Genomic DNA, 110,887 nt, shown 5'->3' on the forward strand with positions numbered 1-110,887 from the left:
AGGGAACGGGCCTGGAGGAGGTCTGGGCCGAGATCGTCGGGCATCAGGACCGGCTGCGCGCGTCCGGTGAGCTGGAGACCCGGCGCCGCCGCCAGCAGGTCGGCTGGACGTGGGCGATGGTGCGCGACCGGCTGCTCACCGAACTGCGCGAGCACCCCGGCGTCCGGAGGCTGGCGCCGCGGCTGGAGCAGGAGGTCGCCGACGGGACGCTCACCCCGGCGCTCGCCGCCGATCGCATCCTGGCGGCGTTCCGGGGGGACGGCTGACCCCGGTTCGCGGCACGGGTTTGCCCGGGGCCCCGGTCGCGGCGGGCCGGGATCCGGTACAAAAGGCGGATGGACGTCATCGCGCTCGATTCTCCGACGGACGCGCAGATCCGCGAGTGGCACGACGTGCTCGCGGCCGTCCACGCCGCCGATCCGGCCGCGCACCCCTTGCCCGGCCCGGACCGGACCGCGCGGCTGCTCGGTGCCGGATCCGGCACGCGGCAGCGGCTGTGGGCCGTGCCGGACGGCGGCCGGTTCGCCGCGGTGGCCGCGCTCCGGCTCCCCGGCGAACCCGGCACGGACCGTCCCGGTGAGATCGACGTCCAGGTCCGCCCGTCGCACCGGCGGCGCGGGCTGGGCCGCCGGCTGCTCACCGCGGCCGCCGAGGGGCTGCGCGCAGACGGGCGCCCCAGCGTGATCGCGCAGGTCCTCGCCGGAACCCCGGCCGTGCCGTTCCTGGAGTCGCAGGGCTTCGAGTGCGTGCTGACCCTGCGCGGCATGCTGCTGCGGCTGGACGACGTCCCGCCGGAGCGCATCTCCCGGCTGCTGGCCGAGGGGCCCGCCGGCTACCGCCTCGTCCGCTGGGAGGGCACGGTGCCGGACGAGCACGCGGCCGCGCTGGCCCGCGCCAAGCACGCCATGGTCGACTTCGCCGAGTACGACGGGGCGTCCTGGGACGCCCGGCGGGTCAGGGAGATGGCCGCGACCGTCGCCGGGCGCGGCGATGACCTCTACACCGTCGCCGCGCTGCACGGCGACGTCATCGCGGGGTTCACCGAGATCGTCGTCCCGCACGGCTGCGCCGGCCGGGCCGCGCAGTACGACACGGCGGTCGTCCCGGAGCACCGCGGCAGGCGGCTCGGCATCTGGGTGAAGGCCGCGATGCTCGCGTGGCTGGCCGGGGAACGCCCCGGCGTCCGCGAGATAGAAACGGACAACTCCGGCGATAACCCCCACATGATCGCCGTCAACGAGGAGCTGGGCTTCCGCCTCGAACGCGAATCCCTGGAATACCAGGCACCCACCCCCGCCCTCCCCTGACCCGCGCGGGGGAGCGGACGGGAAAATGCGTTGCCGCCGCCACCCGCGCATAGGCACTCTTATGGAGGCTCTTCCGGGAAATACCCGGAGGCCGGATAATTGCCGAAGTATTTCCCCTGAGTTCAACGGGAGAACGCCGCGTCGAAACATTCTTCGGCCGGGATGGCGCACAGGGGCCCGCCCGGTGCGGGTTCCGGAGGATGCCGGAGGACGAACGTCTCGATGCGGGCGTCCGGGTTCGAACCCCGGCGGGGAGCGGCACACGGGCAAGGAGGTGACCCGGTGAACGTGCTCGTCCTGAACGCGTCGTACGAGCCCTTACAAAAGGTGGACCTGCGGCACGCCATCCGCATGCTGGTGCGCGAGGTGGCGGTCGTCGAGGAGGCGGAGGAGGGCCGGACCTTCGGCCGCTTCCCCGTGCCGCGGGTCCTGCGGCTCGTCCGGTACGTCGCGATGCGCTGGCGGCACGGCAGGCGCCCGCCGTGGAGCAAGCGCGGCGTGTACCTGCGCGACCGCGGTCGCTGCTGCTACTGCGGGAAGCGCGGGAACACGATCGACCACGTCCACCCGCAGTCGCGCGGCGGTGGGAACACCTGGGAGAACACCGTCCTGGCGTGCGGGAGGTGCAACAACCGCAAGGGGGACCGGACGGTCTCCGAGGCCGGGCTGCGGCTGCTGTGGGAGCCGCGCGTCCCGCGCTGGGAGGAACTCGTGAGCCCGTGACGGGGCGCCACGGGGGGGGGGGGCGGATCGCCGTACGGCGACCCGCCCCCTGAGCCGTATGTGGCGCACCGCCCTTGGTAGCCTGGGAGTGACTCTATGTGTTCCCCTAAGCGTCTGAGGTGAAATGGGCGATTGTGGTAGCGTGCCGCCAATCTTGAGCTTTGTTATCTAGGAGAAATCTGTGGCGGCCCTCGATCCCAACGGCAGGACGTCCCGTACGTCACGCGGGCGCACCGCGGCGAGACGCCTCACCGCGCTCATCCTCGCGGTGGGCGTGTCGGCGGCGCTGCCCCCGGTGTCGGGGAGCGCCGCCGGTCTCCCGCAGGAGCCGAAGGATCTCAAGAAGGAGTACGCCAAGCTGAAGGCGCGCTCGGAGAAGCTGTCCAAGGAGTACCGGGGCGAGCTGGTCTCCCTCGAAGAGGCGAAGAAGGCCGCCGAACGCGCGGGCGCGGACGCCGCGAAGGCCGACCGCGAGTACGACGCCGCCCGCATCGGTGTCGCCCGGATGGCGTCCACGACCTACATGACCGGCCGGCTCGACATGGTCCCGATCATCTCCTCGGCCGAGCCCGGCGCCGCCGTCCGCGACGCCGCCGTCATCGAGCACCTCAGCCAGAACAACGGCCGCCGCATCAAGAACCTCCGGGTTCTCACCGACCGGGCGGCGCGATCGCACGAGACGGCGAACAAGAAGCTGGCCGAGGTCAAGAAGGAGATCGAGGACCTGGAGGGCCAGCGCGCCCGCGTCAAGAAGCTGCTCGCCAAGTACAAGCCCGAGGTGACCAAGGCGCCCGCGCCCGCGGGCGGGGGCCGGCCCGACGGCGCCACCGGCGCCAAGTCCCCGATCGTGGGCAACTCGATGACCGCCCGGATGCGCACGGTCCTGCTGGAGGTCGACGGCAAGTTCGGCCCGTTCCCGACCATCGGCTGCGCCCGGCCCGGTGACCCGCAGGACCACGGCTCCGGCCGCGCCTGCGACTTCATGGAGAGCACCGGCGGCCGGATGCCGAGCGCCTCGGCCCAGGCGCACGGCGACCGCGTCGCCCAGTACGTGATCGACAACGCGTCCCGGCTCGGCATCAAGTACGTCATCTGGAAGCAGCGCATCTACGACATGCGCGGCAGCGGCGGCTGGCGCCAGATGGAGGACCGCGGCAGCGTCACCCAGAACCACTTCGACCACGTCCACGTGTCCGTGCTCTGACCGGCTCTGACCGGTGGCCCGCCTCACCCGTCGCCGAGTTCCACCACGGTGCGTTCGCGGGCGGAGCGGGCGGCGGCCTCGATGACCTCCAGGCCGGTGATCGCCTCGGCGAGGGTCGTGGGCGGCGGTGCGCCGTCGCGGAGGGTGCGGACGACGCCCGCGTAGAAGTCCTGGTAGGCGCCCGGGGCGGTCGGTTCGGGCGCCGTGCCGCCCGGGGTGCCGAGGACGCCGTGGGACTCCGGCGGGGCGATGCCGTAGCCGGGGTCCTTCGGGGTGAGGCCCGCGCGCAGCTGCTCCTCCTGCGGGTCCATGCCGGAGACCGTGTAGGACGCGCGGCTGCCGAGGATCCGCAGGCGCGGGCCGAGGTGGGCGGCGGTCGCGCTCATCCACAGGTGCGAGCGGGTGCCGCCGGGGTGGGTGAGGGCCACGAACACGTCATCGGGGGAGGCGGCGCCCCGCCGGCGGGTGTCGACCTCGGCGTAGACGCGGGCGGGACGGCCGAACAGGGCGACCGCCTGGTCGATGAGGTGGGTGCCGAGGTCGAACAGGATGCCGCCCGCGTCGCGGGGATCGGTGCTCTCCTTCCAGCCGTTCTCGACGGCGGGCCGCCAGCGTTCGAAGCGGGACTCGAAGCGCTGGACGTCGCCCAGCGCGCCGGAGGCGACCAGGCGCGACGCCGTCCGGTAGTCGCCGTCCCAGCGGCGGTTGTGGTACGGGAACACCGGCAGCCCGCGGACGGCGCTCAGCGCGGCCAGCGAGCGGGCGTCCGCCACGGAGGCCGCGACCGGTTTGTCCACGACGACGGGGACGCCCGCGGTCAGCGCCGTCCGGGCCAGCGGGACGTGCTGCCGGTTGGGCGCGGCGACGACGACGAGGTCGAAGCCGCCCGGCGCCCCCCACAGCCGGTCCGCGCCGTCCACGACCTCCACGTCCGGGTACCGCTCCCGGACCGCCCGCCGCCGCTGCGGGGTGCGGGTGACGACCGCGGCCAGCCGCAGCCCCGGAACGGACGTGATCAGCGGGGCGTGGAACACCGAGCCGCCGGTGCCGTATCCGATCAGCGCAACACGCAGGTCCATCCCCCGATCATGACCGATGGCGGGGTCCCGGCCGGGACGCGGGGTGCCGGATGAGCCGCCCGGCGGGGCCCTACTCGAACAGGTCGGGCTGCTCCCGGGTGATCTGGTCGTAGAGGGGCTGGTAGTTGATCCAGCCGACCAGGTCGTTGCCGATCTGCTCGTGCGTCAGGACGGCGTTGTCATGCTCGATCGGCACGACCTGCCCGGCGGCCTGGGCGAGAAGCTGCACCTGGCACGACCGCTCCATCGTGATGAACCACCAGGCGGCGGCGTCCACGGTGTCGCCGACGGTGAGCAGCCCGTGGTTGCGCAGGATGACGGCCTTGTGGCCGCCGAGGGCGGCGGCGATGCGCTTGCCCTCCTCCAGGTCGGTGACGACGCCGGTGTAGTCGTCGAACAGGCCGTGGTCCTGGTAGAACGCGCACACGTCCTGCGTGATCGGCTCCAGCCGCCGGCCGAGCGCGGAGAGCGCCCGCCCATAGGTCGAGTGGCTGTGCGCGGCGGCGACCACGTCCGGGCGCGCCTGGTGCACCTGGGAGTGGATCGCGAACGCCGCCTCGTTGACCGGGTACCGGCCCTCCACGACCTTGCCCTCGTGGTTCACCAGGATCAGGTCGCTGACCCTGATGTGCTTGAACGACAGGCCGAACGGGTTCACCCAGAAGTGGTCCGTGCGCTCGGGGTCGCGGGCGGTGATGTGACCCGCCACGCCCTCCTCGAAACCGAACTTGCCGAAGATGCGCAGCGCGGCGGCCAGGCGCTCCTTGCGGTGCCGGCGCTCGTCCGCCACGTCGTCGAAGGAGGGGGGCAGCCGGAAGATCAGGTCGGTCGGCAGCTTCTCCAGGAACTCGTCCTCGTCGGACATCGGCGCACTCCTCGGCTCGGCTGCCCCCACCGAACACCATCGCCGAGAGAGCCGGCTAGACCGGGACCGCCCAACCGTTCCGCACCCGGTTGTCCGGACGGGACAACGAGACGCCAGAATGCCGGGATGGAGATCGGTACGGGCGACCGGTTCCTGCGGCTGCTGATCGAGTACGGCCGCGACCCGGCGCTGCTGGAGGCGACCGTCCGCGCCGCGCGGGGAAGGTCGGAGCTGGTGGCGGCGCTGCCCGAGGAGGAGACCCGCCGGCACGTCCGGGCCCTCGTGGACGGGGTGCTCGCCGCGCTGGAGGACGGCGAGCCCGGCGAGGAGGCCCTCGCGGCGGCGGAACGGCTCGGCTCGGACCGGGCGCGGCAGGGCGTCCCGGTCGCGGCGTTCCTGGACGGCTTCCAGGCGGGCCGCACCCATCTGGTCCGGACGCTCGTCGCCGCCGGCCGCCGGCTGGGCGTCCCGGACGCCGCGCTGCTGGACGGCGTGACCCGCATCGACGAGATCACCGCCGCGCTCGTCCACCGGATGGTGCACGCGCACCGGGTCACCGAACTGGAGATGGCGCGCACCGCGCGGGAGGCCCGCGTCCAGATGCTCCGGCGGCTGCTGCACGGCGAGCCCGTCCCGGTGCTCGCGCCGCTCGACCCGGCGGGCGCCTACCACTGCGTGGTGTCCGACGTCAGCGACCCGGAGGCGGCGGCGCGGCTGGAGACCGGGCTGACCGCCGCCGGGCCGGGCCTGTGCGGGCTGGTGGACGGCCGGTTCACCGCGCTCGTCGCCCGGCTGCCCGACCCGGCGCCGCCCGGCCCGCTGCTGGTGGCCGCGCCGCCCGCCCGTCCCGCCGAGGTCGCGCCGATGTACCGGCTCGGGCGCCGGGCGCTGCTGGCCGGCGCCGGTGCCGGGCTCACCGGGATGCGGGAACTGGCCGACCTGGCGCTGCTCACCGTCACCGCGGCCGAGCCGGAGCTGGGCGGTCTCCTCGCCGCCGCGCTGCTGCCCGGGCTCGACCCGGACGAGCCGTTCCACGTCGAGCTGGCGGAGACCGCGCTGGCCTACCTCGACCACGGCGGCCGGATCGAGCCGGCCGCCGCCGCGCTCCACGTCCACGGCAACACCGTCAAGTACCGGATCAGGCGGCTGCGGGAGCTGACCGGACGCCCGCTGCCCGATCCGGCGGCCGGCGCGGCGGTGTCCAGGACCGCGAACTGGTGGTGGGCCCTGCACCACTGGCTCGCGCGGACCACGTCATGATGGGGTGATGAGAACGGAGAAGCGGGAGACGGCACCGAGGATCGGCACCGTGCTGTGGCCCATGCGGTCATGGCCGGAGGCGGGGGAACTGTGGCGGCGCGCCGAGGAACTGGGGTTCCGGCACGCCTGGGTCTACGACCACATCGCCTGGCGGGGCACGACCCCCTGGTACGACGCGTACACGACCCTGGCCGCGGCCGCCGCGGTCACCTCCCGCGTCCGCATCGGCACGCTGGTGACCTCGCCGAACTTCCGCCATCCCGTCCCCACCGCGCACGCGATCAAGACGATCGACCATGTGAGCGGCGGGCGCCTGTCGGTCGGCATCGGGTCGGGCGGCACCCGCCGCGCCTCCGACGCCGGCGTCCTCGGCGGGCCGGAGTGGACGCCGGACGAGCGCGCCGCCCGCTTCGCCGAATGGGCGGAACTGCTCGACCGCCTGCTGACCGGGCCCGAGACGTCCTTCGAGGGGACCTACTACAGCGCGCGGGAGGTCGTCGGGGAGCCCGGCTGCGTCCAGCGTCCCCGCGTGCCGTTCGTCATCGCGGGGAACGGGCCGCGCGGCATGCGGGTCGCCGCCCGGCACGGCACCGGATGGGTGACCACCGGCCATGCCGAGGGCCGCGGGCCGCACGATGTCGTGCGGTCCCGGCTCGCCGCCCTCAGGGCCGCGTGCGAGGCGGAGGGCCGCGACCTCGACGACCTCGTCCTGCTGACGGGGTTCACCGGGGAGCCGTGGCTGGAGTCGCCCGGCGCGTTCGCCGACCTCGCCGGGCGCTACGCCGAGCTGGGCATCACCGAGATCGTGCTGCACTGGCCGCGTCCCGGCTCGCCGTTCGACGCCGACATGAAGGTCTTCGAGGCGATCGCCGCCGAGTACGGCGAGGTCCGCTGATGCCGTTCGTGCTGCTCGGGCTCGCGATCGCCTTCGAGGTGACGGCGACGCTGGCGATGCGCGCCTCCGACGGGTTCACCCGGCTGTGGCCGTCCCTGATCGTGGTGGCCGGGTACCTGATCTCGTTCGGGTTCATGGCGCGGGCGCTGACGTCGCTGAACGTGGGCCCGGTCTATGCGATCTGGTCGGCGCTCGGGACGGTCGGCGCGTTCGCCGGCGGCGTCCTGCTGTTCGACGAGCCGGTCAAGCCGATCACGATCGCCGGTGCGATGATCATCGTGATCGGGGTGATCGTGATGAACCTCGGCGGCGGTGTGCACCAGGGCTGACCCCGCGCGGTCGCCGGTCAGCGGGGTTCGGCGAGGGTCGTGGTGCGCTGCTGCTCCAGCTGCCCGCCGATCAGCTCGGTCGGCGTGCAGCCGGAGAGCGCCCGGAACTCGCGGTTGAGGTGGGCCTGGTCGTAGTAGCCGCAGGCGAGCGCGGCCTCGGTGAACCCGGTGCCGCCGGACAGCAGCTCGACGGCCCGCTGGAAGCGCAGCACCCGCGCCATGACCTTGGGCGGCAGGCCCGCCTGCTCGCGGAACCGGTTCGTCAGATGCTTGCGGCTCCAGCCGACGTCGGCGGCGAGGCCGGCGACCGTGACGGCGGGGTCGCCGTTCAGCAGCCGCCACGCCCGCGCGACCTCCCGGTCGGGGACGGGACCCGCGTCGAGGCGGCGCAGCAGGAAGCCGTCCAGGAGGTCGAACCGCGCGCCCCAGGACGGGGCGTCGGCGAGCCGCTCGACCAGCGTGCGCGCCTCCCGGCCGAGCAGGTCGGGCAGGTCGGCGGCGGCGTTGGTGAGCCGGGCCATCGGGACGCCGAGCAGCGTGTAGGCGCCGAGGGGGGTCACATCGAGCTGGATGCCGCGCTGCCCGCCGGGGCTGAGGTACATGCCGTGGCCGTCGTGCATCCCGGCCACGAACGACCCGTACTCGCGGTCGCGGACGCCGGGGTCGGGGACCTCCAGGTACAGCGGTGGCCCCAGATTGATGATCATGACCGTGGTGCGGGTGGGCAGCGTCCGCATCCGGGCCGGGAGGGCGGCCGTCTCCCAGTAGCCGTCGTAGGAGCGCAGGAACGGGCGCAGCGCGGGATGCGGGCGCCCTCGCGCCAGCCACCAGCCGCCTCGGTCGGTGATCGCGACCGGCCTTTCGCTCATGCCCCGGTCCTACCACGCGGCACCGACGGAACCGGATTATTCGTATACCTGGCCGCACACCGCGATGCGGGCCAGATCGCCCCAGGTCATCGTGGTGATCGTGCGGACGTAGGAGCGGGCCGGCGGCTCCCCGGGCGGGGCCGGCAGCGGCACGCGGGCGCCGTCGGCGGCGTCCCAGCCGCCGAGGCTGCCGGCGACCGCGCACTCCAGGTACGTCGCCGGGTCGAAGTTGTACCAGCGGGCGGGGGTGGCGCGGGCGCCCGAGCCGGGCGGGCGGGGCGCGTCCGCGCCGAACCGCGCCTGCGGGCCCGGGGGATGGACGAGGAAGTCCTCCAGGTCGGCGATCTGGGAGAGCAGGACCCGCTCCCAGTCGGCGTACCCGCCGGGCTCGTCGCCCGGCAGGGACAGGTCCTTGGTGCTCCACGCCGGGTCGAAACCGGCGGGCGGGACGGCGGAGGCCGCCGTGAACATCGCGGCCACGTCGTCCGGTTCCAGCCGCGTCTGGTCACTCAGCGGAGCGCTCACCTTCCACAGGGCCCGCAGGAACGCCGACAGCGACCAGGATGCCGCGCGGGCCTGCTGACCGAGGTGCAGGAACACCAGATACAGGTCGCGGTTGGTGCGGACGGCCGGGCCGGGCGGCCCCTCCACCCAGTACGTCTGCTTGTGCGGGACGCCGCTTTCCAGCACCATGACCTGTGCCGACGCGGAGATGCGCGAGTCATGGGCGGCCACATGGAAGGTGTTGCCGAGATCGTCCCGGCGCATGACGTCCCAGGTGTGCATGCGGCACCTCCACAGGTCGCGGCCCGGCCTTCACGGCCCCGCTCGGAAAGTGTCCCACCCCCGTGACCGGCCACCAGTAGTGGTCATGTCACTTTCCGGACTCGAAGTCGTGACTTTCCGCTCATCCGGGACGGAGCGGAGCCGGCACGGGCCCGGCGGCGACCGCCGGGCCCTGCGCGGGGGAGCGCTCAGTGCTTCGAGCGGTGGATCACCTGGAGTTCGGTGAACCCGTACAGGCCCCACGGCCCGTTCTCGACGCCCACGCCGCTCCACTTGAACCCGCCGAACGGCTGGTTCGGCGCGAGCGCCAGGTGCGTGTTGACCCAGGCGGTGCCGCACTCCAGCCGGCCGGCGACCTCGGCGGCCCGGTCGGCGTCGGTCCCCCACACCGAGCCGGACAGCCCGAAGTGGGTGCCGTTGGCGCGGGCGAGCGCGTCCTCGACGTCGGTGTACTTCACGATCGGCAGCGCGGGGCCGAACTGCTCCTCGTCCACGATCCGGGCGCCGTCGGCGACATCGGCGAGGATCGTGGGCTCGAAGAAGTAGCCGGGCCCCTCGATCGCCCTGCCGCCCGCCGCCGCGCGGGCACCGCCCGCGATCGCGTCGGCGACCAGTTCCGACACCCGCTCGTACTGCGGCCTGTTGTTGATCGGCCCGTACTGGACGCCCTCGTCCATGCCGTTGCCGACCTTGGCGGCCTTCGCCCGCTCGGCGAGGGCGTCCACGACGTCGTCGTAGAGCGCCTCCGGCACGTACACCCGCTTGATCGCCGAGCAGACCTGGCCGTTGTTCTGGAACGCGGCGCCGAACAGCTTGCCCGCGACCGCGGCCGGGTCGGCGTCGTCCAGCAGGATCGCCGGGTCGTTGCCGCCCAGTTCCAGCGTGACGCGCTTGAGGTCGGGCGCCGCCGCCGCGGCGACCCGCTTGCCGGTCGCGACGCTGCCGGTAAAGCTGATCTTGCGCGGGACGCCGTGCGCGGTCATCCAGGCGCCGAGCTCGTCGCCGCCGGTCACCACGTTGAGCACGCCGGGCGGCAGGACGTCCCGCAGCACCTCGCCGAGCTTCAGGCTGGACAGCGGGGTGTACGGGGACGGCTTGAGCACGACCGTGTTGCCCGCGAGCAGTGCCGGGGCGATCTTCCAGACGCCGAGCAGCAGCGGGTAGTTCCACGGGGTGATCGCGGCGACGACGCCCATCGGGCGGCGGACGACCTCGACCAGCGCGTTGGCGTCGTCCTGGATGACCTCGCGGGGCAGCTCCAGCTCGGCGAAGTACTTCAGCCAGACGCCGGCGCCGACGACCTCCATGGTCGCGTCGGCCAGCGGCTTGCCCTGCTCCAGCGTCAGGATGCGGCCGATCTCCTCCGCCCGGGCGAACATGATCTCGGCCGCCGCCAGCAGCGCTTTGCGGCGCACGGACTCCTCGTCCCGCCACCGCGGGTAGGCGGCCTGCGCCGCCGCCATCGCCGCGTCGAGCTGCTCCCGCGAGGCGTCGGGCGCCTGCTCGGCCACCTCACCGGTCGCCGGATCGATCACGCCGAAGGTGCCGGGCGCGTCCACGGCCGCACCGCCGATGGTCATGGAGAAGTTCTCGGACACCGTTGATCCTCCGCTCAGGGGGTTACCGAACGAGATTCAGTATTCCCGCTGCGTGCCCTCCTGGCGAGAGCCTGCCGGCCCCGCCCGGACGGACCGAAGGGCGCCTCCGCGGTTCGCGGGGGCGCCCAGTAGGCGGGGATGCGGTCCTCTCAGGAGGCGAAGACGCGGTCCAGGAGGTCGCGGTAACCGCGCAGCGCCTGGCGGAGCCGCTCGGTGTCGCCGTGCCCGCCGTCCTGCAGTTCCTCCGACAGGGTCCGCCGCCGCGCGGTGATCGCGCGCCCGAGGGACTCGACGGCGTCGGAGGCGAGTTCGTCCGCGCGGCGCACCGAGTCGCCCGGGTCGTCGACGAACGCGGACTGCACCTCGCGCCAGCGTTCCCGGAACCGCTCGGCCTCGGCCGGGTCGAACAGCGTGTCCGGGGTGGCGGGGGACGTGCGGGACGGGAAGCCGGCGCCGGTCGCGTCCCGCCCCTCGTCCGCCGCCGGCATCGGGTTCGCGGTCGGCATCGGGTCGGGGGCCGTGTCGGGGACGGGGTCCGGCGCGTCCGCCGCGGGGGATCCGGGCGCGGGTCCGGCGACGTACGTGTCACCGGGGACACCCGCCCCGGCGGGCCGGGCCCGCTCGTCGGTGACCGGCCCGGCGGCCGCGCCCGGCGGCCGGTCGTCGAGTCTCCTGTGTTCCATGGGGGTCAGCTCCTCGGGGTGTGGTCGTCGCGGCGTCCCGCCGTCGCCGCGGGGGCCTCGCCGGCGCGGGGCGCGGCGGCGGGCTCGCCGGCGTGCCGGCCGGTCCGCTCCGTGCCGGGCGCGCTCAGCAGTTCCTCGAACAGGGCGCGATAGTGCACCATGGCCTGCCGCAGGTCCTCGGTGGACGCCTGCTTCGACGCGGCCTTGCCGCTGATCGCGTGGGCGCGCCGGTAGTGGTCCATCGTGCGGCCGTGCTCCACCGACAGGTGGGCGACCTTGTCCTCGAACCCGTGCGTCGGGTAGCCGCGCTCGCCCATCACCACCGTGACGAGGCCGTCGGCCTGCTCGACCGCCGCCTCCGGGGCGTCGACGAAACGCTCCTGGACGCGGACCCACTGCTCGTGGTACTGCTCGCGCCGCCGCGGGTCGAGGTCCCGCAGCTTCAGCTCCTCGTGGCGCTCCTCGCGGGAGCGCAGCTCCCGTTCAGCGGCCGCGCGTCCGCCCTCCTGTTGCACGGCCCGGTCGTACTCGGGGCCGAACCGCCGCCTGAGCCGCTGCGTCCGGGCCCTGGACCGGGCCAGGAACACGGCCGCGACGATGACGGCGATGACGATGACGGCGATGACGACCCATATCGCGGTCGACATGGTTTCCTCCAACGTGCGTCGGATCGGTGAGACGGCGATGCCCGGTCAAAAGCGTTCAAAACGAACCACCATGAAACGGGCACCCGTCGATCCGGCGCCGGTGCGGAGGTCAGCCGCTCGGAGGGACGAGGCAAAGCAGCCGCCCGACCCGGCGGTCACCGCCGTATCCGGCGCCTTTGAGCAGGACCACCCCGTGCCTGTCGCGGCGCCACGCGCACGCCACGTCCACCCCGGTGCGCTGCAGGGCGGCCTTCACCGCGCCCGCGTCCGGCTTCTCGCCGTGGGGCGTGCGGACGGCCTCGGAGAGCACCTGCCGGTCGCGGATCATCTGGGCCGGGAGGGGCAGCAACTTCAGGTAGTGGCCGTTGGGGTTCACCGCCTGCGTCCGCGTGGTCAGCAGCGGCACGGCCCGCATGTAGCCGGTCGGCATCAGCACCAACGAGCCCGGGCCGGCGAGGTCCAGCACGTCCCGGCTCGTCCCGACGGCCACCGCCGACACCTTCCACGACGGACGGGAGGCGACGGTCGACCCGGCCGCTTTCGACCACACCGGGACCCCGCCCGCCACGAACGCCGTGACCAGGGCCGCGGCCGGGACGGCGGCCAGGGCGGCGGGCACCGGACCGCGCCGTGCCCCCAGCGGAATCCGGATCGCCGCCGCCAGCCCGATCAGGGCCGGCGCCGGAACCAGCCACATCGTCCGCCAGAGCACCTGGCCCGCGCCCGACGCGTGCGCGGCCGCCGTCAGCACGCCGGGCAGGATCAGCAGGGTCAGGGTCGCCGCGACGCCGGTGACGATCAGCGCGGGGACGCCCCGGCGGGCCGTCCAGGGCGCGAGCCACAGCGCGCATCCGGCGATCACGCCGAGCGTCGCCTGGAGCAGCACCCACCGCCAGCTTCCAGGCGCGTCGTGGACCGTCCCGACCACGCTCGTGTCCTCGTGGAGCAGCATGACCACGAGACCGGACGCGATCGGGTAGGCCATCGCCGCGCACGTCCCGGCAGCGGCCCGGACACGCCCGGCGGCGGCCAGCGCGACGGCCGCCGCGCCGGCCACCAGCGGCACCACGAACGCGGCGGACGAGGTGAGCCCGGCCGCGGCCACCCCGGCGGCGGCGAGCAGCGCGAGGTCCGCGCGGGTCCGCCGCTCGGCCCACCGGGTCAGGTAGACGAACAGCAGCGGCACCAGCACCGATGCCAGCACGGCCTTGCCCTGCCACATGCGCAGCAGATGGAAGGACCCGAGCGACGCCGCGCTCGCCCCCGTCCACAGCAGGTAGGCGGCCCCGACGGCGAAGCAGAGGGCGGCGCGGCGCGGTGCCCACGCCCGGACCAGCCGCCACAGCGCCCAGATCGCCAGGAAGGTGACCAGCGGCAGCAGCAGGTACCACACGAAGGACGCCGCGGGGATTCCGAGTACCCGGGCGACGGCCCCGGCGAGGACCTCGATGGAGGACACCGGCGGCTCACCCGCGATCGGGCCGGACGTCCCCGGGGTGAAGATGACGTCCTTCAACGGGATCTCGCCGGTCGCCGCGGTGGCCACCGAGCGCGACACGAAGTAGGCGTCGTCCCCGTCGGGGTTCACGATGAACAGCGAGGCGACGGCGAATCCCGCGCCGGTCAGCAGCGCCAGCGGCGTTCCCCAGCGCGTCTCGTCCCGGCCGGCGGCGGGCGCGGGGGCGCCGGGGCCGCCGTCCGGGGTCCCGGCGTGCGCCTCCGGCCGGCGGAGGAGCCAGGCGGCGGACGCGGCGATGCTCACGAGCCCCGGCGCCCACGCGCACCACCACGGGACGCCGGATTCGTGCAGGCCCGCGCACGTCCCGGCCGCGACGCCCGCCACCACCGCCACCACCGCCAGGGTGCGCGGGGGAGCCTTCGCCGCCGATCGCGGGCGGTCCGGGCGTAGCGGGCGGGCCCACCACCCGCGCCGGAACGCATACAGTGCGCCGAGCGCGCAGCCGCAGAGCAGCCACAGCACCAGCAGGGACCATGTGGGCGGATGGACGAGCAATCCGAGGTGATAGAGCAGGGTCCAGGCCGCGAACCCCAGCACGGCGCCGTCGGTGACGCCGTCCACCAGCCGTGTCGCCCGGGTCCCGCCCGCCTGCCCGGAGCCGCCCGCGACGGTGCCGCGGTTCAGCAGCTGAACCATCCGATCCCCTTTTGCGCATGCGCGTGCCCAAGGCCGATACGCCTGCCGGCGGGGGGACCGGGAGCGGCCGGGCACGAAGTCCCTTAACGATCTTGTGTAAGTGCGACGCCGCGCCCCTCTCCGAGGTTCACATACCATCGCCCCCGGACGCGGCCCGATGCGCCGAAGACGGTCATTGGTGCGGAATCACTGCGATGCAGCCGGTTCGCGTGCTGTCATTGGGGCGCCACCGGAATCGGCCACCGGAATCATGCGCGCCCGGTGGCGGCGCGTTCGAATGGATGTGGTGCGCGGTGCGTCATGCGTTCGGCTTCGTTCTCGGCGTCCTGCTGACGCCCGCGCTGGTCTACGGTTCCGCCTGGGGATACGTCCAGGCCGGCCAGTCCTTCGACGGCACCGGGCAGGCGATCACCGACCGCACCCGCATCTACGGCGCGTTCGCGCTGCTCGCCGCCGTCGGCCTGGTGATGGGCGTGATCATCGTCGCGCGGTGGGCCTCGCCGCTGGTCTCGCTCGTGCCCGCGTTCGCGCTGCTCGGCCTGTCCGCCTGGTTCCTGGCCGATCCCGGCCGCGCCCTCGACCTGCCCGGCCAGGTGCCGCCGGCCGGTGACCTGGACTCCGGGCTGCGGATGCTGCTCGGCTCCGGGGTGTACGCGATGATGGGGTTCGCGCTGCTGATGCCGGCGTGGGCGCCGCGCCGCTGGGGCTCCGGCCGCGACGAGGACGCCGCCGGCTTCGACTTCTAGCCCGCGATGGACCGCCCGTAGTCCACGATGGACCGCCCGCGCCAGGGGTTCCCCCGGAAACGCTGACGGGCCGGGCCCCCGCGCAAGGCCCGGCCCGCGTCTCAGCGGGGTTCGCTCAGGACTGCTTCGCCTTCACCGCGAACTCGGTCGTGTAGGTCTTCGACAGGTCGATCTCGTCCTTCTTCTCACCGACCTCCGGCGAGAACTGCGCCAGCACCTTCAGCACGTTCTCCGCCCCCTCCTGCTTCATGGCGCCGTCGCTGTTGAACATGCTGATCGAGTCGCCGATCGCCTTCTCGTACAGCTTGGGGTCGCCGCCCGCGTAGTCCGCCGGCATCTTCGCGGCGATCTCGGCGGGCTTGTGCTGCTTGATCCAGCCGAGCGTCTTCACGAACGCGTTGGCGAGCTTCTGGACGGTCTCGCCGTGCGACTTCACGTAGGCGCAGTCCATGTAGAGGGACGTGGACGGGTACAGCCCGCCGAGCGCCTTCCGGGTGCCCTCCTCGGTGCGCATCTCGACCAGGACCTTGGCCTTGTTGGTGCTGATCAGCTTGGCGATGGTCGGGTCGGTCGTCATGCCCGCGTCGATGCCGCCGTTGTCCATCGTGGAGATGAACGTCTGGCCGGCGCCCGCCTTGACCGTCGTGTACTCGGAGGTCTTGACCCCGTTCCGCACGGCGAGCGCGCGGGTGAGGAAGTCGGTGGAAGAGCCCGGGCTGGTGACGCCGAGCTTCTTGCCCTTGAAGTTGGCCGGGGACGTCAGCGTGGCCGCCTTCGAGGCGGAGACCATCTCGGCCTCGCCGGGGACGTCGGCCATCTGCACGACGCTCTCCACGCACTTGCCCTTGGTCTGCAGGTGGATGGCGTGGTCGTAGAAGCCGATGACGCCCTGCACGTCCCCGGCGATCAGCACGTTCTCGGCCTGCGCGCCGGCGGGCTCGGTGAGCAGCTGGACGTCCAGGCCCTGCTCCTTGAAGTAGCCGAGCTGCTCGGTCAGCTTGGCCGGCAGGTAGATGACCTTGTCGATTCCGCCCACCATGATCTTGACGGTGCCGCCGGACTTCTCCTCCCCGCCGGAGTCGCTGCCGCCGCCGCGGCAGGCCGACAGGGAGGACAGGGCGGTGAGGGCGGCGAGCGCGGCGGCGCTCACCCGGATGGGGGTCGTACGCATGAGAGTTCTCCTGGTCGGGGGGTGGGGGTGGTGCGGGGTCGGGTCGAGCGGGGCGGGGCCGAGCGGGGGGGTGAAGTCAAGCGATGGAGCGGGGTCAGATCTGGATATCGGTGCCGGCGACGGACGGGCGCCAGCGCAGCAGCCGGCCCTCCAGCAGCGTGAGCAGCCACTCGGCGAGCAGGGCCAGCACGGTGATGATGATCATCCCGGCGTAGATCCCGGCCGCGTCGAAGACGCCCTGAGAGTGGTTGATGAGCAGGCCGAGGCCCTTGTCGGCACCGGTGTACTCGCCGACGATCGCGCCGATGATAGCGAAACCGAATGCCGAGTGCAGGGAGGCGAGGATCCAGGACGTGGCGCTCGGCACCACGATCGTCCACAGCACCTGCATCCGGCCGGCGCCGAGGATCCGCGCGTTGTTCACCAGGTTCCGGTCGACCTCGCGGGCGCCCTGGAAGGCGTTGAAGAACACCGCGAAGAACACCAGCACGAAGGCCGTTGCGATCTTGGACTGCATGCCCAGGCCGAACCAGATGATGAACAGCGAGGCGAGGATGATGCGCGGGATCGCGTTGACGGCCTTGATGAACGGCGCGCACACGTCCGACAGGAACCGGCTGCGGCCGAGCACGATGCCGAGGACCACGCCGCCGGCGGCGCCGAGCGCGAAGCCCGCCACGGCCTCCTGCAGCGTGACGGAGATCTGCTCCCAGATCGAGCCCTGCGAGGTGCCGTCGGTGAACCAGCCGACGAGCCGTTCCCAGATCTTGGACGGCATCGAGTAGTAGAACGGGTCGATCCAGTGCCGGGCGGCCAGTTCCCATGAGCCGAGCCACACCGCGATGAGCACGATCCGGACGGCGTTGATGCCGAGGGCGCGGCGCAGCCCGGCGGTGCGCGCCCGCGCGATGGCCGCCGCCTCACCGTGGTCGCCGGACGCCTGCGGTGATGCCACGGCGTCCGCCGTCCGCTCGATGGTCGCGGCGCTCTTGGCCGTCTTCGCGTTACGCGGCATTTCCAGTCCCCCTTTCCCGGGTGATCTGAACCTCTTCGCGCAGCGAGTCCCACACCTCGCGGTAGATGTCGAGGAACTCGGGGGTGAGCCGGACCTCCTCGGCGTTTCGCGGCCGGTCGAGCGGCACCGTGAACGTGCTCTTGATGGTGGCGGGGCCCGCGGTCATCACGACGACCCGGTCGGCCAGGACGAGCGCCTCCTCCAGGTCGTGGGTGACGAACACGACGGCGGCCCCCGATCCCGACCACAGCCGCAGCAGCTCGTCCTGCATGAGGCCGCGGGTCTGGACGTCCAGCGCGGAGAACGGCTCGTCCATGAGCAGCACGGACGGCTCGTTCACGAGCGTCTGCGCGAGCGCGACGCGCTTGCGCATGCCGCCGGACAGCTGGTGCGGGTAGTAGCCCTCGAAGCCCGCGAGGCCGACGCGCGTGATCCAGTCGCGGGCGCGGTCGCGTGCCTCGCGCTTGGACGTGCCGCGGTAGCGGGGGCCGGCCGCGACGTTGTCCAGGACGGACCGCCACGGCAGGACGGCGTCGTTCTGGAACATGTAGCCGACGCCGTCCGGGATGCCCTCCACGGGCCGGCCGTGGACGAGGACGCGGCCATCGGACGCCGGCTCAAGGCCGGAGATCAGGGACAGGGTGGTCGACTTGCCACAGCCGGTGGGGCCGACGACGGCGACGAACTCGCCGGAGCCCACGCTCAGATGGACGTCCCGGATGGCCGTGTGTACGCCGCCCGAAGACCGGAAGCGCTTGGTGGCAGCGTAAAGCTCGATCACGGGTGAGCCGGGTGGCCGCTCAGTGCTCTGTTTCTTCGGCAATTCTCGATGAGACACGGCGGAACCGTACGGATGTGGCCTGCATCACCGGAACCCTTGCCCGCGATGTGCTCGCAAGCTGCAAAACCCCACGTTGAGCACGTTATTCAGGCTTTTGCTCGTTCTGCTCACCGGCGGCTGGGCGACCGGGGCCGGCATCGATTACCGTGACACATCATGGCAGTCCGCTCCCGCATCTCCTTCGCCCGGCAGGTCCTGATCCTGCAGGTCGGCGTGGTCGTCGTGGTGGCCTGCCTCGGATACGGGCTGATCGCCTGGATGCTCGACGGCCATCTGCGCGACCAGTACGGCCAGCGGGCGCTCGCGGTGGCCCGCGCCGTCGCCCTCAACCCGAAGATCGCCGACGCGGTCGCGGCCGGAGATCCCAAGCACATCGTCCAGGACCAGGCCGAGCAGGCCCGGGTCCGCACCGGGGCGCTGTTCGTCGTGGTGACCGACAACCGCGGCATCCGCCTCTCCCACCCCAACCCGAGCCGGCTGGGCGAGCACGTGAGCACCGACCCGTCCGACGCCCTGGCCGGCCGCGAGGTCGTCCGGGTCGAGCGCGGCACGCTCGGGCTGTCCGCGCGCGGCAAGGTCCCGCTGTACGGGCGGGACGGCGGGATACTGGGCGAGGTCAGCGTCGGCTTCGACGCCCGCGCGATCGACGGGGAAGTCCGCCGCGTCCTGCGCGAGATGTCGCTGTTCGTCGCCGGTTCGGTCCTGCTCGGCGTGGTCGCCTCCGCCGCGATCGGCCGCCGGCTGAAACGGCAGACGCTCGGCCTCGAACCGTACGAGCTGGTCGAGCTGGTCCACGAGCGGGAGGCGGTGCTGCACGGCGTCGGCGAGGGCGTCGTGGCCGTCGACCCCGCCGGGCGGATCGCGCTCTGCAACGACGAGGCGGCCCGGTTGCTCGGCGTCACGCCCGAGCGCGGCGTGCCCGCCGGCGACCTCGTCGCCGAGGGGGCGCTGCGGGAGGTCCTCACCGGGGAACGCGAGGCCGCGAACCTGTTCGTCACGGCCGGGGAGCGGGTCCTCGTCGTCAACCGGCGGGAGGTCCGCCGGCACCGCCACGACCTCGGCGCCGTCATCACGCTGCGCGACCGCACCGACCTGGAGACCCTCGCCCGCGAGCTGGACTCGGTCAGCACCCTCTTCGACGCGCTGCGTGCGCAGCGGCACGAGTACGCCAACCGGCTGCACACCCTGGCCGGGCTGCTCCAGCTCGGGCACAGCGAGGAGGCCGCCGACTACATCGGGACGCTGATGGAGGACGCCGCCCGGCGCGCCCCGGCGCCCGACACCCTGCCCGATCCGCTGTCGGACCCCTACCTGCGGGCGTTCCTGACGGCGAAGATCGCCGTCGCCGCGGAGAAGGGCGTCCGGCTCGACATCGGCACCGGCAGCTACGTGGCCGGCCGGGTCACCGACCCCATCGACGTGACGACCGTCGTCGGCAACCTCGTCGACAACGCCGTCGAGGCCGCCCGGCTCGGCCACCGGCGGCCCGCCCGTGTCGAGATCGAGCTGCTCGGCGACGGGAGCGACCTGCACGTCACCGTCACCGACTCCGGTGACGGCCTGCCGGAGGGGTTCCGCGACGCCGTGTTCGACGACGGCGTCTCCACCCGCGACACCGCGGCCGGCCGGTCGCGCGGGCTCGGCCTCGGGCTGGCCCGCCGCACGGCCCGCGCCCGCGGCGGCGATGTGACGTTCGTGGACGCCGGGTCGGGAGGACCCGGCGGGAGCGGGGCCGTGGCGGTCGCCCGGCTCACCGGCGTGCTCGGTGCGGAGGCGGTGCGATGATCGGCGTTCTCGTGGTGGACGACGACTTCCGGGTGGCGCAGGTCCACGCGAAATTCGTGGCGGCACTGCGCGGATTCACCGTCAGCGGGCTCGCGCACACCGCCGCGCAGGCACGGTCGATGGCGGCCGAGCTGTCGCCCACCCTCGTCCTGCTGGACGTCTACCTGCCGGACGGCTCGGGTCTCGCCCTGCTGCCCGACCTGGACGCGGACGTCATCATGGCGACGGCGGCGGCCGACCCCGGCGTCGTCCGGGAGGCGCTGCGGCACGGCGCCCTGCACTACCTGATCAAGCCGTTCACCGCCGCCGCGCTGAACGCGCGGCTCACCGCCTACGCCCGGTACCGGGAGGCGCTGGCCGGAGAGAACGACGTGTCGCAGGCCGCGCTCGACAACGCGCTCCGGGCCCTGTACGCGCCGCTGCACAGCCAGGCGCCCCCGCTCAAGGGACAGTCACCGGTGACGACGCGGCTGATCAGCGATGCGCTGCGGCGGGCGGACGGGCCCCGCTCGGCCGCCGAGATCGCCGACCAGATCGGCGTCTCCCGCGCCACCGCGCAGCGCTACCTGGCCGCCCTCGCCGAGGCCGGGCGGGTCGTGGTGACGCTGCGCTACGGCGCCACCGGGCGTCCCGAGCACCAGTACGCGTGGTCGCCCCGGTAGAGCCCGGCCAGCACCTCCTCGATGCCCATCTCCCGCAGCGCGATGTCGCGCACCTCGTGGACGCGGGTCAGCTCGGCGACCACCGCCGCGGCGTTCGCCGAGCGCGGCAGCCGCAGCCACTGCCGCGGCCCCTCCACCCGCTCGGCCTCGATCCCGTCCAGCGCGATCGGCGGGCCCGGCCGGGCCAGCTCGACGACCAGCAGCCGGTCGGCGTCCACGGTGCGGCGCAGCTCGTCCAGCCCGCCGTCGTAGGCCAGCCGCCCATGGTCGATGATCATGACGCGGCGGCAGAGCCGCTCGATGTCGCCGAGGTCGTGCGTGGTCAGCAGGATCGTGGTGCCGCGCTCGGCGTTGACACGCGCCAGGAAGTCGCGGACGGTCGCCTTGCTCACCACGTCCAGGCCGATCGTCGGCTCGTCCAGGACGAGCAGTTCGGGGTCGTGCAGGAGCGCGGCGGCGAGGTCGCCGCGCATCCGCTGCCCGAGGCTGAGCTGCCGGACCGGCGTGTCGAGGAACGGGTCCAGCTCCAGCAGCGCGGTCAGCTCGGCGAGCCGGGCCCGGTGCGCCGCCGCCTCGACCCGGTACAGCCGCCGGACGAGGGCGAGGCTGTCGCGCAGCGGCAGATCCCACCACAGCGTCGTCCGCTGGCCGAACACCACGCCGAGGCGGCGCGCGAGCGTGGTGCGCCGCCGCGACGGGTCCAGCCCGCAGACCCGCAGCGTGCCGGACGACGCGGTGAGGATGCCGGTCAGCATCTTGATCGTGGTGGACTTCCCGGCCCCGTTCGGGCCGAGATACCCGACGAACTCACCGGGCGCCACGGTGAACGACACCCCGTCCACCGCGTGCACGGGCGTGCGCGCCCGGCGCAGCATGCCCGAGCGCGCCCGCACGGTGAACGTCTTGACGACGTCCTCGGCCTCGATCACCGGCACCGGCATCAGCTCCCTGTCGATCGGTAGTGCCGCAGTCCCGCCCGCCACGCGACCGCACCCAGCGCGCACACCAGCACGGCGACCGCCGGGGAGGCGAACCGCGCCGCCGCCGGCAGCCCGAGCGGGTCGGGACGGTCCAGGACGTACAGCGCGGGCTGCCAGTTGACGAACGCCAGCGGGACGGCGAACGTCACCCCCCGCACGAAGTCGCGGGCGAACATGGTCATCGGGTACTGGGTGAGGAACGCGCCGCCGTAGGTGACCGACTTGCTCGCCCCGTGGCTGTCGATCAGCACGAACTGCATCGCGCCGGTCAGCACCCACAGCCCGCCGAAGATCGCCGTCCCGGACAGCACCATGACGGGGACCATCGCGACCCGGCCCGGCGTCCACGGCACGTCCGCGTTCGCCAGCGCGTACGCCAGCACGAGGACCGCCGGGACGAGCTTGCCGAACCGGCGCGGCGAGAACTCCTCCGTCGCGATCTGGACGAGCGGGCTCACCGGCCGCACCAGCATCGCGTCCAGCGTCCCCTGCCGCACGTGGTACCCGAGCCGCTCGGTGGTGCCGAGCAGGATGTCGGAGACGCCGAACGCCAGCGCGGACGTCCCGTACAGGAACAGGACCTCCGGTGCCGCGAATCCGGCGATGCGCGGAGCCTGCGAGAACAGCAGCACGATCGCGGCCACGTCCAGCCCGGTGACGACCGCCGTGGCGAGCGCCAGCAGCACCATCGACACCGGGTACTGCGCCGCCGCGCGGATCCACGCCCAGACGAGCAGGCCGTACATGCGCACCGTGTCAGCCACCGTGCACCACCAGCTTCCGCCGCGCCGCCCGTGTCACCAGTGCGCCGGCCGCGAGCAGGACCGCGGCCCATGCCGCCTGGAAGGCGAGCGCGCCGAGCAGCCCCGCCCCGGTGTAGCGGCCGAGGAACACGTCCGCGGGCACCTGGATCTGCGCGGCCCACGGCAGCGCGTGCGCGACGGTGCCGAGCCGTCCGGGGAAGACGACCAGCGGCAGGATCATCCCGGAGAAGAACAGCGACATCACGAGCGTGACGGCCTGCAGGCCGCGGTCGTCGTGCAGCCAGAACATCCCCAGCGCCACCAGGTACCGCAGCCCGAAGCTCACCGTCACCGCGAGGACCGTCGCCACCGTGAACGCGGCGAGGTTCTCCGGCGCGGGCGGGCGGAACGGGAACACCAGCGCGCCCGCCAGCAGCGGCGGGCCGGCGCGCAGCACCAGGGACCCGGCCGCGCGGCCGAGGTCGTCGGCCAGCCACCAGCCCTGCAGCCCGACCGGCCGGTACAGGTCGATCGCCACGTCGCCGTTGCGGATGCGCTCGGTGAGGTCCATCCCACCGAAGATCTGCACTGGCCCGATCAGCGCCTGGGTGATGAAGCAGAACGTGACGGCGTCGACCGCCTCGTACCCGCCGAGGGACGGCCGGACGTCCCACAGGGCCAGCAGCACATAGGCGCGCATGAAACCGAACATCGTGTTGGTCAGCGACTCGGTCAGGGAACCGAGCGGATACGCGGTGTGACGCCGGAAGCCGTACCACCACACCCACGGAAGAACCCCCACTTGCCGGGACCCTAGACGGGCGGAAAGGATCTCACCACGTATTCCGACACAGAACCGGGCTCCGGCGGATCACGCCGGAGCCCGGTTCTCCTGGCGCGGGGTTACGGAAGCGGGGGCTTGATGGGGGAGTAGAGCCAGTCCTTGAAGAACCCGCTCAGGTCCTGGCCGGAGATCTGCTGCGCCAGTGACGTGAACTGCCCGGTGTTGGCGTTGCCGTACTTGTGCTTGGCGTACCAGGTGCGCAGAAGGGCGAAGAACGCGTCATCGCCGATCTTCTCCCGGAGGAACTGGAGCATCATGCCGCCGCCGCTGTAGACGCGGTCGTTGAACATGGTGTCGCGCTGCGGGTCGGCGGTCAGCACCGACCAGTACGGGCGGCCCTCACGGTCGGGGAACGGGCGGGCGTTGTAGGTGGTGCGCGCCTGGTCGTGGACGGTCGCGCCGCCGTGCTTCTCCGCGTAGTACCACTGGGCCCAGGTCGCGAGGCTCTCGTTCAGCCAGACGTCCTTCCAGCGCTCGGGCGAGACGGCGTCGCCGAACCACTGGTGTGCCAGCTCGTGCGCGATCGTCCCCCGGCTGCGGACGGCGGAGTAGACCGGCTTGCTCTGCGTCTCCAGGGAGAAGCCGAGCGGCTGGCCCTCGAAGCGGGCGTCGTCGGCGATCGCGCCGGTGCTGCCGAACGCGTACTCGCCGAACGTGTCCGACCACAGGTCGGTGACCTCGTCGGTGGTGTCGTAGAAGAAGTTCACCGCGTCCGGCTGCCCGGCGAGGAGCACCGGGTCGACGGCCGTGTAGTTGGGGACGCCGCCGGGCGTGCGGCCCTGCCTCACCTCCCACTTGCCGATGTCGATCGTGGTGAGGTAGCTCGCCATCGGGCTGTCCTCGCGCCACCGGAACACCTCGGCGCGGACCGGCGTGCCGCGGCGGCCGAACGAGGCGCCGGCGGAGCGGTGCCCGGTGAGCCGCCCGTTGGCGACGGCCGTCAGGCCCTCCGGCACCGTGATGGTGTAGTCGTAGGTCGCCTTGTCGCTCGGGTGGTCGTTGACGGGGAACCAGGTGCTGGCCCCGTTCGGCTCGCCGCCGACGAACGCGCCGTCGGGCGTGTGCAGGAACCCGTACGGGGAGCCGAACACGATCGGGGAGCCGACGATGGTCTGCGGTACGCCGCCGTACCGGATGACCGTCTGGAAGACCGACCCCTTCCGCAGCCCCTGGCGGGGCGTGATGATCAGCTCCTGGCCGCTGCGCTGGTAGCGGGCACGCTGCCGGCCGACCCAGATCTTCTCCACGTCCATGCCGGACAGGTCCAGGTCGAAGCGCGAGAGGTTCTGCGTCGCCCGCGCGGTGATGGTCACGGTGCCGTCGAGCCGGTCGTGGTCGGGGTCGTAGCTCAGGTCCAGCGAATAGTGCCGGACGTCGTAGCCGCCGTTGCCCTCCAGCGGGAAGTAGGAGTCGCCGACTCCGGGGGACCCGGGGGTGAAGTGTCCGCCGCCGTGCCCGTCCGCGGTGGCGGCGGGCGCGAACGCGACGACGCTCACGGCGGCGACGGCGATCGGGAGCATCCGGCCGGGGATCGCCCGGGACCGGATGGACCGGGGGTGACGCGCCATCAGAGATCCTCTCTCCGCTTGATCAAGTAGCGCGCTCACGATGCGCCGATTATCGGGCGCTGTCGAGATCCATAGCCGGATGTGGCCGGGAGGAGAGAGCGGGGGAGGGGTGAGGACACCAGAAGGCCCCCGCGGGTGTAGGAACGCGGGGGCCTCCGGGGCCAGGGGGGATCAGGCCGGCAGGGCGGGCCGGGCGCGCCGGTGGCGCGGCCGGCCCGGGAGGATCAGTGGAACTGGCCCTCTTCGGTGGAACCCTTCAGCGCCGTGGTGGACGAGTCGGGGCTGATCGCGGTGCTGACCATGTCGAAGTAGCCGGTGCCGGCCTCGCGCTGGTGCTTGACCGCGGTGAAGCCCTTTTCGGCCGCCGCGAACTCGCGCTCCTGCAGGTCGACGTAGGCCGTCATGCCCTCGCGGGCGTAGCCGTGCGCCAGGTCGAACATGCCGTAGTTGAGCGCGTGGAACCCGGCCAGGGTGATGAACTGGAACTTGAAGCCCATGTGGCCGAGCTCGCGCTGGAACTTGGCGATGGTCGCGTCGTCCAGGTGCGCCTTCCAGTTGAAGGACGGCGAGCAGTTGTAGGCGAGCATCTGGTCCGGGTATTCGGCCTTGACCGCCTCGGCGAACTTGCGGGCCTGCTCCAGGTCCGGGGTGCCGGTCTCCATCCAGATGAGGTCGGAGTACGGCGCGTAGGCCTTGGCGCGGGCGATGCAGGGCTCGATGCCGTTGCGGACCCGGTAGAAGCCCTCGGCGGTGCGCTCACCGGTGGTGAACTCGCGGTCGCGCTCGTCCACGTCCGTCGTGATCAGGGTCGCGGCCTCAGCGTCGGTCCGCGCGATGATCAGCGAGGGAGCACCCGAGATGTCCGCCGCGAGGCGGGCGGTGTTGAGGGTCTTGATGTGCTGCGAGGTCGGGATGAGGACCTTGCCGCCCAGGTGCCCGCACTTCTTCTCGGAGGCGAGCTGGTCCTCCCAGTGCACGCCCGCGGCGCCCGCGGCGATCATGCCCTTCATCAGCTCGAAGGCGTTGAGCACGCCGCCGAAGCCGGCCTCGGCGTCGGCCACGATGGGGGCGAGGAAGTGCGTGTCGCCCTCGCCCTCGGCCCACTGGACCTGGTCGGCGCGCAGCAGCGCGTTGTTGATGCGGCGCACCACGGCCGGAACCGAGTTCGCCGGGTAGATGCTCTGGTCCGGGTAGGTCTGGCCCGCCAGGTTGGCGTCGGCCGCGACCTGCCAGCCGGACAGGTAGATGGCCTTGAGGCCGGCCTTGACCTGCTGGACGGCCTGCAGCCCGGTCAGCGCGCCGAGCGCGTGGACGTAGTCCTCCTCGTGCAGGAGGTTCCAGAGCCGCTCGGCGCCGAGACGCGCGAGGGTGTGCTCCTCCTGGACCGAGCCGCGGATCCGCACCACGTCCTCGGCGGTGTAGGTCCGCTCGATCCCCTTCCACCGGGGATCGGTCTCCCACTGGCGCTGCAGCTCCTGGGCTGCGCCCTTGAGGCGACTTTCGCTCATCGTGTTGCCCTTCCGTGTCGTCCCCTGGGTGCTTGTTATCGACTATGCCCCGGCCGCAACCCCGAAATGAACTCGTGAGTAACGAAAGAACTGCGAAATTTCCGCTACCATGAAGCGGTGACGACCTTGCGCCAAGAAGAACCCCTCAACTTGACGAGTGACGTAGATCTCGTCACGTTCGGGCAGCGGCTCCGGCACCTGCGCCGCGCCCGCGGCCTGACGCTGTCGGAACTCGGCGAGCGCGTCGGACGAGCCCCGTCCCAGCTGTCCCTGCTGGAGAACGGGCGCCGTGAGCCCAAGCTGTCGCTGCTGCAGGCCCTCGCCGCCGCGCTGGCGTGCCCGGTGGAGGAGCTGCTGCGCCGCCAGCCGCCCAGCCGCCGCGCGCAGCTGGAGATCCAGCTGGAGGAGGCGCAGCGCGACCCGCTCTACCGGACGCTCGGGCTGTCGCACCTCAAGGCCGGCAAGCGGATGCCGAACGAGGTGATCGAGCACATCCTCGCGCTGTACGGGGAGCTGAAGCGCAGCCGCACCAAGCCCACCGCGAGCCCGGAGGAGGCGCGCAAGGCCAACGCCGAGCTGCGCCGCCAGATGCACGAGCGCGGCAACCACTTCCCCGGGATCGAGCGGGTCGCCGCGCAGACCCTCGACGCCGTCGGGTACCGGCGCGGCGCCGTGTCGCAGGGGCTGCTGATGACGCTGGTCGGCCACTTCGGGTTCAGCCTCCAGTACGTCCAGGACCTGCCGCGCTCCGTCCGGTCCGTGACCGACCTGCGCAACCGGCGGATCTACCTGGAGCGCGAGCAGCTCGGCATGCACACGCCGCGGACGATCCTGCTGCAGACCCTCGGGCACATCGCGCTCGACCATGACCAGCCGCGCGACTTCGCCGACTTCCTGCGCCAGCGCGTCGAGGCCAACTACTTCGGTGCCGCGATCCTGATGCCGGAGCGCAGCGTCGTCCCGTTCCTGCAGGAGGCCAAGGCCGCGCGGGAACTGTCCGTCGAGGACCTGGCGGACGTCTTCTCCGTCTCCTACGAGATGGCCGCGCACCGCTTCACCAACGTCGCGACCCACCATCTCGACCTGCAACTGCACTTCACCAAGAACGACGAGAACGGCACCATCTACAAGGCGTACGCCAACGACGGCCTGGCCTTCCCCCAGGACGAGGACGGCGCGATCGAAGGCCAGCGGATGTGCCGGGAGTGGGCCGGGCGGCACGTGTTCGGCGCCGAGGACCGCTTCTCCGTCTACTACCAGTACACCGACACCCCGCAGGGGACGTACTGGTGCCTGTCGCACATCGACCCCAGCCACGAGCGCGACTTCGCCATCACGCTCGGCGTCCGGTTCGAGGACTCGCGCTGGTTCCGCGGCCGGGAGACGACCCGGCGGGTCAAGTCGGCCTGCCCGGACGGCGACTGCTGCCAGCGCCCGCCGAAGGAGCTGTCGGACCGCTGGGAGGGGATGGCCTGGCCGTCGGCGCGGGCGCACTCGCACGTCCTGTCGGTCCTGCCGCCCGGTGCGTTCCCCGGCGTGGACGAGGCCGACGTCTACGAGTTCCTGGACAAGCACGCCGCGGAATGACCGGTATCGCAGAACCGCCCGGACGGGAGGGGGAGCGCGTGCCGCCCGAGGTCGCCGCGTGGCTGGCCCGGCGCATGAGCGCGGCGGCGGACTGGCCGGCGCCCCTGCTGCTCGCCGCCAAGGGCGACACCAGCATCAGCGTCGTCCTGCCCGCCCGCGACGAGGAGGACACGGTCGGCGCGATCGTCGCGGCGATCCGGGCCGACCTGGTCGAGCGCATCCCGCTGGTGGACGAGATCGTCGTGATCGACTCCCGGTCCGGCGACCGGACCGCCGCCGTCGCCGCCGCCGCGGGAGCCGAGGTGGTGGCGCAGGACGCCGTCCTGCCCGGGCACGGCCGCATGTCCGGCAAGGGCGAGGCGCTGTGGAAGTCCCTGTACGCGACGTCCGGCGACCTGCTCGTGTTCGTGGACGCCGACCTGCGCGAGTTCACCTCGTCCTACGTCACCGGGCTGCTCGGGCCGCTGCTGACCGACCCGTCCGTCGGCTACGTCAAGGGCTGCTACGACCGTCCCCTCGTGGACGGAGAGCGCCATGTCGAGGGCGGCGGGGGCCGGGTCACCGAACTGGTCGCGCGCCCGCTGATCAACCTGCACTGGCCGCTGCTCGCCGGGGTCATGCAGCCGCTCGGCGGCGAGTACGCCGGGCGCCGCGCGCTGCTGGAGCGGCTGCCGTTCGTCACCGGCTACGGCGTGGAACTCGGCCTGCTGCTGGACGTCTACCAGGACTCCGGGCTGGACGCGATCGCGCAGGTCGACCTCGGCCGGCGGGTGCACGCGCACCAGTCCACCGAGGCGCTCGGCGCGATGTCGGGGCAGATCATGCTGACCGCCTGGTCGCGGCTGGAGCGGCACGGCCGGATGATCCCGCTTGAGCCCCCCTCCACCGCGCTCACCCGGTTCCACCGCGGCGCGGACGGGCACGACGCCCGCACGACCGATGTCGCCGTGGGGGAGCGCCCGCCGATGATCGAGGTGCCCGGCTATGCCGCCGTCCGATCCTGCTCACCGGGCCGCAGGTAGCCCGCCCGCGTGCGCGCGCTGTGACTCCGGTCACGGTGTTACCTGCGGTAACTCTGATTACTGCTACCGTGGGTAACAGTCATATTGGAGGAAGGGTCAATTAATCATGACGAGCACGGAGCAGGCAGGGTTCTCGCTGGAGCCCAGCGAGGACGTCCGCGAGGTCAGGGACTGGGTGCACGAGTTCGCCAGGGATGTGATCCGCCCGGCGGCGCAGGAGTGGGACGAGCGCGAGGAGACCCCCTGGCCGCTGATCCAGGAGGCGTCCAAGGTCGGCATCTACTCGCTCGACTTCTTCGCCACCCAGTGGCTGGAGCCGACCGGCCTCGGCATCCCGGTGGCGTTCGAGGAGCTGTTCTGGGGGGACGCCGGCATCGCGCTGTCCATCGTCGGCACCGGCCTCGCGGCCGCCTCCGTCGCCGCCGTCGGCACCCCCGAGCAGACCGCCGAGTGGGTGCCGCAGATGTTCGGCACCGCCGACGACGTCAAGCTCGGCGCGTTCTGCGCCTCCGAGCCCGACGCCGGCAGCGACGTCGGCTCGATCCGCACCCGCGCGGTCTTCGACGAGGCCAAGGACGAGTGGGTGCTGAACGGCACCAAGACCTGGGCGACCAACGGCGGTATCGCCGACGTCCACGTCGTCGTGGCGTCGGTCCACCCCGAACTCGGCAGCCGCGGCCAGGCCGGCTTCATCGTCCCGCCGAACACCCCCGGCCTGAAGCAGGGCCAGAAGTTCAAGAAGCACGGCATCCGCGCCTCCCACACCGCCGAGGTCGTCCTCGACGATGTGCGGATTGCGTCCCACCTGATCGTCGGCGGCAAGGAGAAGTTCGACGAGCGCATCGCCCGCACCCGCGAGGGCAAGCGCTCCAAGGGCCAGGCCGCGATGAAGACGTTCGAGACGACCCGCCCGTCCGTCGGCGCGATGGCGCTCGGTGTCGGCCGCGCCGCCTACGAGTACGCGCTGCAGTACGCGCAGGAGCGCGAGCAGTTCGGCAGGAAGATCGGCGACTTCCAGGCCGTCGCGTTCAAGCTGGCCGACATGAAGACCCGGCTGGACGCCGCCCGCCTCATGGTGTGGCGGGCCGCGTGGATGGCGCGCACCGGCAAGGACTTCCAGAACGCCGAAGGCTCGATGGCCAAGCTGATGGCGAGCGAGATGGCGGTGCATGTCACCGAGGAGGCCATTCAGATCCTCGGCGGCAACGGCTACACCCGCGACTACCCGGTCGAGCGGATGCACCGCGACTCCAAGATCTTCACGATCTTCGAGGGCACCTCGGAGATCCAGCGCCTGGTCATCGGCCGCACCATCACCGGCCTCCCCGTCCGCTAGCCGGTGACCTGCGCAGACCGTGATCCCATGGTCTCCGCCCGGTGGGAGCGCGGGTCGTTGATCATGAGGCCATGGCCGTCGCTGCGAGGTTCTGGGAGAGCCGGGCCGCCCGGCCTTCTTCAGGCGGGCGGCGAGCAGCTCGTTGAGGATCGGCGCCGGTGACGTCGGCGAAATGGCCGGCCGCTCGTCGGGAGTCGTCTCCCAGCGCGCCTGGAGCCTGGCCCGCGGCTCCTCGCGCATGAGCGCGGAGACGTGCGCGTAGGTGCCGCCGATCCCGGGCATCGAGTGGCCGAACCTGTCATGGGTGAGAATCGCGGGGGTCCCGAGCTCGTCCAGCCACACGCGGTGCGGGCGGCGGAGCTTGCGCGGTGTGAGGTCGTTGCCGACCGGAAGCCAAGACGCGGGCTCCAGCTCCTGGACGTACCCGGCACTGCTGGCGGATGCGATGCGCGGCTTGTGGGCGTTGCGGCCCCCGCCCGGCGATTCGCAGGGCTCGCCGGCGCGGGCGCTGCAGCAGGGCAGTCCACTGCCCGGGCGTCCACCACCGGCTGGTCGTAGCGGAGGATGCCCCGCACGTTCGGAGGCGACCAAGCGGGCCCGCAGGCGGCCGGCCATGCCGGGGTCAGGGGTGTGCCGGGCCACCCCGTGGAGACGTCGACCAGGAGGGGGCGGGCCGGGGCGCCGCTGGCCCGCCCCGTCCGTCCGGGGCGCGGGTGGCGGCCCGGGACCATCCCGGTGACGGCTTGAGGCCAGGGGTAGCTCTCGTTGCAGGTGGCACGCCGATGGTGATCGCCTCTTTTGTTCAGGAAGAGGAACTTGCCGCCGCCGCAGCCGTCGTCGCGGCATTGACGCGGTGCCGGGGGATGGGCGGCCATGTGCAGGGCGAGTAGATCGATCAGGAACGGAGGAAGGCCAACGGCGCCGAAGTAGTCCGGGTGGTCGTTGCGGAGCGAGCCGTCCTTGGGCGGCTTGAGGACAAAGGGCCCGTCCGGCGGGCCGAGTTGGACTTCGACCCTGATTTTGGCGTCGCAAACGTGGTGGCTCCGCAGCCCAAGCAGCTCACCCCACGCAAACCGCACCAAGAGCAGACGATCCACATGACGAAGTCGTCATCGCGTCCGGTGAGGATGGCGCGCCGTCCGGCAAGCAGCAACGCTTGCCGCGGAGTGACCCGGGCGGGCTCCCGCCGGGCTGCCTGTGCGCGCCGCTGAGCGACGCGCCCGCGACGGCGTCGCCGGGACGCCGCGTTGACGCCGACCAGGCCCGCGTCCTTGGCGTCCCCCAGGATCGTCGCCAGGAGATCGCGAGCGTTACTGGTGGTGTTGGGGGAGTACCGCTTGCGGAGCTCGATCTCCCAGGCTTGGACCTGCTCCCGTTCAAAAACGTGTTGATGGGCAAGTGCCCAAAGATTGGGTGGATTCGCAGGCGCAAATGCTGGTCATAGGCGGTGCGGCTGCTGTCCTCGATGTCCTGACCCGGAAGCCGGACCTGCGCGACCCAGTCACGGAAGGTCACCTCGCCGGCGTAGGAGTCGCGTTCCCCGCGGGCACGCCGCTGCCCGGCGAGCATCCGTTTCCACTGATCGATATTGACCCCGTTGACGGGAGGGCCTTCCCAAGGGAACACCAGCCGCCGCAGGCCGGACTTCTTGTCGTCGCCGCGTTAAGAGCCTGTCCTATGTGGTGACTCGAGCAAGCTTCTTGTAGCAGATCAGTGCAGCGGCGAGGGCCAGGAAGGCGGTGAACAGGTGGCCGTGGCGTTCGTAGCGGGGGCGGTCAGCTGCGGGTCGTTCGGGTGCGGCTCCATGCGACTGGGTAAGTCGTCGGGCGGCGGATGACGCTGGCGTCCCAGCGCCATTCAAGGTCTTCGGCTGGGATGGCCGGGCGCAGGGATGGCATGCGCTGGGTGAGGAGTTCGAGGGCCACCTGGAGTTGCAGGCGGCCGAGCGGTGCACCGATGCAGACGTGAGCGCCACTCCCGAAAGCCAAGTGCGGGTTAGGGGTGCGCTCAAGGTCGACGGTGCCGGCGTCGGTGAAGACCCTCGGGTCCCGGGCGGCCGAATCGGGGCTGGGGATCAGAAGTTCGCCGGCGCGCACGAGGACGCCTCCGAGTTCGATGTCGCGGGTGGCGCGCCGGGGCTGTGTCGCGCCCAGGACCGAGTTCGGGACGACCCGCAGCATCTCCTCGACGGCTGTGGGAATGAGCGCGGGACGGGTACACAGCCGGGAGTACAAGGAGGCTCCGCCGGTTCCGGAGGTGGTGAGGAGGCGGTGCGTGGAACACACCAGGGCCCCGCCGGTGCTTTCCCAGCCCCCGGCGACCAGGCTGGCCGCCAGAAGTCCCGCCGATGATGGGTCGGCGTTGGCGAGCTTGGCGTTGACCGCTACCAGGGACACCAGGTCGTCACCTGGGTTCTGGCCTCGACTCTGAATGAGAGCGGCCATGTAGCCGACCATGGCTTGCATGGCGGCGGGACCTGTGCGGTGGGAGTCGGGGCTAACGGAGATGAGTGACTCGCTCCATCGCCGGAACTGTGGATAGTCCTCTTCGGGGATGCCGAACAGACCGCCGATGACGCTGAGTGTGAGCGGCATGGCGAAGTCCTCGGAGAGGTCACCGGGCTCGCCCTTGGCGATCAGCCTGTCCAGAAGTTCTGCGGCTGTGTCTTTGACCATTGGCCGCAGCCGCGCGACCTTGGCTGGACTGAACGCGGACTTGACCAGTCCGCGGATGCGTCGGTGCTCATCTCCGTCTAGAGCGATGATGATCGGGTGCGCCTTGATGAAGGGGGAGACTCCGTCGGCCGGTCCGCGCAGGAAGGTTTCGCTGTCGCGGTAGACCCTTAGCGCCTCGGCATGGCCCGTGACGAGCCATGCCTCGGTGTCGGCCTGCCCGGATGGCAGCCTCACTTTTGAAAGGGGGGCCCGCTGCTGGAGTTCGGTGTGCGCGGCGGGCAGGTCCAGCGGGTTCTCTGGGGGTTCGAAGGGGAAGTACGGGCATGCCGGTGTTGTGGGCCGGGGGGATGGGATCAGAGTCACCGTGTTACCTTTCGGGCGGTTCCCCTGCTGCGCCTCCAAGGCCAGCAGACGTCAACAAACCTGTCAATTCGGCGGAGGCGACACCTTCATCACTCCGGTGGCCGGTGGCCGGCTTTGATCGCCACGACACTGTTCTGCCGCCATAGGTCGTGTGTCCCGGCCCGTCCGGGTTCTGGCCAGAAGCTGAAGGGGTCGGTGGGGGCACGAGCTGCCAGCCATCCGGGAGGAGCTCAGCGAGGCGTTGCCCGGTCCTGAAGTGCACGGCCTCAGGCGCGGACTGGGGCCCGAAGATCTCCGTGATGTGCTCGTTGACCTGAGGAGCCAGGGACTCAGGCGAGGGGCCGGTCAAACTGATGAGAGAGCCGGCGGGGAACTGGGCGCCCAGAACGCCGTACATTCCCTTGAGGTCGTGGGCGTCGGAGACGGTGTTGAGTTCGTGCCGGTCGATGATGGCGACGGGGGCACGTTCATCCTGCGGTTTGTCGAGCTGGAAGAGAGCTCGGATGGCGGGCTCGCGCAGGAGCCGTCGCGTGTCGAGCAGGCTGCCCTCGATGAACTCCACACCGTCCGCGTCGGCGAGGTGCGGGCGTGAATGGGACACCAGTGGGGAGTCACGGTTGGCGTAGACGACGTGAGTGTCTGGGCGGATGAGCTGGGCGACTTTATGGAGGCTGGACCAGGCGGGAGGGAGCGCGCCCAGCTCCAGGAAGCGGGCAATGCCGTAATGGATGACACAAGCTCGAGCGAGGCGGTTGCCGAACTCCATGCTGTCCACTTCCAGGCCGCGCAGCCGGTCCACCAGCGTTGTGTCGGTGATGCATGATGCCCGGTCAAGGGCGGTGCTGTAGCCGGACGTCGGAGTGTCGGTGATGATGGCGGCGCACATGCGGGCGATCGACTGACGGCCGGGATCCGCCCCAGAAGCGATGACCGCTTGGTCGGCATGGGGCAGCGGCGGGAGGTCGACCTCTAGAAGCGACGCGTCGTTGGCGCTGATCTGCATGGCTAGGCGCTGGAGTGCTGGGCCAGGCTCACCGCCGGTCCTGCGGAGGTGGTCGCGGTACCGGCCGTACAGGATGAGGGCGTCGGGACCCCGCTGCTCACGATAGAGGGCGGTCATCAAAAGTCCCCTGAGGTGCTCTCGCCGCCAGAACTGCTGAACGAGCGGCGGCAGCCCGGTGGTGACCTGGTTGTGCAGGCCAAGCTGAAGTTGGACCTCTGCCTGCTGCTCCACCGCTTGCAGGCGCTCGGTGTGCAAGTTGGCGGCGAGTGCGTCCATTGGCCCGTGGGACAACTGGCCTGGGCTGCCTTGTTGAGGATCTGCCGGCTCTCCGCCCCCGGGCTGTGCTTGCTGTCGCCGGACCAGAGGCCGTGTCTCGACAGGGGCTTTGCCGACCTCGGCAGCGGTCGCCGCCTCCAGCGACGACGCAGCCGCACTCCTCCTCCATCCCGACGCCAACGAACAAGGCTTCGCACTCCACACTGCCGGCCGACGCCGCCGCACCCCCATCGACTTCGACGGCCTAACACTCATCACCCTCAACCCCGCCGAACCAGACAACGAACTAAAAGAGCTCTGAGAGCCGAGCGGGGGATCTGGACCTCCTGCGGACCGCTCCCGCTCGCGCGGGGAGAACGCCGCCGATGGTCTTGCCACGGCGGCGGGCCGATTCTTGGCCTTCGAGGGTGCGGTCGCGGATGTACTCGCATTCCATGCCCGACAAGGCGGCCAGCGCGGTGAACACGATCCGCCGGGTCGTGCGAGCCCCGCAGCTCGCCGGTGAGGAACTCCAGGGTGATGCCCGAGGCCCTGAGCTGTTCGGCCAGTGCGGCCCGACCGCCCACGAACTCGGCCTGGACGACCTGGCATGAGCCGTTCCACTTCCTTGAAAGTGGATGGCCACGACGTCGCCGCGGCGAGCACGGCGAATCAGACACGGACGGGCGCCATCCGCTCCAGAAGGGCGTACGGATACGATTTTCGGTACGACCTGGGAATGGGAACCGGGAACGATCACCTCCAGGGAGGAACGGAGCTCGGCTACGCCCGCGTCTCCACCACGAAGCAGTCCCTCGAACGGCAACTCGACGCCTTGGCCGCTGCCGGCATCCCGACCGAGCGTGTCTATGTCGACAAGAAGACCGGCACCAGCACCGACCGTGACGGCCTGAACCGGCTGCTCGCGTACGCCCGGCCCGGTGACACGATCGTCGTGCACACCCTCGACTGGGTCGGCCGCAATCTGCGCGAGGTGTTGAACCTCGTCCACGAACTCTCCGAAAAGGGATCGGCGTACGGTCCCTGGTCGACCCGCTGCCCGTCAACACCACCGACGAGGGAATGGCCCACATCGCCTTCCTACTGCTGACCCTGTTCGCCGAGATGGAACGCACCTTCACCGCCGAACGCGCCGCGCACGCCCGCGCCGTTGCCGAGGCCAGCGGCCGACGGACCGGACGGCCAATCGCCCACCCGGAGGACAAGATCGAACATGCGCGGCTGTTGAAGGCCCAAGGCGACTCGCTGGGAGTCATCGCAGCCAAGACCGGCATCCCAGGACCTCCCTGCACTGCTATCCCCACCACTGCGGACGCCGAGCGGTGAGTCTTTGCTGCGATTCAAGCGCAGCCTGATGCAGGCGCCGACCTGCCGTGTCCCTGTGCGATGCGCTCATCCTTGGCTGGGGGGCTCCTTCAACCACTCGGGCATCGATGCACCCGTGACCTCCTGGAAGCGCCGGGTCACCTCGGCGGGATCTTCTGCATAGGAGCGACGTAAGAGCTCCACTGCCAGCCCGAGGACGCCCCGGGACTCATCTGGAAGCGACTGCCCCAAGCCAAGCGCTGCGACCAGGGGAGCGACGGCTTCACCGAGACGAGTGTTCTCCACAAGAACAAGACCGAGGACCGTCAGACTCTGCACATAAGTAGGCAGGTAGGCGTCGCGGTTGAGGTCGGTCAGTTCGCGGCGGAGGGTGACGGCTTCCTGGGATGCTGGCACTGCCTCGGCCCGGCGGCCGGTCTCCGCCAGCAGTGCGGCGTGGTTGTTCAACGACATCGCCAGGTCGGGCAGGTAGGCGTCGCGGTTGAGGTCGGCCAGTTCGCGGTAGAGGGTGACGGCTTCCTGGGATGCTGGCACTGCCTCGGCCCGGCGGCCGGTCTCCGCCAGCAGTGCGGCGTGGTTGTTCAACGACATCGCCAGGTCGGGCAGGTAGGCGTCGCGGTTGAGGTCGGTCAGTTCGCGGTAGAGGGTGACGGCTTCCTGGGATGCTGGCACTGCCTCGGCCCGGCGGCCGGTCTCCGCCAGCCGAATGGCGTGGTTGTTCAACGACGTGGCCAGGTTGGGCAGGTAGGCGTCGCGGTTGAGGTCGGTCAGTTCGCGGTAGAGGGTGACGGCTTCCTGGGATACTGGCACTGCCTCGGCCCGGCGGCCGGTCTCCGCCAGCAGTGCGGCGTGGTTGTTCAACGACATCGCCAGGTTGGGCAGGTAGGCGTCGCGGTTGAGGTCGGCCAGTTCGCGGTAGAGGGTGACGGCTTCCTGGGATACTGGCACTGCCTCGGCCCGGCGGCCGGTCTCCGCCAGCCGAATGGCGTGGTTGTTCAACGACGTGGCCAGGTCGGGCAGGTAGGCGTCGCGGTTGAGGTCGGCCAGTTCGCGGTAGAGGGTGACGGCTTCCTGGGATACTGGCACTGCCTCGGCCCGGCGGCCGGTCTCCGCCAGCCGAATGGCGTGGTTGTTCAACGACGTGGCCAGGTTGGGCAGGTAGGCGTCGCGGTTGAGGTCGGCCAGTTCGCGGCGGAGGGTGACGGCTTCCTGGGATACTGGCACTGCCTCGGCCCGGCGGCCGGTCTCCGCCAGCCGAATGGCGTGGTTGTTCAACGACATCGCCAGGTCGGGCAGGTAGGCGTCGCGGTTGAGGTCGGCCAGTTCGCGGCGGAGGGTGACGGCTTCCTGGGATACTGGCACTGCCTCGGCCCGGCGGCCGGTCTCCGCCAGCAGTGCGGCGTGGTTGTTCAACGACGTGGCCAGGTCGGGCAGGTAGGCGTCGCGGTTGAGGTCGGCCAGTTCGCGGCGGAGGGTGACGGCTTCCTGGGATACTGGCACTGCCTCGGCCCGGCGGCCGGTCTCCGCCAGCCGAATGGCGTGGTTGTTCAACGACGTGGCCAGGTTGGGCAGGTAGGCGTCGCGGTTGAGGTCGGCCAGTTCGCGGTAGAGGGTGACGGCTTCCTGGGATGCTGGCACTGCCTCGGCCCGGCGGCCAATCTCCGCCAACCGAAGAGCATGGTTGTTCAACGACATCGCCAGGTCCGCCAGGTAGGCGTCATGGTTGAGGGCGACGAGGGCGCGGAAGAGATCGGTGAGGATAGCGGTGATGGCCGCGCTGAGGTGGGCCAGGCTGACCGAGGTCTCCGGGAGCAGAGCGTTGGCACGCCACGCTTGGGTGGTCAAGGCGTCCGGATCGCGATCGCCCAGCCGTTGCAGGCCGGCCAGCAGGAGGCCGCGGTGAGCGGGAATGGCGGCCAGGAACGGAGCAGCGGCGGCGAACGGATCGGGATGGGTCACGATCAAGTCGGTGGTCTGTTCACCGATCAGGTCGCGGAACTCGGGATGAGCGGCGGTGCGCACGAGCGCGAACAACGCTTGCTGGGCCGCGCTCAGATCGTGCACCAGCGCCGCGATCTGGCCAAGCAGCGGCTCCGTGCCCGCCATGGATGACGATACGTTGCCGGTGCGGGTGTCGTTGCAGGTTGAAAGGATGGCTCCCAGCAGGATCTCCGCCAGCCGGTCGGGCTGAATCTCGCCGATCACGAGCGCCTGGTCTGCCCTGGTCTCCTGCGGAGGGGGCGGGTAGAGAGCGGCCAGCCACTCCACCACGTCGCCGGCCCGATCCGCGTGAGCCAGGGTACCGATATCGGTGGCCAGGCCGACGTTGCAGGGACCCAGCATGACCAAGCCGGCCAGGGCCCGGTCCAGCAGCGCCATCGCGTGCCGTTCACGGGTGTTGCGGGCCACCACCGGCGACAGCACATCACGCTCCAGCAGCCCTTGGCCGGCCGCGACCCGGCGGTGATAGTCACGCTCGTGCTGGGCCAGTTGCTGTTCGGGCCGTCTGCCGGTGTCGCGGTGCGAGGAGGGAACCTGGCCGGCAGCCACCTGGAGCAAATCCAGCAGTGCGGTCATCTGCAAGGTCAGCGCATTCCCGAACTCCAGCGACAGATCCGGTGGGGTCTGCGCCAGCTGCCGGGCCAGGACCGGCCACTGCCCGGCTGCGACATCAGCGACCGCAGGTTCGGGCAATCGCTGCAGGCCCGCGGCCAGTCCCCGGACCGCCGCCAGGTAGCCCTCCCGCCGCACCCCGGGGTCGTCTCCTAATGGCGGCAGCGGCATGAGCTGTGCGGCCTGGTCGCCGAGCAGCCCCTGCAGGTCCTGCCACCATGCCCCGCTGGCCCGGGCCACCAGCAGCACCCGCACCGGCTGGGCCGGCGGCCGATCCAGCAGCTCGGCCAGCAACGTCTCGGCAAACAGCGGAGAGGCCTCGGCGTAGTCGCACACCACCAGCACCGGCTCGATACACGCCCGCAGCCTGGCGGCCAGCTGCTCGGCACCCGCCTGCTGCTGGGCGTCACCCGTTGCCCGTGACGCCGTGACCGTGAACCCCGTCACCCAGCCGGCATCGCGGCTGTCGGCGGCGAAACGACGGGCCAGCCGGGTCTTGCCCTGACCGCCCTCACCGGTCACCAGCCGCACCGACACCCCCGCCGCCCCGCCAGCCGCCGCCCCACCGGCGGCCGCCGGGCCGCCATCGCGCCAGGCCACTAACTCCCGCAACTGGTCGGTGCGGCCCTGGAAGGGCACCGTCTCGGCAGCCGCGGCCAGCAGCGAACCCGGAGTCGCCGCCCGCGCCACCACCGGCCGAGCCTGCAGCACCTCAGCCAGCTCCACCGGCTCGGGCACCGGCACGAATCCGATATCGTCTCCCACCAGCCTGACGAACTGCGCGTCCTGCAGACAACGCGTGACAGGGACGGCACGCAATCGGCCCTGGGAGCGCCGATCGTCCACCGTGACGACGCCCACCAGCCACGACTCGACGAACACCGCCGTGCCCGACACCCCCACCCATGGCGAGGACGCCTGCAGATCATCACGCGGACCGTGAGCCTGATTCAGCGCGAACCCGTCATAGTCACACGACAGCTGGTTGACCTCACCCGCCAGCGGCTCGATGAACCGGGTCCTGTCGGCATAACGGGCCAGCCGCGGAAAACCTAAGCCGCTGTAGCGCTGCGTCGCGCCGGTCACCAACCGGCCCCACCGCACCGGCAACCACCCCTCGGCCCCCGGCACCGGGAAGGCCAGACGCAGCAACGCCACATCCTGTGACGGATGCTGCCACAGCAGCGACGCCTCCACCGGCACCGGCTCCGCGGCATCCCCGCCGGAGCCGTCGGCGGGCCGCCCGATGCGCACCTGCAGTTGCGGCCACAGCCGGCACCGCCCGCACCCCTGCGAGGTACCGGACCGTTCAGCATGCTCGGCGCACGCGTTCACCAGCACATGCCGACAGGTCAACACCAAGCTGGGCCCGACCAGATAGCCCGTCCCGCTGCACTTCACACGCTGTCCGACACCGGCCCGCACATCGGCCAGCCGCCGCACGTCGGCTCCCTGCCGCACCTGCTCAGACATCAGTCGTCGAACGACCCCTCGTCATCGTCACCGACCTCGGCGGTGCTCCCACCCAGCGCCTCGTCCTTGACCTCCAGCTTCAGCTTCAGCCGATGCGCATTACCTTTGCTGATCTTGCCTTCAGCACCGACCGACACCACCCCGAACGAGGCCTTGGCCCCGCCCTCCTTCCGCAGCTCGACCAGCAGCTCCATCTCCACCTCGGTCACCTTGAACCGCAACTGCTGATCCGCCCCCGCGTCCTGAGCCACCCCCAGCTCGAACCGCAGCTGCTCAATCGCCTCCGCCAACCCGATCAACGACGACATCCACCCACCCCCGCATACAGTCTGGCCTGACAAGAAACCCCATCCTGCCAAATCATCACGTCTGCCAACCCGGTGATAACCCGGCCCGACAGGCCAGACCCGGCCACCCCGAAACACTCCGCAGCAGCCAGCACAGAACCGCGCCACATAGCCGTGATGCACAGGACTTCGAACATCTGTGCAGACAACTCCGGAAATCGACCGGAAGGCGGGGCAAATCACACCCTCCGTCGAAACCGGGATGCTTCATTCTGAGAAGGAATCGGGTCACTGGGGGCCGGACTCGGGGGTCTCGGGGTCGGCCGCTGGTTCGTTCTCAGAATCGAGTGTTTCTCAGAAGCGCCCGGCCTGAGTCCCGGTCGGGGCCGGCGCCAGGAACGATCAACTCAGCGGTGGTCACCGGCTGGGCTGCGTGCGGCGGCCCCGGTCTCCTGGTCGGCTCTGTGGTCCGGTGTCGAGGGCTGTGCGAGGTGGATCCTGCGCCAGGCGGCGATCCATGTCCGTACTTCGTCGGGGGAGGTGCCGCAGCCGCGGATGAATCCCTGGACGTACGCCAGACGGAGGGGCGGTTTACCGGGGCGGTCGTAGAGGATCTTGGCGACGGTGGCGTGGGAGAACACGGCCCCCGACTGCTTTGCGACCTCGCGGCTGGACGGCTGCCCTGTCCACCTCCAGAACTGGCGCATCTGCTGCTCGAGTTCCTTCAGCGAGGCGGCGGTCGACGGGTCCGGCTTGTAGTTGTCTGCCAGGTCAGCGAGCGTCTCGACCCGGCGGGGCGCTTCTGCGGGCTGCTCTGGTTCCCGATCGACCGCCCTGGAGGGGTCAGCGACAACCCACAGGGCCCTCATGTCCTGCGTCAGGATCTGCCAAGCAGCCCTGTCTCCTCCGGTGCATGCAGCCGCCATCGACTCGATGAACATCCACTCTGGGTGATGGGCGCAGGACAGGCGCTCGGCGATCGCCGAGCGCCCGTACGGCATCCGCTGCTCCAGGACCCGGAGCGATAGACCGTACTGATCGACAACGGCACGCAGCGCCCGAGCCAACTCCCGCGACGCCTCACGCTCCCCGCGCAGCGGCCCCCACCTGCTCATCGGCCGCGCCGGGCGGACGCGTCCGCCCGGGCCACCTTGCGCCGCAGCCGCTTGACCTCGGCCTCCAGGTTTTCGATGCGGCGACCGGCGTCCGCCATGTCCTCAGACACGCTGGTCGCATCAGAGGTGTTGGCCGCACAGGTCCCCTCGGTGGTCGCCGTCGTGGCCGTGGTGGTGGCGCGGGTGCCGAGGAAGTACGTCGCGATCGCCCCGGAGATGGTCACCGCGATCATGGGCGCGGTCTGCGTCACGGTCAGGTGGGCGGTATGGCTGACCAGCCCGATCGTCACGGTCGAGGCGGTAGCGGGGGCCCCGGTGAGGATCTTGGCGCGCATGCGCTCGGTGTTCAGGACGATGTCCACGTCCAGCGCTCCTAGCTCGGAATGGGATTCGACACCGGGACGACCAGGGGAAACGCGTGGGACCCATCCGCCTCTCACTCGGATGGCCCAAACGGCCGGGGGCCCGGAGCTGAGCGCTCCGGGCCCCCGGCTGCGTGCGGATTGTTCGCGGACGCCCGCGCCCGGTCCAGGCCCTTGAACTCATCGACAGCCCGAAGACGGTCTTGCAAGGCCGTCCGGGCGGTCAGCAGGCGGGGATGCCCGGCGCGGGATGGTCGGCCGTCATCGCGTCGTCGACGTAGTGGGTGTTGAGCCAGCCGGAGTCGGAGCGCCCTGCCGCGGTGGGCCGGGAGATGTTGTCGGCCAGATACCAGACCCGGTTGCCATGGGGACCGACCGCGTCGCCCATCGCGTAGCAGCGTGCCCGCACGCGTTCGTTCATGTAGACGCCGAGTCCGGTGATGCGTGGGGTGTCGGCGGTGTGCGGGCTGTCGCGGAACCACACGCCGTCCGGCGGGGTCTCGCTGGTGTTCACCACGGCGTACACCGGCTGCGCCGATCTGGGCGCTGGGGCTGGAGCGGGGTCCGGGGCGATCGAGGCGGTCGGGCCGCCGGGGGTGTTCCAGTTCGAGCCGTTGCGCACGACGGCGTAGACGCCGTCGGCCTCTATGCGGCAGAGCGTGCGCTTGTACCGGTTGTTGGCGAAGGAGGTGTCGCACACCCGCCGCATCTCGGTGAGGAACCGGCTGTCGATCCAGGCCCGGCGGGTCTCGGTGCGGTCCAACTGGAGGCCGTTGCCGAAGTTGCGGTAGCCGAAGTCGTGCAGCTGGCAAGGCTGGTTGAACAGGTTCCGGTAGACGTTGGACGGACCGCCGATCTGGTCCCGGCCGCTGCAGCCGTCGTCGGTCCAGTCGAAAGCATCGTACGGCTGGGGCTTGGTGCAGCCGGGCGTGTGGTAGCCCTTGTAGACGTAGTTCTCCTTGCGGCAGCCGGCCTGCTGGAAGTCGGCCTTGCGCTTGATGAAGTCGGTGTAGCTGAGCCCGACCGTCTCGATCGCGTAGTTCTTCTGCACCTGCCGCTCGGTGGTGGTGTAAGCGTGGCCCGGCGTGGCGCTCAGCACCAAGGTCAGGCCCACGATCGTCCCCAAGGCAATGGGGACGCGCACCGTGATTCCCATGATCTTCTCCCGATCCGGATCTCCACCACGAGATCACCTTGATCGGAATTATGGAGGAAGAACCCCGCTGGAGATGTCCTCCTTTTAGGGGGCAATCCATGATGAATCTTGGCCCTATGCTCCTGCTCTAGCGGCTTAACGACGGGGGTCTGGATGAGCGCTGGACTGTTCAGTGAGGGCGACGCGGAGCACCTGGTCTCGGTGGGAGGGCGCTGTTATGTGGCCGGCATGCGGGTGTGCACCCTGATCCCGGTGGCTGTGGCGGCGGTCGGCGCCGCCGACGACCCGCGGATGCTGATCACTGTGCTCGTCGAGCTCGGTCTCCTCGCTGCATGGAGTCGTGCCTACATTTGCCAGGTCCTGGACGGCAAAGTGATCGGCCCGTCAATCGTCGACGCGGCCGTTCTGTGCGTCCTCATGATTACAACACCGTTGATCGTATCGAAAGGATGGTTGGTCATGAGGAGTTCCTGGTTGAGACCTTTTACAACTTTTGGGGCGGTTGGGTACCAGTATTCGACTCCCTGGCCTCTTGGGGTCGGTCTGGGCGCTGTGGTGTGTTTCGTCGGCTCGGCCGCCACCGTGGCGGCCCAGCCGGGGCCGCTGGGCCTCGACGATGTCATCACCGCCGTGTGGACGTTCCTGTCGGTCATGCTCGCGCGGCTGCTGTGGACCCTGGTGGTCGGCGCGGGACGCAAGGTGGACGCTGTCTTCGCCGACACGGCCCGGGCCCGTCGCGAGCGGGCTGTGGCCGACGGCATCCGCGCCGACCAGCTCGCCATCAACATGGCTCTACACGACACTGCGGCCGCCACGTTGCTGATGGTCGGGCTTGGCCGGGTCGACGACCCCGGCCAGCTGCGCCGCCGGGCCACGCGCGATCTGGAGATGCTCAGCGCTATCCGGTCCGGCACCCCACCCGATGTCCAGATCGACCTGGCCGGTGAACTGCGGAGCCTCGGCGAGATCGAGGGGATCGACGTGGTCTACCTCGGGCCGGGCCAGCTGAAGATCGCCGCCGGAGCAGGCCGGGCGCTGGCCGGTGCCGCCGCCGAGGCCCTCGCGAACGTCCGGCGGCACGCCGGGACTGACATCGCGCTGATCAAGGTGACCGGCTCGCCAGAGCGTGTCGGGGTCGAGATCCGCGACCGAGGCTGCGGATTCGACCCGGCAGCGGTCTCCTCGACCAGGCGCGGTATCCGCGGATCCATCCTCGACAGGATCGCCGCAGCGGGCGGATCCGCCGAGGTCGAATCGGCCCCCGGTCAGGGAACCGCGGTGCGGCTGGTGTGGCCCGATGCATGAAACCCCCGATGCCGCCTACGCCGCCCACCGGCTGTTGAGAGGACTCCGGATCGCGGTCACAGCCATCTGCGCATCGGTCATGCTGACCGCGAGCCTTCCACGCAAACTGGGCGTCTACCATCCGCTCTGGCCGCAGGCCATCGCGTTCGGCACGCTCGCGGCGCTGCTGCTCCTTGAACTGGTACTGCTCGCCCGGGGCAGGCCCTGGGGCCGCTGGTGGATCCCCGGCATCGCCGTCGCGCTCGGTGCTTCGACCCTATCGACCTGGTCGCTCGCATCTGAACACGTCGTGTCGACCGCGAACTGGGGGTTCGGGACGACGGGCTGGGTGTTGCTGGTCCTGCTGACCGGGCAACGCCTCGAGCTGATCGTCGCCTTCCTTGGCGCCCACGCCTGTGTGACGATCCTGCGGGTACTGGTGCTCGGCCCATCCGACCCGCAGTCCCTGCTGCGGCTGCTGGCGGTCTCGGTTGGCACGATCGGCTTCCCCTTGGCGGCGGGCATCGCCACCGCCGTCCTGCGCGACGTCGCCGAACGCGCCCACGCGGCCAGTCTGGAGGCCGCCGCGATCCGGACCGAAGAGGAACTCATCAGCAGGCGCCACGCATCGCGCCAAGACCGCTCCGCCGACATCCAGAAGGGCGTCGAACCCCTGCTGCGCCAGCTTGCCGATGGCACCCTCGCCACCGACGATCCGGAGGTCCGGCGGGAATGCGAGTTCCAGGCCGCCAGGATGCGGCGGCAGTTCGCCGAGACAGACCTCGTCGCCGACCCCCTCCTTCACGGACTGCGCCAGGGCGCCGACATCGCCGAGCGCCGCCATGTCATCGTGCAGTTGGATACAGCCGGCTCCTGGGACGAACCGCCCCAGCAAGTGCGCCGGGCGCTGGCTGAGGCCCCGCTCTGGCTCCTGTCGACAGCGACTTCGTCGGCGAGCATCACTGTCTTGGGGTCCGACGGCGAACTCACCGTCCACGTCCGGGTCGACGGCGTTGTGAACCCCGAGGACGTGCCCGTCCCTGACCTGCCCGAGGTAACGCAGCGGGTCTTTACCGACACCAACTCGACCTGGATCGAGGTGCTATGGCTGACAAGCACGTGACCGCCGTCGTGATCGACGACCATCCTGTCCTCCGAGGCGGGATCGCGTCCTTGTGCCGCAACAGCGACCCGCCGATCGACGTTGTCGCCACCGGCTCAGACATCGACACCGCGTTTAAAGGGCCGGCCCTCAAGGCCGACGTCGTCATCCTCGACCTTCACCTGGAGACTCCAGACCCATCCCTGCAGGGGCTCCGCACCCTCGTCGAAACCAAGCGCAACGTCGTCATCTACACCCACGACGTCAACCTCACCACCGCCCGGCGCTGCATCCGGTACGGCGCCAAAGCCTATGTGACCAAGGGAGAGGCCGAGGAACACCTCATGCACGCAGTCCGAGACGCGGTTGCCGGACTCCGTTACACCACCCCCACGGTGAGTGCAGCCATGCTCTCCGACCCCCAGTTCCCCCGCGTAAAACTGGCCGATCAGGAACTCAGAGCACTCAAGGGCTGGTTCGCCCTCAAGTCCATGCGCTTGGTCGCCGACTCCATGAACGTTACCCAGAGCACGGTGAAGACTTACATCGATCGGGCTCGCGACAAGTACGAGGCCGCCGGACAGCCAGCCCCGAACAGCTTCGCCCTCATCAGGCGGGCCCTTGAAGACGGACTGATCGACCTCTCCGAACTCGGGAGCGGCGACTGGCGCGGATGAGCGGCCCCACCGGGGGAGCAGCGGTCCGGCGTTGGATCACGTTCTGTTCGACGTCTCTGGTGGACCGAGACGAGCGGACCTGGCGCACAATTCAGCTGCCGGAGTTCATCGCTGCCGGGGTAGACGTGCGTTTTGCCTGCGAGGTACTCCCGCATCACGATGTGGCCGAATGATGAACGGCCGAATCAGGTCACCAGAGCAGCAGTCATGACGGATCGTTCATGAAACCGCATCCGAAGCCGTAGGTGAAGGATGGGCGGTCAGGGACCCGGCAAAGTTCTGAAATGAGGTGTGACCTGGGACGTTCATGCGGTCTGGAGCAGTGCGAGGGTGCGTTGTGGGTCGCGGGCGTGGTGGCGGTTGGCGGCGGCGATGTTGTGGTGCCCGTCGAGGCGGAGCAGGCTGATCGCCAGGTTGCGCAGCGTGGTCATTACGCGGGGCGCGTTCCCGGTCCTGACCAGGGATTTGTCCTCTTGGTAGGTGACGTCGCGGACCCAGTGGAGCCGGTTTTCGATGTGCCAGTGACCTCTTACCCATGACGCCAGGGTCGCCGGGTCGGCGGCCCGGCCGTCGGCGCTGGTGACCAGGTAGACCACCTCGACCGTCTTCTTCCCGCGCCGGGTGACGGTCCTGCGCAGCTGCGCGACCTGGGCTGCGCCGGTGAACCCGGTCCATGCCGGGGCGGAGGCGACTTTGATCGTGCGGCGGGTCCGGCGGCCATGGCCCGTGGTCACCGTCGAGACCGCCGGGATCTGGGCCCAGGGCGGCTTCTTCAGCCGCCGGTACAGGCCGGGCATGTTGCCCTTGACCGTCATCACGTAGTCCGCGCCCCGGCCGACGACCAGTTCGGCGGTGCCGGTCTGGGTGTGGAAGGCGTCCATGGTGATCACCGCCCCGGTCAGATCGGTGAAGGCCCGCAGCAGGTCCCGGACGGCGGGGATCTCGTTCGACCTGGCCGCGACCGCGACCTGCCCGAGCACCGCACCGGCGCCGTGCGCCAGGGCCGCGACCAGATGCGGAGCCTTCCCGCCCTCGCGCTTGGCGCCGCGGACGGTCTTGCCGTCGACCGCGATCACCAGCCGGCCGCTCACCCGCACAGCCCGGGTCCACAGCCAGGCCCCCAGGACCGCGTCCAGCCTGCCGGCATCCAGAGCGGCGAACGCCCGCCGGAACGTCGATTCCTCCGCCGCCCCGCGGGTCGCGCCCAGCGCGTCCAGTACCTGGTCACCGGCGTCGGCGGCCCATTGCCCGATCGCGGTGAACGAACGCGACCCGGCCACCACTGCCGCGATCCCCACCGCGAGCACGCTCGCGAGGGTGTGGCGCCGGCCGCGCCTGCGGCGGGGATCAGGCACCTGCGCGAGCAGATCCAGCAGGTACTGGCCACGGGCGGCAGAAACACAGGAGAATGTCATCGGCGGGTGGGCCCTCGCAGCGGCGATGGTGAGCGTCAGAACTTCCATCGAACCGCGCGCGGCCCACCCGCCACGCGTGAACCCGCAAACCCCCGCCTACCGGACCAGCGAACCCGCAGGTCACACCCTCACTTCACGACCTTGCCGGATCCCTGGGGCGGAAGCCGTAGGACACCGGCTGAAGGTCCGCCTCGAAGATCGGTTCCAGCACCAGCGCAAGGGCGGCCTGCACGAGCCTGTCCATCGCGGACGCGATGCCCAGGCGCCTGAACTTCCCCGGTGACCCGGCCTTGGGGATCATGCGTTCCCGGACCGGCAACGGGGTGAACGTACGGGCCTTGAGCTGTTCGCCCGTGTCGTTCGGGAACGCCGTGACCTCGGTCTTGCCGCCGGTGGCGGCCGGGGCGACCCGGTCCACTCCCGGCGAGCGTGCGCCCTTGTTGCCGCTCACCCTCGCCCACGCGACCGTGAGGAAGTCGGGGTGATGGATGAGGTTGTACAGATCATCGAACCGGCGACCTGGATCGTTGGCCGCCCACAGGTGCAGCTTGGCCTGTATCCGTCGTACCCGTCGCTCCGCCCAGAACGGGGCGGGCCACGGCTCGCCGGTATTCACCGGCGTCTCCGCCCATTGCAGTGTCTCGCGTGCGTGAATCCGCTGGACCCCTTCGCCATGCGCACGGGCTTTCCCCGGCTCGGACTACTACGGGTCCTCCGCCCCCAAGGCCGTCGGCGGACAACACGCCAACCCGCTCCATCCCGGCCTGGACGGCCGAGCACGGGCGGGAACCCGGGGGCGGTTCCCACGTTCACCATGAACCGATCGTCGGGTGAGGCGGCCGGCCATGCCCCTGCGGTATCGCCACCACCACGCCGCAGACCTTCACCGTGGCCTCCCGGCCGGCGACCTGAAACCGGCCCGGGAGTTCCCCACCCCGTGATGAGAGGGCGGGTGCGCACCGCGATCCAGCCCATATCCACCGGATTACGAGCTGGCGGGAAACTTGAGGGGCGCCACAGCGCTGCTTCCTCTCGTCCACCTTCCCGTCTCGCTTGCCGGGCCCGGACCATCCGGTAGTACTGGCCCGTCCCGTCGTTGTCGGGGCTGCTGGCCGGCCTCACCGGCGTTCCCCGGATCGGCCTGCCCCCAGCTTCGTTACGCTGCCGCGACAGCACAGCGGCGGAGACCTTTCACCTCCGCTCGGTTGCACGGCGCCCCGTGGCGCTCCAGATCGCCCTCCCAGCGACCGGGCACGGCCCGGTCGTCGGCCTCGGCGGGCCGCCGGCTGATCACCACTTGGTCGGTGACGAACTTCTTGCCCGGCCCCGAGCGCGGGCCTGGGGCACCCGCAACGCTCGGCCGGTCCGCAGGCACGTCGTCAGCTCGCGCCGCAGCGCCTCGCGGCCCTGGATGTACAGGGCCTGGTAGGCCCTGTGCTCGGGTAGCTACGGCAGAGGGACAAGTAGCGTTGAGTAGTCGCCGTGCCCCTGAGTGACAGCTTGGGGTTGTTGCTGCCGGTGGGCGGGCACCGCCCGCGATCCTGGCGTCAGGACGAACGACGGGGTCATACCGTCATGGTGCAGACGAAGCCGAGGCCGGCCAGTCCTTCGGCCTGGCAAAGCCGGTCGGAGGCGTCGCTGGCGGTGGCCTGCAGCAACTGGTGGTCGGCGCCGTTGGCGCTGCCCCAATGCATGGCCGCGCGCCGCAACAGGCGGCCGAGGCCGAGGCCCCGGTACTCGGGCAGCACACCGAACTGCGGCAGCGGCCGGGCCTTGCCGATCGGGTCGGGCATAGTCTCCGTGGGGCCGATGGCGCCCACCACGAGGCCGTCGCGGACGGCGGTCGGGACGGGCCGACGCTGTGGATCCGGGAGTGCAGGAAGGCGAAGCCCTCGCCGGCGAGCTTCTCGCCGAAGGTGCCGAAGGTGGCGCGCGCGGGCTCGGGCAGGGTGTCCAGGTGCTCGATCCCGTCGACAGGTAGGGCCGGCTGGTCGAAGGTGTGGAGCTGGACGCGGGTGAAAGCGGCCACCGGGTCGGGGTCGGCCTGGAACCAGACCACGCGGGCAGTGGCGACGTCGTGGTCAGCGGCACCGGGGGCCTGGTACTGCGCGCCACTGCCGCCCTGGACCCCGCACGCGCGGGCCTGATCCTGGTCCCCGGCGCCTCGGGCCGCGTGGGAGAGCCCGGCGAGGTCCCCGACCACGACGCGGCGGCCGGGGAATGGCAGCAGGACGAATTCATCCCCGTACTGCTGGGCCGCGCCCTGACGACCGAGCTGCCCACACTGCTGAAGGCAGCTGGGGACAACCCCGAGGTGACGCTCAGCGCGGTGTGCGGCGGCTCGCTCGTCCTGGCCATGGCCGGCCTGCTGGAGGGCCGCTACGCCACCACCCACCACATGGGCCTGGACATGCTCGACGCCACCGGCGTCCACGCGGTCAGCGCCCGCGTCGTCGACGACGGTGACCTCGTCACCGGGGCCGGTGTCACCTCCGGCCTCGACCTGGGCCTGTACCTGCTGGAGCGCATGGTAGGCCCCCAGATCGCCCACGCTGTCGAAGAACTATTCGCCCATGAGCGCCGCGGCACCGTCTGGCGCCACGAAGGCCCCGTGCCCGCCGGCCTCTGACCACACATGCCGCCCCGCACTTCAACCGCACCGCACTCGTGAGGAAGAACAGCACCATGGCCGCAGAAGGCGTCTGGGACCTGTCCATCTCCACCCCGATCGGCAGGATCGAAGCCGTGGTCGAATTCGCCCGGCAGGACGGTGTCCTGACCGGGGCAGCCCACGGGGCAGGAGAGAACGTCCCGCTCAGCGATATCGCCCTCGATGGTGACCGACTCACCTGGAGGCAGGCCATCACCAAGCCCCTCCGCCTGAACCCGGCCTTCGCGGTCACGGTCGATGGCGACACCCTGACCGGCACGTCCAAGGCCGGACGTCTTCCGGCCTCGAAGGTCACCGGCCGACGCCGTACTGTCCCAGCGGCCGTGGAACACTGACCATGACGAAACTTCTCCTCTCCCCGCACGTCCTGGCGGCGGTACCGGCCATAGGACCAGTCGCAGTCGCCGCGAGTATGTTCCCCAAAGCGCTGCGTCGCGCTCACAGCGCCCCGGATGACCGTGAGGCGCTCGCTGCCCTGCAAACCTTGCACCGCATCTGCCGCGTCTACGCCGGCATCGGCATCGCGGTTCCCGTCTTCGGGTTCGCCACGGCCAGCGGCCTTGGCGCCCTCGGCAGCGGGTGGCCGATCACCTCGATCGGCCTGACCACCGCAGCGGCCGCCATCCTGGGCCTGCTGATCCTGCCCGCCCAGGACAACGCCCTCACCGCCGCGCAGGCCCTCGGCCGCAGGTCAGCGATGTCTCCAGCGGCCGCCTCGGGAGTCACGCCTGGGTCCTCATCGCGGCGCGGATCCAGCCGCGCCTCAGGCGCGCCGAGCCGTACTCGGTGAACGTCTCGGCACATCCGGCTCGTTCGGCGTGCCCAGGTCCCCGCTCGCACACGGTAGCGATCCACGTACGGCCTCCCGCCCAGCTGGAGTCCAGGCCGGCCGGCCCCCGCTCGTTGTGAACCCCCGGACCGCCGGCTCCTGTGTCCGGGATGGGACGGAGATGGAGATTCGGTTGCGGGGTGGGGCGGGAACCGTTTGACTGATCTGCCGTGGGCTGGATGAAACGCTTTCGAAGCAGGGCCCGGACTGACGCGGCTGGGAGGCGTGCGCCTTGGTAGCGTCCTTCATCGGCTTCGTCCTGCTGGTCGGGGTAATCGGCTCACTCCTCTGGCTCGGCGTGAGGGCGTTGCGCGGGCACTCGGCGCGGCAGGCGGAGCGCTGGGCCCTTCGGCAGGAGGCCGTGCAGGGCCTTCGCCTCCGGGACGGGCGAGACGGCCACCTCGCCTATGTCGAGCGCGTTTACCAGCGCGCCAGGACCGGCGCCAAAGCGATCATCGTCTGGGACGCCACCGGCACCCGGCAGGACGCGTGGTTTCACGACTGGCCCGGCATCTCCGCCGGGACCTACCTTCTCCTCGTCGGAACCACCGGCTATGGCCCCCATAACCACAACCCTCAAGTTTACTACGTCCGCCCCCACCAGGTCCTCACCATGATCTGAGCGCTACGGACTCTGGTGTGAAGCGGTGGGGCAGAGCCTGTCGCCGCCGCGGTCCTCGGTCATGCCCCTAGGAATGGACTGTGAACCGGCTCCCGGTACACGGCGAGCAACGGCTTCCCGGCGTACGCCGGGCGCTGCTCGCGCGCGACCTCTCAGCGGACTCGCCCGCGTGTGGCCGGGGGCCGGGACGAGTCCGGCGTGCCGCCGTCCGGACGGCCCGGAAGAGCCGTGCGTGCCCAGGCGCGTACTGCCGCAAGCGGTTTCGGTCACAGACCGGCGGGATTGCGCGGATCAAACCGGGACCGGCCGCGCGGCTCCGGCGCGGTGGACCTTGAGGTTGTTGGTCATGAGGTGTGCTCCTTGAGCTTGAGGGCAATGGCGGTGCCGACGGCGGCGTCCTGGACGCCGAGGCCGGTCAGGTCGGCGATGGTGATGTCGGCGGGCGAGGCGCGGCCGGGCGTTCTCCCGGCGAGAACGTCGCCGAGCGCGACGACGCGTGGCCTTTCGGGGTCGGTGTACTGCAACTCGCCGTTGCGGCGGGCCTGGTTGATGTCGTCGGCGGCCAACAAGTCGGCCGCGGCCAGGACCGAGGGGGCGAGTTCCCGTTTGCCGGGCTGGTCGGCTCCCACCGCGGTGATGTGCGCGCCGTGGGACAGCCACTCGCGGTAGATGTGCGGCTGGCGGGTGGGAGTCGCCGTGGTGATGATCCCGGCGCCGCGGACGGCCTGTTCGGCCGAGGAGGCGACGGTGACCTTCCAGCCGTGCAGGGTGCGCATGTGCTCGGCGAAATCGGAGGCCTTGGCGTGGTTTGGGCCGTAGACGCGCAGTTCTTCGACCTCGCGCAGTTCCAGCAGGGCCTGCATCTGCGCGCGGCCTTGCATGCCGGGGCCGATGACCGCGGCGACGCGAGCGTCGGACCGGGCCAGGGCGTGGGTGGCCAGGGCGCCTGCGGCGGCGGTGCGGGCCTCGGTGAGGTAGCCGTTGTCCAGGGCGACCGCGACGGGGAACCCGGTGGTGGCGTCAGCGATGATGCTGAGCCCGGAGGCGACCGGCAGGCCCTTGTCGCCGTTGCCGTAGAAGCCGGTGGCGAACTTGACGGCGAAGTACTCGGCGCCGTGCTGCCATGCGCCCTTGACGTGGACCTCGCCGCGGGAGGCGGGGATGTCCAGGTGCCAGGGGTCGGGCTGGGTGACCTCACCCTGGGCTTGGGCGATGAGGGCGTCCCGGGTGACGTCCAGCGCTTCGGACAAGGGCAGCAGCTCGCGGACCTGCTCTTCGGTAAGGACGGCGGGGCGGGTCATGACTGCGCCTCCAGGTAGGTGGGAAGGGGGATGTTCCGGCCCGCCAGGACGGCGACGACCGTGCCCGTCGGCTGGACGCGCCCGGCCAGGATCGGGCAGGCTCCGGCGCCTTCGACGGTCAGGCCGTGCCCGGTGAACGGCCACCGCATCGCCGCTAGGAGCTCCGCGTCGGTGCCCGAGGTGAACTCCGCGTCCTGCAAGAGCGAGGGGGTGATGCAGCCGGCCTCGATATGGCCCGTGATCCCGTCTGCGACCGGCGGCCTGATCGGCACGTCCGCGACCGTCCCGGCCTGCACCGTGCTCGACACCCCCGGCGACTGCGCGGACCCCACTCCGGCGATCCGCATGGCGCCGCAGTGTCCTGCCCACGGGGCGAGACCGGAGGCGAGGCCCCGCCGCCGACCGGGACGACGGCCGTCGCCGCAGTCCCGCTCTTGCCCGCGGCGAACGCGGTCGCCGGACCGCGGCCGCCCGAACTCGCGGGGACCGCCTGGACGTGTCACCGCGGCCGGGCTCGGCTCCACAACGGCGCCGAGCCTCTCCAACGCCTTGTCGAGCTGCTCCGCTGTGGGCGGCGGGACCTGTCGCACCGCCGTACTGCCGGTCATGGCTTCCCTCTCCTCCAGCCTCGCGGAATGCATAATATTTCCCAAAGAGGGCAATCTGTCAATCAATAGTGCAATATGATGCATCATCATGAGTGAAGCGAATCCGTCCGCTATCGGAGAGGTCGTGGCCCGCAACCTTCGCGCCCGCAGAACCGACCGCGGCATGACCCTGGCCGAGCTGGCCGAGCGTTCGAGGATCAGCCGAAGGATGATCACCCTCGTGGAGAAGGGCGAGGGCAACCCCAGCCTCGCCACCGTCGAGCGCCTCGCCCGCGCCCTGGGCACCAGCTTCGCCGCCCTCATCGGCGCCGAACAGGGCGGCGCCCTCAAACTCGTCACCCCCAAGCAGATGGTCACCCCATGGAAGTCCAAGACCGGGCACGGGCGCGTCACCATCACCGGCCAAGGCTCCTCCGCGGTGGAGCTGTGGGACTGGCGGCTCGGCCCCGGCGAACGCTACGACGCCGTCGCCGACCCCACCGGAGCCCAGGAACTGATCTTCGTCGTCACCGGCCGGCTCGTCCTCCTGCTCGGCCGGGACCGCCACGAGCTATGCCAAGGCCACGCCGTCCGCTTCGCTAGCGACCGCACCTACACCTACCTCAACGACACCGAACGCCCCATCCGCTTCGCCCGCGTCACCATTCCCCCACCCCTTCACGGATAACCGTGCGGACCTGGCTCGTGACTGGGTTCGCCGCGCCGGCCGAGTTCATCCGCGAGCTGATCGCGGGGGCACCAAGGAGGGCTGGGGGCCGCACGGGCCCGCGGGCGGCGTCTTGGGCGGGCCGCCCGCGCGACCTCGCGTATGACGGCCGTGAAGTGGCCACTGTTGTCGGGCGCCCCTCGGCGTGCCGGTCCTGACCGGGCTACTGGGGCGACTGGTGTCGACCCTCTGGCTCGGCGCAGGGCACCGACTGGCTGGAGGAGGCCGGGCGCCACCTGCGGATGAACGACTACCGGGCCACCGTCTACGCGGCATGCCAAGCGAGGGACGCCGACGCCTCCAACTCCGAGGCGTGGAGCCTGCTGGCCTGGACCAACCTCGAGTTCCACAATGTGAACGATGCGATCGTCAAGGCCGCGCGGGCGGTGGCGCTCGCTCCACAGGAGCCCCGCCACCACCGAGAACTCGCCGAGGTCCGCGCAGCCGTCGGACGCTGGAGCCAGGCGATCGAGTCGTACAACCGGGCGCTGCACCTCGAACCCGGTCTGGAAGCGGCGCGCGTGGGCTTCACCGATCCGGTGCCGGTGAACGTAGGCGGTCTGCATGACGGATCTGGTTATCCAGTGCGTGATGCAGAAACGTCTCGATGACCTCCAGTTCGGCGACGGTGAATCGACGCAACTCCGCGAGTGCGTCGGTCGCGATCGGTCCCCGTGCGCGTTCGGCACCTTGCTCCCCGATCCGCCACCTCTCCCTGACCTGCCCCAGCAGATCTCAGGAGGTCCCGGCCATTGCGGAGATTCCAAGCTGAGTCCGCAGGTCACGGGCCGGTTGCGTCCCGCGCGGCGTGAGTGACGACGAGGGGGCTCCTGGTAGATCGAGATTTGCGACGATCTTGACCACCAGGAGCTCCGCCGTTGGGCAGCCACGACGTGGGGCGGGGGAGTTCCATGCGGCCAGGACAGTTCAGGCCGTGACTGATTGCGCGGCCTCGGTGTAGACCTCGAAAAGGCGGGGTGCGTTGTGGTGCGGCTTGTTGAGCAGTAGCGCCCAGCATTGCGCGACGAGTTCGCGAGCCTCCGTCCCGGGCCAGGGCTGTGGCAGCAGCTCGGGCGGCAGCAGGGGGTCGGGTTCCATGGCGTGGGTGAACTCGGTGGCCAGTTCGATGGCGATGGTCAGTTGTTCGGTCTCCGGCGGATCGGTCCGCAGCCGGGTCAGGTGCTTTGCGGCGATCTCGATGAGACGGATGTGCCGTTCGGCGATCTCGTCCAGCGGCCAGAGCCCCGCGGCCAGGGCCCGGGGGTCGCGTTCAGTGCCGATGCGCAGGTCGCGGCTGGTGAGAAAGGTGAGGTGATTCGTGACGCCGAGCCTGGCGGCGTCGGCTTCGATCAGGTCCTCCCAGGCGTTCGGCGATACGTAGAGGCCGTTCTGGACGGGGGCGCCGCCGAGATGGACGATCGCCTCCCGCAGCGCGTCCCGCGCGGGACGCGTCGATTCCGGGATCGCGAACCCCGCCAGGTGCCATACCCCGTCCCAAGGTGCCTCGCCGTGGTCCTGCCGGTACATGAGCCGCACGAACTCGATGTCGGGCTCGATCGACCGCCATGTCTCGGCGGTCGCCCGCAGGATGGCCTTCCGTCCGCGCCCCTCCTGGACGAAATGGCCGTCGTTTACCAGCCGCCTGATGGACAGCCGCACCTGCTGGTCGGTCATCCCCAGGTGCCCCGCCACCGTGTAGAGGTCACCGCAGTCCACGGTTCCGTCCGCGCGGACCATCGCCTCCACCAGCAACCGGCCCGGTATCTCCAGCATGACAACTATCGTACTACGTTCGTTCTTGCTACGATCGTGTCAACAATGAACGAAATGAGGTGGCCATGCGAAAACGGATTTGGGTCTCGCTGCTGACGGTGCTGGTGGTGATCGCCGGGGCGGGCGGTTGGGTGATCTACCAGCACGATTACGACCTCAGGGAGGAGAAGGTGACGATCACCGGTGGCGAGCAGCCGCTGAGGGGAGTTCTGGCGATGCCGGAGCATGGTCACGGGCCATACGGGCTGGTGGTGTTCGTTCACGGTGACGGACCGGTCGACGCCACCGCCGACGGCTTCTACCGGCCGATCTGGGAGGCGATGGCCAGGGCCGGCTATGCCTCGCTGTCCTGGAACAAGCCGGGCGTCGGCGGAGCACCGGGCAACTGGCTGCACCAGAGTATGCGGGACCGCGCGGAGGAGACCGTCGCGGCGATCGAGTGGGCCAAGCGGCGCTCCGACCTCGACCGTAACCGGATAGGGCTGTGGGGCGGCAGCCAGGCGGGCTGGGTCATGCCCAAGGCGGCGAGGCTGTCGCCCGACGTGAAGTTCCTCATCGCCGTCTCGCCCGCGATCAACTGGCTCCGGCAGGGCCGCTACAACCTGCTCGCCGAACTCCGCGCGCGGAACGCCTCACCCAGCCGGGTCAAGGCCCGGCTCGCTGAGAGTGACCGCATGCGCCGCGCACTCGGCAACGGCCAGACCTATGAGCAGTATCGGGCCGCGGGGGGTGATGTGCGCGGCATCTCGCGTGACCGGTGGACGTTCATCACCAAGAACTACACCTCGGACGCGTCCGCGGACCTGGCCGCCCTGCGGGTGCCGGTGCTGCTGATCCTTGCGGGCCACGACATCAACGTCGACGTCGCCGATACCGAGGCCGGATATCGCCATCGGTTGCGCATGCCGGGCCAACTGCGGATCCTGCGCTATCCGGCTGCCGTCCACTCACTGATGCGCAAGGACATCGAGGACTCCTCCTTCAAGACCTACGTGACCGCCATCGCCACGCCCAGGGCGCTGTTCGTCCCAGGGTTCCTACGGGACCAGCGACGGTATCTGGAAGAGGCCGAGCGTTGACCGCCATCGCCGCCCGGATCAGTGACACCGACCGCGCCGACGGATTGAGAGCCGACGGGCCCGAACCCCAATGTCGGTGAACCGCCACCCGCCGGCTCACCGTGCGGATGACGTCTGCTCCCGATCAGGAGCATGGGCTCCTCTCGGCAGGCGGACGCGCTGTCGGAGCAGCCGGACGGGTGGCGGTCCGCTCCTGAGGTTCAGCACGTTCGTGTGCTGAGCCGGCCGCAGAACCACCGCTCGCCGTTCCCGAGCCGTGGACCCTGAGACAGGCCGTGGGGTCTGCGGTCGGCCGGGGTCACGAACCGCTGATCGGATGGCGAGCCTTAGTGCCGTTGGTGAGGGTGACCTGCGGGATCGGCTGGAGCGGGAAGCGTCACGAAGTCGCGTTGCTCGCTGAGCACGGCGATACCCCCGACGACGGATCCCGGTTGCGATCGAGACCGGCCGCGGCCTGCTGGTTGCCTGCCTGCGCGCCACCGGCCGCAACGTCTGTGCCATCAACCCGCTCCTGAGGCGATCCGTACCGGGGCGCAGACGAAGGACAACCCGGCCGATCTGATCAACGTGGCGTTGAAGTGGGCAGTGGCTGAGAGGCGCGGGTGCGTGGACTCGGCCAATGGTGGCCGCAGCCGAGGCATTCCCGGTCCGGAGTTCGCTTCAGGGCCGCCGGCAGCGCCCAATGGTCTTGTCAGAGGTGGTCGCTCTTTTGGTCGTCCGCCTGCTGGACACGGCGCCACCACTGCCCCTTGTCCGTGTCGCGTACGAATACGCCGAGCTGCGGGCCAAGAAAGTGAACGTACAAAAGAGAATCATGGCCGGGGTGACCGTGTCTCGCTGCGCGGGCGCCACGGTGGTGTCGACAGCGTGGTCCAGGCACGCAGCAGCCACTCCAGTGGGCCGTAGGCGTGGTGTCGCAGCCACCATCGACTGGCCACTGCCTGCGCCGCGAACAAGGTCAGGGCGATCGCCGCGACGCCGATGGGCGGGACGCGGCCGACCAGCGCGGCCCCGAAGCCGGTGAACAGAAGGGCGCAGACCAGGGACTGCCCGAGATAGTTGGTCAGCGACATACGGCCCGCCGGCGCGAGCGCGGTGACCACGGCCTGGCCGCAGCGGCCGCGGACCATGCGGAGCACGGTCGCCGCGTAGGCGGCGGCCAGCAGGGGAGCGGTGATCACATCGAGGCCCAAGGCGAAAAGCTGGTACGCCGACTCGGGGTGGTCCAGGTTCGCGTTCGCGTACACGATGCCGCCCAGCAGCCCGGCCGTGAAGCCGACCCACTGGAGCCGCCGCAGGAGCCGCCGGTGCCGGTCGGTGTCCGCGAGGGCGCGTCGGCGTCCGGCCGCCAGGCCCAGCAGGAAAGCGGCGAGCGCGGACGGCGCCTGGAAGAAGATCAACAGGGCTGCCACGTCCGGCAGTTCCTGGAGGTGGGCGCCGATGACCGATGCCGGCCCGCCGCGCAGGGCCTCGGTCGCCTGTGCCGCGGCGGATGCCGTGGACGCGGGGATCGAGCCGGCCCCGCCCGCATGGGCGACGGCGAGCGCGAGGAGCGCGTATCCGAGGGCGGTCACCGCCGGCAGCGCCAGGGCGATCCGTATCGCGGTGCGGGGCTGGATGCGGCGCAGCGCGAGCAGGACCAGGCCGAGGACGGCGTACAGGGTGAGGATATCGCCGGGGAAGAGGACGACGGCGTGGATGACGCCGATCACGAACAGCCCGGTCAGGCGCCGCAGGAAGCGTGGCGCGAACCGGGCGCCGTGTCGCTCGGCCGAGTCGATCTGCAGCGTGAAGCTGTAGCCGAACAGGAACGAGAACAGCAGGAAGAACTTCGTCTCGAAGAGCACCGCCACCAGCCGGCGGACACCCTCGCTCAGCGGGCCGCCCAGGCCCGGGTCCTCCAGGCCGGTGCCGTGATAGGCGGAGGCCATGTAGGTGATGTTGACCGTCAGGATGCCGAGCAGCGCGAAGCCGCGCAGCGCGTCCACCTGCGCCAGCCGGGCGCCGCGACCTTGCCGCTGCTCCCATGTCGTGGGCAGGGGGCGCGGAGTGATCTTCGTGCGTCGTCGGGCGCTCACGGCACTCCTTAGAACTATCGAACTCTAAACGTTCGTTCTCCATACGATCGTACTATGATTGCTTCTAACGGTCGACAAGCGGAGGCGCGCACGACGGCCAAGCGCCGGGAGGACGAGAAGGGGCGGGGCGTTCCTCGCCCCCCAGTGCTGTCCGTGTACGGCCTGCTGCGAGGGCTGCCCCGGCTCGCTCTCCTCGCCCTGTTCACCCGGAAACCCGCCGAGGGCGAACTGGATGCGTGGCGTGGAGTCGCAGGTCGTACTCCGGTCGGCGAACCGCCCCGGGTTCGGTGGAGGCTCTGGTGTGCCCTGGGTGTGGCGGAGGTGGATTAGTGGATTCTTGTGCCACTTGATGTTGAAGGAGTGGCATGGGACGACGTGGCTGCCCGCCGGAGCTGCGGCGCGCACTCTCACCGTGGTCCGGCCCGGGCCGTGGTGGGGTGGCCGCCGGTGGCCATCATCCGTATCCAGCGGACGGGCGGGAGTGACAAGTGGTAGCGAACGACGGGCGGCCCGGGGCGGCGGTCCGGATCACGCAGATCGCCGGCGCTGCGCTGCCGTTGTATCTGATGATGATCGCCGCCTCGGCGGGAGCCCTCGTGGACATGGCGGTGCTCGGTCACCATGCGACGGCGTCGCTGGCCGGCCTGGCGGTGACCATGGCGGTCTTCGGTCCCGCGACCGCCGCGATCGCCGGGGCGCAGCGCGGGCTGATGCCATTCGTCACCGAACGGCGGGACGACCCGGACCGGTTGGTCCGCGTGGTGCGCAGCGGGATGTGGCTCGCGATCGTCACCGGGGGGCTGGGCGCCGCCGCGGTCGCCGCCGTTCCGCTGATCGGACGGCTCGGTGGGGTGCCGCGAGAGACGCTCGACCAGCTCGGCTCCTTCCCGCTGCTTCTCGCGATCTGCACGATCACGACCGCCCTGGGGGCCACGGCGACATCCGCGCTGATCGGCCTGGCCCGCAACCGGTCGGCGATGCGCGCCGGGCTGGCCGGCACGAGCGCGGCCGTGGTCCTGTCGCTGGTGCTCGTCGGTGGCGCGGGGCCGGTTCCGGCGCTGGGTCTCGACGGCGCCGGGATCGCGATGCTGAGCTCCAGTGCGATCAGTGCCACCGTGGCGCTCGTCGCGCTGCGCTGCGCGCCGCGGCTGGCCGGCCGGTCCCTGCTGCCGGGGCGGCCGCGTCCGGGCGAGATCCTTGGGCTGGCCCGGGTCGGGATCCCGCTGGCCGCCACCGTGTTGATCAAGTTCGCCGTGCTGGGGGTCCTGGCGTTCGCGGCCTCTCGGGTGGGCACCGGGGAGGCGGCCGTGTACAGCGTCGCGGTGTCGCTGGTGAACCTGATGTTCACCGCCGCCGTGGCGGTGGGGCAGGCGATCGTGCCGGTCGTGGCGGAACGCCTGACGGCCGTCGACCTTCACGGCATCCGTTCCGGTGTGCTGTCGGGGCTGATCGTCGCGGCGGGCGCGGTCATCGTGCTGGGCGGCGCGCTCACCCTCCTTCGCGGGCCGGTGCTGGAGGTCTTCAGCAGCGACCCGCAGGTACGCGCAGGTCTCGTGGACCTGTTGCCGCTGGTCCTCGCGGCGACCGTGGCGGACGCCTTCCAGGCCCTCTTCGGATTCGGACTCATCGGCATCAAACGGACGATGCCCAGCATGATGTGCTTCGCCGTGTGTTACGGGGCGTTGGCGATCGCGGCCGGTCCGGCGGCGGCGATGGGCGGTCTCAGCGGGCTCTGGGGCGCGCTCGTCTCGGCCAACCTGGTGCTGGTCGCGGCACAGGGCTGGTGCTTCCGCCGGCACAGCGCGGCGGCGGCCGTTCCGGCCACGGCCTGAGCGCGCGCCCGGTGCCCGCTCCGGTGCCGGTCCGGGCACCGAAGCGGACCCCGGCTCAGCGCCGGCCCTCGCCGCCGGGCGATGCGGAGAACCTGTGGTCGCCCCTCAAGACCGAGCTGATCTACTGGCCGGGCACCACCTTCGCCACCCGCGCCGAGGCCGAGACGGCGATCTTCCGCTACATCGACGGCCGGTACAACCCCTGCCGCATCCAGCAGGGCTGGGCGGCCTGTCGCCGGACGAGTACGAGGAGGCGTTCTTACCGCCGCCAGCAAGATCAATCCGACCCGGCTACGAATCCGACCCGACCCTACCTGCGCCCGATAACCAGGTCTCCGGCAAAGCGGGGGACCTCACGGCCGGTCAGGGATTTCCGTCGGTAGCCCGCCACGGCGGCGTCTTACAGATCACCACCCCGCCCATACGATCTTCAGGGCGGTTCCCTTTGTATGGCCGGCTTCTGGCGATGCGGCTGGAGATAGGTCAGAACGGCGCGGACCCGGCGGTGGTCGTCGGTGCTGTCCGCAGGCAGGTCGAGCTTTGTGAAGATTGAGTTGATGTGCTTGCCGACGACCTTCTCACTGATGGTGAGCGCTGCGGTGATGGCGGCATTGGAGCGGCCCTCGGCCATCAGGGCGAGGACTTCGCGTTCGCGGGGGGTGAGCCGGGTCAGCGGGTCATGACGGCGGGTGAGGAGTTGCCGGACGACTTCGGGGTCGATCACACAGCCGCCGGCGGCGACCCGCTCGACGCCGTCGACGAATTCGGCTACGTCGAGGATACGGTCCTTGAGCAGGTAGCCGACCCCACCGGCGTCAGTCGATTCGAGGAGTTTGGCGGCGTACGCGGTGGCGACGTACTGGCTGAGGACGAGGACGGGCAGGCCCGGATGCCGTAGGCGCAGAGCGACAGCCGCGTGCAACCCTTCGTCGGTGAACGTGGGCGGCATACGCACATCGGTGACGACCACGTCGGGGCGTTCGTCGTCAACGGTGGCAGCCAGCGCGATGGCATCGCCGACGGCTACCACGTGGTGGTTGAACCGGGCGAGGAGCGCGACCAGGCCCTCGCGCAGGAGGACCGCATCGTCGGCAAGGACTATGCGCAGCATCCGGCTATCCCGTTATCCAGTGCATGGCAGTTCCAGTCGCAGAATGGTCGGCCCGCCGGGCGGACTGGACAGGGCCAGTGTGCCGCCGTGCGCGTCGACCCGGTCGGCGAGGCCTGCCAAGCCGGTGCCGGCGGCAGGGTCCGCACCACCGATCCCGTTGTCGCGGACCTCGATACCGAGGCGGGCGCCGGCGAGTCCGCCGGTGACGGAAACCTGGGTTGCGGTGGCGTGTTTGGCGGCGTTGGACAGCGCCTCGGCGACGACGAAGTACGCCGTTGACTCCACTGCGGTCGGCAGGCGGTGAGGCACGTCGACCGCGACGGTGACCGGGACCGTCGCACGGTCGGCCAGTTCGGCGACCGCGGCGGGCAGGCCGAGGTCGGTGAGGACGTGCGGGTGGATGCCGCGGATCAGCTCGCGCAGCTCGGACAGGGCGGCCTTGGCCTCCTCCGCGGCCTGGTTGACGAGTGCCCGCGCGGTTTCAGGCCGATCGTCGAACTCCAATTGGGCGCCGACCAGCGTCATGCCCAGCGCGAGCAGGCGTTGCTGTGCGCCGTCGTGCAGGTCGCGTTCGATGCGGCGGCGCTCGACCTCGAACGCGTTGACCAGCCGTGCACGTGAACGGGTGAGCATGCGGACCGTCTCGCCGGACCCCGCCGCCAGCAGCAGGTGGGCCACCCTGGCGTGGGCGATTGCGGTGACCGGCACGGCGTAGACGGCGAAGAACCCGACGACCAGCAGGGCGAGGACGCCGAGCGCGCCGATGAGCACGGCGACGACGACGTCGGTGCCGGTGCCCGGATCCGTCGGGGCGCGGGTCGTAGTCAGGTTGATCGACATCAAGGCCAGGACCGGGGCGGACAGGGCGAGGACCGCCGCCAGGTTGAGCACCAGCAGTGCGCTGGCGTGCAGCCCGAGGTAGGCCAGTTCCCGCCAGGTCACGGCTTCCGCGCACCGGAAGCGCAGCCCCGCAATGGGCCCAGGCCGATCAGGGCGGACGTGCGGGTCCGGCAACGGTCTCCCGCCGAGCAGGACCACCCGCCGCCGCTCCAGCGCCACGAGAGGACGCGTCAACGCCGGTGCCGCGACCACGGCGCCGAGCACGAGCGCTGTGGGAAGCCAGATCAAGCAGAGCACGCCGACCACGGCACTGGAGAGCCCGTAGGCGACGGTCCGCAGAAGCCATAGCGAGGCGAAGAAGCGCAGCGGGTTGTCCCGCAGCGCCTCCCATGCCGTGTCCGCCATGACCATCACCGTAGACGGTGACGACGCCTGCGGGCATGGGTGCTGGCCCTCCCCCAAAGATGCGGGAGCACGCTCCTGTGCCACATCGCACCGGCAGCTTGCATGGAGCCCGTGACGACTTCAATCGAGTGCCGGGGACTGCGTAAACGCTACGGACGGACGGTCGCCGTCGACGGGCTTTCGTTCGCCGTGGAGGCGGGCCGGGTGACCGGGTTCGTCGGGCCCAACGGGGCGGGCAAGTCCACGACGATGCGGATGATTCTCGGGTTGGACGCGCCGGACGCTGGCACCGCGCTGGTCTGCGGCCGACCGTACCGAAGCCTGCGTAACCCGTTGTGCAGTGTCGGTGCACTGCTGGATGCCGGCGCCCTCCACCCCGGGCGCCGGGCCCGCGACCATCTGCTGTGGATGGCGCGATCCAACGGGATATCGCCGAAGCGGGTGGACGAGGTACTCGAGACCGTCGGGTTGGCGCCGGTCGCCCGCCGCCGGGCCGGTGGCTTTTCGCTGGGGATGAAGCAGCGGTTGGGCATCGCTGCGGCACTGCTCGGTGACGCGCCGGTGCTGCTGCTGGACGAGCCGGTCAACGGCCTCGATCCCGAGGGCGTCCACTGGATCCGTGGGCTGCTGCGCGGGCTCGCGGGACAGGGCCGGGCGGTGTTCGTGTCCAGCCACCTGATGAGTGAACTGGAGGACACCGCCGACCATCTCATCGTGGCCGCACGGGGCCGGCTCGTCGCCGACATCAGCGTCGCCGACCTGCTCGCCCAGGCGTCCGGCGACCGGGTCGTGGTGCGCACGGCGCGGCCGACCGAAGCGATAGCTGCGCTCACCGGTGAAACCGGCGCCACGGCCGCGTTGACCGGACCCGGGACCCTCACTGTCGCGGGCCTCACCGGTGAGCGGATCATCGCCCTGCTCACCGGCGCCGGACTGCCCTTCTCCGAGCTCACAGCCCACCGCGCGTCCCTGGAGCAGGCGTACCTGGAGATCACCCGCGACGCGACCGAATACACCGCCACAAGGAGCGCGTGATGCCGGCCGTGATCCGATCGGAGTGGACGAAGTTCCGCACCGTGCGCTCCACCGTGTGGTGCCTGCTCACCGCGGTCTCCCTGATGCTGGTACTCGCGGTGCTGCAATCTTCGGCGAGCACGTTCACCCCGCGCGCCGCCGACGAACCGGCCGACCGGTTCCAATTCGTTCGTCAACCTGTGACAGGCGATGTCACCATCGTCGCCCGGGTACGGGCTCAGCAGGCGAGCCACCCGTGGGCCAAGGCCGGCGTCATCATCAAGGAGCACCTGGCGTACGTGGCAGTGATGCTCACCCCCCGCCACGGCGTGCGAATGCGCTCGGGCACGATCACCGATTTCGCCGGCAGCCCGACACCCGCGCCGCGCTGGCTCAAGCTTGCCCGCACCGGCAGCACCATCACTGGGTACGAGTCGAGCGACGGCGCGACCTGGCGTCGGGTCGGTGCCGTGACGCTCAGCGGACTTGCGCAGGCGGTCGAGGTCGGCCTCTTCGTCGCATCGCCGGACGAGGTCCGTGTCGTGGGCACCCCCGCCGCTAAACGGTATGAGACCGTGCACACCGTCGGGCGGGCGACATTCGACATGGTCGCCGTCACGCCGCAACCGTTGGTCGGCTGGAGCAGCCAGGACGTGGCCCCGCCACCCGTGCCCGGCCGCACCGAGCCCCCCGCGCCGCCGGCCGGCAGCACAGCCCGATCCGGCGGCGAGTTCACCCTGACCGGATCCGGTGAGCTCGGCCCGCCCGAGCCCGACCACGACCCCACCCGCCTCGACGCCGCCCTCAGCGGGGTCACCGTGGGCGTAATCCTTTTCGTGACGATCGGAACGCTGTTCATGACGGCCGAATACCGGCGGAACCTGACCTGGACGACATTCGTCGCGACGCCAAGGCGGGGCAGGGTCCTCGCGGCCAAGGCGCTCGTGCTCGGCGTCACCACGTTCGCGGCCGGCCTGGTCGCCATCGGTGCCGCCTTCTGGCTCTCGCAGCCGATCCTGCACGACCATGGCTACCGCCCGCCGTATTTCCCAGACCCGTCGGCCGCGACGGCCGTGCGCGTCATCGTCGGCAGCGCCGCATTCCTCGCCCTCCTCGCACTGTTCAGCCTCGGCGTTGGGGTGATCCTGCGGCGTACCACCGGAGCCATCGCCACCGTCATGGCATTGGTGTTCGTCCCACAGATCACCGCGCCCGCCCTGCCCGCGGACGTCGGCGCCCCGCTGCTTGAGGTCACCCCGGTCGCGGGCATGTCCGTCGGGTACCCCTGGAGCGGTGTGGCCGTACTCGCCGGTTACGCCGCGGCCGCCCTTGGCGTCGGGTATTGGCTGCTGTGCAGGCGCGACGCATGATCCTGCGCGCCGAATGGACGAAGTTGCACACGATACGCAGCACCGCATGGCTGCTATTGGCCGCCGCCACGTCGACGATCGCACTGGGCGCCGCGACGGTCGCCCTGACGACCGGGCCCGACCCGGTAGCAGCCGGTCTCTCGGGCGTCTACTGCGGACAGATCGCCATCGTCGTGCTCGCCGTGTCGGTGATGACCAACGAATATGCCAGCGGCCTTGTATCCACCACCCTGGTCTGCGCCCCGCGCAGGACCGGGGTCCTGCTCGCCAAGGCGGCGACCGTCATCGCGACCGTCATCAGCACCGGGCTGGCCAGTGTGACCGGATCGCTGGTCGCCGCCCGGATCCTGGTGGGGGACCAGGGCCTCACCGTAACCAGCGGACCGACCCTGCGCGCGGCCTTGGGCACCGTGCTCTACCTCAGCCTCGTCACCCTGCTCAGCCTCGGCATCGCGACCGCACTTCGGCACACCGCCGCAGCCCTCACCACCGTCCTGAGCCTGCTCTACCTCTTTCCGCTGCTCGCCCAGTTCATCGGCGACGAACGCTGGCACATCCGAATCGAGCGGTACGCACCGATGTCCGCCGGACTCGCCGTGCAGGCGACCACCAACCTCGGTGACCTGCCCATCGGACCGTGGAGCGGTCTCGGTGTCCTGGCCGCCTACGCCGGCGCCGCCCTGCTGCTGGGCGCGGTCCTGTTCATCACCCGCGACGCGTGAAGGGACACGTCAATGACCAAACGAACTCTCACGATCATCGGGGTTGCTGCCCTGGCTGGCGTCGCGCTCCTGCTGGTCCTCTGCGGGCTCCTTCCGTTGACGGCCGCAGGCCCGTGAGACAGATCGGCAACCTCACACGCGAACCAGCCCCGCACCTCACGCAAGATCAGCACCGTGTACCGCGTTGCCGCAGCACCTGCAACATGGTCACGAACGCCAATGCCGCACTCTCTCGCCGCTCCATGAAGAGCCCCGGTTTCGGCAGAGGCTCTAGTGTCTTGAGTCGTTAATTCTTTGGCAGTATGCGGTGAGGGTTTCGAGGATTTCGTCGGCGGTCTTGGTCCACACGAACGGCTTGGGGTCGGTGTTCCACTCGTTGATCCAGCCGCGGACGTCGCGTTCCAGTTCGATGATGCTGCGGTGCGCGGAGCGGCGGAGTTTGCGGTTGGTGATTTCGGCGAACCAGCGTTCGACCAGGTTGAGCCAGGATGAGCTGGTCGGGGTGAAGTGCAGGTGGAACCGGGGGTGGCGGATCAGCCACTTGTGGACCTGCTCGGTCTTGTGGGTGGCGTAGTTGTCCAGCACCAGGTACAGCCCGACCACGTCGCGGACCTTGTCCACGAACTGCGGGCCGGCCGGCAGCTTCCAGGTCTGCACGGTGTGCGGCGTGAGGCCGAACGCCCGCCAGATCCGCGAGACCGCCGGCTGCGACATCCCCGTCGCCGCCGCCATCGACCTGGTCGACCAGTGCGTGTCCGCACCGGGCGTCTCCTGCAGCGTCGCGGTGACCACCCACTCGACCTGCTCATCGCTGATCACGCGCGGCCGGCCCGGGCGCGGCTCGTCGCTCAGGCCCTCCAGCCGGCCGGCCAGGAACCGCGACCGCCATTTCGACACCGTGTTGCGGGAAGTCCCGGCCTGCTCAGCGACCCGGGCGATCGTGCCGCCCTCGGCGCACAACAGCACGATCCGCGCCCGCAACGCCAAAGCCTGCGAGGTCTTGCGGCGACGCACCCACCCGGTCAGCACCGACCGCTCCTCCTCCGACAACACCACCGGTTCCAGCTTCGGGCTCGGCATCCCCACAACCTACCGACTAACAAAGAATTATTGACTCAGAACACTAGTAGGGGCTTCACTCATTCACAGCCCACATCCGTCGCCCGCAACCGGGCTGTGATCTGCACACTCAGGCTGGAATGGGCTCACTGTGCTGCCAGGTCGCCGGGCGCCCGGGACGCGAGAACTGGCATTTATAGCCGCATTCCATGACCAAATACCCTTTCAGTCATCAGGCCCGGCGAACTATGCCGCGTCAGTGAAGAGCTTCTTCTGGACCTCGAGGTAACGCCGCAGGTCAACAACTGTTCCGCTCTCGGAAGCCGGTGCCTCTTCCTCAAGCTCGCTCAGGTCGATGGAGTTCTCGACGGCAAGCTGCCTCGTGGAATCAACCACGATCTTGACGAGCATTGCGGCCTGCTCAGTGGAGAAGTCCAGACTGATGCTGTCGCCGTTCTCGTCGGAGTAGGCCACGACAGCATCCAGTGCCGAGATGAGCTGGTCGATGATGTCTGCCTCAAGGCGTCCCTCATGGACCGCTTCCAGGTAAGTGCCCAGTGAGGCGTTGTAGCGCTCAACGCACTCCGGCACAGCTGCCTTCTTGCGCTTCCTCGCAGTGGCGAAGGCAGCGCCACCCGCAGTCACCGCCGCACCAACCACCAGCGTCGGGATGAACACGCGGGGGTTCTTCAGCACCGCCGCGACCCGCGCCGCCGCCGCTTCGTTGCTCACGGGAAGCTGGACTTCCTTCAGATGCTTCACGATCTGCCCGAGTTGGTTGCGCACAATGCCGCCGTACTGGATGAGGTCACCGCTGAGGAGCCCTGCCTCGATCTCAGGCGGGATGATGAAGGTTGATTGGCTGAGCACGTTCGTCCTCCGCGCGGTCGGTGAGGGCAGGTCGGCTGGCTCGTGGTGAAGCTCCGGGCAGGTCGGGATGCTGGCCGAAGACGGCGAGGTAGGCCTCGTCCAGCTCGGTCTCCAGCTCCCGGATCTGTCTGCGGGCCGCCGGTAGCTCAGCCTGCTCGGTCGAGGTCGTGCCGGGTGCCTGACCTTTGTCGATGAGGTCCTGTCCGCGCCAAGTGTAGATCGTCTGATCGCTGGCGCCCGGGTCCTGGACGATGGGGTACATCAAAGTCTCCACGCTTCCAGGGGATCGGCACCGGGGCGGTATTCGGCGTGGAGGGTGATGAGGATCCCGGCAACGGTTCCCTGCGTGCGGTGCCGGACGAGGCCGCCGTCCTCGTGGGCGAACCACACCAGGACGGGAAGCCGGTCGAGGGGCTGGCGGGTGAGCCACTCCAGCGCACGGAGCCGGGTGACGGTGGTCTCGATCTCGTGGACGGTCATGGGTTCTGCCCGGGGGAGTGTGGGAGACTACTGGGAGTTGATCAAGTGGGAAAAAGGGTGTTCACAACGGGATCAAGCGTGTCAGGAACGGACTCATTGTGGGGATGACCAGGGAAAATGCAGGTCACGGGTCCGCGCACGAAGATCTTCACGATCTTCGAGGGCACCTCGGAGATCCAGCGCCTGGTCATCGGCCGCACCATCACCGGCCTCCCCGTCCGCTGATGGTCCCGACCCCGGCGGCGAAACGACGTGGGCCGCTACGTACGGGTCCGGCGCTCATCGTCGTCGTGGTGGTGGTGCTGATCGGGCTGGCGGTCGGTGCGGCGGCGTGGCTTCACTCGGGCCGGTCCTTGGACGATTCCGATCCCTGCTGCCGGCTGCCACCCGACACCAGCGCGATCAGGGATGTGCCGCGGCGGTGGCAGACCGCCCTCGCCCAAGGCGATGTCCGGGCCGCGTGGGACCTGCTCACTCCCCAGGCGCAACGGCGGTACGGTTCGGCGGACGGCCTGCGGGCGGCCCTGCCCCGTCTCACCATGCACCCCGAGGGGCCGGCGACATGGCGGCAGGTCGCCGAGACCACCCAGGGCAGAGGCACGCCCAGCGCATTCTTCTACCTGCTCGTCGAGGACAGGACACTGCGCCCGGTCGGTGCCGTCGTCGCCCACTCGATGGCCGACGGATCTCACGACGGACGGATCGACCCCGAGACCGCCGCGACCATGCAGATTCTCTCCCCGGCGTCCCGGGCCACCGTGGGGACCAGGCCGCGGATTCACGTGGCGACGGACTCTCCGCCGACGTACGTCGCCGTCCAGGCCGGCCGGCAGGCCGTTGGCGCTGTAGGCGCCATCCGCGGCACCGATGGTTTCGACGCGCCGTTCCCGGACCCGGGAACGGCGGTGAGACCCGGACTCACCCTGATCGTCGCGGTCGCCAAGGACAATGGACGCTTCTCCTATGGAAGCGTCCTGGTCACGGTTCGCTGAGGGTGGCCGTGTGGTCCGGGACGTAGCTCTGCATGCCGCGCGGTGAACGCTCGTATCCCGCCGGCTGGGGACGCGGCGGCAGCCGCAACGGCGGCCGCTGCACCTCGTAGTACGGGATGGTCGACAGCAGGTGCGCGATCATGTTGATGCGCGCCCGCCGCTTGTCCTCGCTCTCGACGACGTACCACGGCGCCTCGGGGATGTCGGTGTAGAGGAACATCTCGTCCTTGGCGCGCGAGTAGTCCTCCCAGCGGGTCATCGACTCCAGGTCCATCTCCGACAGCTTCCAGCGCCGCATCGGGTCGTTCATCCGCTTGCGGAAGCGGCGCTCCTGCTCGGCGGCGCCGACGGAGAACCAGTACTTGCGCAGCAGGATGCCGTCCTCGACGAGCAGCCGCTCGAAGCTCGGGCACTGGTGGAGGAAGCGCATGTACTCCTCCTTCGTGCAGAACCGCATGACCCGCTCGATGCCCGCGCGGTTGTACCAGGAGCGGTCGAACAGCGTGATCTCGCCCGCGGCCGGAAGGTGCTCCACATAGCGCTGGAAGTACCACTGCGTGCGCTCGCGGTCGGTCGGCGCGGGCAGCGCCGCGATGCGCGCCACCCGCGGGTTGAGGTACTCGGTGACCCGCTTGATCGTGCTGCCCTTGCCGGCGGCGTCGCGTCCCTCGAAGACCACGACGACCCTGGCGCCTTCGGCCCGCACCCACTCCTGCAGCTTCACCAGTTCCGCCTGGAGGCGGAACAGCTCCCGCTCGTAGAGCTCGCGGGGGAGTCTCTTGGCCTTGCCGTCCTTGCCCATCGGTGACTTCTACCTCCGCAGCACGCACCTGCTCCATGGAGAACGGGTGCTGTCAAGGGCGACAACCGCCCGCCGTCCGTATGTCCTAAACGTAGTGACTCGCCCTAGTTGCTCCTCTGGGGTGCTGCTTGTCTCTAGATCGGCCGGCCGACCACCCGGCCGGTCCCCCGAGACCGGGCTCATCCGCCCGCCTCCAGGAGGCAAAGGTGCCCAGGAAACGCTGGACCATCGTGACCGCGCTGGCGGCCACGGGAACGCTCCTCACCGCCGGCCTTGCGGTCCCCGGACAGGCCGCACCCCCACCGCCACGCTCCCAGCCCCCCGGCGAGCATCCCGAACCGCCCGACAAGGACGCCCGAACCGGCAGCCTGGCTCCCACGGCCCGCCAGTTAAGCGCCGCCCGGGGCGTGACGGTGCGGTGGAACAAGCTCGGCACGCCCGCCATTGTGACCGATGCCGGCCCCCTGGCCGCCGGCCTGCCCGGCGATCCGGAGAAGGCCGCCCGCGCGTACCTCACCGCGCACAGGGACCTGTACGGCCTGGACGCCGCCGCGGTCGGCGCACTGGAGAAGGTCGCGGTCAACCCCATCGGGAAGGGCGCGGCCGTGCTGCTGCGCCAGCGCTTCGGCGGCCTGCCCGCCGGCCATGACGGCCTCGTCGCGATCGGCGTCCGCGGCGGCGAGGTCGTCTCGGTCACCTCCACCCTCTCCCGTGCCGGTGCCGCCCCGGCGCCGGCCACGCTCTCCCCGAAGGACGCCGTGGCCGCGGCCGGACGCGATGCCGGGATCGCCGTCCCGGCCGGCGCGGGCCGGCCGGCGCGGCTCGTGGCGGTGCCCACCGCCGAGGGCGCCCGCAGCGCCTACCAGGTCACGCTGATCGAGCCCTCCGGGGCCGAGCCCAGGGCCGTCACCTCCTACGTCGACGCCCGCACCGGGTCCGTCCTGGTGCGGGAGAACCTCGTCGACCACGACGGCGACAACCCGCGCTGGTCGGTGTTCCCGGCGACCCCGTCCGGTGACTACTCCTCCCGCGACACCCGGCGGACGTGGTGTTCCACCCCCGCGCCGGGCTGCCTGCTCGCCGTCGGCGGCGACCCGTCCACCGGGCGGCCCTGGGACGTCGATCCGGCGACCGGCGCCTCGACCACCACCAGCCTGGGGAACGCGGCCCGCACCTACGAGAACCGCGCGAACGGCGACCCGTACTCCGTCGGCACCCGCACCAACGCGCCGAAACCGGACCGGACGTACCACTACCCGTGGGCCAACCAGTGGTTCAACGGCAAGTGCGACCCGGCGACGATGGACAGCCCCCGGGAGGCCGACCTTGAGGCGGCCGTCTCGAACCTGTTCGTCCAGCACAACCGGATGCACGACTGGTCCTACCGGCTCGGCTTCACCGAGTCGGCGTGGAACATGCAGGCCGCCAACGGCGACCGGGGCGGCCTCGGCGGCGACCCCGAGCAGGGCAACGCGCAGGCCGGGGCGAGGATCGCGAGCGTCCGCGACAACGCGAACCAGATCACCCCGCCGGACGGCATCGCCCCGATCACCAACATGTACCTGTGGCAGCCGATCGCGGGCGCGTTCTACTCGCCCTGCGTCGACGGCGACTTCGACATGAGCGTCATCGGGCACGAGTACACCCACGCCATCTCCGGCCGCATGATCGCCGGGCCGGACACCGGGTGGAGCGGGCCGCAGGCCGGGGCGATGAACGAGAGCACCTCCGACCTGTTCGCGATGGAGTACCTCAACGAGTACGGCTTCCGCGCCCCCGGCCGGACCCCGTACGTCGTCGGCGGCTACGTCACCGGTGAGCCGCGCACCGGAATCCGCAACTACGACATGAGCCGGAGTCCCCTCAACTACAGCGACCTCGGCTACGACCTGGTCGGCACCCAGGTCCACGCCAACGGCGAGATCTGGAGCGCCACCCAGTTCGATCTGCGCCGGGCGTTCGTCGAGCGCTACGGCGCCGGCGACGCCGCCCTCCAGCGCAAGTGCGCGGACGGGGCGGTACCGGTCGGCAAATGCCCCGGCAACCGCCGCTGGGTGCAGCTGTCGTTCGACGCGCTGCTGCTGATGGCCACCGGCCGGGTCAGCTATGTCGACCACCGCAACGCCCTGCTCGCCGCCGACACCATCCGCTTCGGCGGCAGGAACCACGAGCTGATGTGGAAGGTGTTCGCCCGGCACGGACTGGGAGAGGATGCGGCCAGCAACGGCCCCGCCGACGCCGACCCGGCGCCGAGCTTCGCGTCCCCCCTGTCGCGCAACGCCCAGGTGACGCTCAAGCCGGCCGGCGACGCCGAGGGCGCCAAGGTCCGGCTGTACGTGGGCGACTATGAGGCGCGGGCCATGCCGGTGGCCGACACCGACCCGGCGACCCCGCTCGGCGCCACGTTCGCCCTCACGCCCGGCCGCTACTCCTTCGTCGCGGTGGGCGAGGGCTTCGGGCACCGGAGGTTCACCGCGACGATCGGCTCGTCCCGGCGGACGCTGCCGGTCGCGATGTCCCGCAACCGGGCCGCGGCCGTCAACGGTGCGACCGCCACCGGCGACGGGACCTCCCAGCCGGCGCTGCTGGACGAGACCGAGGCGACCAACTGGCAGTCGGTGCAGGCCCCGGTCGCGGGCCGCCAGGTGACCGTCGACCTGGCCGGCGACCGCCCGGTGCGGGTCGGCCGGGTGCAGGTCAGCGCGATGCTGCGGCCGTCGGTGCAGGACGACCCCGAGGGCGCGAACGCGACGCAGAACCGGTTCACGGCGCTGCGCGCCTTCCGGCTGCTGGCCTGTGACGCCACGAAGGCCGACTGCTCGCAGGACGCCTCGTACCGCACCGTCTACACCAGCCCGGCCGACGCCTTCCCGGCCGACCGGCCGCGGCCGACGGCGCCCGACCTCACCCTGCGCTCGTTCGACCTGCGCGACACCGAGGCGACGCACCTGCGGCTGCAGGTCGTCTCCAGCCAGTGCACGGGCGCGCCGGCGTACGCGGGCGAGCAGGACGGCGATCCGCGTTCCAGCACCGATTGCGGCACCGCCGCCCCGCTGGCGGGGGTCGTCCGGGCGGCCGAACTCCAGGTGTTCGCCCGGTAGGCGCGGGCTGCCGGGGCAGGGCGGTGTTGTCGCGCGGTAACACCCCCGCTACCGTGCTGCCATGACGAACACGGCGGGCAGGCCGGGGTCCGGATCACGCCGCGACCCCGGCCGGCGCCGTGCCCTGCTGGAGGCCGCCGACCGGGTCATCCAGCGGGAGGGGCCGGAGGCGTCCATGGCCGCGATCGCCGCCGAGGCGGGGATCAGCAAGCCGATCCTGTACCGCCACTTCGGCGCCAAGAGCGGCCTGTACCAGGCACTGGCCGAGCGGCACACGCGCAGGCTGATCCAGGGGATCCGGGACGAGTTCTCCCGCGCCGACCCGATCCGCGACCGCACCCGCTCCACCATCGACACCTATCTGGCGACGATCTCCAGGAACCTCAACCTCTACCGGTTCCTGATGCACCGGGCGAGCGCCGAGGACACGGCCGCGCACAGCGCGGTGAGCACGGTGATCCGCGACGTGAGCCGGGAACTGGCCGAGGTGATGATCGCCGAGGGCGAGATGACCGACCGCACCCGCGCCTACGTGTGGGGCCACGCGATCGTCGGCATGGTGCAGACCGCCGGTGACTGGTGGCTCGACCACACCGCGGAGGTGCCGCGCGAGGCCGTCGTGGACGGACTCACCGACCTGGTCCTCGGCGGCCTCCCGGCCGCCGCGTCCGGCGCCCGCGCCCCGCGGGCGCCCGGCGGCCCGGCCCGGTAGCCCCCATCAGCTCGGCTCCGCGGTGGGGGCGGATGCGCAGGGTCCCGCGGAAGGCCGCAAAGAACGAGGAACGGCCCGTGGCGGACGCTCGGAAGCCGCCACGGGCCGCCGGGGTGGGCCTCGTGCGTCGGGATCAGGTGGTGCCGGTGAGCTCCGGCTCCTTGATTTTTCGGGTCGCCGGGAGGGCGGTCAGACGGTCCGGTCGGCGGCGGTCCTCGGCTCGTGCCGGACGTCCGCCGGCAGGTTCAGCTCCCGCGTCCACGCCGCGAACTCCACCAGGATCCCGTCGGGGTCCTTGAAGTAGATGGAGCGCACGAACACGCCCTCGTGGTTCTCCGGCGCGACGCCGAACTCGCTGTCGTCGTGGTTGAGCAGGACGCCGACGTCGATGCCCTTGGCGACGAGGCGGTCGCGGTACTCCTCGATCCGCTCGGGCGGCACGTCGAAGGCGATGTGGTTCATCGACCCGACGGCCGACAGCAGCTCGCCCCGGTCGGGCAGGTTCTTCGGCGCGGACACGCCGGGGACGGGCTCGGGCGCGTCGGGGAACCAGAAGAAGGCGAGCGCGTTGCCGCCGCCGCAGTCGAAGAAGAAGTGCTGGCCCCAGCCCATCGGCAGCTCGATCGTCTTGATCAGCGGCATGCCGAGCACGCCCTGGTAGAAGTCCACCGTCTGCTTCATGTCGCTGCAGACGAGGGCGAGATGGTTCACCCCGCGCAGTTCGAATTCGGTGTTCTTCCTGGTCATGGCGGCCACTCCGGTGAAGTAAGCAATCCCTTGCATCCGGCTCCATGGTAACCTCGCCGCATGCGAACCGCAGCCTTCCGGTGGTGGTGGCGCCGCTGAGGCGGTGCCGGTTCGTGCGTGCTCAAGACCAGGCGACCGCCCTCACCGGCGGTCGTTTTTCGTGTGCGCCGTCCGGTGGGGGCCCGACAGAGGGGCCACAACGCGGTGGAGACCGTCCCACAGCAGCTGCTGACCAGCGAGTTCGTCACGGCCGGAGGCGTACGGGTGACCCGTACCGCCGTCCCGGTCGACTCCGAGCGCAAGTCCGATGTCCTGAACGCCCTCGTCACCGCCGTGGGGGAGCGGCGCGGCGGCGTGCTCAGCTCGGGCATGGAGTATCCGGGCCGCTACAGCCGCTGGCACATGGCCTACGCCGACCCCTGCCTGGAGATCGTCGCGCGCGGGCGGGCGGTCGCCGTGCGCGCCCTCAACGACCGCGGCCGGGTCGTCATGCCCGCCCTGGCCGCCGTGCTCCGCGACACCGGCGAGGTCCGCGCGGACGAGGCCGGTCTGTTCGAGGTCTACGTCCGCCCGGGAGAGGAGTTCTTCACCGAGGAGGAGCGCAGCCGCCAGCCGACCGTCTTCACCGCCCTGCGCGCCGTCATCGACCTGTTCCGCTGCGACGACCCCCACCTCGGCCTGTACGGGGCGTTCGGCTACGACCTGTCGCTGCAGTTCGAGCCGCTGCGGACCCGGCTGGAGCGGCCCGCCGACCAGCGCGACCTCGTGCTGCACCTGCCCGACGAGATGGTCGTCGTGGACCGCAAGCGCGAGACCTCGCACCGGATCTCCTACGACTTCGAGACCGCGGGGACGAGCACCGCCGGGCTGCCGCGCGCCACCGAGCCGACGCCCGTTCCGGTGCCCGCCGAGCCGCCGGCGCAGCCCGTCCCCGGCGTGTACGCGCAGATGGTGCGGGACGCCAAGGAGAAGTTCGTCCGCGGCGACCTGTTCGAGGTCACGCCCGGCCACGCGATGTACGGACGCTGCGACGCGCCCGCCGTGTTCTTCGAGCGGCTGCGCGAGACCAACCCGGCCCCCTACGAGTTCCTGTTCAACCTGGGCGACGGGGAGTACCTGGTCGGGGCGTCGCCCGAGATGTTCGTCCGGGTCACCGGCGACCGCGTCGAGACCTGCCCGATCGCCGGGACGATCAAGCGCGGCACGGACGCGCTGGAGGACGCCGAGCAGATCCGCGCGATCCTGTCGTCGGCCAAGGACGAGTCCGAGCTGACCATGTGCACCGACGTCGACCGCAACGACAAGTCGCGGATCTGCGTGCCCGGCAGCGTGCGCGTCCTCGGCCGCCGGCAGATCGAGATCTACTCCCGGCTGATCCACACCGTCGATCACATCGAGGGCCGGCTGCGCCCCGGCTTCGACGCGCTCGATGCGTTCCTCACCCACATGTGGGCGGTCACCGTCACCGGCGCGCCGAAGACGTGGGCGATGCAGTTCATCGAGGACCACGAGGACTCGCCGCGCCGCTGGTACGGCGGCGCCGTCGGCTGCGTCGGCTTCGACGGGTCGATGAACACCGGCCTGACGCTGCGGACCGCGCAGATCCGCGACGGGGTCGCGACCGTGCGGGCCGGGGCGACGCTGCTGTACGACTCCGACCCCGAGGAGGAGGAGCGCGAGACGCACCTCAAGGCGAGCGCGCTGCTGGGCGCGCTCGCCGAGTCCCAGGAGGGCGCCGGGACGGCCGCGGCCGGGCAGTCCCCGCCCGCCGCGCCGCCCGGCGCCGGCCTCAAGGTGCTGCTCGTCGACCACGAGGACTCCTTCGTCAACACCCTCGCCGACTACTTCCGCCAGCAGGGCGCCGGCGTCGTCACGCTGCGGCACGGGTTCCCGGTGCGGATGCTGGACGAGCACGCCCCCGACCTGGTGGTGCTGTCGCCCGGTCCGGGCCGTCCGGAGGACTTCGACACCCGGTCGCTGCTGGACGCCCTCGACACCCGTGACCTCCCGGTCTTCGGCGTCTGCCTCGGCCTGCAGGCGATGGTGGAGCACGCGGGCGGCGAGCTGGCGTTGCTGCCCGAACCGTCCCACGGCAAGCCCGGCCTGGTGAAGGTCACCGGCGGCGGGCTGTTCGCGGGCCTTCCCGACGAGTTCACCGCCGCCCGCTACCACTCGCTGCATGCCACGCCGGACCGGGTGAAGGGGTTCCAGGTGACGGCGCTGACCGGGGACGTCGTGATGGCGATCGAGGATCCGGAGCGGCGGCGCTGGGCCGTCCAGTTCCACCCGGAGTCGATCCTCACCGCGGCGGGCGGGGCCGGGCACCGGATCGTGGCCAACGTGCTGCGGCTGAGCGGCACGCGGCGTCCGGCCGTTCCCGCCGCCGAGCCGGCCTAGTCCGCAAGCACGAGGGCGGGGGGCGCGGAACCGGTCCTGAGACCGATGCCGCGGCCCGGGACGCGGCGGAAGACTTGGTCGCGGCCACACCGCGCCGTGCTCTGCGACGCGGGTGACCGCCGTTATCCCAAGGCGGGGGAGGGGCGCTGCCCCTTCCCCGTACATAACGGAATATTCGGACATCCGAAATGAGATTACGGTTTCTTGGCGTTCTGTCGGGGGACGCCGGGAGCCATGATGACACTGCTCTGGCTCATAGCGGTGATCCTGGTGATCGCCGGAATCTACGTGATCCTCGCCCGGCGCGACCTCCTCTGGGGCATCGTGCTGATCGTGGTCGGCCTCCTCGTCGGCCCCGGCGGCGTGAGCATCTTCACCTGACCCGAAATCCCGCGCGGCGGGGACGTAAACCCTGACGTTCCCTGTCAGGTTTGGGTGCCAGCATTGTCCCCATGAGCCGTGCACTGACAGGTAAGACCGCATTGGTCGCGGGAGGCACCCGCGGCGCGGGCCGCGGCATCGCCGCCGAGCTCGGCGCCGCCGGCGCGACCGTGTACGTGACGGGACGGTCCACCCGGTCGCAGCGATCGGAGATGGACCGTCCCGAGACGATCGAGGACACCGCGGACCTGGTGACGGCCGCGGGCGGCGAAGGTATCGCCGTCCGGGTCGACCACCTCGTCCCGGACGAGGTCGCCGCGCTCGTCCGCCGCATCGACGAGGAGCGCGGGCGGCTGGACGTCCTCGTCAACGACATCTGGGGCTCCGACCATCTCTTCCAGTTCGGGCAGCGGCTGTGGGAGCAGCCGCTCGACGACGGGCTGCGGATGTTCCGGCTGGCCCTCGACACCCACGCCATCACCAGCCACCACGCCCTGCCGCTGCTGATCCGCGAGCCGGGCGGCCTCGTCGTCGAGATGACCGACGGGACCGCCGAGTACAACGCGAAGTACCGCAAGGAATGCGGCTACTTCTACGACATCGTCAAGACCGCCGTGATCCGGATGGCGCTCGCCCAGTCCGAGGAGATCGCGTCCTACGGGGCCACCGCCGTCGCGCTCACGCCCGGATGGCTGCGCTCGGAGGCGATGCTCGAACACTTCGGCGTCACCGAGGCCACCTGGCGGGACGGCGCCGCGAAGGACCCGCACTTCGCCATGGCCGAGTCGCCCGCCTTCGTCGGCCGCGCCGTCGCGGCCCTCGCCGCCGACCCCGACCGGCACCGCTGGAACGGGCAGTCCCTGTCCAGCGCCGGGCTCTCCCGGGTCTACGGCTTCACCGACATCGACGGCAGCCGCCCCGACATGTGGCGATACATCGCCGAGGTCGTGGACGCGGGACGTCCGGCCGACGTCACCGGATACCGGTAGGGCCCCGGCTCCGGTTTGGGCGCGCGCTGGCCGGATATCGCGACCTCATAGGCGAAAGGAGGAGCCATGCCGAAGACGAGCAGGAGCGGCAGGCCGAAGAAGGAGGAGCTTCCCGACACGATCCAGCACTCGTCGAAGGAGGCGCAGGAGATCTTCGCCAAGGCCCGCGAATCCGCGGTCAGGACCTATGGCGAAGGTCAGCGCGCGTACCGCACCGCCTACTCCGCGCTCAAGCACAAGTTCGAGAAGCGCGGGGACCGGTGGGTCCGCAGGGGCAAGGGCAAGGGTCCCGGCGGTGTGGACGTCGAGGGCAGCACCAAGAAGGAGCTTTACGAGCGCGCCGCCGACCTCGACGTCCGGGGCCGCTCGAAGATGAGCAAGGAGGAACTGGCCGAGGCGATCGCGCGCAAGCAGGGCTAGGGGCGCGCCGCCATGGACGAACGGGCCGGGGCCGCGACGCGCTGAGCGGGCCCGCCCGCTCAGCCGCGCGGCCCGTACAGCTCCGCCAGCCGCGCGGCGCCGTCGGCCATCTGCTCCCGCAGCTCCGCCGGGGCGAGGACCTCGGCCTCCGGGCCGAGGCGCATCAGCTCGGACGCCGCCACCGCCATCGACTCGACGGGGAGCGTGGTCACCACCCAGCCCCGCTCGTCGGGCTCCCCGGCGTTCTCGGCCGCCCGGCGGGCCGCGTGCGGCTCGACCGCATGCCGCAGCAGCCGCATCCCGGCGGGGGAGAGCCGCACGGTGACCTCCTCGCGCAGCATCGAGCGCATGAACGCCGCCGCCGCTTCGCGCCAGTGCGCGGCGAGATCGAACCGCTCGTCCCGCTCGAAGACCGCACCGGTCGGCCGGACGGCGGTGACGCGGTCCACCCGGTAGGTGCGATATCTCTCGCCGACCCGCGCGACCAGGTACCAGGTGCCGTTCTTCAGGACGAGCGCGTACGGCTCGGCCGTGCGCGTGACCTCGGTGTCCCTGCGGCGGTAGCGCAGCTCGACGGTCTCGTCCTGCCAGACCGCGCGGGCCAGGTCGCGCAGCAGCGGCGGCGGCCCGGTCCCGCCGAACCAGCCCGGCGCGTCCAGGTGGAACCGCTGGCTCGCCCGCGCCGGGGCGTCCCGCAGCGCGGCGGGCAGCGCGGCGAGGACCTTCAGCTCCGCGGCGGCCAGCGCGCCGCCGCGGCCCATGTCCCCGGCCGGGCCGGGCAGCCCGGACAGGAACAGCGCCTCGGCCTCCTCGCGGGTGAGCCCGGTCAGCCGCGTCCGGTACCCGCCGACCAGCCGGTACCCGCCGCCGCGCCCCTGGTCGGCGTAGACCGGGACCCCGGCCGCCGACAGCGCCTCCATGTCCCGGTACACGGTGCGCTCCGAGACCTCCAGCTCACGCGCCAGCTCGCCCGCCGTCATCGTCTCCCGCGACTGCAGGAGCAGCACCATGGAGATCAGCCGGGCCGCGCGCACGGGTCCATCCTGCCGCAGCGGCGGGAAGAACGGGGTTTCTGACGTTTTCCCGGCAGGTTCATCGTCTTCGCCTGTCATGGCGGGCCCGGTGCCTGTTAGCTTCGCGGGCGTGCCCACCGAAACCACATCGCTCGCGGCGTTCATCGACGCCCTCCCGAAGGTCGAGCTGCACGTCCACCTCGTCGGCTCCGCCTCGGTCCCCACCGTGCTCGAACTCGCCCGCCGCCACCCGGACGGGCCCGTCCCCGTGGACGAGCGCGAGCTGCGCGCCTTCTACGCGTTCCGCGACTTCCCGCACTTCGCCGAGGTGTACGAGGCGGTGTCCGGCCTCGTCCGGACCCCGGAGGACGTCGGCACCCTCGTCTTCGGCGTCGCCCGCGACCTCGCCGCGCAGAACGTCCGCTACGTCGAGCTGACCGTCACCCCCTACACCCACCAGCGGGCCGGGATGCCGATGCCCGCGATCACCGAGGCCCTGGACCACGCCGTCCGGGAGGCCCGCGACCGGCTCGGCGTCCGCGTGGCCTACGTCTTCGACATCCCCGGCGAGTTCGGCGCCGCCGGCGCCCGCGGCACCATCGACCACGCGCTCGCCCATCCGCCGGAGGCGCTCGTCGGGTTCGGGATCGGCGGCATCGAGCAGTGCCGCCCGCCGCACCGGGACGCGTTCCGCGACGCGTTCGCCGCCGCCCGCGCCGCCGGGCTGCGCAGCCTCCCGCACGCCGGTGAGATGACCGGGCCGGAGACGATCTGGGAGGCCATCGAGGGCCTCGGCGCCGAGCGCATCGGGCACGGCATCAGCTGCATGGACGATCCGCGCCTCATCGCCCACCTCCGTGAGACGCAGCTGCCGCTGGAGGTCTGCCCGACGTCCAACGTCTGCACGGGCCAGATCGCCGACCTCGCCGCCCACCCCCTGCCGCGCATGCTGGAGGAGGGGCTGTTCGTCACCCTGAACAGCGACGACCCCCCGATGTTCGACACCACCCTCACCGGCGAGTACCGCGTCGCCGCCGAAGTGTTCGGCCTGGACCGCGCCGCCCTCGCCGCACTGGCCCGCAACGCGGTGATCGCCTCGTCCCTGGACGACGCGGGCCGCAAGGCGATCACCGGCGAGATCAACGCCCTGCTGTAGCCGGGGGACGGCTTAGCCCCAGGCCATGCGCCGCCACGGGCTGAACCGTCATCAACTCCTCCGCGCCAAACCGTATCGGCCCCGAGGATCTCGACGGTGCGCCGTGGCCGGGTCGCGGGTGTCGTCGCGGGGTGGTTTCCTATGGGGCGGACGAACCGACCCGTGGGGGGATACGAGAGTGAAGAGCGTCGAGCCAGAGGTGTTCCTCGTAGCGCGGCCTGAACTGGACTACGACGAGGTCGCCCGGTACCTACGGGACGTGGGCGGGGAGAGCTGGCTGGAGCGGCTCGACCGGGGCGACCTCGATGACGAGCTGAACGACCCGCAGAACCTCGCCGAGTTCGCGGGACGGCTCTGCTACCGCTCCTGGGAGCCGGGCCTCAACCCCAATGTGACCAGGATCCGCACCGACCCGGGGCAGTACCTGCAGAACATCCTGCGCAGCCTGCACGGCTCGGTGCTGGAGCACGTCAGCTTCAGTTTCGTCCTGCACAACGTCAGCCGTGTGCTGACCCACGAGCTGGTGCGGCACCGGCCTGGGGTGGCGATCTCGCAGGAATCGCTGCGGTTCGTCCGTCTGCAGGACATCCCGTTCTGGTTCCCCGAGTGGGCCCGTGAGGATGCCGAGCTGATGAAGCGCGCCACCGCGATGCTGGAGCAGATGGAGGAGTTCCAGGGCTGGATGGCCGCGCACTTTGGCCTGGACGACGAGGGCGTGCCGTTCAAGGAAAAGAAGCACAAGACTTCGTTCATGCGCCGCTTCGCCCCCGAGGGCGTCGGCACCGGCCTGGTCTGGACGGCGAACGTCCGCACACTGCGGCACACCCTGGAGAACCGCACCGCGCCGGGCGCCGAGGAGGAGATCCGGCTGCTCTTCGGCAAGATCGGCGAGATCATGCGCAAGGAGGCGCCCGACCTGTTCGGCGACTACGCCGTCGAGGACGGCGCGTGGATCCCCGAGTGGCGCAAGGTCTGAGGCACTCTCGGATCCAGGCCCGGCATCGCGCTTCCCGTGGGTCCCCATGAAGTAAAGATCGTTTTTGGGGCGGGTAAGGGCTGGGAGAACGCCGCCGGCGGAGGGAACCGGACCTGCGCGTTCTCCCGGCGCGTGCCCCGCTTAAAAATCTACAACGTAAAGGTGCTCGCCTGGCGAGCCACACTCCAATGACTCGCTTTGGCCAGGCGCGAGACGTCCCCGGGTTCGGGGGTCTGCCAGGTCAGCACGCGGAGCGTACCGTGTCAGCGCCCGCCCCTCGGGACGGCCAGGATCTCCCGTCCGCGTTCCTGGTCGATCATCTGGGCGAGCAGGGGATCGGCGAGCAGGACGACCGGGGCGATGTGGTGGTCGCCCGCCGGCCGCCACAGCCGGACGGCGTCGCGGATCGCGGGCCATGCCTCGTCCAGGGCCCGGCGTGCTTCGCCGCGCTCCGCGTCGAGCGTCTCCGGGGCCGTGCCCACGGCGAACTCGCCCGGACGGTGGCGGCGCTCCTCGGATTTCGGAACGCCGAACGCGGGCACCGCCGACAGGCGGTCGAGGACGGCGTGCACCGCCCGATCGAACTCGTCGTTGCCGAAACGGATCCGGAATCCGGGCTCCCGGACGCGCGCCCGGTAGTCGGCGATCATCAGCCGGAGCGAGCCGGAGCCCCCCTGACGCATGAGGAACGCCAGGTCGGACGTGCCCGGATACGCCCGCTCGTGCTGGGCGAACATCAGCGGCAGCAGATCGGAGGCGAAGACGGGGTCCTCGTGGATCCAGCCGTCCTCGAAGGCGTGGATCAGGCGCCGGCCGCCGGCGTTCTGGAGCAGCGTCCTCAGCTGGTCGGCGAGAAGGGTGGCGCGGGTGTCGCCGAAACGCTCGGCCTCGGTCAGCACGGTGAGAGGGCCGTCGATCTCACCGCCGAGAGCGGCGAGCCTGGCCTCCTCGACCCGTGCGTCCCAGGTGCGCCGTGTCTCGCCCTCGGGTCTGCGGAGGGCGTGGAAAGAGGCGTACAGGTCGTACATCAGGTCGTAGAACGAGCTTTTGCGTTGGGGGCCCTCACCCGACCATGAGGCGAGCTCGTAGGCGGCCCATTCGCCGTGGTCGTCAATGTCATCGGGGTCGAGGAAGAGCACGGACGCATCGCCGTCGAGCGAGATCTGCACGGCGCGGCGCAGGAGGGCGCCGGTGGCGGCGGCGTATTCGGCGTCGCCGTGGTCGTGGCCGTACGCGGCGATCCATGAGGCGTCCATGTCGCGCATGAAGCCGATCTCGGCGGTGCCGCCGAGCCGGTAGATGAACATGCCGGCGTCCCGCCAGCCGTCCGTCACCTCCAGGAACCCGCGCAGGGACGGCGGGAGCGGTAAGCCGAGCCGTTCCTCAAGTCGGGCGATCGCCTTGGCCGGGGCGGGGGCGAAGCCCAGCCAGCCTTCGCGCGCGACGTCCGCGTCCAGTGCGTGATCGTGCTCCGGGTCGTGGGAGGAGATCCATTCCTCGCTCCACCGTTTCAGGAACGGCCGCCATTCCTCGCGTTCCATACAGGTCCTTCCGTCCGGTTGCGGGACGGGAGGCATCGTGGCAGCGGGGTACGACGGAATCGGCCGGCGGGATCAGGGGCGTAGGACGGCCTGGGTTTGGGTGACCTGGGCGACGTGGCGGCCGGTGTCGTCGTACAGGTCGGTCTGGACGACGATCGACGTCCGGCCGGTGTGCAGCGGGCGCGCGACGCCCCGCACGCACCCCTCCTTCACCCCGCGGAAGAAGTTCGTCTTGGACTCCAGCGTCGTCGTTGACGTGCCCGGCGGCAGGTTGAGGAACGCGCAGGCCGCGCCGAGGGTGTCGGCGAGCGCCATCAGGGCGCCGCCGTGCATCAGGCCGCCGGCGGTGCAGCGCTCCGGGGCCCAGTCCAGCCGGCCGGTGACCTCCGCCGGCCCGGCGGTGTCGATCCGCACGCCGAGCGCGCGGGCGAACGGCATGGCGTCGGTGAGCTGGTCGGGGGTGAACCCGGTGGTCATGCGGCCTCCTCGGTGGGACGTCTCGGACCCACCCTTGCGGCCGGGCCGCACGGCGTCCATTACCCCGGACGTAATCGCGGACCTGATCGGCGGGCGGGTAGCGTCCGTGGGGTGACGACGGCGTTGAGTGACGTGAGACCCATCGGGGACCAGTTGCGGGCCTGGCGGCAGCGGCGCAGGCTCAGCCAGTTGGAGCTGGCGTCGGAGGCGGACGTGTCGACCCGGCACCTGAGCTTTGTGGAGACCGGGAGGTCGGCGCCGAGCCGCGAGATGGTGCTGCGGCTCGCCGAGCACCTGGACGTGCCGCTGCGCGACCGCAACCTGCTCCTGGTGGCGGCCGGGTACGCGCCGGTCTTCGGCGAGACGCCGATCGAGGAGCCGAAGATGGACGCGGTCCGGGCGGCGCTGCGGCAGGTGCTGGACGGGCACGAGCCGTACCCGGCGGTGGTCGTGGACCGGTTCTGGAACCTCATCGACGCCAACGGCGCCGCCGGGCTGTTCATGGAGGGCGCGTCGCCGGAGCTGCTGGAGCCCCCGCTGAACGTGCTGCGGCTCAGCATGCATCCGGACGGCATGGCGAAGAACATCTTGAACCTCGCCGAATGGCGCGCCCACATGATCGACCGGGTGCGGCGGCATGTGGCGCTGACCGCGGACGCGTCGCTCGCCCACCTCTACAAGGAGCTGCGGAGCTTCCCGGGGGACGTGGGGGAGGCGATGGCGCCGCCCGCGTCCCACGACGTGTTCGTCCCGCTGCGGATGCGGATGGACGGCCGGGAGCTGTCGTTCTTCGGGACGATCGCGACGTTCGGCACGCCGGTCGACATCACGGTCGCGGAACTGGCGATCGAGTCGTTCTATCCGGCGGACGAGGAGACGGCGCGGTTCCTGCGGGAGCGGGCCGGCTGGTGACCGGGGTGTCGGCGGTGAGCAGGTCGTGGTGGATGCGCTGCAACGGCATCCCGAGCCGCTGCAGCGCGGTGACCGTCGCCCGGACCAGCGGGGCGGGCCCGGCGACGTAGGCGGCGCGGTCGCGGACGTCGTCCAGGAGGCCGGGCAGGACGTCCGGCACGCGGCCGTTCAGGGCGCCGGGTCCCGGTGACCGCGACAGGACGGGGATGATCCGCAGCCGTGCGCAGGCCGACTCCAGCCGCCGCAGGTCGGGCAGGTCGTAAAGGCCGGCCTCGGCGTGGGCGGCGACGAGGAGGAGGACGTCGCGACCGGCCCCGGCCGCCTCTTCGGCCAGGGCCCTCATGGGGGCGAGCCCGGTGCCGCCGCCCACCAGGAGCAGGCCGCGGCCCGAGTTCGGGTCGAGGGTCATCGTGCCCTCCGCCGGGCCGGCGAGCACGGTGTCGCCGATGCCGGTGCCGCGCACGAGCGTGCCGCTCACCCAGCCGCCGGGGCGGGCCCGCACGTGCAGGCGCAGCGTCCCGTCCGGCCGGGGCGCGTTCGCGATCGAGTACGGGCGCCACACCCGGGGCCAGCGGGGGGTCTGCACGCTCATGTGCTGCCCGGCGGTGAACGGCAGCGGCCGCTCGGGACGCAGGGTGAGGACCGCGAGGTCGGCGGCGCGGCGGTCGTGCCCGGTGACCTCGGCGACCCACCACGGCGGGGTGTCCGCCGCGTCCCGCTCCGCCGCGCCGATCATGGTCTCGGCGGCGTGCCGGTAGGCGGCGGTCCAGGCGTCCTCGGCGTCGGGCGTCCACAGGTCGGCGGCGAAGGCGCGCAGCGTGGCGGTCAGCGCGGCGCCGAAGGCGGTGTAGTGCTCGCGCAGCACCCCGTACTTGCGGTGGGCGCGGCCGAGCCGGGCGAGGTGCCCGGCGAGCTCGCCGGGGTTGTCCTGGCTCCACACGATCCTGGTGAGCGCGTGGAAGAACCGGTCGTGCTGATGGCCCATCGCGGGCGGAAACAGGGCGCGCAGTTGCGGCTCGGCGGCGAAGAGGCGGCCGTAGAAGTAGCTCATGGCGCCCGCGGGGTCGGCTTCCAGCCGGGCGAAGCACTCTTTGACGATGCGGGGTTCTGGTGTCATGTCCCAGCTCACTCCCTGGATCTGCGTGGGCCGGCACCGATGGGCGCGGGACTGGTGTCCGGCTTTGTGAGATTCTCGCGCCGACCCCGTGCGTCCTCAACCGCATGGCCCCGGATGACCGGATGCGGAAGAGGAATCCCCGCCCTGGTGGAAGATTGCCCGCTGAGGGCCCGTCGCGTAGGGCAAGCTGGCCGGAGCGAAGGCAGAGGGGGAACACGCATGTCAGCTACCGTCAGCGGGGCCCGCGGTCCCGCCGCCGGTGACGGCGCGCCGCCGCTCATCGGAATCACCACCTACCAGGAGCCGGCCCGCTGGGGGGTCTGGGTGCGCGAGGCCGCGCTCCTGCCGGTGCCGTACGTGCGCTCGGTCGAGCGGGCCGGCGGCGTCCCGGTGCTGCTGCCGCCGGGCGTGACGCTGCGCGGGGTGGACGCCCTGGTCGCACGGCTGGACGCCGTTGTCATCGCGGGCGGCGGCGATCTCGATCCGGACCTGTACGGCGCCCTGCGGCACAGCGAGACGGCGCCGCCGGATCCGCGGCGCGACCGGTTCGAGCTGGCGCTCGTCCGCGCGGTCGTGGCCGCCGACCTGCCGTTCCTGGCGATCTGCCGGGGCATGCAGATGCTGAACGTGGCGTGCGGCGGCACCCTCGTCCAGCACCTGCCGGAGGCGGTGGGGCACAAGGGGCACGCGCCGGAGACCGGCATCGTCGGCTCGCACCCGGTGCGGATCAGCGAGACCAGCCTCGTCGGCGGGATCCTCGGCGGCTCGGCCGACGTCCCGACCTACCACCATCAGGCCGTCGGGCGGCTCGGCACGGGGCTGACGGCCGTGGCCTGGGCCGACGACCAGGTGGTGGAGGCCATCGAGCTGCCGGGCCACCGCTTTGGCCTGGCCGTCCAGTGGCATCCCGAGGAGGGGGAGGACAAGCGCCTGTTCGAGGCCCTGGTGGCGGAGGCCGCCGGGCGCTGATCCGGGATTGACGCCCCGGTTCCGGGGAAGGCGATTCGGGAGAAAACGCCGCATAATCCCGGAGGCCGCATGCCCGTCGACCCGCAGACCGAGAGGTTCCTGGAACTGCTCGCCTCCTGGACGGCCCCGCCGCCGGACGGGGACGCGGCCGCGGAGCCGGCGATCGCGGAGATGCGCAGCCGGATCGGCGCGGCGTTCCCGGTGGTGCGGCGCGAGCTTGCGCAGGTCCGCGACGTCGCGGTGCCCGGCCCCGGCGGCCCGGTGCCGGTGCGGCTGTACCGTCCGGTGCCGCCCGGGCGGGGGCCGCTGCCCGCGGTCGTCTACCTGCACGGCGGGGGCTGGGTGCTCGGCGGCGTCGACAACGTGGACGCCCTGTGCCGTGACCTCGCGGCCTCCGCCGGGTGCGTCGTGCTGAACGTCGGGTACCGGCTGGCCCCCGAGCATCCGTTCCCCGCGGCGGTGGACGACGCGTGGGCCGTCGTCGCGTCCGCCGCGCGGGAGCCGGAGCGTTACGGCATCGCCCCCGGCGCCGTCGCGGCGGCCGGCGACAGCGCCGGCGGGAACCTCGCCGCCGCCGTCGCGCTGCTGGCCCGTGACCGCGGGCTGCCGCTCGTCCACCAGCTGCTCGTCTACCCGGTGACCGACACGGCGATGGACACCCCGAGCTGGCGCAGGTACGGATCCGGGTACGGGCTGGACGCGGGGTCGCTCGCCCGGTTCATGGACCTGTACCGGGGCGGCGCCGACCCGTCGGACTTCCGGCTGGCCCCGCTGCGCGCCCCCGACCTCGCGGGCGCCGCGCCCGCCACCGTCATCACCGCCGAATACGACATCCTGCGCGACGAGGCCGAGGCGTACGCGCGCCGCCTGGCGGCGGCCGGGGTGCCGGTCGAGCTGCGCCGCTACGACGGCGTCGTGCACTCGTTCTTCCTGCTGCCCGAGATCTTCGACGCCGGTGCCGAGGCGATGGACTTCGCTGTGCGACGATTGCGCGCGGCATTCGACGATCACGCGCGGCAGGGGAATGCGGCATGTACGACGGGTACGAGCGGCTGAGGATCGACTGGGCGGCGGACGGGGTGCTCCGGGTCACGATCAGCACGCCGGGCAAGCTCAACGCGGTCGACACGGTCGGGCACCGGGAACTGGCGGAGATCTGGCGGGACGCCGACGCCGACGACGCCGTCCGCGCGATCGTCGTGCGCGGCGAGGGGACGGCGTTCTCCGCCGGCGGTGACATCGCCATGATCGAGGAGATGATGACCGACCACGCCGCGCGCCGCCGGATCATGCGCGAGGCCCGCGACATCGTGATGAACGTGCTGAACTGCTCGAAGCCGGTGGTCAGCGCCGTGCAGGGCCCGGCGGTGGGCGCGGGGCTCGCGGTGGCGCTGCTGGCCGACATCTCCGTCGCCGGCCGCACCGCCAAGATCATCGACGGCCATGTGCGGCTCGGCGTGGCGGCGGGCGACCACGCGGCGATCGTGTGGCCGCTGCTGTGCGGGCTGGCGAAGGCCAAGTACTACCTGCTGCTCAACGACGTCCTCACCGGGGCGGAGGCCGAGCGGATCGGCCTGGTCTCGCTCTGCGTGGACGACGACGAGGTGCACGAGCGCGCCCTGGAGATCGCCGGGCGGCTCGCCGCCGGCCCCGCCGAGGCGCTGTCGCTGACCAAGCACGCGCTGAACAACTGGCTGCGGCTCGCGGGCCCGACGTTCGACGCGTCCCTGGCGATGGAGTTCTTCGGGTTCACCGGTCCGGACGTGCGGGAGGGCGTCGCGGCGATCCGCGAGAAGCGCCCGCCCCGATTCGGGTAGCCCCGGCCCGGGTAGGCGACCGGACGGACACCGACACGGGAGGGGGAGCGCCATGCGGCCGCGGGACAGATGGATGCTGGCCGGTGGACGGTGGAGCCAGGGCACCGGGGAGGACGTGTTCACGATGACCGACCCGGCGACGGGCGAGCCGCTGGGGGTGGTGGCCGTCTCGACCCCGGCGGACGTGGACACGGCCATGGCCGCGGCCCGCGACGCCGCGCCCGGCTGGGCGTCCACCCCGGCCGCCGAGCGGGGCGCGGCCCTGCACGCCGCCGCCCGGGCGGTGGAGGGGCGCCTGGACGAGCTGGCCGCGCTGGTGACCGCCGAGATGGGCAAGCCGACCGGCGACGCGCTCGGCGGCGTCGAGGCCGGCATGGCCGCGCTGCGCCGGTACGCCGAACTGGGGCCCCTGCACGGCGGGCGCAGCCTGCAGGGCGGCTGGGGCGCAGCCGACTTCACGGTCCGCGAGCCGCGCGGCGTCGTCGCGGTGATCACGCCGTGGAACGACCCGGTCGCGATCGCCTGCGGCCTCATCGGCGCCGCCCTGGTGACCGGCAACACCGTCGTGCACAAGCCGTCCGAGCGGGCCCCGCACACCGGCGCCCTGCTCGCCGAACTGCTGGCCGGATGCCTGCCCGGCGGCGTCCTGAACATGGTCACCGGCGGCGGTGAGACGGGGGAGGTCCTCGCCGGCCACCCGGTCGCGGACGTCGTCGCCCACGTCGGCTCCACCGCCACGGGCCGCCGCATCGCCGAGCTCGCCCTCCGCACGGGCGCCAAGACCCTGCTGGAGAACGGAGGCTCCGACCCGCTGATCGTGGACGCCGGCGTCGACCCCTCCTGGGCCGCCGGCCAGGCCGCCATCGGGTGCTTCGCCAACGCCGGCCAGATCTGCACCTCGGTCGAACGCGTCTACGTGCACGAGGCCATCGCCGGTGCGTTCCTGGATGCGCTCGCCGAGCGCGCCCGGAACCTGCGGATGGGGCCCGGCGCGGACGTGACCACCGAGCTCGGCCCGCTGGTCGACGAACGCCACCGCACCCACGTCCACCAGCACGTCGAGAAGGCGATCGCGGACGGCGCGCGCCCCCTCGCCGGCGCGGAGATCCCCGCCGGGCCCGGCTCGTTCTACCCGGCCACCGTCCTCGCCCACTGCACCGACCACATGCCGATCATGACCGAGGAGGTGTTCGGGCCCGTCGCGCCCGTCCGCACCGTGGCATCGTTCGAGCAGGCCCTGAACGCCGCGCGCCGCTCCCGCTACGGCCTCGCCGCGACCGTCCTCACCCGCGACATGGCCCACGCGCAGGCGGCCTGGCGCACGCTGGACACCGGCACTGTGAAGATCAACGCGGTGTTCGGCGGCGCCCCCGGCGGTGCCGCCACGCCGCGCCGCGCCAGCGGCCACGGCTTCGGCTACGGGCCCGAACTGCTGGACGAGATGACGGCCGTCAAGGTCGTCCATGTCCAGAGCGCCGTCCCGTGACGGTCAGGGGACGGCCAGGTAGCGGGTCACCAGCCGGGCGACGAAGTGCGCGAACGTCTCCGATGGCCCGGAGGGCAGCATGATGTGGCTCATCGTCAGCCGCACCGCCGCGTCGGCGACCTCGGTGAGCGCGTCGCGGTCCAGGTGGGGCCACTGCCGCAGCGCGTGCTCGGCGATGCGGGCGCTCGCGGTGAACAGCACCGGCTCGGCCTGGGTGGTGAGCAGCGGGAGCATCTCCTCGCCGCCCGCGCCGGTCAGCACCGCCTTCTTCAGCTGGTCGTCCGCGGACGTCTGCAGGGTGTAGGTCACCGCCGCGACCACCGCGGAGTACACGTCGTCGTGCTCGGACAGCACCGTGTCGATGCCGTCCAGATAGCGCTCGTTGTCGCGGACCACGACCGCCTGGGCGAGACCCCACTTGTCGCCGAACTCGTTGTAGACGGTCTGCCGGCTCACCCCGGCGGCCTCCGCGACGTCCCGCATGCGCAGGGCCCGGTAGCCGCGCTCCACGAGCAGGCCGGCGGCGGCGTCGAGCAGGGACTCGCGCACGGGACGTCCGGCGGTGCCCATGTGTCGTCGTTCCTCCGGGTGCTGGTCGGGCCCCCATTATCGCCTGTGCTCCGCCCGTCCGGCCATCGCGCCGCCGGGTGCCGCCGGCACGCGCCGCCGGATCATCACGATGCCCGCGGCGGCCCCGCCCGCCGGGGACCGGCCCCGGCCATGGATCGGCACGTGGTGCCGGCCTGGCCGGCGCGGTAGACCTCCCGCACCCGGGGATCGGCGCGGACCTCCGCGGGCGCGCCCGCCGCGATCATCCTGCCGCCGTCCAGGACGTGCAGGACGTCGCAGACGCCCAGCACCGGGTCCAGTTCCCGCTCGGCCACCAGTACCGCCAGGCCGTCGGCGGCCAGGTCGCGCAGCAGCACCTCCAGCGCGCGGGCGCGCCGCACCGGCAGGCCCGCCCACGGCTCGTCCAGCAGCAGCACGGCCGGCTCGGCGGTGAGAGCGCGCGCCAGGCCGGTGAGCAGCGCGACGGCGGCCGGCGCCGTCCGCACGCACTGCTCCGCGTACTCCTCGATACCGACCCGGGCGAGGGCCTCGTCGGCGCGCCGGCCCGCGTTGCGCCGGGCGTCGCGGCGCAGCCGCCACCGGTCCCGCGCCGTCCGCCCCGGGTACTCCCGCGTCATCGCGTGCTTGGCGGCGGCGGCCCGCACCGCCTCCCGGACGGTCGGCGACCCGGACCCGCCCGGCCGCTGCGGCGCGCGGACGATGCCGCGCCGGGCCCGCTCCCGCGCGGCGCTGCCGGTCAGGTCGGCGTCGCCGAGGTGGACGGTGCCCGCCGCCGGGCGCCGCGCCCCGACGATCACGTCGCACAGTGTCGTCTTGCCGGCGCCGTCCGGGCCGACCAGCCCGGTGACCGCGCCGGACGGGGCGGTGAACCCGGCGCCGTCCACGGCCGTCAGCCCGCCGAACCGGACCGTCACGTCACGGACCCGAAGGCCCCCTGGAGCAGCCATCCGCCACCTCGCGGCTCACTGTGATGTGGATCACCGGCGGAGGCTCACCCTACTGACGCGCGGCGGAGGCGGCAATCCCCTCGGGGCGGCCTCCCGGCCGGGATCCGCGGGCTCAGAGCGTGGGCGGCTCCAGCCGGTCGCGGGTCCATTCCTTCACACCGGTGATGAACGCGTCCACGTCGGCGGCCTTGCCGGAGGCCATCTCGTCGAACCAGCCCGGCACGTACCGCTCGAACCGGGTGCTCTCCAGGACCTCCAGGACGGCGTCGGCGACCTCCCGCGGCGGCAGCGCGTCGGACAGGTCGCTGAGCGGCGGCTCGTTGTCCGGCAGCGTGAACAGTTCGGTGCCGGAGATGAGCGCGGGCTGGATCACGTGGGCGTGGACGCCCGTGCCGTCCAGGTCGACCGTCATGCTCTCCCAGAACGCGGTGAGCGCCGCCTTGGACGCCGCGTAGGCGGCCTCGTGCGGCGGGCCGAGCCGGGCCGCGACCGACCCGATCGCGATCAGATGCCCGTGCCCCCGCGCGATCATCCCGGGCAGCAGCGCGAGCGTGAGCCGCACCGGGGAGGCGTAGTTCAGCCGCATCACCTCCTCGGCGTCGGCGGGCGACAGATCCTGGACGCGGCGCCGCTTCGGCATCCCCGCGTTGTTCACCAGCACGTCCACGCCGCCGAACTCGCGCTCCACGGCCGCCGCCAGCGCGCCGACCCCGTCGAGGTCGCCGAGGTCCGCCGCCCACATCGCCGAGCCGGGGGAGTGCCGGCGGCACCGCTTGAGGACCTCGTCGAGCCGGTCCTCGCGCCGCGCCACCAGCCCGACCCGGGCGCCCGCGGCGGCGAGCGCCTCCGCGACGACCGCCCCGATGCCCGCGGAGGCTCCCGTGACCAACGCGGACCGTCCACTCAGAGTCACCATGCGTACCAACGTCACACAGGGCGGTCCCGCCCGGCAAGGCGAAGCACCGTCCGCGGGCGGGTCCGGCGCCGGAGAAAATCGCGGGCGCCGATTTTCCCGGCTCGGTAAGGTCGTGGGTTTCCCCTTGCCCCTCCTCACCGCCGGAGGTCTGCCCGCATGCCCGCCGAACCCGACGAATCGGAGATACTCGCCGCCGAACGCGCCCACCTGGCCGAGTCCCGTGCCGCCCTGCGCCGGATGCGCGAGCACGCCGAGAGCCTGTCCGCCGACGCCGCCGCCGACCGGGTGTCCCGGCAGTACCTGGAGGCGCTGCTCGACCGGCGGGTCGCGGCCCTCGCCGACCACTCGGGCACCCCGCTGTTCTTCGGCCGGATGGACCGCGGCGGCGCGGGCGGCCCCGACCTGCCCGCGATCATGTACGTGGGGCGGCGGCACGTCCACGACGGCGACGAGGGACGCCCGCTCGTCCTCGACTGGCGCGCCCCCGTGTCCCGGGCGTTCTACCAGGCCGGGCCCGCCGACCCGATGGGCTGGCGGCTGCGGCGGCGCTTCGGCTTCCGGGGCGGTGAGCTGACCGCGTTCGAGGACGAGCCCCTCGACGGCGCGGGCGTCGGCCCGTCCAGGATCCTCACCGAGGAGATCGAACGTCCCCGGACCGGCCCGATGCGCGACATCGTCGCCACCATCCAGCCCGAGCAGGACGTGATCGTCCGCGCCGACCTGCCCAGCACGGTCTGCGTGCAGGGTGCGCCCGGCACCGGCAAGACGGCCGTCGGCCTGCACCGCGCCGCCTACCTGCTGTTCACGCACCGGGAGCGGCTGTCGCGCTCCGGCGTGCTGATCGTCGGGCCGAACCGGGCGTTCCTCGCCTACATCTCGGCGGTGCTGCCCGCGCTCGGCGAGGTCCGGGTGGAGCAGGCCACGATCGACGACCTGCTCGGCGCGCCGCTGGGGGAGGAGCCGGCGGCGGTGGCGGCGGCCAAGGGCGACGCGCGGATGGCGGACGTCCTCCGCAAGGCGCTGTGGCTGCACGTCCGCAAACCCGAGGAGGGGCTGGTCGTCACCCGCGGCTCGGCCCGTTACCGGCTCGCCGGCCACGAGGTCCGCGAGATCGCCGCCGGGCTGCGCGAGACGACCCGTTACGGCGCCGGCCGTGCCGCGTTCGCGCAGCGGCTCGCCCACCGGATCCTGGTGCTGATGGAACGGCGCGGCGAGGCGCCCGACGACCGTGTCCAGGACCAGGTCGCGCGGAGCCGCCCGGTCAAGCAGGTGCTCGACGCGGTGTGGCCGAAGGTGACCGCCGAACAGGTGCTGCACCGGCTGCTGTCGGACGCCGATTTCCTGCGCGGGGCGGCCAGGGGCGTCCTGGACGAGGACGAGCAGGCCGCGATCCTGTGGGCCAAGGCGCCGCGGTCGCACCGGTCGGCCGGGTGGAGCGCCGCCGACCGCGCCCTCCTCGACGAGCTGAACGACCTCATCGAGCGCACCGCCTCGCTCGGCCACCTGGTCGTGGACGAGGCGCAGGACCTCTCGGCGATGCAGCTCCGGGCGCTGGGCCGCCGCTGCGGGACGGGGTCGGCGACCGTCCTCGGCGACCTCGCCCAGGGCACGACCGCCTGGTCGGCCCGCTCATGGAAGGAGGTCCTCGCCCATCTCGGGCAGGACGGGGAGGTCACCGAGCTGACCCTCGGCTTCCGCGTCCCGGGGACCGTCCTGGACTACGCCGCCCGCCTGCTCCCGCACGTCGCCCCCGGCCTGGAACGGCCGCGTTCGCTGCGCCCGGGCGCCGGCGCGCTGGAGGTGCGGCGTGTCGCCGAGCTGCTCCCCGCCACCGTCGAGACCGTCCGTGAGACCCTCGCCCGCCCGGGGTCGGTCGGGCTGATCGTGCCGGACGCCGAGGCCGGCGCGCACGCGGCGGCGCTGGCGGCGGCCGGGCTGGACCACGAGGTCCTCGGCCCCGGGTCCGGCGGGACCGCCCGGCTGCTCGTCATCCCCGCGACCCTGGCGAAGGGCCTGGAGTACGACCACGTGATCGTCGCCGAGCCCGCCGCCATCGCCGCCGCCGAGGCGCGCGGCCTCGCCCGGCTGTACGTCGTGCTGACCCGCGCGGTCACCTCCCTGACGGTCCTGCACCGCGACGACCTCCCGGGGGAACTGGCGGCCTGACGCCCGCTACCCGCGCGCGGCGGCCCGCCACCCGCGCGCGGCGGCCCGCTACCCGCGCGCGGCGGCCCGCTCCGGGCGGGTGCGCGGGCGCAGCCCGTCGAAGGCGATCCGCAGGACGTCCTCGCGGGCCCCGGCGCGTCCGGCCGCGTACGCCATGCCGGCCAGCAGCCCCATCACCTCGGCCGGGCCGACGTCGGCGCGGACCGCGCCCGCCTTCTGCGCCCGTGCGAGCAGGGTGCCGAGGGCCGCCTTCAGGCCGGGCCCGGCGCGTCCGGTGGCGCCGCGAGCGTCGATGCCCGCCTCGGCCAGCGCCTCGGTGACGGCCTGCTTGGCCGCCGACTGCGCGACCACCCTGGAGAAGAACCCGAAGAACGCCTCGCCCGGATCGGCGGCCGAGCACAGCTCCTCCGCCTCGCCCGCCAGCCGCTCCAGCAGCGCGACCAGCACGGCCTCCAGCAGCGACTCCTTGGTCGGGAAGTGCCGGAACACCGTGCCGATCCCGACCCCCGCCTTCCGCGCGACCTCCTCGGTCGAGGCCGAGGTCCCCTGGACGGCGAAGACCTCCTCGGCGGCGGCGAGCACCTTGGCGCGGTTGCGCAGGGCGTCGGCGCGCGGCGGCCTGCCGGGCGCGGGTGATGTCATCGCGGCCTTCCGTTGACAAGTGGAGTCTGGACTCCATATTTTCTCATCCGGAGTCCAAACTCCGATTGTAGGGGAGAGCCATGTCCGAGTTCGCCAGCCCCCGCGCCGTCTTCCAGCGGCTGATCGACGGGGTGACCGCGCGGCGGCTCGAGGTGCTGCCGCAGTTGTACGCGGAGGACGCGGTGGTCGTGCACCCGTTCGCCGAGCCCGCCTCGCGGCTGGAGGGCCGTGCGGCGCTGCGCGAGCACTTCGCCCGCAACTTCGCCCGCCTGGAGACCCTGTCGGTGGAGATGGCGGCCCGCAACGTCGTCGTCCACGAGACCGCCGACCCCGAGGTGATCATCGCGGAGTTCGAGTACGCGGGACGCAACACCGGGACGGGGCGCGAGTTCGTCGTGCCCAACATCTTCGTCCTGCGCGTCCGCAACGGGCACATCGTGGAGTCCCGCGACTACGCCCACCACAGCGCGTTCGAGGAGGCGATCGCGTGATCCCGCCGGGGGCCGCCCCGGCGGTTTCCAGTCCGGACGGTCATGCCGACCGGTTGGTATGTTCCTTTGGGCGGCCGGCCGCCGCCCATGCCCCGCGCGGAGGTTCGTCCTGTGAGCACAGCACCGCCCGACGTCGATGAGCTGGACCGGCGAGTCGGCGAGTTCCTCGCCGCCCACGACCCCGCGGCCATGGATCCCCTGGAGTTCCTGCGCGCCCGGTTCGACGCGGGCCTCGCCTGGGTCCACTACCCCGAGGGGCTCGGCGGGCTCGGCGCCCCGCGCGCCCTGCAGCCCGCCGTCGACCGCCGGTTCGCCGAGGCGGGCGCGCCGACCAACCATCCCGAGCGCAACGGCATCGGGCTCGGCATGGCCGCGCCGACGATCCTCGCGTTCGGCACCGGCGAGCAGAAGCGCCGCTTCCTGCGTCCGCTGTGGACGGGCGAGGAACCATGGTGCCAGCTGTTCAGCGAGCCGGGCGCCGGCTCCGACCTGGCCGCGCTCGCCACCCGCGCCGTCCGCGACGGCGACGCCTGGGTGATCAACGGCCAGAAGGTCTGGACGTCCATGGCCCACGAGGCGCGCTGGGCGATCCTCGTCACCCGCACCGACCCGGACGTTCCCAAGCACCGCGGCATGACGTACTTCGTGTGCGACATGACCGCGCCGGGCGTCGAGGTCCGGCCGCTGCGGCAGCTCACCGGCGAGGCCGAGTTCAACGAGGTGTTCCTCACCGACGTCCGCATCCCCGACGCGCACCGGCTCGGCGAGGTCGGGCAGGGCTGGCAGGTCGCCACCACGACGCTGATGAACGAACGGGTCGCGATCGGCGGTGCCGGCGCGCCCCGCGAGAGCGGCATGATCGGCGTCGTCGCCGCGCTGTGGCGGGACCGTCCCGAACTGCGCACCCCCGGCCTCCACGACGCGCTACTGCGGGCGTGGGTCGAGACGGAGGCGGCCCGGCTCACCGGGGAGCGGCTGCGCCAGCAGCTCACCGCCGGGCGGCCCGGGCCGGAGGGCTCGGGCGCCAAGCTCGCCTTCGCCGAGCTCAACCAGCGGGTCTCCGGCCTGGAGCTGGAACTGCTCGGCGAGGACGGCCTGCGCTACGACGACTGGACGATGCGCCGCCCCACCGAGGTCGACTTCACCCGCCGCTCGCCCGGCTACCGCTACCTGCGCGCCAAGGGGAACTCCATCGAGGGCGGCACCTCGGAGATCCTGCGCAACATCATCGCCGAGCGCGTCCTCGGCCTGCCCGGTGAGATCCGCGTCGACAAGGACGCGGCGTGGAAGGACCTGCCCCGATGAGCGACCTGCTGTACAGCGAGATCGAGACCGATCTTCGCGGGAGCCTCCGCGAACTCCTGGCGGACAAGGCGCCCTGGACGTCGGTCCTCGCCGGCACCGAGAAGGACGAGCCGTACGACGCGGCGCTGTGGCACGCCGTCGCCGGCCGGCTCGGCTGCGCGGGCCTGCCCGTCCCCGAGGACCTCGGCGGCGCGGGCGCGACCTGGCGCGAGACGGCCGTCGTGCTGGAGGAGCTGGGGCGCTTCGCCGCGCCCGTCCCGTTCCTGACCAGCTCGGTGATCGCGACGGCCGCGCTGCTGGCCGCCGGGGAGCGGGAACTGCTCGCCGAGGTGGCCGCGGGGGAGAAGATCGCCGTCCTGGCCGTCCCGTTCAGCACCGGGCCCGGCCCGGTGACGCCCACCGTCCGGGCGCCGGACGGGACGCTGACCGGCGAGGTCACCAGCGTCGCCGACGGCATGGCCGCCGACGTGTTCCTCGTCCCGGCGCCCGGTGGGCTCTACGCGGTGGACGCCGCCGGCGCCCGCCGCACCGCCGTGACCTCGCTCGACATGCCCCGGCGGCTCGCCGACGTCGTTTTCTCCGGCGCATCCGCCCGGCGCGTCGCGGACGGGACGGAGGCGGTCCGCGCGGCCCTGCTGACCGGTGCGGCGATGCTGGCGTCCGAGCAGCTCGGCCTCGCCGAACGCTGCCTGGACGACACGGTCGCCCACCTGAAGACCCGGTACCAGTTCGGCCGCCCGGTCGGCTCCTACCAGGGACTCAAGCACCGCCTCGCCGACCTGTGGACGTCCATCACCCAGGCCCGCGCCGTGGCCCGCCACGCCGCTTCCTGCGCGGCCGCCGCCGACGGGGACCTGCCGATCGCGGCGGCCGTCGCGCAGGCGCACTGCTCGGCCGTCGCGCTCAAGGCGGCCGAGGAGTGCGTGCAGATGCACGGCGGCATCGGCTTCACCTGGGAGCACCCCGCGCACCTCTACCTGAAACGCGCGAAGGCCGACTCCATCGCCCTCGGTACCGCCGGCCACCACCGCGCCGTGCTCGCGGCCCTGGTCGACCTGCCCCCGGCCTGACGCCCGGCCGGGCGGCCCCGCGTGCGGGGCCGCCCGGCTAACCGGTGATGACGGCCAGGATCCGCGTGCCCTCCGGGAACGCGCCGCGCCCGGCCAGCGCGAGCACGCCGAACATCATCTTCGCCGTGTAGATCCCGTCGAGGACGATGCCGTGCCGTCCGGCGAAATCAGCGATGAACGCGTCCAGTTCCGGGGTGCGCTTGGCGTAGCCACCGAAATGGAATCCGCCTTCGACACGCCAGGTTCCCCGCCGGCCGCCGTAGGCCGCGCGCTGGAGCCGCTCTACCTCGCCCTCCATGAAGTCGCCCTTCAGCACGGAGAACCCGAGAGCGCGCTGATGCGGGGCCAGGCCCGCCGCCAGGCCCGCGAGCGTCCCGCCCGTCCCGCATGGACAGCAGACAACGTCGAACCCCGGCACCTCCGCGCCCAGTTCCGCGCACCCCTTGACGGCCAGCGCGTTGCTGCCGCCCTCCGGCAGCAGATAGAAATCGCCGAACCGCTCGCGCAGGGCGGCGCGGACGTCCGGCTCGTGCTTGCGCCGGTAAGCGGCGCGGTCCAGGTAGGTGAGGCGCATGCCCATCCGCTCGGCGAAGGCCAGCGAATCGTTCAGCGGCCGGTGCTCCTCCCCCCGGATCACGCCGATGGTGGCGAACCCGAAGATCTTCCCGGCCGCCGCCGCGGCGCGGATGTGGTTGGAGTAGGCGCCGCCGAACGTCAGGAGCGTTCCCTGCCGGCGGGCCGGCTCGATGTTGTGCCGGAGCTTGCGCCACTTGTTGCCCGGCAGCTCCGGATGGATCAGGTCGTCCCGCTTCAGGAACAACCGCAGGCCCCGGCGGGCCGCGCGCTCGTCGGCCAGCTCCACCACGGGGGACGTCATCGCGGCATCATCCTATGCGGGCCGCCGCCGGGGGAGCGGGCCGGTCAGAGCGGGAGCCGCAGCCGCCGCCCCAACCTGCGGAAACGCGAGCCCATGACGTGCTCGGGCGAGGTGTCCCGGGCGGTCAGGCCCTCCAGCAGCGTGTCGAACGAGGGCGGCTGGACGCACACCAGCGTCGCGCTCGCCCGCCGGGCGCAGTGCAGCCGGACCGACGGCCGCAGCAGCCGGGACAGGGGGCCGCGCGACCCGCGCCCGACGACCAGGATGTCGTCGTCGCCCGCCAGCCGCACCAGCGTGGCGCCCGGCTCGCCGACCAGGGCCAGCGCGGACATCCGCACGCCGTCCGGCGGGCCGCCGCTCACCTCGGCCAGCAGCCGTGCGATGAGCTCGGCGCCGGAGCCGCGCAGCGCCTCGGTGACGCCGCAGCCGAGCTGCCCGGCCGCCGACACGTGCGGCGGCAGCGGCGCGGCGTGCACGACGAGCAGCGGCAGCCGGCGCAGCCGCGCCGCGCCGATCGCCCAGGAGAGCGCGCAGCGGGCGCCCGCGGAGTCGTCCACCCCCACCACGACGCGGGGGCCGCCCTCCGGTCTCGCGATCACGATCCCTCCTGTGCCGCGCGGACGCCGGCGGACCGCCGGGTGCCAGCAGTTTAGGCATACCCGCCCGGTACGGGGAGTGCCACATTCGGGAAACACCGGTTTGCGATGAAGCGTGGCCGCTGGACCGGCCACCGCCGCACGCGGCAGACTCCGGGTATGGCCGCACCGCACGAGAGTGACCCTTCCTGCGCCGTCGCGCACGGCGACGTCCCGCCCGAGCCGGTGGAGCGCACGCTGGTCGCGGTGTTCGCCGGCCCCGTCGCGGAGCATCTGCTGCGCTACGGCGCCGACCTCGGCTACCGGACGTTCCTCGTCGACCCCGACAAGGACCGCGGCGGGACGGCCGACCTGCCGCCCCTCGACGGCACCGCCGACGTCGTCGTCACCGACCACCACCGCCCCGAGCTGGGGCCCGTCCTGCGCGACGTCCTGACGCAGCCCGTCCGCTGGGTCGGCGTCATGGGAAACCCGCGGCATCCCGCACCGCACATCCCGGCGCTCACCGAACTCGGCGTCCCCGCGAGCGACATCGCGCGGGTGCACCGTCCCATCGGCCTGAACATCGGCTCCAGGTCCCCGGCCGAGATCGCCATCGCCGCGCTCGCCGGCCTGATCGCCGACCGCAACGGCCGCCCCGGCGGCTTCGAGTTCTGACGCGGGCCGTCCGGTGCGAGCGGTCGCCTACGACGCCTTCGGGGCGCCGCCCGGCGTGCGGGAGCTGCCCGGCCCGCCGGTCCCCGCGGGCGGCGCGGTGATCCGGGTCGAGGCCACCGGCGTCTGCCGGAGCGACTGGCACGGCTGGCAGGGCCACGACCCCGACATCCGGGTCTTCCCGCACGTCCCCGGGCACGAGCTGGCCGGGACGGTCGAGGAGGCCGGCGCCGGCGTGACCCGGTACCGTCCCGGCGACCGGGTGACCGTCCCGTTCGTGTGCGCGTGCGGCCGCTGCCCGTCCTGCGCGGCCGGAGACCAGCAGGTGTGCGAGGCGCAGACCCAGCCGGGCTTCACCCACTGGGGGTCGTTCGCCGACTACGTCGCCATCGACAACGCCGACGTCAACCTCGTCGGCCTGCCGGACGAGATGTCGTACACCACCGCCGCCGCGCTCGGCTGCCGGTTCGCCACCGCGTTCCGGGCCGTCACGGCGCAGGGCGGGATCGCCGCGGGCCAGTGGGCCGCCGTGCACGGCTGCGGCGGCGTGGGCCTGTCCGCCGTCATGATCGCCGCGGCGGCCGGCGCCCGGGTCGTCGCGGTGGACGTCTCGCCGCAGGCGCTGGAGCTGGCGCGGCGCTGCGGCGCGTCCGCCGTCGTCGACGCGGCCGGCCACGACGATGTCGCCGGGGCCGTCCGCGACGCCAGCCGCGGCGGCGCGCACGTCTCGCTGGACGCGCTCGGCAGCCCGGCGACCGCCCGCGCCTCGATCGAGTCGCTGCGCCGCCGCGGCCGGCACGTCCAGGTCGGGCTGCTGCCGCCCGGCGCGGGCCGCGCCGGGCTGCCGATGGACCGGGTCATCGCCTGGGAGCTGGAGATCGCCGGCAGCCACGGGATGGCCGCGCACGCCTACGGGCCGATGATGGAGCTGGTGCGCGCCGGGACGCTGCGCCCCGACCTGCTGGTCACCCGCGTCCTGACACTCGACGACGCGCCCGCCGCCCTCACCGGGATGACCGGACCCGGCATCACCATGATCGAACCTCACCGGCGGGGCGGATCGAAATCCTCGCCGGGGACGTGACGGCGCCGCCGGAACCCCTGCTCGGCCGGCGGGGCGGGCATGGGATGAGTGCGTCGCTCCTGTTCTGTCGGTGGGGTCGCCTACGGTCGGAAGAGACGGGGCCGTCGGCCGCGTTGTCCGGGCGATGCAGCCGAACGAAGGTGACCACCACCATGGCGAACGACATCATCGAGTCAGACCGCGATTTCCAGGAACTCGCCGATCCGTACCGGCGCGAGCTGCTGGCGCACTGCTACCGGATGCTCGGCTCCATCCACGACGCCGAGGACCTGGTGCAGGAGACCTACCTGCGGGCGTGGCGCTCCTACGGCGACTTCGAGGGCCGGTCGTCGCTGCGCACCTGGCTGTACCGGATCGCCACCAACGTGTGCCTCACCGCGATCGACCAGCGCGGCAAGCGGCCGATGCCGTCGGGGCTGGGCGCGCCGAGCGACGAGCCGGAGCGGCCCGTGGTCGCCTCACCCGAGGTCCCGTGGCTGGAACCGGCGCCCGACACCGTGCTCGGCGCCGACGCCGCCGACCCCGCCACGATCATCGCGGCGCGGGAGAGCACCCGGCTGGCGTTCGTGGCGGCGCTGCAGCACCTGCCCGCCAGGCAGCGCGTCGTGCTCATCCTGCGGGACGTCCTGAAGTGGCGGGCGGCCGAGGTCGCCGAGCTGCTCGGCACCTCCACCGCCGCGGTCAACAGCGCGCTGCAGCGGGCACGGGCCCAGCTGGAGCGGGACGCGCCCCTGCGGGACGAGCTGACCGAGCCGACCGACCCCCGCCAGCGTGACCTGCTGGACCGCTACGCGAAGGCCTTCGAGGACGCCGACATCACCGGCCTCATCGAGCTGTTCAAGAAGGACGTCGTCTGGGAGATGCCGCCGTTCCCCGAATGGTTCGTCGGCGCCGACGACGTCGTGCGGCTCATCCTCGCCCAGTGCGGCCCCCTCCCGGGCGACATCAGGATGGTCCCCGCGGCCGCCAACGCGCAGCCGGCGTTCGGGCTCTACAAGCGCGACGAGGAGGGCGTGCACCGCGCCTACCAGCTCCAGGTGCTGAGCGTCACCGGGGACGGCATCGCGCACGTCTCGGTCTTCTTCGACACGAGCCTGTTCCCGCTGTTCGGGCTGGCCGGGCACCTCTGACCGGCCTCCCGGCACCCGGAGGCGTCCCGCCCGCGGCGGCCCGCGCCGCGATCATGGCCCTGCCGGGGCGGCCGCGTGGTGGCCGCCCGGCGCCGCCGGCGCGCGTGATTCCCCATGCGGGCGCGGAAGGTGAGAGGCTTCTGCACTCGCCCGGCGACGCCGGAGGGCACGCGGGGAGCGGGAACCCGCCCCGCGGCGCCGGTTCCCCGTGCGGCCGCCCGGGCCCGAACGACCGAAGGACAGCGATGTGAGCCTCCTCGACCGACCGCCCCGGCCGGACGGGGCCCTGACGCGCCTGCGCCGTCCGGGGCGGCGGGGTGCGCCCGGCACCGCGCGGCCGGACGCGGGGCAGCCCGGCGGGCGGCCCCGGCCCGTCCGCGAGCTGCTGCTGGTCATCGTGCTGTTCGTGCTCTACAAGCTCGGCCGGCTGGTGGCGGACGGCCGGGTCGCGGAGGCGTTCGACAACGCCCGGCGCGTGTGGCATCTGGAACGCCTCCTCGACCTGCCGAGCGAGACCGGCGTCCAGCAGGGCCTGCTGCAGAGCCAGGTCCTCGTGCACGCCGCCAACGGCTACTACGCGTACGTGCACTTCCCGGCGACGGTGGCGTTCCTGCTCTGGATCTACCTGCGGCGACCCGTCCACTACCGGTGGGTCCGCCGGGTCATGGTGGCGCTGACCGCCGTCGCGTTCGTCCTGCACCTGCTCGTCCCGCTGGCCCCGCCGCGGATGATGCCCGCGACCGGGCTCGTCGACACCGCCGCGCGGTTCGGCCCGGCCGTGTACGGGCCGCCCCAGGCCGACGTGGTCGCCAACCAGTACGCGGCCATGCCGTCCCTGCACATCGGGTGGGCGGCCGTCATCGCGCTCGGCCTGATCGTCACGTCCCGGACGCGGCTGCGCTGGCTGTGGCTCCTGCACCCGGTCACGACGATCGCGGTCGTGGTGGGCACCGCCAACCACTACTGGCTGGACGGCATCGTGGTCCTCGGCCTGCTGTCGATCAGCGTCCTGCTCCTGCGTCCGCCCGCGGACCTGCCGGCCGAAACCCCCGGCTAGCCGGCCGGCCGTGCGCCCAGCGTCTCCAGCAGTTCGGTGACCGGCTGCAGCTTCTCGTACAGCAGCAGGACGGGCTCGTCCGGGCCGGCGATGTCCAGCGCCGACGTCAGCGCCCCCTTCAGGTCGCCCGCCGGGTGCGGGCGCACGTCCGGGCGGCCCTCCCGCAGCCCGTGGACGATCAGCCGGGTCATCTCGCCGGAGCGGCGGCCGCGCAGGTCCTCGTCCTCGTAGACGACGACGCGGTCGAACGTCGCGGCGAGGGCCCGTGCCGTCTCGCCGACCAGTTCGTCGGACCGGTCGCCCGGCAGCGTCACCGCGGCGACGCCCCCGCGGCCCCAGCGCCGCTCCATGAACGCGCCCATCGCCGCGACCGCCGCCGGGTTGTGCGCGTAGTCGACCAGCACCGGGTTGGACCCCACCCGGTACACGCAGCCCCGGCCCGGGTTGCGGGTGTGCGGGTCGAACGTGCGCAGCGCCCGCGCCAGGACGGCGACCGGGACGTCGAGCGCGCGGGCGGCGGCGGACGCGGCCAGCGCGTTCGCGATGACGTGGACGGCGTGCCCGCCGAACGCGCCCGCCACCTCCCCGGCCGGCAGGATGCGGGTCCTGCGGTCGCCGCGCGCCTCGGTCAGCCAGCCGTCCGCCAGGCAGTAGCCCACGCCGCCGCTGCGCAGGTGATCCACGAGGACGGGGGCATCCGGGGAGAGCGAGAAGAACCGGAGCACGGGTTCACGCCGCCGCACCGCCCGCCGTCCGGCCAGGCTCGCCGATGCCCCGTCCTCGGCGTTGAGGACGACGTGCCCGCCCCGCCGGATCTCCTCGGCGACCAGCGCCTTGATGTCGAGCAGGTCGTCCAGGGACTCGGCGCCGTCCGTGCCGAGGTGATCGCGGGTGACGTTGGTGACGACCGCGACGTCGGCCCGGTCGTAGCCGAGGCCGCGCCGGACGATCCCGCCCCGCGCGGTCTCCAGCACGGCCGCCTCCACCGACCGGTCGCCGAGCACCATCTCCGCCGAGCGGGGCCCGGACGCGTCCGATTTGTGCACGAGCCGCCCGCCGGCGTACACGCCCTCGGTGCCGGTCACGCCGGTCCGGCGGCCGTCCAGCTCCAGCATGTGCGCGATCATCCGGACGGTCGTGGTCTTGCCGTTGGTGCCCGTCACCGACACGACCGGCACCCGGGACGGCGTCCCCGCCGGGTACATCAGGTCGATGATGCCGCCGGCGACGTCGCGTCCCGTGCCCTCGTGCGGCGCCAGGTGCATGCGCAGGCCGGGCGCGGCGTTGACCTCCAGGACGCCGGCGGCGCCGCGCTCGGCGGGCGGCGGTGCGGCGATGTCGGGCAGCCGCAGGTCGATGCCGCAGACGTCCATGCCGACGGCCGCGGCGGCCCGCACGCACATCGCGGCGACCTCGGCGTGGACGTCGTCCGTCACGTCCCGGCTGGTGCCGCCGGTGGACAGGTTCGCGTTGCGGCGCAGCCACACCCGCTCCCCGCCGCCGGGCACCGATGCCGGGCCGTGCCCCTGCCGCGCCAGCAGCGCCAGTTCCGGGGGCCCCAGCGCCAGCCGGGTCAGCGGCCGGTCGTGTCCCTCGCCGCGCGCCGGGTCGGCGTTGACCCGCTCCACCAGCTCCGCGACCGTGGACGTCCCGTCGCCGGTCACGCATGCGGCGGTCAGCTCGGCCGCCGCCGCGACCCGCCCGCCGACGACCAGGACCCGGTAGTCCGTGCCCGGGATGTAGGGCTCGACGAGGACCTCGCCCGCGTCCCCGGCCGCTGCCGCGAACGCCGCCACCACCTCCGGCGGCGCGGTCAGCTCGATGTGGACGTTCTCGCCCTGGTGACCGGCGAGCGGCTTGACGACCACCGGGCCGCCGATGTCGCGCAGCGCCTCCAGCGCCTGCGCCGGCGACGCCGCCACCCGCCCCTCGGGCACGGGGACGCCCGCGTCCGCCAGCACCCGGTGCGTGAGCCGCTTGTCGCCCGCGACCTCCATCCCGACCGCCGACGTCGCGTCCGTCATCGCCGCCCACACCGTCCGCCGGTACCGCCCGTACCCGAGCCGCAGCAGGTTGAGGTCGTCCACCCGGCGGACCGGGATGCCGCGTTCGCGCGCCGCCCGCGCCAGCGCCGCCGTGCTCACCCCGAGCCGCTCCGCCTCGTGCGCGGCGGCGACCCCGGCCAGGTCCTCCGACAGGTCGGGCACCGCCCCGGCCAGCGCGCCGCCGACCATCCGCACGGCGAGCGAGATCAGCCGCTCCACCACCGTGCTGCCCGCCGGCTCGTGCCGCGGGCACTCCAGGATCACGTCGTACTCGCCGGGCCCGCCCGCCCGGACGGTGCGTCCGAAGAACACCTCACGGCCGATCGACCCGGACAGCTCCAGCGTGACGTGCTCGGTGACATGGCCGAAATAGGTGCCGCGCGCCATCGCCTCCAGCAGCCCGCCGGGACGGCCCGCCGAGCAGTGATGCCCGGCCAGTCCGGGCAGCGCCGCCGCCAGCCGCTCGGCGAAACCGGGATGGTCGGTCGTCTCGTGACCGGTCAGGCCCTGCAGGTCGAGCCGCGCGATCGCGACGGGACGGGACAGATAGATGTTCGGGCCGCTCAGGCGGCGCACATGATCGAGCCGCACGGTCATTCCCCCTCCGGGCCGCGCATGGTGCCGATCGCGGGCAGCTTGTCGTTCATCTGGAACGTGCAGCCGGCGGGCAGCAGGTGCAGCGAAACGTCGAACATCGCCATCGGCTCGTCGTCCGACGCGGCGTAGGCGATGGTGGACTGCCCGGCGTCCACGACCGTGACCACCCCCGTGCCGACGACCTCGAAATGGCCGTCGCCCACCACGATCGCCGTGTCCTCGTCTATGCCGACCCCCAGCAGGCGCGTGTCCAGCGCTATGCCGCTCATCAGCCTCGGCAGCCGGCCGCGCTCGTTGAAATGCATGTCGATCAGCACGTTGCCGAGCAGCCCGAGCCCCGGACCGACCTTCACGCTGGACGCGGCGACCTCGTGGCCGTGCCCGCCCAGGATCATCCAGTGGCCCATCGCGGTCGCGCCGGCGCTCGTCCCGGCGATGACCAGGCCCTCCTGGTCCAGCCGCCGCTTCAGCAGCTCGTTGGTCCTGGACCCCACCAGCGTCCGGATCCGCGACTGGTCGCCGCCGCTGAACAGCACGCCGGTCGCCGACTCCAGCGCCCGCAGCGTCGCCGCGTCGTCGGCCGCGGCCCGGCCGAGCAGCCGCAGTTCCCGCACCGACGGCACGCCGAGCCGCCCGAACACGGCCGTGTACTCCTCGGCGACCTCCTCCGGCACCTCCGTCGCCGTCGTCACCACCACGATCCGCGCGTCCTCGGCGCCGGACAGCTCGACGAACGTCTCCAGCGGCCCCGACCCGCAGGTCCGGTTCTCCGCCCCACCGATGATCAGCAGCCGGCCCTTGCGTCCGGCACTCCCGCTCTTGTCCTTCACATCGGCTAGCTACCCTTTGATCACGCTATGTAGTCACAGGATCGCGAAGAGCCATGGCCGGGTCCGCCGCCGCGGCCGTGCGGGACCGGTGCCGGGAATCTTCCGGCTCGGCGGAACGCTGAATCCTGAACGGGGAATGACCTTTTCGTGGCATTCACCCGTCATGAGAGGCTGACTGCATTGGACGCATCGTCGAAAAAGGGACGGCCGGGCCGTGAGTGACATTCCCCGCCGCGCGGTGACGCGCACCGCCAAGCTGGCGACCCTTCCGCTGGGCTTCGCCGGGCGCACCGCCCTCGGGTTCGGCAAGCGGACGTTCGGCCGCCCCGCCGAGGCCGTCGCGCTGGAGGTCCAGCGCCGCACCGCCGAGCAGCTGTTCGCCGTGCTCGGCGAGCTGAAGGGCGGCGCGATGAAGGTCGGCCAGCTACTGTCGATCTTCGAGGCGGGGCTGCCCGAGGAGATCGCCGGGCCGTTCCGCGCCAGCCTGACCCGCCTGCAGGAGTCGGCGCCGCCCATGCCCGCCGCCACCACCCACAAGGTCCTCGCCGAGGGGCTGGGGGAGGACTGGCGCGAGCACTTCGCCGAGTTCGACGACCGCCCGGCCGCCGCCGCGTCCATCGGGCAGGTCCACAAGGCCGTCTGGCACGACGGCCGCACCGTCGCGGTCAAGGTCCAGTACCCCGGCGCCGCCCAGGCCCTGATGAGCGACTTCAACCAGATCTCCCGCCTCAGCAGGCTCTTCACCCCGCTGTTCCCGGGCGTCGAGGTCAAGCCGGTCATCGCCGACCTGAAGCGGCGCCTGGAGAAGGAACTCGACTACCTCGACGAGGCCCGCGCGCAGACCGCCTTCCACGACGCCTACGCCGGCGACCCCGACTTCGCCGTCCCCGCCGTCGTCGCCCAGTCCGGCAACGTGCTCGTCACCGAGTGGCTGGACGGCACCCCGCTCGCCAAGGTCATCGCCGAGGGCGACCAGGACCGGCGCGATCGGGCGGGACTGCTGCTGTTCCGCTTCCTGCTGTCCGGCCCGGCCCGCTGCGAGATGATCCACATCGATCCGCATCCGGGCAACTTCCGGCTGCTGGACGACGGCCGCCTCGGCGTCATGGACTTCGGCGGCGCCGCCCGCGTCCCGGCGGAGCTGCAGTGGTCGATCGGCCGCCTGACCCGCATCGGCACGCTCGGCGACCCCGACGCGATCGTCGACGCCCTCTGCGAGGAGGGCTTCCTCGCCCCGGAGGCCGAGGTGGACCCGGACGAGGTCGCCGATCTCGTCGCGCCGCACGCCGCGCCCTTCGCCGTGGAACGCTTCCGCTACTCCCGCGCATGGCTCCGCGAGCAGACCGCCCGCGGCCTCGGCCACGCCTCCGACATGCGTCCCGGCGCGCTCGCCCGCCAGTTCCGCATGCCGCCTCAGTACCTCGCCGTCAGCCGCGCCCTGTCCGGCTGCGGCGGCGTCCTCTGCCAGCTGGAGGCCGAGGGCCCCTTCCGTGCCGAAGCCGAACGCTGGCTTCCCGGCTTCTCCGCCGGCGACGGCCCGGACCTGGACGACCAGTCCCGGGCCACCGCCTGACCTTACATCTGCCACCCGGGCAGCTGATCGCCATGGGGGACGAGCACGAACATCACCAGCTCGCCCAGTCGCTGGCCGATCCGGCACGCACCACCGGGGTACTGGCGGTCGCGATGCACGCAGCCAAGATCCCCGACGTCGCCGAACTGGTCAGCGCCGCGTGGCCAGGGGTGTGCACCGTGACGCTGATCGGCAGCCGGGTGCGCAAACTCCTGGCCCGGCTGCTGCCCGAGCGTCCCATCCCAGTAGCAGGCGCCAGGCTCTTCGCCCCCGCCGCCGAACAGGACGTGGTCTTCGCCAGGCAGGCACTGCGACGCCCTTCCTGGTCGGCGCCATTGTTCACCGTCACCGCCGCGGCCTGCGCCCAACGCGCTCCAAGCGGGCAGGCCGCCCAGGCCGTCCGGCTTCTAGACGACCACCCTCGGCTCCGCTCGGTCCCCGGGACCAGACCCCAGACCGCCCCCGCGCCGGCCCACCAGCCAACCCGCTGGCCAACCCACGACGCAGCCCTTGCGCCGCTTGCCGCCCCGCGCGTCCCCGGTCGGTGCACAGCACCACCGCCTTCTCAGGCGGGTCGTGATAGAGCCCGATGATGTCGACGACCTTCTCCGCCAGCAGCGGGTCGGTGGACGGCTTGAAGGTGCCGGTGCGGTGCGGTTTGAGCCCGAAGTCCCGCCAGATCCGTCCGATCGTCGACTTCGACAGGCCGGTACGCTCGGCCATCGAGGCCCGCGACCAGTGCGTGGCGTTGCGAGGTGTCTCCTCCAAAGTCACCACCACCTGTTCCACCTGGTCAAGGGTGATCGACGGCGGCCGGCCCGGCCGGGCCTCGTCCATCAGTCCCTCCAGCCGCAGCGCGGCGAACCGGTTGCGCCACTTGGACACGGTGTCGCGGTGCACCCGCAGCTCGGCGGCGATGTCGATGTTGCTCTTGCCGTCCGCGCACGCCAGCATGATCCGCGACCGCATCACACGAGGCGAATACCTTCCGGACAACCGCCTTCCGTCCCAGCTCGAACTCGCCGCCGAGTTCCACGTCGCGAACCGCACGGTGGCCCTGGCCATGGCCGTACTCCGCGCGGAGGGCTATGTATGGACACAAGCCACAAGGGCACCTACGTCAGCGCCCCGGAACACTGGCGCTGTAGTTAGACGGGGAGTCGTCGGAGCCACCCGCATCCGATGACGGACGTTCGCGGATGCGCGCGCCGCTGCACCTCACGTGTGAGGATGGCCCGGACCGTCCCGTCGTCCGGGTCCCGCGTCCGAGTGGCCGTGCGCCGCTGTACCTCGCCTGTGGGCGTGGCCCCACCCGGCGATAGCACGGTGGGGCCACGCTGACAGGTAGGGTGCGGGGCGGCGCGGGCGGTCAGGTGTTCGACGGGGCCTTGGGTTCGTCGTCCAGCAGGCCCTCGGCGCGTTCGAAGCCCTCGCCGATGCGCCGGGTCAGCTCCGGGCGGAACACGATCATCGCGACCCCGGCGAGCAGCCACGCCGCGACGATGTAGGGGAACAGGTTGTACGGCGGGTCGGGGACCGGCCACACCTGCTTGTAGAACACGTAGGCCAGATAGGCGACCGCCACGACCGGGATCACCGCCTCCCAGCGCGGGGCCAGCCCGCGGGT

At 71.8% G+C, this 110,887-nt stretch carries 107 protein-coding genes and 3 pseudogenes (2 of these 110 cut by a window edge); 57 read left to right on the top strand and 53 right to left on the bottom strand.

From position 1 onward, the window contains the following. From meaB to ACQP1N_RS15935, 4 genes are all read left to right on the top strand, one after another. On the top strand, positions 1-266 hold the 3' end of the coding sequence (meaB, locus tag ACQP1N_RS15920; RefSeq protein ID WP_067803156.1) for a methylmalonyl Co-A mutase-associated GTPase MeaB. Its footprint begins 718 nt before the window's first position; 266 of the gene's 984 nt are visible here — the last part of the coding sequence; its start codon lies beyond the left edge, outside the window; its stop codon occupies positions 264-266. 69 nt (positions 267-335) lie between these two features. Continuing rightward, positions 336-1,307 carry a GNAT family N-acetyltransferase gene (locus tag ACQP1N_RS15925; RefSeq protein ID WP_433232178.1) on the top strand — a complete coding sequence of 324 codons (972 nt, stop codon included), beginning with the start codon at positions 336-338 and terminating at the stop codon, positions 1,305-1,307. Between the two features lie 282 nt (positions 1,308-1,589). Then, positions 1,590-2,030, top strand: coding sequence for an HNH endonuclease (locus tag ACQP1N_RS15930; protein ID WP_433232181.1), 441 nt, complete (start codon positions 1,590-1,592; stop codon positions 2,028-2,030). Between the two features lie 181 nt (positions 2,031-2,211). Beyond that, the gene (locus ACQP1N_RS15935) at positions 2,212-3,234 is read left to right on the top strand and encodes a coiled-coil domain-containing protein (RefSeq protein WP_433232184.1); all 1,023 of its coding nucleotides are present in this window, start codon (positions 2,212-2,214) and stop codon (positions 3,232-3,234) included. A 23-nt stretch (positions 3,235-3,257) separates the two neighbouring features. Here ACQP1N_RS15935 and ACQP1N_RS15940 read toward each other — a convergent pair whose 3' ends face one another. After that, positions 3,258-4,313 carry a Gfo/Idh/MocA family oxidoreductase gene (locus ACQP1N_RS15940; protein WP_433232187.1) on the bottom strand — a complete coding sequence of 352 codons (1,056 nt, stop codon included), beginning with the start codon at positions 4,311-4,313 and terminating at the stop codon, positions 3,258-3,260. A 70-nt stretch (positions 4,314-4,383) separates the two neighbouring features. Then, positions 4,384-5,178: a class II aldolase/adducin family protein gene (locus ACQP1N_RS15945; RefSeq protein ID WP_067803144.1), complete on the bottom strand. Its 795-nt coding sequence runs from the start codon at positions 5,176-5,178 to the stop codon at positions 4,384-4,386. Between the two features lie 126 nt (positions 5,179-5,304). Between ACQP1N_RS15945 and ACQP1N_RS15950 the strand changes: the two genes are divergently transcribed. From ACQP1N_RS15950 to ACQP1N_RS15960, 3 genes are read left to right on the top strand one after another with little or no spacing between them, the layout of a single operon-like run. Then, positions 5,305-6,438: a helix-turn-helix domain-containing protein gene (locus tag ACQP1N_RS15950; protein ID WP_433232191.1), complete on the top strand. Its 1,134-nt coding sequence runs from the start codon at positions 5,305-5,307 to the stop codon at positions 6,436-6,438. A gap of 7 nt (positions 6,439-6,445) precedes the next feature. Continuing rightward, entirely contained in the window at positions 6,446-7,333 is an 888-nt protein-coding gene (locus ACQP1N_RS15955) for an LLM class flavin-dependent oxidoreductase (protein WP_067803137.1), read from the top strand. Then, positions 7,333-7,662 (top strand): DMT family transporter, encoded by a 330-nt coding sequence (locus ACQP1N_RS15960; RefSeq protein ID WP_067803134.1) that lies wholly within the window; start codon positions 7,333-7,335, stop codon positions 7,660-7,662. Before ACQP1N_RS15955 ends, ACQP1N_RS15960 begins: the two co-directional genes overlap by 1 nt. A 17-nt stretch (positions 7,663-7,679) precedes the next feature. Here the strand turns inward: ACQP1N_RS15960 and ACQP1N_RS15965 are convergent, their stop codons facing one another. The 6 genes from ACQP1N_RS15965 to ACQP1N_RS15990 all read right to left on the bottom strand — a co-directional run bounded on the left by ACQP1N_RS15965 (position 7,680) and on the right by ACQP1N_RS15990 (position 14,400). Then, the gene (locus ACQP1N_RS15965) at positions 7,680-8,531 is read right to left on the bottom strand and encodes a helix-turn-helix domain-containing protein (protein ID WP_067803131.1); all 852 of its coding nucleotides are present in this window, start codon (positions 8,529-8,531) and stop codon (positions 7,680-7,682) included. A 36-nt stretch (positions 8,532-8,567) separates the two neighbouring features. Next, positions 8,568-9,317, bottom strand: a complete 750-nt coding sequence (locus ACQP1N_RS15970) for a hypothetical protein (RefSeq protein ID WP_067803128.1) — start codon at positions 9,315-9,317, stop codon at positions 8,568-8,570. 188 nt (positions 9,318-9,505) lie between these two features. After that, on the bottom strand, positions 9,506-10,915 hold the full coding sequence (locus ACQP1N_RS15975; RefSeq protein WP_433232195.1) for an aldehyde dehydrogenase family protein: 1,410 nt from the start codon (positions 10,913-10,915) through the stop codon (positions 9,506-9,508). 149 nt (positions 10,916-11,064) lie between these two features. Further along, entirely contained in the window at positions 11,065-11,598 is a 534-nt protein-coding gene (locus ACQP1N_RS15980) for a hypothetical protein (RefSeq protein ID WP_433232197.1), read from the bottom strand. 5 nt (positions 11,599-11,603) lie between these two features. Further along, positions 11,604-12,245 carry a hypothetical protein gene (locus ACQP1N_RS15985; RefSeq protein WP_433232199.1) on the bottom strand — a complete coding sequence of 214 codons (642 nt, stop codon included), beginning with the start codon at positions 12,243-12,245 and terminating at the stop codon, positions 11,604-11,606. A 109-nt stretch (positions 12,246-12,354) separates the two neighbouring features. Further along, entirely contained in the window at positions 12,355-14,400 is a 2,046-nt protein-coding gene (locus ACQP1N_RS15990; RefSeq protein WP_433232202.1) for a DUF6077 domain-containing protein, read from the bottom strand. Between the two features lie 293 nt (positions 14,401-14,693). Here ACQP1N_RS15990 and ACQP1N_RS15995 point away from each other — a divergent pair, with 293 nt between their 5' ends. Next, positions 14,694-15,146, top strand: a complete 453-nt coding sequence (locus tag ACQP1N_RS15995; protein ID WP_433232205.1) for a hypothetical protein — start codon at positions 14,694-14,696, stop codon at positions 15,144-15,146. A gap of 115 nt (positions 15,147-15,261) precedes the next feature. On the opposite strand, the gene ACQP1N_RS16000 is transcribed toward ACQP1N_RS15995, so the two are convergent. From ACQP1N_RS16000 to ACQP1N_RS16010, 3 genes are all read right to left on the bottom strand, one after another. After that, positions 15,262-16,317 carry an ABC transporter substrate-binding protein gene (locus tag ACQP1N_RS16000; protein WP_067803779.1) on the bottom strand — a complete coding sequence of 352 codons (1,056 nt, stop codon included), beginning with the start codon at positions 16,315-16,317 and terminating at the stop codon, positions 15,262-15,264. Between the two features lie 94 nt (positions 16,318-16,411). Then, a complete protein-coding gene (locus ACQP1N_RS16005) occupies positions 16,412-17,332 on the bottom strand; it encodes an ABC transporter permease (RefSeq protein ID WP_084263285.1) in 921 nt (306 codons plus the stop codon). Further along, positions 17,322-18,113, bottom strand: coding sequence for an ABC transporter ATP-binding protein (locus tag ACQP1N_RS16010; protein ID WP_207394057.1), 792 nt, complete (start codon positions 18,111-18,113; stop codon positions 17,322-17,324). Before ACQP1N_RS16010 ends, ACQP1N_RS16005 begins: the two co-directional genes overlap by 11 nt. A gap of 216 nt (positions 18,114-18,329) precedes the next feature. Between ACQP1N_RS16010 and ACQP1N_RS16015 the strand changes: the two genes are divergently transcribed. Together ACQP1N_RS16015 and ACQP1N_RS16020 are read left to right on the top strand one after the other, a co-directional pair. Continuing rightward, complete coding sequence (locus tag ACQP1N_RS16015) at positions 18,330-19,958, top strand: sensor histidine kinase (protein WP_131732661.1); 1,629 nt, start codon at positions 18,330-18,332, stop codon at positions 19,956-19,958. After that, entirely contained in the window at positions 19,955-20,620 is a 666-nt protein-coding gene (locus ACQP1N_RS16020; RefSeq protein ID WP_067803773.1) for a response regulator, read from the top strand. Before ACQP1N_RS16015 ends, ACQP1N_RS16020 begins: the two co-directional genes overlap by 4 nt. Here ACQP1N_RS16020 and ACQP1N_RS16025 read toward each other — a convergent pair. The 5 genes from ACQP1N_RS16025 to aceA all read right to left on the bottom strand — a co-directional run bounded on the left by ACQP1N_RS16025 (position 20,569) and on the right by aceA (position 26,263). Beyond that, positions 20,569-21,561 carry an ABC transporter ATP-binding protein gene (locus ACQP1N_RS16025; protein ID WP_067803770.1) on the bottom strand — a complete coding sequence of 331 codons (993 nt, stop codon included), beginning with the start codon at positions 21,559-21,561 and terminating at the stop codon, positions 20,569-20,571. The genes ACQP1N_RS16020 and ACQP1N_RS16025 overlap by 52 nt on opposite strands. Beyond that, positions 21,561-22,364 (bottom strand): ABC transporter permease, encoded by an 804-nt coding sequence (locus ACQP1N_RS16030; protein WP_306303185.1) that lies wholly within the window; start codon positions 22,362-22,364, stop codon positions 21,561-21,563. Before ACQP1N_RS16030 ends, ACQP1N_RS16025 begins: the two co-directional genes overlap by 1 nt. Next, positions 22,357-23,145, bottom strand: coding sequence for an ABC transporter permease (locus tag ACQP1N_RS16035; protein ID WP_067803764.1), 789 nt, complete (start codon positions 23,143-23,145; stop codon positions 22,357-22,359). The genes ACQP1N_RS16030 and ACQP1N_RS16035 overlap by 8 nt, the downstream gene beginning before the upstream one ends. A 101-nt stretch (positions 23,146-23,246) precedes the next feature. Further along, the gene (locus ACQP1N_RS16040) at positions 23,247-24,755 is read right to left on the bottom strand and encodes a M1 family metallopeptidase (RefSeq protein WP_067803761.1); all 1,509 of its coding nucleotides are present in this window, start codon (positions 24,753-24,755) and stop codon (positions 23,247-23,249) included. Positions 24,756-24,979: 224 nt separating this feature from the next. Next, positions 24,980-26,263 carry an isocitrate lyase gene (aceA, locus tag ACQP1N_RS16045; protein WP_433232212.1) on the bottom strand — a complete coding sequence of 428 codons (1,284 nt, stop codon included), beginning with the start codon at positions 26,261-26,263 and terminating at the stop codon, positions 24,980-24,982. A 150-nt stretch (positions 26,264-26,413) separates the two neighbouring features. Here aceA and ACQP1N_RS16050 point away from each other — a divergent pair, with 150 nt between their 5' ends. The 3 genes from ACQP1N_RS16050 to ACQP1N_RS16060 all read left to right on the top strand — a co-directional run bounded on the left by ACQP1N_RS16050 (position 26,414) and on the right by ACQP1N_RS16060 (position 30,208). Next, the gene (locus tag ACQP1N_RS16050; RefSeq protein WP_067803755.1) at positions 26,414-27,850 is read left to right on the top strand and encodes an XRE family transcriptional regulator; all 1,437 of its coding nucleotides are present in this window, start codon (positions 26,414-26,416) and stop codon (positions 27,848-27,850) included. Beyond that, positions 27,847-28,872 carry a glucosyl-3-phosphoglycerate synthase gene (locus ACQP1N_RS16055; protein ID WP_067803752.1) on the top strand — a complete coding sequence of 342 codons (1,026 nt, stop codon included), beginning with the start codon at positions 27,847-27,849 and terminating at the stop codon, positions 28,870-28,872. The genes ACQP1N_RS16050 and ACQP1N_RS16055 overlap by 4 nt, the downstream gene beginning before the upstream one ends. A gap of 106 nt (positions 28,873-28,978) precedes the next feature. Next, positions 28,979-30,208: an acyl-CoA dehydrogenase family protein gene (locus ACQP1N_RS16060; RefSeq protein ID WP_433232215.1), complete on the top strand. Its 1,230-nt coding sequence runs from the start codon at positions 28,979-28,981 to the stop codon at positions 30,206-30,208. Positions 30,209-31,983: 1,775 nt separating this feature from the next. Here the strand turns inward: ACQP1N_RS16060 and ACQP1N_RS16065 are convergent. After that, entirely contained in the window at positions 31,984-33,246 is a 1,263-nt protein-coding gene (locus ACQP1N_RS16065) for a cytochrome P450 (RefSeq protein ID WP_433232218.1), read from the bottom strand. Between the two features lie 4 nt (positions 33,247-33,250). Next, positions 33,251-34,525, bottom strand: coding sequence for an SAM-dependent methyltransferase (locus ACQP1N_RS16070; protein ID WP_433232221.1), 1,275 nt, complete (start codon positions 34,523-34,525; stop codon positions 33,251-33,253). A gap of 109 nt (positions 34,526-34,634) precedes the next feature. Between ACQP1N_RS16070 and ACQP1N_RS16075 the strand changes: the two genes are divergently transcribed. The 4 genes from ACQP1N_RS16075 (at position 34,635) to ACQP1N_RS16090 (ending at position 35,851) form a co-directional block, all read left to right on the top strand. Beyond that, positions 34,635-34,826 (top strand): type I-E CRISPR-associated endoribonuclease Cas2, encoded by a 192-nt coding sequence (locus tag ACQP1N_RS16075; protein WP_084263283.1) that lies wholly within the window; start codon positions 34,635-34,637, stop codon positions 34,824-34,826. 133 nt (positions 34,827-34,959) lie between these two features. Beyond that, positions 34,960-35,118 carry a hypothetical protein gene (locus ACQP1N_RS16080; protein WP_157419290.1) on the top strand — a complete coding sequence of 53 codons (159 nt, stop codon included), beginning with the start codon at positions 34,960-34,962 and terminating at the stop codon, positions 35,116-35,118. Beyond that, positions 35,115-35,615, top strand: coding sequence for a recombinase family protein (locus ACQP1N_RS16085; protein ID WP_433232223.1), 501 nt, complete (start codon positions 35,115-35,117; stop codon positions 35,613-35,615). Before ACQP1N_RS16080 ends, ACQP1N_RS16085 begins: the two co-directional genes overlap by 4 nt. Continuing rightward, the gene (locus tag ACQP1N_RS16090) at positions 35,588-35,851 is read left to right on the top strand and encodes a hypothetical protein (protein WP_433232226.1); all 264 of its coding nucleotides are present in this window, start codon (positions 35,588-35,590) and stop codon (positions 35,849-35,851) included. The genes ACQP1N_RS16085 and ACQP1N_RS16090 overlap by 28 nt, the downstream gene beginning before the upstream one ends. Before the next feature lie 66 nt (positions 35,852-35,917). Here ACQP1N_RS16090 and ACQP1N_RS16095 read toward each other — a convergent pair whose 3' ends face one another. The 5 genes from ACQP1N_RS16095 to ACQP1N_RS16115 all read right to left on the bottom strand — a co-directional run bounded on the left by ACQP1N_RS16095 (position 35,918) and on the right by ACQP1N_RS16115 (position 42,857). Further along, the gene (locus ACQP1N_RS16095) at positions 35,918-39,937 is read right to left on the bottom strand and encodes a tetratricopeptide repeat protein (protein ID WP_433232228.1); all 4,020 of its coding nucleotides are present in this window, start codon (positions 39,935-39,937) and stop codon (positions 35,918-35,920) included. After that, entirely contained in the window at positions 39,937-40,245 is a 309-nt protein-coding gene (locus ACQP1N_RS16100; protein ID WP_067804991.1) for a trypco2 family protein, read from the bottom strand. The genes ACQP1N_RS16095 and ACQP1N_RS16100 overlap by 1 nt, the downstream gene beginning before the upstream one ends. A gap of 386 nt (positions 40,246-40,631) precedes the next feature. Next, positions 40,632-41,339 (bottom strand): hypothetical protein, encoded by a 708-nt coding sequence (locus ACQP1N_RS16105; RefSeq protein WP_433232231.1) that lies wholly within the window; start codon positions 41,337-41,339, stop codon positions 40,632-40,634. Continuing rightward, positions 41,336-41,701, bottom strand: a complete 366-nt coding sequence (locus tag ACQP1N_RS16110; RefSeq protein ID WP_433232234.1) for a hypothetical protein — start codon at positions 41,699-41,701, stop codon at positions 41,336-41,338. The genes ACQP1N_RS16105 and ACQP1N_RS16110 overlap by 4 nt, the downstream gene beginning before the upstream one ends. 223 nt (positions 41,702-41,924) lie before the next feature. Next, positions 41,925-42,857, bottom strand: coding sequence for a phospholipase A2 (locus ACQP1N_RS16115; RefSeq protein WP_433232236.1), 933 nt, complete (start codon positions 42,855-42,857; stop codon positions 41,925-41,927). Between the two features lie 153 nt (positions 42,858-43,010). On the opposite strand from ACQP1N_RS16115, the gene ACQP1N_RS16120 reads away from it, so the two are divergent. The 3 genes from ACQP1N_RS16120 to ACQP1N_RS16130 are packed head-to-tail and all read left to right on the top strand — an operon-like array spanning position 43,011 to position 45,920. After that, on the top strand, positions 43,011-44,162 hold the full coding sequence (locus ACQP1N_RS16120; RefSeq protein ID WP_067804982.1) for a sensor histidine kinase: 1,152 nt from the start codon (positions 43,011-43,013) through the stop codon (positions 44,160-44,162). Next, on the top strand, positions 44,155-45,264 hold the full coding sequence (locus ACQP1N_RS16125) for a hypothetical protein (RefSeq protein ID WP_433232239.1): 1,110 nt from the start codon (positions 44,155-44,157) through the stop codon (positions 45,262-45,264). Before ACQP1N_RS16120 ends, ACQP1N_RS16125 begins: the two co-directional genes overlap by 8 nt. Next, the gene (locus ACQP1N_RS16130) at positions 45,246-45,920 is read left to right on the top strand and encodes a response regulator (RefSeq protein ID WP_067804976.1); all 675 of its coding nucleotides are present in this window, start codon (positions 45,246-45,248) and stop codon (positions 45,918-45,920) included. The genes ACQP1N_RS16125 and ACQP1N_RS16130 overlap by 19 nt, the downstream gene beginning before the upstream one ends. Positions 45,921-46,225: 305 nt before the next feature. Here the strand turns inward: ACQP1N_RS16130 and ACQP1N_RS16135 are convergent, their stop codons facing one another. The 4 genes and pseudogenes from ACQP1N_RS16135 to ACQP1N_RS16150 form a co-directional block, all read right to left on the bottom strand. After that, the gene (locus ACQP1N_RS16135; RefSeq protein WP_433232242.1) at positions 46,226-47,383 is read right to left on the bottom strand and encodes an ISAs1 family transposase; all 1,158 of its coding nucleotides are present in this window, start codon (positions 47,381-47,383) and stop codon (positions 46,226-46,228) included. Positions 47,384-47,468: 85 nt separating this feature from the next. Further along, positions 47,469-47,951 carry a hypothetical protein gene (locus ACQP1N_RS16140; protein ID WP_433232244.1) on the bottom strand — a complete coding sequence of 161 codons (483 nt, stop codon included), beginning with the start codon at positions 47,949-47,951 and terminating at the stop codon, positions 47,469-47,471. A 612-nt stretch (positions 47,952-48,563) separates the two neighbouring features. Then, a pseudogene (locus tag ACQP1N_RS16145) lies at positions 48,564-48,763 on the bottom strand (IS30 family transposase); the annotation flags it as partial. A gap of 137 nt (positions 48,764-48,900) precedes the next feature. Then, positions 48,901-49,128 carry a GNAT family N-acetyltransferase gene (locus tag ACQP1N_RS16150; RefSeq protein WP_433232247.1) on the bottom strand — a complete coding sequence of 76 codons (228 nt, stop codon included), beginning with the start codon at positions 49,126-49,128 and terminating at the stop codon, positions 48,901-48,903. A 206-nt stretch (positions 49,129-49,334) separates the two neighbouring features. On the opposite strand from ACQP1N_RS16150, the gene ACQP1N_RS16155 reads away from it, so the two are divergent. From ACQP1N_RS16155 to ACQP1N_RS16170, 4 genes are all read left to right on the top strand, one after another. After that, the gene (locus tag ACQP1N_RS16155) at positions 49,335-49,964 is read left to right on the top strand and encodes a DJ-1/PfpI family protein (RefSeq protein WP_242608831.1); all 630 of its coding nucleotides are present in this window, start codon (positions 49,335-49,337) and stop codon (positions 49,962-49,964) included. A 56-nt stretch (positions 49,965-50,020) separates the two neighbouring features. Then, positions 50,021-50,341 (top strand): hypothetical protein, encoded by a 321-nt coding sequence (locus ACQP1N_RS16160; RefSeq protein WP_067804961.1) that lies wholly within the window; start codon positions 50,021-50,023, stop codon positions 50,339-50,341. A gap of 77 nt (positions 50,342-50,418) precedes the next feature. Continuing rightward, positions 50,419-50,796 carry a hypothetical protein gene (locus ACQP1N_RS16165; RefSeq protein WP_207394054.1) on the top strand — a complete coding sequence of 126 codons (378 nt, stop codon included), beginning with the start codon at positions 50,419-50,421 and terminating at the stop codon, positions 50,794-50,796. 271 nt (positions 50,797-51,067) lie between these two features. Beyond that, entirely contained in the window at positions 51,068-51,457 is a 390-nt protein-coding gene (locus ACQP1N_RS16170) for a hypothetical protein (RefSeq protein WP_067804959.1), read from the top strand. Positions 51,458-51,801: 344 nt separating this feature from the next. Here the strand turns inward: ACQP1N_RS16170 and ACQP1N_RS16175 are convergent, their stop codons facing one another. Together ACQP1N_RS16175 and ACQP1N_RS16180 are read right to left on the bottom strand one after the other, a co-directional pair. After that, on the bottom strand, positions 51,802-52,758 hold the full coding sequence (locus ACQP1N_RS16175; protein WP_067804956.1) for a hypothetical protein: 957 nt from the start codon (positions 52,756-52,758) through the stop codon (positions 51,802-51,804). Next, positions 52,755-53,366: a hypothetical protein gene (locus ACQP1N_RS16180; RefSeq protein WP_433232251.1), complete on the bottom strand. Its 612-nt coding sequence runs from the start codon at positions 53,364-53,366 to the stop codon at positions 52,755-52,757. The genes ACQP1N_RS16175 and ACQP1N_RS16180 overlap by 4 nt, the downstream gene beginning before the upstream one ends. A gap of 88 nt (positions 53,367-53,454) precedes the next feature. On the opposite strand from ACQP1N_RS16180, the gene ACQP1N_RS16185 reads away from it, so the two are divergent. Beyond that, on the top strand, positions 53,455-54,033 hold the full coding sequence (locus ACQP1N_RS16185) for a helix-turn-helix domain-containing protein (protein ID WP_084263364.1): 579 nt from the start codon (positions 53,455-53,457) through the stop codon (positions 54,031-54,033). 281 nt (positions 54,034-54,314) lie between these two features. After that, positions 54,315-54,683, top strand: a complete 369-nt coding sequence (locus ACQP1N_RS16190) for a hypothetical protein (RefSeq protein ID WP_433232254.1) — start codon at positions 54,315-54,317, stop codon at positions 54,681-54,683. 316 nt (positions 54,684-54,999) lie between these two features. Here ACQP1N_RS16190 and ACQP1N_RS16195 read toward each other — a convergent pair whose 3' ends face one another. Further along, complete coding sequence (locus ACQP1N_RS16195) at positions 55,000-55,845, bottom strand: PaaX family transcriptional regulator C-terminal domain-containing protein (RefSeq protein WP_433232256.1); 846 nt, start codon at positions 55,843-55,845, stop codon at positions 55,000-55,002. A 65-nt stretch (positions 55,846-55,910) separates the two neighbouring features. Here ACQP1N_RS16195 and ACQP1N_RS16200 point away from each other — a divergent pair, with 65 nt between their 5' ends. Beyond that, entirely contained in the window at positions 55,911-56,924 is a 1,014-nt protein-coding gene (locus ACQP1N_RS16200) for an alpha/beta hydrolase family protein (RefSeq protein WP_433232258.1), read from the top strand. Positions 56,925-57,262: 338 nt separating this feature from the next. Then, a pseudogene (locus ACQP1N_RS16205) lies at positions 57,263-57,435 on the top strand (IS110 family transposase); the annotation flags it as partial. A gap of 301 nt (positions 57,436-57,736) precedes the next feature. On the opposite strand, the gene ACQP1N_RS16210 reads toward ACQP1N_RS16205, so the two are convergent. After that, positions 57,737-59,002 carry a DUF418 domain-containing protein gene (locus ACQP1N_RS16210; RefSeq protein WP_433232260.1) on the bottom strand — a complete coding sequence of 422 codons (1,266 nt, stop codon included), beginning with the start codon at positions 59,000-59,002 and terminating at the stop codon, positions 57,737-57,739. 488 nt (positions 59,003-59,490) lie between these two features. Between ACQP1N_RS16210 and ACQP1N_RS16215 the strand changes: the two genes are divergently transcribed. Then, positions 59,491-60,834, top strand: a complete 1,344-nt coding sequence (locus tag ACQP1N_RS16215) for an MATE family efflux transporter (protein ID WP_433232263.1) — start codon at positions 59,491-59,493, stop codon at positions 60,832-60,834. A 23-nt stretch (positions 60,835-60,857) separates the two neighbouring features. Next, positions 60,858-61,217, top strand: a complete 360-nt coding sequence (locus tag ACQP1N_RS16220) for an IS3 family transposase (protein ID WP_433232729.1) — start codon at positions 60,858-60,860, stop codon at positions 61,215-61,217. 47 nt (positions 61,218-61,264) lie between these two features. Here the strand turns inward: ACQP1N_RS16220 and ACQP1N_RS16225 are convergent, their stop codons facing one another. Both ACQP1N_RS16225 and ACQP1N_RS16230 read right to left on the bottom strand, forming a co-directional pair. Beyond that, complete coding sequence (locus ACQP1N_RS16225) at positions 61,265-61,942, bottom strand: response regulator (RefSeq protein ID WP_433232731.1); 678 nt, start codon at positions 61,940-61,942, stop codon at positions 61,265-61,267. A gap of 15 nt (positions 61,943-61,957) precedes the next feature. Continuing rightward, positions 61,958-63,190 (bottom strand): sensor histidine kinase, encoded by a 1,233-nt coding sequence (locus tag ACQP1N_RS16230; protein ID WP_084263072.1) that lies wholly within the window; start codon positions 63,188-63,190, stop codon positions 61,958-61,960. Positions 63,191-63,292: 102 nt separating this feature from the next. On the opposite strand from ACQP1N_RS16230, the gene ACQP1N_RS16235 reads away from it, so the two are divergent. The 3 genes from ACQP1N_RS16235 to ACQP1N_RS16245 are packed head-to-tail and all read left to right on the top strand — an operon-like array spanning position 63,293 to position 66,296. Then, the gene (locus ACQP1N_RS16235; RefSeq protein WP_433232267.1) at positions 63,293-64,225 is read left to right on the top strand and encodes an ABC transporter ATP-binding protein; all 933 of its coding nucleotides are present in this window, start codon (positions 63,293-63,295) and stop codon (positions 64,223-64,225) included. Next, a complete protein-coding gene (locus tag ACQP1N_RS16240; RefSeq protein ID WP_067800332.1) occupies positions 64,225-65,574 on the top strand; it encodes a hypothetical protein in 1,350 nt (449 codons plus the stop codon). Before ACQP1N_RS16235 ends, ACQP1N_RS16240 begins: the two co-directional genes overlap by 1 nt. Beyond that, positions 65,571-66,296 carry an ABC transporter permease gene (locus tag ACQP1N_RS16245; RefSeq protein WP_067800362.1) on the top strand — a complete coding sequence of 242 codons (726 nt, stop codon included), beginning with the start codon at positions 65,571-65,573 and terminating at the stop codon, positions 66,294-66,296. The genes ACQP1N_RS16240 and ACQP1N_RS16245 overlap by 4 nt, the downstream gene beginning before the upstream one ends. A gap of 270 nt (positions 66,297-66,566) precedes the next feature. Here ACQP1N_RS16245 and ACQP1N_RS16250 read toward each other — a convergent pair whose 3' ends face one another. The 4 genes from ACQP1N_RS16250 to ACQP1N_RS16265 form a co-directional block, all read right to left on the bottom strand. Then, the gene (locus tag ACQP1N_RS16250) at positions 66,567-67,376 is read right to left on the bottom strand and encodes an IS630 family transposase (RefSeq protein WP_433232271.1); all 810 of its coding nucleotides are present in this window, start codon (positions 67,374-67,376) and stop codon (positions 66,567-66,569) included. A 225-nt stretch (positions 67,377-67,601) separates the two neighbouring features. Beyond that, positions 67,602-68,225, bottom strand: coding sequence for a hypothetical protein (locus tag ACQP1N_RS16255; protein ID WP_433232274.1), 624 nt, complete (start codon positions 68,223-68,225; stop codon positions 67,602-67,604). Further along, entirely contained in the window at positions 68,191-68,487 is a 297-nt protein-coding gene (locus tag ACQP1N_RS16260; RefSeq protein ID WP_084263071.1) for a hypothetical protein, read from the bottom strand. The genes ACQP1N_RS16255 and ACQP1N_RS16260 overlap by 35 nt, the downstream gene beginning before the upstream one ends. Next, complete coding sequence (locus tag ACQP1N_RS16265; RefSeq protein WP_067800322.1) at positions 68,487-68,705, bottom strand: hypothetical protein; 219 nt, start codon at positions 68,703-68,705, stop codon at positions 68,487-68,489. Before ACQP1N_RS16265 ends, ACQP1N_RS16260 begins: the two co-directional genes overlap by 1 nt. A gap of 224 nt (positions 68,706-68,929) precedes the next feature. On the opposite strand from ACQP1N_RS16265, the gene ACQP1N_RS16270 reads away from it, so the two are divergent. Then, positions 68,930-69,697 carry a hypothetical protein gene (locus tag ACQP1N_RS16270; protein WP_433232276.1) on the top strand — a complete coding sequence of 256 codons (768 nt, stop codon included), beginning with the start codon at positions 68,930-68,932 and terminating at the stop codon, positions 69,695-69,697. Here the strand turns inward: ACQP1N_RS16270 and ppk2 are convergent. Then, positions 69,684-70,499, bottom strand: coding sequence for a polyphosphate kinase 2 (gene ppk2, locus ACQP1N_RS16275; RefSeq protein ID WP_067800316.1), 816 nt, complete (start codon positions 70,497-70,499; stop codon positions 69,684-69,686). The two genes, ACQP1N_RS16270 and ppk2, sit on opposite strands and share 14 nt — an antisense overlap. Before the next feature lie 206 nt (positions 70,500-70,705). Here ppk2 and ACQP1N_RS16280 point away from each other — a divergent pair, with 206 nt between their 5' ends. Together ACQP1N_RS16280 and ACQP1N_RS16285 are read left to right on the top strand one after the other, a co-directional pair. After that, a complete protein-coding gene (locus ACQP1N_RS16280; RefSeq protein ID WP_433232278.1) occupies positions 70,706-73,600 on the top strand; it encodes a M36 family metallopeptidase in 2,895 nt (964 codons plus the stop codon). Between the two features lie 61 nt (positions 73,601-73,661). Beyond that, the gene (locus tag ACQP1N_RS16285) at positions 73,662-74,312 is read left to right on the top strand and encodes a TetR family transcriptional regulator (protein WP_067800310.1); all 651 of its coding nucleotides are present in this window, start codon (positions 73,662-73,664) and stop codon (positions 74,310-74,312) included. A gap of 189 nt (positions 74,313-74,501) precedes the next feature. Here ACQP1N_RS16285 and ACQP1N_RS16290 read toward each other — a convergent pair whose 3' ends face one another. Next, positions 74,502-75,095: a VOC family protein gene (locus ACQP1N_RS16290; RefSeq protein WP_242608995.1), complete on the bottom strand. Its 594-nt coding sequence runs from the start codon at positions 75,093-75,095 to the stop codon at positions 74,502-74,504. A gap of 168 nt (positions 75,096-75,263) precedes the next feature. Here ACQP1N_RS16290 and ACQP1N_RS16295 point away from each other — a divergent pair, with 168 nt between their 5' ends. From ACQP1N_RS16295 to ACQP1N_RS16310, 4 genes are all read left to right on the top strand, one after another. Beyond that, positions 75,264-77,456 (top strand): anthranilate synthase component I, encoded by a 2,193-nt coding sequence (locus tag ACQP1N_RS16295; RefSeq protein ID WP_433232282.1) that lies wholly within the window; start codon positions 75,264-75,266, stop codon positions 77,454-77,456. A 234-nt stretch (positions 77,457-77,690) separates the two neighbouring features. Beyond that, positions 77,691-77,837, top strand: coding sequence for a GPGG-motif small membrane protein (locus tag ACQP1N_RS16300; RefSeq protein ID WP_169804045.1), 147 nt, complete (start codon positions 77,691-77,693; stop codon positions 77,835-77,837). 71 nt (positions 77,838-77,908) lie between these two features. Continuing rightward, a complete protein-coding gene (locus ACQP1N_RS16305) occupies positions 77,909-78,826 on the top strand; it encodes an SDR family oxidoreductase (RefSeq protein ID WP_067800307.1) in 918 nt (305 codons plus the stop codon). Between the two features lie 66 nt (positions 78,827-78,892). Next, positions 78,893-79,246 (top strand): ChaB family protein, encoded by a 354-nt coding sequence (locus tag ACQP1N_RS16310; protein WP_067800304.1) that lies wholly within the window; start codon positions 78,893-78,895, stop codon positions 79,244-79,246. A gap of 59 nt (positions 79,247-79,305) precedes the next feature. On the opposite strand, the gene ACQP1N_RS16315 is transcribed toward ACQP1N_RS16310, so the two are convergent. Beyond that, the gene (locus tag ACQP1N_RS16315; protein ID WP_067800301.1) at positions 79,306-80,280 is read right to left on the bottom strand and encodes a helix-turn-helix transcriptional regulator; all 975 of its coding nucleotides are present in this window, start codon (positions 80,278-80,280) and stop codon (positions 79,306-79,308) included. 109 nt (positions 80,281-80,389) lie between these two features. On the opposite strand from ACQP1N_RS16315, the gene add reads away from it, so the two are divergent. After that, positions 80,390-81,415 carry an adenosine deaminase gene (add, locus tag ACQP1N_RS16320; protein ID WP_242608994.1) on the top strand — a complete coding sequence of 342 codons (1,026 nt, stop codon included), beginning with the start codon at positions 80,390-80,392 and terminating at the stop codon, positions 81,413-81,415. 178 nt (positions 81,416-81,593) lie between these two features. After that, positions 81,594-82,391 carry an FAD-dependent thymidylate synthase gene (thyX, locus tag ACQP1N_RS16325; RefSeq protein ID WP_067800295.1) on the top strand — a complete coding sequence of 266 codons (798 nt, stop codon included), beginning with the start codon at positions 81,594-81,596 and terminating at the stop codon, positions 82,389-82,391. Between the two features lie 263 nt (positions 82,392-82,654). On the opposite strand, the gene ACQP1N_RS16330 is transcribed toward thyX, so the two are convergent. Both ACQP1N_RS16330 and ACQP1N_RS16335 read right to left on the bottom strand, forming a co-directional pair. Continuing rightward, positions 82,655-83,932 carry an SMI1/KNR4 family protein gene (locus ACQP1N_RS16330; protein WP_433232287.1) on the bottom strand — a complete coding sequence of 426 codons (1,278 nt, stop codon included), beginning with the start codon at positions 83,930-83,932 and terminating at the stop codon, positions 82,655-82,657. 72 nt (positions 83,933-84,004) lie between these two features. Further along, complete coding sequence (locus ACQP1N_RS16335) at positions 84,005-84,409, bottom strand: PaaI family thioesterase (protein ID WP_067800289.1); 405 nt, start codon at positions 84,407-84,409, stop codon at positions 84,005-84,007. 111 nt (positions 84,410-84,520) lie between these two features. Between ACQP1N_RS16335 and ACQP1N_RS16340 the strand changes: the two genes are divergently transcribed. Continuing rightward, positions 84,521-85,321 carry a helix-turn-helix domain-containing protein gene (locus ACQP1N_RS16340; RefSeq protein ID WP_067800286.1) on the top strand — a complete coding sequence of 267 codons (801 nt, stop codon included), beginning with the start codon at positions 84,521-84,523 and terminating at the stop codon, positions 85,319-85,321. Here ACQP1N_RS16340 and ACQP1N_RS16345 read toward each other — a convergent pair. Further along, positions 85,236-86,438, bottom strand: coding sequence for a globin domain-containing protein (locus ACQP1N_RS16345; protein ID WP_084263068.1), 1,203 nt, complete (start codon positions 86,436-86,438; stop codon positions 85,236-85,238). The genes ACQP1N_RS16340 and ACQP1N_RS16345 overlap by 86 nt on opposite strands. Before the next feature lie 219 nt (positions 86,439-86,657). Between ACQP1N_RS16345 and ACQP1N_RS16350 the strand changes: the two genes are divergently transcribed. The 4 genes from ACQP1N_RS16350 to ACQP1N_RS16365 all read left to right on the top strand — a co-directional run bounded on the left by ACQP1N_RS16350 (position 86,658) and on the right by ACQP1N_RS16365 (position 90,710). Then, complete coding sequence (locus tag ACQP1N_RS16350; RefSeq protein ID WP_433232291.1) at positions 86,658-87,407, top strand: gamma-glutamyl-gamma-aminobutyrate hydrolase family protein; 750 nt, start codon at positions 86,658-86,660, stop codon at positions 87,405-87,407. A 69-nt stretch (positions 87,408-87,476) separates the two neighbouring features. Further along, entirely contained in the window at positions 87,477-88,463 is a 987-nt protein-coding gene (locus ACQP1N_RS16355; RefSeq protein WP_433232293.1) for an alpha/beta hydrolase, read from the top strand. Beyond that, the gene (locus ACQP1N_RS16360; protein ID WP_067800277.1) at positions 88,439-89,224 is read left to right on the top strand and encodes an enoyl-CoA hydratase/isomerase family protein; all 786 of its coding nucleotides are present in this window, start codon (positions 88,439-88,441) and stop codon (positions 89,222-89,224) included. The genes ACQP1N_RS16355 and ACQP1N_RS16360 overlap by 25 nt, the downstream gene beginning before the upstream one ends. 52 nt (positions 89,225-89,276) lie before the next feature. Then, positions 89,277-90,710 carry an aldehyde dehydrogenase family protein gene (locus ACQP1N_RS16365; protein ID WP_433232296.1) on the top strand — a complete coding sequence of 478 codons (1,434 nt, stop codon included), beginning with the start codon at positions 89,277-89,279 and terminating at the stop codon, positions 90,708-90,710. Positions 90,711-90,713: 3 nt separating this feature from the next. On the opposite strand, the gene ACQP1N_RS16370 is transcribed toward ACQP1N_RS16365, so the two are convergent. The 3 genes from ACQP1N_RS16370 to ACQP1N_RS16380 all read right to left on the bottom strand — a co-directional run bounded on the left by ACQP1N_RS16370 (position 90,714) and on the right by ACQP1N_RS16380 (position 93,143). Then, positions 90,714-91,280 carry a TetR family transcriptional regulator gene (locus ACQP1N_RS16370; RefSeq protein ID WP_067800275.1) on the bottom strand — a complete coding sequence of 189 codons (567 nt, stop codon included), beginning with the start codon at positions 91,278-91,280 and terminating at the stop codon, positions 90,714-90,716. Positions 91,281-91,384: 104 nt separating this feature from the next. Next, a complete protein-coding gene (locus ACQP1N_RS16375) occupies positions 91,385-92,194 on the bottom strand; it encodes an ATP-binding cassette domain-containing protein (protein WP_433232300.1) in 810 nt (269 codons plus the stop codon). Positions 92,195-92,339: 145 nt separating this feature from the next. Beyond that, positions 92,340-93,143 (bottom strand): SDR family NAD(P)-dependent oxidoreductase, encoded by an 804-nt coding sequence (locus ACQP1N_RS16380; protein WP_433232303.1) that lies wholly within the window; start codon positions 93,141-93,143, stop codon positions 92,340-92,342. A gap of 156 nt (positions 93,144-93,299) precedes the next feature. Here ACQP1N_RS16380 and ACQP1N_RS16385 point away from each other — a divergent pair, with 156 nt between their 5' ends. After that, complete coding sequence (locus ACQP1N_RS16385) at positions 93,300-95,309, top strand: HelD family protein (protein WP_433232306.1); 2,010 nt, start codon at positions 93,300-93,302, stop codon at positions 95,307-95,309. A gap of 48 nt (positions 95,310-95,357) precedes the next feature. Here ACQP1N_RS16385 and ACQP1N_RS16390 read toward each other — a convergent pair whose 3' ends face one another. Continuing rightward, a complete protein-coding gene (locus ACQP1N_RS16390) occupies positions 95,358-95,951 on the bottom strand; it encodes a TetR/AcrR family transcriptional regulator (RefSeq protein WP_433232309.1) in 594 nt (197 codons plus the stop codon). 80 nt (positions 95,952-96,031) lie between these two features. On the opposite strand from ACQP1N_RS16390, the gene ACQP1N_RS16395 reads away from it, so the two are divergent. From ACQP1N_RS16395 to ACQP1N_RS16405, 3 genes are all read left to right on the top strand, one after another. Beyond that, on the top strand, positions 96,032-96,442 hold the full coding sequence (locus ACQP1N_RS16395; protein ID WP_433232311.1) for a nuclear transport factor 2 family protein: 411 nt from the start codon (positions 96,032-96,034) through the stop codon (positions 96,440-96,442). A gap of 87 nt (positions 96,443-96,529) precedes the next feature. Continuing rightward, positions 96,530-97,747: an acyl-CoA dehydrogenase family protein gene (locus ACQP1N_RS16400; protein WP_433232313.1), complete on the top strand. Its 1,218-nt coding sequence runs from the start codon at positions 96,530-96,532 to the stop codon at positions 97,745-97,747. Continuing rightward, the gene (locus ACQP1N_RS16405; RefSeq protein ID WP_433232315.1) at positions 97,744-98,817 is read left to right on the top strand and encodes an acyl-CoA dehydrogenase family protein; all 1,074 of its coding nucleotides are present in this window, start codon (positions 97,744-97,746) and stop codon (positions 98,815-98,817) included. Before ACQP1N_RS16400 ends, ACQP1N_RS16405 begins: the two co-directional genes overlap by 4 nt. 37 nt (positions 98,818-98,854) lie before the next feature. Here the strand turns inward: ACQP1N_RS16405 and ACQP1N_RS16410 are convergent, their stop codons facing one another. Then, entirely contained in the window at positions 98,855-99,694 is an 840-nt protein-coding gene (locus ACQP1N_RS16410) for a 1-aminocyclopropane-1-carboxylate deaminase/D-cysteine desulfhydrase (protein WP_433232317.1), read from the bottom strand. Between the two features lie 44 nt (positions 99,695-99,738). Further along, a complete protein-coding gene (locus ACQP1N_RS16415; RefSeq protein ID WP_067805336.1) occupies positions 99,739-100,293 on the bottom strand; it encodes a universal stress protein in 555 nt (184 codons plus the stop codon). 156 nt (positions 100,294-100,449) lie between these two features. Between ACQP1N_RS16415 and ACQP1N_RS16420 the strand changes: the two genes are divergently transcribed. The 4 genes from ACQP1N_RS16420 to ACQP1N_RS16435 all read left to right on the top strand — a co-directional run bounded on the left by ACQP1N_RS16420 (position 100,450) and on the right by ACQP1N_RS16435 (position 104,215). Then, positions 100,450-100,947, top strand: a complete 498-nt coding sequence (locus ACQP1N_RS16420; protein WP_067805339.1) for an XdhC family protein — start codon at positions 100,450-100,452, stop codon at positions 100,945-100,947. 13 nt (positions 100,948-100,960) lie between these two features. Beyond that, positions 100,961-102,028 (top strand): zinc-dependent alcohol dehydrogenase family protein, encoded by a 1,068-nt coding sequence (locus ACQP1N_RS16425; protein ID WP_067805341.1) that lies wholly within the window; start codon positions 100,961-100,963, stop codon positions 102,026-102,028. A 152-nt stretch (positions 102,029-102,180) separates the two neighbouring features. Continuing rightward, the gene (locus ACQP1N_RS16430; RefSeq protein ID WP_067805367.1) at positions 102,181-103,158 is read left to right on the top strand and encodes a sigma-70 family RNA polymerase sigma factor; all 978 of its coding nucleotides are present in this window, start codon (positions 102,181-102,183) and stop codon (positions 103,156-103,158) included. A 247-nt stretch (positions 103,159-103,405) separates the two neighbouring features. Then, positions 103,406-104,215: a phosphatase PAP2 family protein gene (locus ACQP1N_RS16435; protein ID WP_242609041.1), complete on the top strand. Its 810-nt coding sequence runs from the start codon at positions 103,406-103,408 to the stop codon at positions 104,213-104,215. On the opposite strand, the gene cphA is transcribed toward ACQP1N_RS16435, so the two are convergent. Together cphA and ACQP1N_RS16445 are read right to left on the bottom strand one after the other, a co-directional pair. After that, positions 104,212-106,857, bottom strand: a complete 2,646-nt coding sequence (gene cphA, locus ACQP1N_RS16440; protein WP_433232323.1) for a cyanophycin synthetase — start codon at positions 106,855-106,857, stop codon at positions 104,212-104,214. The genes ACQP1N_RS16435 and cphA overlap by 4 nt on opposite strands. After that, a complete protein-coding gene (locus ACQP1N_RS16445) occupies positions 106,854-107,687 on the bottom strand; it encodes a cyanophycinase (protein WP_067805344.1) in 834 nt (277 codons plus the stop codon). Before ACQP1N_RS16445 ends, cphA begins: the two co-directional genes overlap by 4 nt. Before the next feature lie 214 nt (positions 107,688-107,901). Between ACQP1N_RS16445 and ACQP1N_RS16450 the strand changes: the two genes are divergently transcribed. After that, complete coding sequence (locus tag ACQP1N_RS16450) at positions 107,902-109,260, top strand: ABC1 kinase family protein (protein WP_067805347.1); 1,359 nt, start codon at positions 107,902-107,904, stop codon at positions 109,258-109,260. A 540-nt stretch (positions 109,261-109,800) separates the two neighbouring features. Here ACQP1N_RS16450 and ACQP1N_RS16455 read toward each other — a convergent pair. Next, positions 109,801-110,226, bottom strand: a pseudogene (locus tag ACQP1N_RS16455) (IS630 family transposase); the annotation flags it as partial. Between ACQP1N_RS16455 and ACQP1N_RS16460 the strand changes: the two are divergent. Further along, the gene (locus ACQP1N_RS16460) at positions 110,213-110,446 is read left to right on the top strand and encodes a GntR family transcriptional regulator (RefSeq protein ID WP_433232327.1); all 234 of its coding nucleotides are present in this window, start codon (positions 110,213-110,215) and stop codon (positions 110,444-110,446) included. The pseudogene ACQP1N_RS16455 and the gene ACQP1N_RS16460 sit on opposite strands and share 14 nt — an antisense overlap. A gap of 183 nt (positions 110,447-110,629) precedes the next feature. Here ACQP1N_RS16460 and ACQP1N_RS16465 read toward each other — a convergent pair whose 3' ends face one another. Beyond that, on the bottom strand, positions 110,630-110,887 hold the 3' portion of the coding sequence (locus tag ACQP1N_RS16465) for an APC family permease (protein ID WP_433232330.1). 1,170 nt of this gene lie beyond the right edge of the window; the window shows 258 of its 1,428 coding nt (coding positions 1,171-1,428); its start codon lies off the right edge, out of view — the gene reads right to left on this strand; the stop codon is at positions 110,630-110,632.

This window comes from Actinomadura formosensis (genome assembly GCF_050948385.1).
Classification (GTDB): Bacteria; Actinomycetota; Actinomycetes; order Streptosporangiales; family Streptosporangiaceae; genus Spirillospora; species Spirillospora formosensis.

What these genes read in the sequence shown, in the direction of transcription:
- ACQP1N_RS15925 (WP_433232178.1), top strand. Translation starts at nt 336, where the DNA reads ATGGACGTCATCGCGCTCGATTCTCCGACGGACGCGCAGATCCGCGAG.
- ACQP1N_RS15940 (WP_433232187.1), bottom strand. Translation starts at nt 4,313, where the DNA reads ATGGACCTGCGTGTTGCGCTGATCGGATACGGCACCGGCGGCTCGGTG.
- ACQP1N_RS15945 (WP_067803144.1), bottom strand. Translation starts at nt 5,178, where the DNA reads ATGTCCGACGAGGACGAGTTCCTGGAGAAGCTGCCGACCGACCTGATC.
- ACQP1N_RS15950 (WP_433232191.1), top strand. Translation starts at nt 5,305, where the DNA reads ATGGAGATCGGTACGGGCGACCGGTTCCTGCGGCTGCTGATCGAGTAC.
- ACQP1N_RS15955 (WP_067803137.1), top strand. Translation starts at nt 6,446, where the DNA reads ATGAGAACGGAGAAGCGGGAGACGGCACCGAGGATCGGCACCGTGCTG.
- ACQP1N_RS15960 (WP_067803134.1), top strand. Translation starts at nt 7,333, where the DNA reads ATGCCGTTCGTGCTGCTCGGGCTCGCGATCGCCTTCGAGGTGACGGCG.
- ACQP1N_RS15965 (WP_067803131.1), bottom strand. Translation starts at nt 8,531, where the DNA reads ATGAGCGAAAGGCCGGTCGCGATCACCGACCGAGGCGGCTGGTGGCTG.
- ACQP1N_RS15970 (WP_067803128.1), bottom strand. Translation starts at nt 9,317, where the DNA reads ATGCACACCTGGGACGTCATGCGCCGGGACGATCTCGGCAACACCTTC.
- ACQP1N_RS15980 (WP_433232197.1), bottom strand. Translation starts at nt 11,598, where the DNA reads ATGGAACACAGGAGACTCGACGACCGGCCGCCGGGCGCGGCCGCCGGG.
- ACQP1N_RS15985 (WP_433232199.1), bottom strand. Translation starts at nt 12,245, where the DNA reads ATGTCGACCGCGATATGGGTCGTCATCGCCGTCATCGTCATCGCCGTC.
- ACQP1N_RS15990 (WP_433232202.1), bottom strand. Translation starts at nt 14,400, where the DNA reads ATGGTTCAGCTGCTGAACCGCGGCACCGTCGCGGGCGGCTCCGGGCAG.
- ACQP1N_RS16000 (WP_067803779.1), bottom strand. Translation starts at nt 16,317, where the DNA reads ATGCGTACGACCCCCATCCGGGTGAGCGCCGCCGCGCTCGCCGCCCTC.
- ACQP1N_RS16005 (WP_084263285.1), bottom strand. Translation starts at nt 17,332, where the DNA reads ATGCCGCGTAACGCGAAGACGGCCAAGAGCGCCGCGACCATCGAGCGG.
- ACQP1N_RS16015 (WP_131732661.1), top strand. Translation starts at nt 18,330, where the DNA reads ATGGCAGTCCGCTCCCGCATCTCCTTCGCCCGGCAGGTCCTGATCCTG.
- ACQP1N_RS16020 (WP_067803773.1), top strand. Translation starts at nt 19,955, where the DNA reads ATGATCGGCGTTCTCGTGGTGGACGACGACTTCCGGGTGGCGCAGGTC.
- ACQP1N_RS16025 (WP_067803770.1), bottom strand. Translation starts at nt 21,561, where the DNA reads ATGCCGGTGCCGGTGATCGAGGCCGAGGACGTCGTCAAGACGTTCACC.
- ACQP1N_RS16040 (WP_067803761.1), bottom strand. Translation starts at nt 24,755, where the DNA reads ATGGCGCGTCACCCCCGGTCCATCCGGTCCCGGGCGATCCCCGGCCGG.
- aceA (WP_433232212.1), bottom strand. Translation starts at nt 26,263, where the DNA reads ATGAGCGAAAGTCGCCTCAAGGGCGCAGCCCAGGAGCTGCAGCGCCAG.
- ACQP1N_RS16055 (WP_067803752.1), top strand. Translation starts at nt 27,847, where the DNA reads ATGACCGGTATCGCAGAACCGCCCGGACGGGAGGGGGAGCGCGTGCCG.
- ACQP1N_RS16060 (WP_433232215.1), top strand. Translation starts at nt 28,979, where the DNA reads ATGACGAGCACGGAGCAGGCAGGGTTCTCGCTGGAGCCCAGCGAGGAC.
- ACQP1N_RS16070 (WP_433232221.1), bottom strand. Translation starts at nt 34,525, where the DNA reads ATGGACGCACTCGCCGCCAACTTGCACACCGAGCGCCTGCAAGCGGTG.
- ACQP1N_RS16080 (WP_157419290.1), top strand. Translation starts at nt 34,960, where the DNA reads ATGCCCGACAAGGCGGCCAGCGCGGTGAACACGATCCGCCGGGTCGTG.
- ACQP1N_RS16085 (WP_433232223.1), top strand. Translation starts at nt 35,115, where the DNA reads ATGAGCCGTTCCACTTCCTTGAAAGTGGATGGCCACGACGTCGCCGCG.
- ACQP1N_RS16090 (WP_433232226.1), top strand. Translation starts at nt 35,588, where the DNA reads ATGGCCCACATCGCCTTCCTACTGCTGACCCTGTTCGCCGAGATGGAA.
- ACQP1N_RS16095 (WP_433232228.1), bottom strand. Translation starts at nt 39,937, where the DNA reads ATGTCTGAGCAGGTGCGGCAGGGAGCCGACGTGCGGCGGCTGGCCGAT.
- ACQP1N_RS16100 (WP_067804991.1), bottom strand. Translation starts at nt 40,245, where the DNA reads ATGTCGTCGTTGATCGGGTTGGCGGAGGCGATTGAGCAGCTGCGGTTC.
- ACQP1N_RS16105 (WP_433232231.1), bottom strand. Translation starts at nt 41,339, where the DNA reads ATGAGCAGGTGGGGGCCGCTGCGCGGGGAGCGTGAGGCGTCGCGGGAG.
- ACQP1N_RS16115 (WP_433232236.1), bottom strand. Translation starts at nt 42,857, where the DNA reads ATGGGAATCACGGTGCGCGTCCCCATTGCCTTGGGGACGATCGTGGGC.
- ACQP1N_RS16120 (WP_067804982.1), top strand. Translation starts at nt 43,011, where the DNA reads ATGAGCGCTGGACTGTTCAGTGAGGGCGACGCGGAGCACCTGGTCTCG.
- ACQP1N_RS16125 (WP_433232239.1), top strand. Translation starts at nt 44,155, where the DNA reads ATGCATGAAACCCCCGATGCCGCCTACGCCGCCCACCGGCTGTTGAGA.
- ACQP1N_RS16130 (WP_067804976.1), top strand. Translation starts at nt 45,246, where the DNA reads ATGGCTGACAAGCACGTGACCGCCGTCGTGATCGACGACCATCCTGTC.
- ACQP1N_RS16135 (WP_433232242.1), bottom strand. Translation starts at nt 47,383, where the DNA reads ATGGAAGTTCTGACGCTCACCATCGCCGCTGCGAGGGCCCACCCGCCG.
- ACQP1N_RS16150 (WP_433232247.1), bottom strand. Translation starts at nt 49,128, where the DNA reads ATGCCCGACCCGATCGGCAAGGCCCGGCCGCTGCCGCAGTTCGGTGTG.
- ACQP1N_RS16160 (WP_067804961.1), top strand. Translation starts at nt 50,021, where the DNA reads ATGGCCGCAGAAGGCGTCTGGGACCTGTCCATCTCCACCCCGATCGGC.
- ACQP1N_RS16165 (WP_207394054.1), top strand. Translation starts at nt 50,419, where the DNA reads ATGTTCCCCAAAGCGCTGCGTCGCGCTCACAGCGCCCCGGATGACCGT.
- ACQP1N_RS16175 (WP_067804956.1), bottom strand. Translation starts at nt 52,758, where the DNA reads ATGACCCGCCCCGCCGTCCTTACCGAAGAGCAGGTCCGCGAGCTGCTG.
- ACQP1N_RS16180 (WP_433232251.1), bottom strand. Translation starts at nt 53,366, where the DNA reads ATGACCGGCAGTACGGCGGTGCGACAGGTCCCGCCGCCCACAGCGGAG.
- ACQP1N_RS16185 (WP_084263364.1), top strand. Translation starts at nt 53,455, where the DNA reads ATGAGTGAAGCGAATCCGTCCGCTATCGGAGAGGTCGTGGCCCGCAAC.
- ACQP1N_RS16190 (WP_433232254.1), top strand. Translation starts at nt 54,315, where the DNA reads ATGAACGACTACCGGGCCACCGTCTACGCGGCATGCCAAGCGAGGGAC.
- ACQP1N_RS16195 (WP_433232256.1), bottom strand. Translation starts at nt 55,845, where the DNA reads ATGCTGGAGATACCGGGCCGGTTGCTGGTGGAGGCGATGGTCCGCGCG.
- ACQP1N_RS16200 (WP_433232258.1), top strand. Translation starts at nt 55,911, where the DNA reads ATGCGAAAACGGATTTGGGTCTCGCTGCTGACGGTGCTGGTGGTGATC.
- ACQP1N_RS16230 (WP_084263072.1), bottom strand. Translation starts at nt 63,190, where the DNA reads ATGGCGGACACGGCATGGGAGGCGCTGCGGGACAACCCGCTGCGCTTC.
- ACQP1N_RS16235 (WP_433232267.1), top strand. Translation starts at nt 63,293, where the DNA reads ATGGAGCCCGTGACGACTTCAATCGAGTGCCGGGGACTGCGTAAACGC.
- ACQP1N_RS16240 (WP_067800332.1), top strand. Translation starts at nt 64,225, where the DNA reads ATGCCGGCCGTGATCCGATCGGAGTGGACGAAGTTCCGCACCGTGCGC.
- ACQP1N_RS16245 (WP_067800362.1), top strand. Translation starts at nt 65,571, where the DNA reads ATGATCCTGCGCGCCGAATGGACGAAGTTGCACACGATACGCAGCACC.
- ACQP1N_RS16250 (WP_433232271.1), bottom strand. Translation starts at nt 67,376, where the DNA reads ATGCCGAGCCCGAAGCTGGAACCGGTGGTGTTGTCGGAGGAGGAGCGG.
- ACQP1N_RS16260 (WP_084263071.1), bottom strand. Translation starts at nt 68,487, where the DNA reads ATGTACCCCATCGTCCAGGACCCGGGCGCCAGCGATCAGACGATCTAC.
- ACQP1N_RS16265 (WP_067800322.1), bottom strand. Translation starts at nt 68,705, where the DNA reads ATGACCGTCCACGAGATCGAGACCACCGTCACCCGGCTCCGTGCGCTG.
- ACQP1N_RS16270 (WP_433232276.1), top strand. Translation starts at nt 68,930, where the DNA reads ATGGTCCCGACCCCGGCGGCGAAACGACGTGGGCCGCTACGTACGGGT.
- ppk2 (WP_067800316.1), bottom strand. Translation starts at nt 70,499, where the DNA reads ATGGGCAAGGACGGCAAGGCCAAGAGACTCCCCCGCGAGCTCTACGAG.
- ACQP1N_RS16285 (WP_067800310.1), top strand. Translation starts at nt 73,662, where the DNA reads ATGACGAACACGGCGGGCAGGCCGGGGTCCGGATCACGCCGCGACCCC.
- ACQP1N_RS16290 (WP_242608995.1), bottom strand. Translation starts at nt 75,095, where the DNA reads ATGCAAGGGATTGCTTACTTCACCGGAGTGGCCGCCATGACCAGGAAG.
- ACQP1N_RS16300 (WP_169804045.1), top strand. Translation starts at nt 77,691, where the DNA reads ATGATGACACTGCTCTGGCTCATAGCGGTGATCCTGGTGATCGCCGGA.
- ACQP1N_RS16305 (WP_067800307.1), top strand. Translation starts at nt 77,909, where the DNA reads ATGAGCCGTGCACTGACAGGTAAGACCGCATTGGTCGCGGGAGGCACC.
- ACQP1N_RS16310 (WP_067800304.1), top strand. Translation starts at nt 78,893, where the DNA reads ATGCCGAAGACGAGCAGGAGCGGCAGGCCGAAGAAGGAGGAGCTTCCC.
- ACQP1N_RS16330 (WP_433232287.1), bottom strand. Translation starts at nt 83,932, where the DNA reads ATGGAACGCGAGGAATGGCGGCCGTTCCTGAAACGGTGGAGCGAGGAA.
- ACQP1N_RS16335 (WP_067800289.1), bottom strand. Translation starts at nt 84,409, where the DNA reads ATGACCACCGGGTTCACCCCCGACCAGCTCACCGACGCCATGCCGTTC.
- ACQP1N_RS16345 (WP_084263068.1), bottom strand. Translation starts at nt 86,438, where the DNA reads ATGACACCAGAACCCCGCATCGTCAAAGAGTGCTTCGCCCGGCTGGAA.
- ACQP1N_RS16350 (WP_433232291.1), top strand. Translation starts at nt 86,658, where the DNA reads ATGTCAGCTACCGTCAGCGGGGCCCGCGGTCCCGCCGCCGGTGACGGC.
- ACQP1N_RS16355 (WP_433232293.1), top strand. Translation starts at nt 87,477, where the DNA reads ATGCCCGTCGACCCGCAGACCGAGAGGTTCCTGGAACTGCTCGCCTCC.
- ACQP1N_RS16360 (WP_067800277.1), top strand. Translation starts at nt 88,439, where the DNA reads ATGTACGACGGGTACGAGCGGCTGAGGATCGACTGGGCGGCGGACGGG.
- ACQP1N_RS16365 (WP_433232296.1), top strand. Translation starts at nt 89,277, where the DNA reads ATGCGGCCGCGGGACAGATGGATGCTGGCCGGTGGACGGTGGAGCCAG.
- ACQP1N_RS16370 (WP_067800275.1), bottom strand. Translation starts at nt 91,280, where the DNA reads ATGGGCACCGCCGGACGTCCCGTGCGCGAGTCCCTGCTCGACGCCGCC.
- ACQP1N_RS16380 (WP_433232303.1), bottom strand. Translation starts at nt 93,143, where the DNA reads ATGGTGACTCTGAGTGGACGGTCCGCGTTGGTCACGGGAGCCTCCGCG.
- ACQP1N_RS16385 (WP_433232306.1), top strand. Translation starts at nt 93,300, where the DNA reads ATGCCCGCCGAACCCGACGAATCGGAGATACTCGCCGCCGAACGCGCC.
- ACQP1N_RS16390 (WP_433232309.1), bottom strand. Translation starts at nt 95,951, where the DNA reads ATGACATCACCCGCGCCCGGCAGGCCGCCGCGCGCCGACGCCCTGCGC.
- ACQP1N_RS16395 (WP_433232311.1), top strand. Translation starts at nt 96,032, where the DNA reads ATGTCCGAGTTCGCCAGCCCCCGCGCCGTCTTCCAGCGGCTGATCGAC.
- ACQP1N_RS16400 (WP_433232313.1), top strand. Translation starts at nt 96,530, where the DNA reads ATGCCCCGCGCGGAGGTTCGTCCTGTGAGCACAGCACCGCCCGACGTC.
- ACQP1N_RS16405 (WP_433232315.1), top strand. Translation starts at nt 97,744, where the DNA reads ATGAGCGACCTGCTGTACAGCGAGATCGAGACCGATCTTCGCGGGAGC.
- ACQP1N_RS16410 (WP_433232317.1), bottom strand. Translation starts at nt 99,694, where the DNA reads ATGACGTCCCCCGTGGTGGAGCTGGCCGACGAGCGCGCGGCCCGCCGG.
- ACQP1N_RS16420 (WP_067805339.1), top strand. Translation starts at nt 100,450, where the DNA reads ATGGCCGCACCGCACGAGAGTGACCCTTCCTGCGCCGTCGCGCACGGC.
- ACQP1N_RS16430 (WP_067805367.1), top strand. Translation starts at nt 102,181, where the DNA reads ATGGCGAACGACATCATCGAGTCAGACCGCGATTTCCAGGAACTCGCC.
- cphA (WP_433232323.1), bottom strand. Translation starts at nt 106,857, where the DNA reads ATGACCGTGCGGCTCGATCATGTGCGCCGCCTGAGCGGCCCGAACATC.
- ACQP1N_RS16460 (WP_433232327.1), top strand. Translation starts at nt 110,213, where the DNA reads ATGATCCGCGACCGCATCACACGAGGCGAATACCTTCCGGACAACCGC.